The organism is Streptomyces sp. NPDC001922, from assembly GCF_042891165.1.
Taxonomy (GTDB): Bacteria; Actinomycetota; Actinomycetes; order Streptomycetales; family Streptomycetaceae; genus Streptomyces.
In genome coordinates this window covers 1-112855 of sequence record NZ_JBIASV010000005.1, presented here as the reverse complement: position 1 = coordinate 112855, position 112855 = coordinate 1, and the positions used below count along the sequence as shown (strand labels likewise).

Annotated in this window: 106 protein-coding genes, 1 rRNA gene and 1 pseudogene; 34 read left to right on the top strand and 74 right to left on the bottom strand. The window is 71.0% G+C overall.

Translation table 11 applies throughout. The features are described from left to right. The first annotated feature begins 88 nt into the window (after positions 1-88). Together ACFYYR_RS10435 and rarD are read left to right on the top strand one after the other, a co-directional pair. Positions 89-2116 (top strand): HelD family protein, encoded by a 2028-nt coding sequence (locus tag ACFYYR_RS10435; protein ID WP_388849595.1) that lies wholly within the window; start codon positions 89-91, stop codon positions 2114-2116. A 223-nt stretch (positions 2117-2339) separates the two neighbouring features. Continuing rightward, positions 2340-3392: an EamA family transporter RarD gene (rarD, locus tag ACFYYR_RS10430; protein WP_388849593.1), complete on the top strand. Its 1053-nt coding sequence runs from the start codon at positions 2340-2342 to the stop codon at positions 3390-3392. Between the two features lie 40 nt (positions 3393-3432). Here rarD and ACFYYR_RS10425 read toward each other — a convergent pair whose 3' ends face one another. Both ACFYYR_RS10425 and ACFYYR_RS10420 read right to left on the bottom strand, forming a co-directional pair. Further along, entirely contained in the window at positions 3433-3654 is a 222-nt protein-coding gene (locus tag ACFYYR_RS10425; protein ID WP_388849590.1) for a hypothetical protein, read from the bottom strand. Next, positions 3644-3868 carry a hypothetical protein gene (locus ACFYYR_RS10420; RefSeq protein ID WP_388849587.1) on the bottom strand — a complete coding sequence of 75 codons (225 nt, stop codon included), beginning with the start codon at positions 3866-3868 and terminating at the stop codon, positions 3644-3646. Before ACFYYR_RS10420 ends, ACFYYR_RS10425 begins: the two co-directional genes overlap by 11 nt. 505 nt (positions 3869-4373) lie before the next feature. Here ACFYYR_RS10420 and ACFYYR_RS10415 point away from each other — a divergent pair. After that, a complete protein-coding gene (locus ACFYYR_RS10415; RefSeq protein WP_388849585.1) occupies positions 4374-5264 on the top strand; it encodes a Scr1 family TA system antitoxin-like transcriptional regulator in 891 nt (296 codons plus the stop codon). Then, positions 5243-5467, top strand: coding sequence for a DUF397 domain-containing protein (locus ACFYYR_RS10410; RefSeq protein ID WP_388849582.1), 225 nt, complete (start codon positions 5243-5245; stop codon positions 5465-5467). Before ACFYYR_RS10415 ends, ACFYYR_RS10410 begins: the two co-directional genes overlap by 22 nt. A gap of 472 nt (positions 5468-5939) precedes the next feature. Here the strand turns inward: ACFYYR_RS10410 and ACFYYR_RS10405 are convergent, their stop codons facing one another. From ACFYYR_RS10405 to ACFYYR_RS10395, 3 genes are all read right to left on the bottom strand, one after another. After that, positions 5940-7166: an aromatic acid exporter family protein gene (locus tag ACFYYR_RS10405; protein WP_388849579.1), complete on the bottom strand. Its 1227-nt coding sequence runs from the start codon at positions 7164-7166 to the stop codon at positions 5940-5942. Positions 7167-7344: 178 nt separating this feature from the next. Next, the gene (locus ACFYYR_RS10400) at positions 7345-7875 is read right to left on the bottom strand and encodes a hypothetical protein (RefSeq protein WP_388849576.1); all 531 of its coding nucleotides are present in this window, start codon (positions 7873-7875) and stop codon (positions 7345-7347) included. A gap of 118 nt (positions 7876-7993) precedes the next feature. Then, complete coding sequence (locus ACFYYR_RS10395) at positions 7994-9046, bottom strand: glycohydrolase toxin TNT-related protein (protein ID WP_388849573.1); 1053 nt, start codon at positions 9044-9046, stop codon at positions 7994-7996. A gap of 408 nt (positions 9047-9454) precedes the next feature. Here ACFYYR_RS10395 and ACFYYR_RS10390 point away from each other — a divergent pair, with 408 nt between their 5' ends. After that, a complete protein-coding gene (locus tag ACFYYR_RS10390; RefSeq protein ID WP_388849570.1) occupies positions 9455-10819 on the top strand; it encodes a M28 family metallopeptidase in 1365 nt (454 codons plus the stop codon). A gap of 351 nt (positions 10820-11170) precedes the next feature. On the opposite strand, the gene ACFYYR_RS10385 is transcribed toward ACFYYR_RS10390, so the two are convergent. The 3 genes from ACFYYR_RS10385 to ACFYYR_RS10375 form a co-directional block, all read right to left on the bottom strand. After that, positions 11171-12469: an outer membrane lipoprotein carrier protein LolA gene (locus tag ACFYYR_RS10385; protein WP_388849567.1), complete on the bottom strand. Its 1299-nt coding sequence runs from the start codon at positions 12467-12469 to the stop codon at positions 11171-11173. Between the two features lie 566 nt (positions 12470-13035). Next, a complete protein-coding gene (locus ACFYYR_RS10380; RefSeq protein ID WP_388849565.1) occupies positions 13036-14046 on the bottom strand; it encodes a polyprenyl synthetase family protein in 1011 nt (336 codons plus the stop codon). A gap of 241 nt (positions 14047-14287) precedes the next feature. Continuing rightward, the gene (locus tag ACFYYR_RS10375; RefSeq protein WP_388849562.1) at positions 14288-15217 is read right to left on the bottom strand and encodes an NAD(P)H-binding protein; all 930 of its coding nucleotides are present in this window, start codon (positions 15215-15217) and stop codon (positions 14288-14290) included. Positions 15218-15298: 81 nt separating this feature from the next. Here ACFYYR_RS10375 and ACFYYR_RS10370 point away from each other — a divergent pair, with 81 nt between their 5' ends. The 3 genes from ACFYYR_RS10370 (at position 15299) to ACFYYR_RS10360 (ending at position 18685) form a co-directional block, all read left to right on the top strand. Continuing rightward, positions 15299-16234 carry an AraC family transcriptional regulator gene (locus ACFYYR_RS10370; protein ID WP_388849559.1) on the top strand — a complete coding sequence of 312 codons (936 nt, stop codon included), beginning with the start codon at positions 15299-15301 and terminating at the stop codon, positions 16232-16234. Positions 16235-16519: 285 nt separating this feature from the next. Continuing rightward, on the top strand, positions 16520-17731 hold the full coding sequence (gene fahA, locus ACFYYR_RS10365) for a fumarylacetoacetase (RefSeq protein WP_388849556.1): 1212 nt from the start codon (positions 16520-16522) through the stop codon (positions 17729-17731). 321 nt (positions 17732-18052) lie between these two features. Beyond that, on the top strand, positions 18053-18685 hold the full coding sequence (locus ACFYYR_RS10360) for a Uma2 family endonuclease (protein ID WP_388849553.1): 633 nt from the start codon (positions 18053-18055) through the stop codon (positions 18683-18685). Between the two features lie 52 nt (positions 18686-18737). On the opposite strand, the gene ACFYYR_RS10355 is transcribed toward ACFYYR_RS10360, so the two are convergent. From ACFYYR_RS10355 to ACFYYR_RS10285, 15 genes are all read right to left on the bottom strand, one after another. After that, positions 18738-19556 (bottom strand): glycerophosphodiester phosphodiesterase, encoded by an 819-nt coding sequence (locus tag ACFYYR_RS10355; protein ID WP_388849550.1) that lies wholly within the window; start codon positions 19554-19556, stop codon positions 18738-18740. A 293-nt stretch (positions 19557-19849) separates the two neighbouring features. Further along, positions 19850-21460, bottom strand: a complete 1611-nt coding sequence (nuoN, locus tag ACFYYR_RS10350; protein WP_388850325.1) for an NADH-quinone oxidoreductase subunit NuoN — start codon at positions 21458-21460, stop codon at positions 19850-19852. Positions 21461-21516: 56 nt separating this feature from the next. Next, positions 21517-23112 (bottom strand): NADH-quinone oxidoreductase subunit M, encoded by a 1596-nt coding sequence (locus tag ACFYYR_RS10345; protein WP_388849547.1) that lies wholly within the window; start codon positions 23110-23112, stop codon positions 21517-21519. Between the two features lies 1 nt (position 23113). Further along, positions 23114-25009 (bottom strand): NADH-quinone oxidoreductase subunit L, encoded by a 1896-nt coding sequence (gene nuoL / locus ACFYYR_RS10340; RefSeq protein WP_388849544.1) that lies wholly within the window; start codon positions 25007-25009, stop codon positions 23114-23116. A gap of 12 nt (positions 25010-25021) precedes the next feature. Further along, positions 25022-25321: an NADH-quinone oxidoreductase subunit NuoK gene (gene nuoK / locus ACFYYR_RS10335; RefSeq protein ID WP_351507750.1), complete on the bottom strand. Its 300-nt coding sequence runs from the start codon at positions 25319-25321 to the stop codon at positions 25022-25024. After that, positions 25318-26145: an NADH-quinone oxidoreductase subunit J gene (locus ACFYYR_RS10330; RefSeq protein ID WP_388849541.1), complete on the bottom strand. Its 828-nt coding sequence runs from the start codon at positions 26143-26145 to the stop codon at positions 25318-25320. The genes nuoK and ACFYYR_RS10330 overlap by 4 nt, the downstream gene beginning before the upstream one ends. Then, on the bottom strand, positions 26142-26756 hold the full coding sequence (nuoI, locus tag ACFYYR_RS10325; RefSeq protein WP_388849538.1) for an NADH-quinone oxidoreductase subunit NuoI: 615 nt from the start codon (positions 26754-26756) through the stop codon (positions 26142-26144). The genes ACFYYR_RS10330 and nuoI overlap by 4 nt, the downstream gene beginning before the upstream one ends. Before the next feature lie 92 nt (positions 26757-26848). After that, the gene (nuoH, locus tag ACFYYR_RS10320; protein ID WP_388849535.1) at positions 26849-28234 is read right to left on the bottom strand and encodes an NADH-quinone oxidoreductase subunit NuoH; all 1386 of its coding nucleotides are present in this window, start codon (positions 28232-28234) and stop codon (positions 26849-26851) included. Further along, on the bottom strand, positions 28231-30789 hold the full coding sequence (locus tag ACFYYR_RS10315; RefSeq protein WP_388849532.1) for an NADH-quinone oxidoreductase subunit G: 2559 nt from the start codon (positions 30787-30789) through the stop codon (positions 28231-28233). The genes nuoH and ACFYYR_RS10315 overlap by 4 nt, the downstream gene beginning before the upstream one ends. Next, positions 30790-32190 carry an NADH-quinone oxidoreductase subunit NuoF gene (gene nuoF, locus ACFYYR_RS10310; protein ID WP_388849529.1) on the bottom strand — a complete coding sequence of 467 codons (1401 nt, stop codon included), beginning with the start codon at positions 32188-32190 and terminating at the stop codon, positions 30790-30792. Further along, complete coding sequence (gene nuoE, locus ACFYYR_RS10305; protein ID WP_388850322.1) at positions 32190-33017, bottom strand: NADH-quinone oxidoreductase subunit NuoE; 828 nt, start codon at positions 33015-33017, stop codon at positions 32190-32192. The genes nuoF and nuoE overlap by 1 nt, the downstream gene beginning before the upstream one ends. Before the next feature lie 26 nt (positions 33018-33043). Continuing rightward, positions 33044-34378 carry an NADH-quinone oxidoreductase subunit D gene (locus ACFYYR_RS10300; protein WP_388849526.1) on the bottom strand — a complete coding sequence of 445 codons (1335 nt, stop codon included), beginning with the start codon at positions 34376-34378 and terminating at the stop codon, positions 33044-33046. Beyond that, positions 34378-35136 (bottom strand): NADH-quinone oxidoreductase subunit C, encoded by a 759-nt coding sequence (locus ACFYYR_RS10295; RefSeq protein WP_388849523.1) that lies wholly within the window; start codon positions 35134-35136, stop codon positions 34378-34380. The genes ACFYYR_RS10300 and ACFYYR_RS10295 overlap by 1 nt, the downstream gene beginning before the upstream one ends. Next, positions 35133-35687: an NADH-quinone oxidoreductase subunit B family protein gene (locus ACFYYR_RS10290; protein WP_351507767.1), complete on the bottom strand. Its 555-nt coding sequence runs from the start codon at positions 35685-35687 to the stop codon at positions 35133-35135. The genes ACFYYR_RS10295 and ACFYYR_RS10290 overlap by 4 nt, the downstream gene beginning before the upstream one ends. Positions 35688-35697: 10 nt before the next feature. After that, on the bottom strand, positions 35698-36057 hold the full coding sequence (locus ACFYYR_RS10285; RefSeq protein WP_351507769.1) for an NADH-quinone oxidoreductase subunit A: 360 nt from the start codon (positions 36055-36057) through the stop codon (positions 35698-35700). A gap of 806 nt (positions 36058-36863) precedes the next feature. On the opposite strand from ACFYYR_RS10285, the gene ACFYYR_RS10280 reads away from it, so the two are divergent. Further along, the gene (locus ACFYYR_RS10280) at positions 36864-37649 is read left to right on the top strand and encodes a C40 family peptidase (protein ID WP_388849520.1); all 786 of its coding nucleotides are present in this window, start codon (positions 36864-36866) and stop codon (positions 37647-37649) included. 154 nt (positions 37650-37803) lie between these two features. Here ACFYYR_RS10280 and ACFYYR_RS10275 read toward each other — a convergent pair whose 3' ends face one another. Next, positions 37804-39090, bottom strand: coding sequence for a geranylgeranyl reductase family protein (locus ACFYYR_RS10275; RefSeq protein WP_388849517.1), 1287 nt, complete (start codon positions 39088-39090; stop codon positions 37804-37806). A 376-nt stretch (positions 39091-39466) separates the two neighbouring features. Continuing rightward, positions 39467-40477, bottom strand: coding sequence for an asparaginase (locus ACFYYR_RS10270; RefSeq protein WP_388849514.1), 1011 nt, complete (start codon positions 40475-40477; stop codon positions 39467-39469). 129 nt (positions 40478-40606) lie between these two features. Here ACFYYR_RS10270 and ACFYYR_RS10265 point away from each other — a divergent pair, with 129 nt between their 5' ends. After that, positions 40607-41062, top strand: coding sequence for an Lrp/AsnC family transcriptional regulator (locus ACFYYR_RS10265; protein ID WP_388849511.1), 456 nt, complete (start codon positions 40607-40609; stop codon positions 41060-41062). Positions 41063-41189: 127 nt separating this feature from the next. Here ACFYYR_RS10265 and ACFYYR_RS10260 read toward each other — a convergent pair whose 3' ends face one another. From ACFYYR_RS10260 to ACFYYR_RS10230, 7 genes and pseudogenes are all read right to left on the bottom strand, one after another. Then, positions 41190-42107: a glutaminase gene (locus ACFYYR_RS10260; RefSeq protein WP_388850319.1), complete on the bottom strand. Its 918-nt coding sequence runs from the start codon at positions 42105-42107 to the stop codon at positions 41190-41192. Beyond that, positions 42107-42799 (bottom strand): demethylmenaquinone methyltransferase, encoded by a 693-nt coding sequence (locus ACFYYR_RS10255; RefSeq protein WP_388849508.1) that lies wholly within the window; start codon positions 42797-42799, stop codon positions 42107-42109. Before ACFYYR_RS10255 ends, ACFYYR_RS10260 begins: the two co-directional genes overlap by 1 nt. A gap of 247 nt (positions 42800-43046) precedes the next feature. Next, positions 43047-44231: a hypothetical protein gene (locus ACFYYR_RS10250; protein WP_388850367.1), complete on the bottom strand. Its 1185-nt coding sequence runs from the start codon at positions 44229-44231 to the stop codon at positions 43047-43049. 39 nt (positions 44232-44270) lie between these two features. Beyond that, a pseudogene (locus tag ACFYYR_RS10245) lies at positions 44271-44339 on the bottom strand (zinc-ribbon domain-containing protein); the annotation flags it as partial. Between the two features lie 242 nt (positions 44340-44581). Continuing rightward, on the bottom strand, positions 44582-45346 hold the full coding sequence (locus ACFYYR_RS10240) for a hypothetical protein (RefSeq protein WP_388849505.1): 765 nt from the start codon (positions 45344-45346) through the stop codon (positions 44582-44584). A 7-nt stretch (positions 45347-45353) separates the two neighbouring features. Further along, a complete protein-coding gene (mqnC, locus tag ACFYYR_RS10235; protein ID WP_388849502.1) occupies positions 45354-46550 on the bottom strand; it encodes a cyclic dehypoxanthinyl futalosine synthase in 1197 nt (398 codons plus the stop codon). 310 nt (positions 46551-46860) lie between these two features. Next, positions 46861-47751: a menaquinone biosynthetic enzyme MqnA/MqnD family protein gene (locus ACFYYR_RS10230; protein WP_388849499.1), complete on the bottom strand. Its 891-nt coding sequence runs from the start codon at positions 47749-47751 to the stop codon at positions 46861-46863. 370 nt (positions 47752-48121) lie between these two features. Here ACFYYR_RS10230 and ACFYYR_RS10225 point away from each other — a divergent pair, with 370 nt between their 5' ends. From ACFYYR_RS10225 to ACFYYR_RS10215, 3 genes are all read left to right on the top strand, one after another. Continuing rightward, entirely contained in the window at positions 48122-48325 is a 204-nt protein-coding gene (locus ACFYYR_RS10225) for a cold-shock protein (RefSeq protein WP_351507791.1), read from the top strand. Between the two features lie 283 nt (positions 48326-48608). Further along, the gene (locus ACFYYR_RS10220) at positions 48609-48893 is read left to right on the top strand and encodes a zinc ribbon domain-containing protein (protein WP_388849496.1); all 285 of its coding nucleotides are present in this window, start codon (positions 48609-48611) and stop codon (positions 48891-48893) included. 139 nt (positions 48894-49032) lie between these two features. After that, positions 49033-49980, top strand: a complete 948-nt coding sequence (locus ACFYYR_RS10215) for a MaoC family dehydratase (protein ID WP_388849493.1) — start codon at positions 49033-49035, stop codon at positions 49978-49980. Positions 49981-50143: 163 nt separating this feature from the next. Here the strand turns inward: ACFYYR_RS10215 and ACFYYR_RS10210 are convergent, their stop codons facing one another. Next, complete coding sequence (locus ACFYYR_RS10210; protein ID WP_388850316.1) at positions 50144-50773, bottom strand: TetR/AcrR family transcriptional regulator; 630 nt, start codon at positions 50771-50773, stop codon at positions 50144-50146. A 420-nt stretch (positions 50774-51193) separates the two neighbouring features. On the opposite strand from ACFYYR_RS10210, the gene ACFYYR_RS10205 reads away from it, so the two are divergent. Continuing rightward, complete coding sequence (locus ACFYYR_RS10205; RefSeq protein WP_388849490.1) at positions 51194-52426, top strand: FAD-dependent oxidoreductase; 1233 nt, start codon at positions 51194-51196, stop codon at positions 52424-52426. Positions 52427-52492: 66 nt separating this feature from the next. On the opposite strand, the gene ACFYYR_RS10200 is transcribed toward ACFYYR_RS10205, so the two are convergent. The 7 genes from ACFYYR_RS10200 to ACFYYR_RS10170 all read right to left on the bottom strand — a co-directional run bounded on the left by ACFYYR_RS10200 (position 52493) and on the right by ACFYYR_RS10170 (position 58723). Next, positions 52493-53116, bottom strand: a complete 624-nt coding sequence (locus tag ACFYYR_RS10200; RefSeq protein ID WP_388849487.1) for a TetR/AcrR family transcriptional regulator — start codon at positions 53114-53116, stop codon at positions 52493-52495. 151 nt (positions 53117-53267) lie between these two features. Beyond that, on the bottom strand, positions 53268-54605 hold the full coding sequence (locus ACFYYR_RS10195) for a dicarboxylate/amino acid:cation symporter (protein ID WP_388849484.1): 1338 nt from the start codon (positions 54603-54605) through the stop codon (positions 53268-53270). Between the two features lie 355 nt (positions 54606-54960). Further along, a complete protein-coding gene (locus ACFYYR_RS10190) occupies positions 54961-55245 on the bottom strand; it encodes a DUF4229 domain-containing protein (protein ID WP_388849481.1) in 285 nt (94 codons plus the stop codon). A gap of 156 nt (positions 55246-55401) precedes the next feature. Then, a complete protein-coding gene (locus ACFYYR_RS10185; protein ID WP_388849478.1) occupies positions 55402-55929 on the bottom strand; it encodes a GNAT family N-acetyltransferase in 528 nt (175 codons plus the stop codon). Positions 55930-56021: 92 nt separating this feature from the next. After that, positions 56022-57185, bottom strand: a complete 1164-nt coding sequence (gene mqnE / locus ACFYYR_RS10180) for an aminofutalosine synthase MqnE (protein WP_388849475.1) — start codon at positions 57183-57185, stop codon at positions 56022-56024. Between the two features lie 162 nt (positions 57186-57347). Next, on the bottom strand, positions 57348-57800 hold the full coding sequence (locus ACFYYR_RS10175) for an Lrp/AsnC family transcriptional regulator (protein WP_351507913.1): 453 nt from the start codon (positions 57798-57800) through the stop codon (positions 57348-57350). Between the two features lie 215 nt (positions 57801-58015). Then, the gene (locus tag ACFYYR_RS10170; protein WP_388849472.1) at positions 58016-58723 is read right to left on the bottom strand and encodes a UbiX family flavin prenyltransferase; all 708 of its coding nucleotides are present in this window, start codon (positions 58721-58723) and stop codon (positions 58016-58018) included. Between the two features lie 148 nt (positions 58724-58871). On the opposite strand from ACFYYR_RS10170, the gene ACFYYR_RS10165 reads away from it, so the two are divergent. Then, positions 58872-59477, top strand: a complete 606-nt coding sequence (locus ACFYYR_RS10165) for a rhomboid family intramembrane serine protease (RefSeq protein WP_388849469.1) — start codon at positions 58872-58874, stop codon at positions 59475-59477. A 220-nt stretch (positions 59478-59697) separates the two neighbouring features. On the opposite strand, the gene mqnP is transcribed toward ACFYYR_RS10165, so the two are convergent. Both mqnP and ACFYYR_RS10155 read right to left on the bottom strand, forming a co-directional pair. Then, positions 59698-60612 carry a menaquinone biosynthesis prenyltransferase MqnP gene (mqnP, locus tag ACFYYR_RS10160; protein ID WP_388849466.1) on the bottom strand — a complete coding sequence of 305 codons (915 nt, stop codon included), beginning with the start codon at positions 60610-60612 and terminating at the stop codon, positions 59698-59700. Beyond that, entirely contained in the window at positions 60612-62063 is a 1452-nt protein-coding gene (locus tag ACFYYR_RS10155; RefSeq protein ID WP_388849463.1) for a menaquinone biosynthesis decarboxylase, read from the bottom strand. The genes mqnP and ACFYYR_RS10155 overlap by 1 nt, the downstream gene beginning before the upstream one ends. Positions 62064-62152: 89 nt before the next feature. Between ACFYYR_RS10155 and ACFYYR_RS10150 the strand changes: the two genes are divergently transcribed. Next, positions 62153-62491, top strand: a complete 339-nt coding sequence (locus ACFYYR_RS10150; protein WP_388849460.1) for a PLDc N-terminal domain-containing protein — start codon at positions 62153-62155, stop codon at positions 62489-62491. Between the two features lie 104 nt (positions 62492-62595). On the opposite strand, the gene ccsB is transcribed toward ACFYYR_RS10150, so the two are convergent. The 7 genes from ccsB to hemL all read right to left on the bottom strand — a co-directional run bounded on the left by ccsB (position 62596) and on the right by hemL (position 70479). Next, positions 62596-63678: a c-type cytochrome biogenesis protein CcsB gene (ccsB, locus tag ACFYYR_RS10145; protein WP_388849457.1), complete on the bottom strand. Its 1083-nt coding sequence runs from the start codon at positions 63676-63678 to the stop codon at positions 62596-62598. Then, positions 63675-65600, bottom strand: a complete 1926-nt coding sequence (locus ACFYYR_RS10140; RefSeq protein ID WP_388849454.1) for a cytochrome c biogenesis protein ResB — start codon at positions 65598-65600, stop codon at positions 63675-63677. Before ACFYYR_RS10140 ends, ccsB begins: the two co-directional genes overlap by 4 nt. 3 nt (positions 65601-65603) lie before the next feature. Then, a complete protein-coding gene (locus ACFYYR_RS10135) occupies positions 65604-66365 on the bottom strand; it encodes a cytochrome c biogenesis protein CcdA (protein ID WP_351507916.1) in 762 nt (253 codons plus the stop codon). Between the two features lie 10 nt (positions 66366-66375). Continuing rightward, a complete protein-coding gene (locus ACFYYR_RS10130; protein ID WP_388849451.1) occupies positions 66376-66993 on the bottom strand; it encodes a TlpA family protein disulfide reductase in 618 nt (205 codons plus the stop codon). Positions 66994-67106: 113 nt separating this feature from the next. Beyond that, positions 67107-68339, bottom strand: a complete 1233-nt coding sequence (locus ACFYYR_RS10125; RefSeq protein ID WP_388849448.1) for a hypothetical protein — start codon at positions 68337-68339, stop codon at positions 67107-67109. Positions 68340-68437: 98 nt separating this feature from the next. After that, positions 68438-69154 (bottom strand): histidine phosphatase family protein, encoded by a 717-nt coding sequence (locus tag ACFYYR_RS10120; RefSeq protein WP_388849445.1) that lies wholly within the window; start codon positions 69152-69154, stop codon positions 68438-68440. Between the two features lie 8 nt (positions 69155-69162). Next, complete coding sequence (gene hemL, locus ACFYYR_RS10115) at positions 69163-70479, bottom strand: glutamate-1-semialdehyde 2,1-aminomutase (RefSeq protein ID WP_388849442.1); 1317 nt, start codon at positions 70477-70479, stop codon at positions 69163-69165. 116 nt (positions 70480-70595) lie between these two features. On the opposite strand from hemL, the gene ACFYYR_RS10110 reads away from it, so the two are divergent. After that, positions 70596-71150 (top strand): hypothetical protein, encoded by a 555-nt coding sequence (locus tag ACFYYR_RS10110; protein WP_351507826.1) that lies wholly within the window; start codon positions 70596-70598, stop codon positions 71148-71150. A 242-nt stretch (positions 71151-71392) separates the two neighbouring features. Here the strand turns inward: ACFYYR_RS10110 and ACFYYR_RS10105 are convergent, their stop codons facing one another. The 3 genes from ACFYYR_RS10105 to ACFYYR_RS10095 form a co-directional block, all read right to left on the bottom strand. Then, on the bottom strand, positions 71393-71851 hold the full coding sequence (locus tag ACFYYR_RS10105) for a hypothetical protein (protein ID WP_388849439.1): 459 nt from the start codon (positions 71849-71851) through the stop codon (positions 71393-71395). Positions 71852-72631: 780 nt separating this feature from the next. Then, positions 72632-73411 (bottom strand): SDR family NAD(P)-dependent oxidoreductase, encoded by a 780-nt coding sequence (locus ACFYYR_RS10100; protein ID WP_388849436.1) that lies wholly within the window; start codon positions 73409-73411, stop codon positions 72632-72634. A 236-nt stretch (positions 73412-73647) separates the two neighbouring features. Next, entirely contained in the window at positions 73648-74196 is a 549-nt protein-coding gene (locus ACFYYR_RS10095) for a hypothetical protein (RefSeq protein ID WP_388849434.1), read from the bottom strand. Between the two features lie 385 nt (positions 74197-74581). On the opposite strand from ACFYYR_RS10095, the gene ACFYYR_RS10090 reads away from it, so the two are divergent. Beyond that, positions 74582-75337, top strand: coding sequence for an SDR family NAD(P)-dependent oxidoreductase (locus ACFYYR_RS10090; protein WP_388849431.1), 756 nt, complete (start codon positions 74582-74584; stop codon positions 75335-75337). 287 nt (positions 75338-75624) lie between these two features. Here the strand turns inward: ACFYYR_RS10090 and ACFYYR_RS10085 are convergent, their stop codons facing one another. Further along, positions 75625-76818, bottom strand: a complete 1194-nt coding sequence (locus tag ACFYYR_RS10085; protein WP_388849428.1) for an RtcB family protein — start codon at positions 76816-76818, stop codon at positions 75625-75627. 161 nt (positions 76819-76979) lie between these two features. Between ACFYYR_RS10085 and ACFYYR_RS10080 the strand changes: the two genes are divergently transcribed. From ACFYYR_RS10080 to ACFYYR_RS10070, 3 genes are all read left to right on the top strand, one after another. Further along, complete coding sequence (locus ACFYYR_RS10080) at positions 76980-78002, top strand: hypothetical protein (protein ID WP_388849426.1); 1023 nt, start codon at positions 76980-76982, stop codon at positions 78000-78002. A 27-nt stretch (positions 78003-78029) separates the two neighbouring features. Then, positions 78030-78872 (top strand): DUF3558 domain-containing protein, encoded by an 843-nt coding sequence (locus ACFYYR_RS10075; RefSeq protein WP_388849423.1) that lies wholly within the window; start codon positions 78030-78032, stop codon positions 78870-78872. Between the two features lie 254 nt (positions 78873-79126). Continuing rightward, positions 79127-80722 (top strand): DUF2637 domain-containing protein, encoded by a 1596-nt coding sequence (locus ACFYYR_RS10070; protein ID WP_388849420.1) that lies wholly within the window; start codon positions 79127-79129, stop codon positions 80720-80722. A gap of 339 nt (positions 80723-81061) precedes the next feature. On the opposite strand, the gene lysS is transcribed toward ACFYYR_RS10070, so the two are convergent. Next, positions 81062-82822, bottom strand: coding sequence for a lysine--tRNA ligase (gene lysS, locus ACFYYR_RS10065; RefSeq protein WP_388850312.1), 1761 nt, complete (start codon positions 82820-82822; stop codon positions 81062-81064). Between the two features lie 243 nt (positions 82823-83065). Here lysS and argS point away from each other — a divergent pair, with 243 nt between their 5' ends. Continuing rightward, entirely contained in the window at positions 83066-84832 is a 1767-nt protein-coding gene (gene argS, locus ACFYYR_RS10060) for an arginine--tRNA ligase (protein WP_388849416.1), read from the top strand. A gap of 124 nt (positions 84833-84956) precedes the next feature. On the opposite strand, the gene ACFYYR_RS10055 is transcribed toward argS, so the two are convergent. Further along, positions 84957-85463 (bottom strand): Uma2 family endonuclease, encoded by a 507-nt coding sequence (locus ACFYYR_RS10055; protein ID WP_388850309.1) that lies wholly within the window; start codon positions 85461-85463, stop codon positions 84957-84959. Positions 85464-85507: 44 nt separating this feature from the next. Continuing rightward, positions 85508-85930, bottom strand: a complete 423-nt coding sequence (locus ACFYYR_RS10050) for an ATP-binding protein (RefSeq protein ID WP_388849413.1) — start codon at positions 85928-85930, stop codon at positions 85508-85510. Between the two features lie 276 nt (positions 85931-86206). On the opposite strand from ACFYYR_RS10050, the gene ACFYYR_RS10045 reads away from it, so the two are divergent. Then, entirely contained in the window at positions 86207-87058 is an 852-nt protein-coding gene (locus tag ACFYYR_RS10045; RefSeq protein WP_388849410.1) for a helix-turn-helix domain-containing protein, read from the top strand. Between the two features lie 10 nt (positions 87059-87068). Beyond that, complete coding sequence (locus ACFYYR_RS10040; protein ID WP_388849406.1) at positions 87069-87275, top strand: DUF397 domain-containing protein; 207 nt, start codon at positions 87069-87071, stop codon at positions 87273-87275. A 70-nt stretch (positions 87276-87345) separates the two neighbouring features. On the opposite strand, the gene ACFYYR_RS10035 is transcribed toward ACFYYR_RS10040, so the two are convergent. The 3 genes from ACFYYR_RS10035 to ACFYYR_RS10025 form a co-directional block, all read right to left on the bottom strand. Next, entirely contained in the window at positions 87346-88398 is a 1053-nt protein-coding gene (locus ACFYYR_RS10035) for a hypothetical protein (protein WP_388849403.1), read from the bottom strand. A 38-nt stretch (positions 88399-88436) separates the two neighbouring features. Continuing rightward, the gene (locus ACFYYR_RS10030) at positions 88437-89069 is read right to left on the bottom strand and encodes a hypothetical protein (protein ID WP_388849400.1); all 633 of its coding nucleotides are present in this window, start codon (positions 89067-89069) and stop codon (positions 88437-88439) included. A 385-nt stretch (positions 89070-89454) separates the two neighbouring features. After that, a complete protein-coding gene (locus ACFYYR_RS10025; RefSeq protein WP_388849397.1) occupies positions 89455-89652 on the bottom strand; it encodes a DUF397 domain-containing protein in 198 nt (65 codons plus the stop codon). 940 nt (positions 89653-90592) lie between these two features. Between ACFYYR_RS10025 and ACFYYR_RS10020 the strand changes: the two genes are divergently transcribed. The 6 genes from ACFYYR_RS10020 (at position 90593) to ACFYYR_RS09995 (ending at position 94640) form a co-directional block, all read left to right on the top strand. Further along, the gene (locus ACFYYR_RS10020) at positions 90593-90901 is read left to right on the top strand and encodes a hypothetical protein (protein ID WP_388849394.1); all 309 of its coding nucleotides are present in this window, start codon (positions 90593-90595) and stop codon (positions 90899-90901) included. Continuing rightward, complete coding sequence (locus tag ACFYYR_RS10015) at positions 90898-92109, top strand: WXG100 family type VII secretion target (RefSeq protein WP_388849390.1); 1212 nt, start codon at positions 90898-90900, stop codon at positions 92107-92109. Before ACFYYR_RS10020 ends, ACFYYR_RS10015 begins: the two co-directional genes overlap by 4 nt. A 32-nt stretch (positions 92110-92141) precedes the next feature. Beyond that, a complete protein-coding gene (locus tag ACFYYR_RS10010; protein ID WP_388849387.1) occupies positions 92142-92717 on the top strand; it encodes a hypothetical protein in 576 nt (191 codons plus the stop codon). Continuing rightward, positions 92714-93370, top strand: a complete 657-nt coding sequence (locus tag ACFYYR_RS10005) for a hypothetical protein (RefSeq protein ID WP_388849385.1) — start codon at positions 92714-92716, stop codon at positions 93368-93370. The genes ACFYYR_RS10010 and ACFYYR_RS10005 overlap by 4 nt, the downstream gene beginning before the upstream one ends. Then, positions 93367-93921: a hypothetical protein gene (locus ACFYYR_RS10000; protein ID WP_388849382.1), complete on the top strand. Its 555-nt coding sequence runs from the start codon at positions 93367-93369 to the stop codon at positions 93919-93921. The genes ACFYYR_RS10005 and ACFYYR_RS10000 overlap by 4 nt, the downstream gene beginning before the upstream one ends. Positions 93922-94052: 131 nt before the next feature. Further along, entirely contained in the window at positions 94053-94640 is a 588-nt protein-coding gene (locus tag ACFYYR_RS09995; protein ID WP_388849379.1) for a hypothetical protein, read from the top strand. Between the two features lie 118 nt (positions 94641-94758). On the opposite strand, the gene hemB is transcribed toward ACFYYR_RS09995, so the two are convergent. Genes hemB through ACFYYR_RS09970 form a run of 5 tightly spaced genes read right to left on the bottom strand, consistent with a single transcriptional unit; the run spans position 94759 to position 100532 of the window. Next, positions 94759-95754, bottom strand: a complete 996-nt coding sequence (gene hemB, locus ACFYYR_RS09990; protein WP_388849376.1) for a porphobilinogen synthase — start codon at positions 95752-95754, stop codon at positions 94759-94761. Next, the gene (locus ACFYYR_RS09985) at positions 95751-97409 is read right to left on the bottom strand and encodes a uroporphyrinogen-III synthase (protein ID WP_388849373.1); all 1659 of its coding nucleotides are present in this window, start codon (positions 97407-97409) and stop codon (positions 95751-95753) included. The genes hemB and ACFYYR_RS09985 overlap by 4 nt, the downstream gene beginning before the upstream one ends. Further along, on the bottom strand, positions 97406-98425 hold the full coding sequence (gene hemC, locus ACFYYR_RS09980; RefSeq protein WP_388849370.1) for a hydroxymethylbilane synthase: 1020 nt from the start codon (positions 98423-98425) through the stop codon (positions 97406-97408). The genes ACFYYR_RS09985 and hemC overlap by 4 nt, the downstream gene beginning before the upstream one ends. After that, on the bottom strand, positions 98422-99768 hold the full coding sequence (locus ACFYYR_RS09975) for a glutamyl-tRNA reductase (RefSeq protein WP_388849367.1): 1347 nt from the start codon (positions 99766-99768) through the stop codon (positions 98422-98424). Before ACFYYR_RS09975 ends, hemC begins: the two co-directional genes overlap by 4 nt. Continuing rightward, positions 99765-100532 (bottom strand): redox-sensing transcriptional repressor Rex, encoded by a 768-nt coding sequence (locus ACFYYR_RS09970; protein WP_388849364.1) that lies wholly within the window; start codon positions 100530-100532, stop codon positions 99765-99767. The genes ACFYYR_RS09975 and ACFYYR_RS09970 overlap by 4 nt, the downstream gene beginning before the upstream one ends. 356 nt (positions 100533-100888) lie before the next feature. Here ACFYYR_RS09970 and ACFYYR_RS09965 point away from each other — a divergent pair, with 356 nt between their 5' ends. The 4 genes from ACFYYR_RS09965 (at position 100889) to ACFYYR_RS09950 (ending at position 104936) form a co-directional block, all read left to right on the top strand. Further along, positions 100889-101167, top strand: a complete 279-nt coding sequence (locus tag ACFYYR_RS09965; protein WP_388849361.1) for a glutaredoxin family protein — start codon at positions 100889-100891, stop codon at positions 101165-101167. A gap of 141 nt (positions 101168-101308) precedes the next feature. After that, positions 101309-102250: an HAD family hydrolase gene (locus ACFYYR_RS09960; RefSeq protein ID WP_388849358.1), complete on the top strand. Its 942-nt coding sequence runs from the start codon at positions 101309-101311 to the stop codon at positions 102248-102250. A gap of 488 nt (positions 102251-102738) precedes the next feature. Continuing rightward, entirely contained in the window at positions 102739-103527 is a 789-nt protein-coding gene (locus ACFYYR_RS09955; protein ID WP_351507882.1) for an ECF subfamily RNA polymerase sigma factor, BldN family, read from the top strand. Positions 103528-103745: 218 nt separating this feature from the next. Beyond that, positions 103746-104936, top strand: a complete 1191-nt coding sequence (locus ACFYYR_RS09950) for a DUF5667 domain-containing protein (RefSeq protein ID WP_388849355.1) — start codon at positions 103746-103748, stop codon at positions 104934-104936. A 224-nt stretch (positions 104937-105160) separates the two neighbouring features. Here ACFYYR_RS09950 and ACFYYR_RS09945 read toward each other — a convergent pair whose 3' ends face one another. The 10 genes from ACFYYR_RS09945 to rrf form a co-directional block, all read right to left on the bottom strand. Next, entirely contained in the window at positions 105161-105586 is a 426-nt protein-coding gene (locus ACFYYR_RS09945; protein WP_388849352.1) for a hypothetical protein, read from the bottom strand. A 79-nt stretch (positions 105587-105665) separates the two neighbouring features. Further along, complete coding sequence (locus ACFYYR_RS09940) at positions 105666-106673, bottom strand: lysophospholipid acyltransferase family protein (protein ID WP_388849350.1); 1008 nt, start codon at positions 106671-106673, stop codon at positions 105666-105668. Position 106674: 1 nt separating this feature from the next. Then, positions 106675-107727, bottom strand: a complete 1053-nt coding sequence (locus ACFYYR_RS09935; RefSeq protein ID WP_388849348.1) for an NAD-dependent epimerase/dehydratase family protein — start codon at positions 107725-107727, stop codon at positions 106675-106677. 207 nt (positions 107728-107934) lie between these two features. Beyond that, positions 107935-108033, bottom strand: a complete 99-nt coding sequence (locus ACFYYR_RS09930; protein WP_003948845.1) for a 30S ribosomal protein bS22 — start codon at positions 108031-108033, stop codon at positions 107935-107937. 111 nt (positions 108034-108144) lie between these two features. Continuing rightward, positions 108145-108354: a helix-turn-helix domain-containing protein gene (locus tag ACFYYR_RS09925; RefSeq protein WP_351507891.1), complete on the bottom strand. Its 210-nt coding sequence runs from the start codon at positions 108352-108354 to the stop codon at positions 108145-108147. 127 nt (positions 108355-108481) lie between these two features. After that, positions 108482-109297 (bottom strand): phosphatase, encoded by an 816-nt coding sequence (locus tag ACFYYR_RS09920; protein ID WP_388849345.1) that lies wholly within the window; start codon positions 109295-109297, stop codon positions 108482-108484. A 267-nt stretch (positions 109298-109564) separates the two neighbouring features. Continuing rightward, positions 109565-110737 carry an acetoin utilization protein AcuC gene (locus ACFYYR_RS09915; RefSeq protein WP_388849342.1) on the bottom strand — a complete coding sequence of 391 codons (1173 nt, stop codon included), beginning with the start codon at positions 110735-110737 and terminating at the stop codon, positions 109565-109567. Next, positions 110688-111959 carry an MFS transporter gene (locus ACFYYR_RS09910; protein ID WP_388849339.1) on the bottom strand — a complete coding sequence of 424 codons (1272 nt, stop codon included), beginning with the start codon at positions 111957-111959 and terminating at the stop codon, positions 110688-110690. The genes ACFYYR_RS09915 and ACFYYR_RS09910 overlap by 50 nt, the downstream gene beginning before the upstream one ends. Positions 111960-112002: 43 nt before the next feature. Then, a complete protein-coding gene (locus ACFYYR_RS09905; RefSeq protein WP_388849336.1) occupies positions 112003-112650 on the bottom strand; it encodes an HAD family hydrolase in 648 nt (215 codons plus the stop codon). Between the two features lie 114 nt (positions 112651-112764). Next, positions 112765-112855 (bottom strand): 5S ribosomal RNA (gene rrf / locus ACFYYR_RS09900); the annotation flags it as partial.

Here is a 112855-nt window from a genome sequence, read left to right as displayed (position 1 = left end):
CGTATGGTGTGGCCCGAATCGAAGGAGCCCCCTGTTGTCGAAAATGAATGACCCCGCTGTGCGTGCAGTTGAATCGGAGCGGGATTACGTGTCCTCCTTGTACAAGCTGCTCACCGAGCGGCTTTCCGAGGCGCGAGTACACCGCGCGAGTGTGCTGAAGGCCCCGGCGGACAGCGCCGGTGAGGCATACGAGAGAGAAATCGCCGCCGAGCGTCTGGCCAAGGAAATCGGCCGGCTGGAGGGCGCCGAAAAGGGGCTGGTCTTCGGGCGCATCGACTGGACGGATGGCACGGCCCTGCGCATCGGGCGGATCGGACTGCATGCGGAGGAGGACGACCTGCCTCTGCTCGTGGACTGGCGCGCGAACGCGGCGCGGCCCTTCTACGAGGCGACACCGGTCCACCCGATGGGCCTGCGGCGGCGCCGGCACCTGCGCCTCGAGGAGCGCACGGTCATCTCGGTGAGCGACGAACTGCTGGACGGGACCGCCCCGACCGACGAGGACGTCGTGGGGGACGGCCCGTTGACCGAGGCTCTGTCGGCACGGCGTACGGGCAGGATGCACGCGGCCGTCGCGACGCTGCAGGCCGAGCAGGACGAGATCGTCCGCTCCGCCCACCGCGGGGTGACGGTGGTGCAGGGCGGGCCCGGCACCGGCAAGACGGTGGTCGCCCTGCACCGGGCGGCCTATGTCCTGTACGCGTTCCCGCGCGCCGCGGAGGAGGGTGTCCTGGTGGTGGGCCCGAACGCCCGGTTCCTCGACTACATCTCCCAGGTCCTTCCCTCGCTCGGAGAGAACGACGTCGTTCTGGCGACCTGCCGGGAACTGGCCGGAGTGTCCACGGACACGGTGGACCCGTTCGACACGGCGCGTCTCAAGGGCAGCTCCGACCTCGCCGACGCCTTGGCCGGCCTGCTGCGCGTCCACCAAGCCCCCACCGGTGACTTCACCGTGCGGGTCGGACAGCAGCTGGTTCACCTCTCCGGCGAGGAAGTCGCCGCGGCACGCGACGCCGCCGTGGCTGCCGCACCGGGGCACAACCCCGCGCGCCAGGTGTTCAAAGAGCTCTTGGCCGACGCCGTCACCGCCGCGATGCAACGAGACATGGGCGACGTCCTGGAGCAGATCGACGCCGATGCCGAAAAGATGACGGGCATGGACCTCGACCGGTTCACGGGAGCCGCCCAGCGCCGTGCCGAAGGTGCGGCCGACTCGGGTCCGGTCCACGAGCTGGACCTGGACGCCATCCGGGCCGATCTCCTCGACGACGCCGGCGTCGACCGAGCGGTCGAGGTGTTGTGGCCGCGGCTGGTACCCGGTGACCTCGTGAAGGCGCTCCTGACGAACGCCGGCGCTCTCGCCGAGCGCCTGCCCCGCCTGACCGCGCAGGAGCGGTCCCTTCTGCTGCGCGGTCCGGACGCCCCGTGGACCGATGCCGATGTGCCGTTGCTGGACGAGGCGGCGAGCCTGGTCGACGGCCCACCCGAGCGGACGTACGGGCACGTCGTCGTCGACGAGGCGCAGGAACTGACCGCCATGCAGTGGCGGATGATCGTCCGCCGCTGCCCGGCACGGGCGATGACGCTGGTGGGTGACTTCGCCCAGGCAGGCCCGGTCGCGACAGCACGCGACTGGAAGGAAGCACTGAGCCCCCACGTCGGACCGCGGTTCACACTGCACCACCTGACCGTCAGCTACCGCACCACGCAGGAGATCCTGGAGAGCGTCCGGGACCTGCTCATACGGATCGCTCCGGACCAGAAGCCCACACGGTCACTGCGCAGCGGTGAGAGCCCCCGCACCGTGACCACACCTCCGGACGGGCTGGTCACCGCCGTCGTTCAGGAACTCCGCGCCCAGAGCACCGCGCACCCGGGCGAGCTTCTGGGAGTGATCTGCGCGGACACGGGGGTGAGCGAGCTGACGGCCCAGGGCATCGATCACCACGCACGCATCGTGCCGGCGTCCGAAGCACGCGGCCTGGAATTCGACGGGGTCGTCGTCCTGAACCCCGAGGAAATCATCACGGCCCGCCCCGGTGGGGAAAGGGACTTGTACGTAGCCCTGACCCGGGCCACCAAGCGCCTCTGCACCATCACCGTCCGGCCCGCCTGACGACTCTGCGCCCGCGTCGTCGCCGCGGGCGCACCCGGGCGCGGTACGGACAGGCGCGGCTCTGGAATTCGGTGAGTCCGCCTTCCCAGCGATCCAGTTGACCGGAGCCAGGCCCCCGACCTGCCCGAACAGCTGTCATGACCGTATGGCGAAACACACATGACAGCGCCGCCCGCCGGGCGCTACCGTCGAGTGGTCGTCATGCCGCGCCGGGGGAGGTCCAGTGAAGCCGAGCACCATCGAGCCCAGTGGAGGGTCGGACTCCGGCCCTTCCGTCCGGTCCGGCCTCGCGTACGGCTTCGCCGCCTACGGCATGTGGGGGCTCTTCCCGCTCTACTGGCCGCTGCTGGAGCCGACCGGCGCCATCGAGATCCTGGCCCACCGCATGGTGTGGTCGCTGGCGGCTGTCGGCCTCATCCTGCTCGTGCTGCGCCGCTGGGCCTGGATCGGTCCGCTGCTGCGCCAGCCCAAGCGCCTCGGTCTGATCGCCGTCGCCGCGGCGTTCATCTCGACCAACTGGGGCGTCTACATCTGGGCCACGAACTCCGGCCATGTCGTCGACGCCGCCCTCGGGTACTTCATCAACCCGCTGGTGAGCATCGCGTTCGGTGTCCTGCTGCTGCGGGAGCGACTGCGTCCGACACAGTGGACCGCGGTCGGCATCGGCGTCGCCGCGGTGGTCTTCCTGTCCGTCGACTACGGCCAGGTTCCCTGGATCGCCCTGGTCCTCGCCTTCACGTTCGCGTCGTACGGCCTGGTCAAGAAGCGGGTGGGCCTGGACGGACTGGAGTCCCTGGCGGCGGAGACCGCGGTGCAGTTCCTGCCCGCGCTCGCCTTCCTGCTCTTCCTCGGCTCCCAGGGCCGAAGCACGTTCGGCACGCATGACATCGGCCACTCCCTCCTACTGGTGACCTGCGGTTTCGTCACGGCGGCGCCGCTGATCTGCTTCGGCGGGGCGGCCGTCCGGCTCCCGCTCTCCACCATCGGGCTGCTGCAGTACGTGACGCCGAGCATCCAGTTCGTCCTCGGGGTGGCGGTCCTCCACGAGGAGATGCCCGCCGGCCGGTGGGCGGGCTTCGCGCTCGTCTGGCTGGCTCTCGCCCTGCTGACCTGGGACGCACTGCGCACCGCCCGGAAGGGCAGGGTGGCGCTGCGCGAGGCGGCGGCCGCGGCGCAGACATCGGCCGCCCGCCCCGCCGAGCCGGACGACGCGACCCCCGGAGCGGGGTCCGTCGGCGCGGAAGCGGAAGCCGAAGCGGAGTGCAGCCGGCCCTGAGGGGCCGGAGCCGGCCGCACGCCTCCCGCCGCCCGAGCGGCTACGGGTGGCCGCGGTGGCGGGGGCACCCGCACGGCGGGTACGCGTGGGACATCAGCGGCGGCAGCACCTCGTCGGCCACGATGCGCACCGTGCCGCGCTCCTCCACCACCACACCGTCCCGGGTCGCCCGGTAGACCCGGAGGGTCATGAACGACCGGCCGGGTTCCGGCTGTTGGACATCCGCCGCCGCTTCCCTGCCGACCGGCGCATCAGCGTTCATCGCCGCTCCCCCGGTGCGACCCCGCCGCGTCGAGGACGGCGAGCGCTTCCGGGGCCCGCGGGACCTGCGGAGCACAGGCCGGGCAGGCGTATCCGTTCCAGCCGGGACCGGTGCCGCCGTGCACCTCCTGCACCAGGACCGGAACGTCCGTGATCCGTTCGCAGCGGACGCACATCCGGGCCGGTACCGGCGCGCCGCCCACGCCCTGCGTCATGCCGCCCCGCCCGTACAGCCACCGGTCCAGTACGGTCCGGCGGCGGCTGCACCCGCAGGGGACGGCCACGCCGCCGCCCGCAACTGCCGTAGCTCCTCGGCGATGAGGTACGGACGCACCAGGGCCGTCGCCGCCCCGTCGATCGGCGCCCCGGACGCCACCGCCCGCCGCTCCCACGGCAGGTGGGGCGGATCCCAGGCCGTCACCCGGACCCCCCGGACAGCGCGGCCCGAACCGGAATCCGGAACGGAAGGGCGGCGCCCGCCTGTCCGCACGGCGAGAAAGGTCCTCACGCGAGCCAGGCAGCGCGCAATATGCTGCGTCATGTCAATGCTCCATCCTCAGCGTTGGCCACGCCCCGGGGCCGTTGCAGCGGCCGCCGGGGCATCCGCGTTCATCCGACTCTCCCGGATGAACGCATCACTGTTCGTGACGCAATGATTGCGGGGCGGAGCTAGGTTCACCAGGGGTTGATGTCCCCGGAGCCCCATGGGGACAAGGCCCCATGGGGAGGGGCCGGACCAGGACGGGAAAGGACGGAGCCATGGCGCCGAGGCCGAGGGAACTGACACCGGACCGGTCCGCACGGGATCTGTTCGGGGCAGAGCTTCGTCGTCACCGCGAGAGAGCCGGGATGTCACTGCGTCGGCTCTCCGAGGTGCTCAACTACAGCAAGTCGCATCTTGCGCGGATCGAGACCGCCGAATCGCTGCCCTATGACGATCTCCCCGCAAAGCTCGACGTCTGCTTCGGCACAGACGGCCTCTTCGCCCGTCTGCATGCGGTCGCGAAGAAGGAACCGTTTCCCGGCAAGTACCGGCGCGTGATCGAAATCGAGCGCCAGGCCACGACGATCGAACAGTATTTGAGCGCCACCGCCCCCGGCTTGTTACAGACTGCCGACTACGCGGCACGCCTGATGCGCGCCGTACAGCAGCATGCACCGGACGCCGAGATCGAGGCCCAGGTGACGGCACGGCTCGCCCGACAGGCGAGGCTTTGGGGCTCCAGGCCTCCACGCTGCTGGTTCATCCTCGACGAGTCGGTCCTCCGAAGGGGGTTCGGCGGACCTGAGGTGATGCGTCATCAACTCCAAGTACTGGTCGAGTGCGCCGAGCAGCGGCACCTCACGATTCAAGTCCTGCCCTTCTCCGCAGGAGAGCACCCGGAGGTGCTGGGCGGTTCTCTGACGCTCTACACGCTCCCGGACCGGCTCACACTCGCCTACGAGGAAGGCAGCCGGTCAGGTGCCTTCTTCGAGAATCGCGAGGAGGTGGCCGAGCGGCGCGCATCCTACGATCTGCTCAGGGCCCTTTCCCTTTCGCCACGTGACTCCGAGGCGATGATCCGAGCAGCGATGGAGGACTGGACACCGTGCGAACCACCCGTGATCTGAGCACCGGCACCTGGCGCAAGAGCACCTACAGCAACGGCGACGGCGGCGAATGCGTCGAGGTCGCCGACCACATCCCCGGCGCCGTTCCCGTGCGCGACAGCAAGGACCCCCACGGCCCCGCACTCTGCTTCACCCCCGAGGCCTGGACCGCCTTCATAACCGGCCTCAAGGCGGGGACGTTCGATTCGGGCACCTGTTGCTGACGGGCGCTCGCCCCTGAGAGCCGTCGGGCACGCCCCCGCAGCCCGTCGCCCCACCCACAGGTCCAACGCGGCCGGCCGAGCCTCACTGCTGCCGCGCCGCGCCCCGACTCACCACCCCGGCAGCACACCAACCCCGCCGTTCCGGCGGGGTCTTCCTTTGCCGTGCGGGCACTCGGCCGTTACTGTGTGAGCGCACTTAATGCACTTGCCCGCGCATTAAGTGCGGTGACCGTCGGTTGGTCTGTGGGCCACAGGGGTGTCCGCAGCACAGCGACGGGGAACGTCACCCGCCCGCCGGAGGAATCTGCCGATCTCCGGGGATCCGGTCAGGCAGCGGCCAGCGGCCCGGCAGATCCCGGGCGGCCGCAGCCCCGCGGGCCCGCTCACCGCACCACGGCGCGCGGGCCCGCGCAGGGACTCGGAGGCCCGGATCGGCCCTCCGGCGGGCGGCGGTGCGGCGCCGAAGGGGCGCTCAGGCCCCTTCCGTCGCGGACGCGCGGTCGACCGCCTGCTGGAGGACGTCGCAGGTGTGCTGCATCTCGTCCATCAGCCGGGTCGCCTCGACCATGAGGATGCCGAACGGGCGGGACGGATCGCCCAGCGGCAGGTCGCTGTCCTCCGCGTCCTCCACGAGCCGGGTGCGCCGCTCCTGCGCCTGGTCCGCGGCCTCGCAGAGTTCCCGCGCCTGGTCGGTGAGCCGGTCCTCGTCGACGTGGCTGAACAGATCGAGGATGTGGGCCAGCGACTGAAGGAAGTCGCCGTAGTCGCGCAGGAAGTCCCGGTGCCGGCCGCCGCTGTCCCCGTCGTGCCACTGGTCGAGACTGCGGGTCATCGACCCCATCTGGTACGAGACCCGCTCCAGGGCGTCGATGACGGCCTGATAGCCGGAGAACGAGGCGTGGTGCCAGTGCCGTTGCAGCAGCCGCCGGGGGTTGTAGTACGTGCTCTCCTGCGCCGTCCGCACCGCCGACTGCGCCTGCTCCACGATCGGGCCCAGATGGGAGGCCCGCTCCCGCCAGTGCCGGGTGCGCTCCCCGTCGAGCTCGTTCTCGCGCAGGGCGGGATGGATGTCGGAGACCAGGTCGCACAGCGAGTGCGCCAGGACCTGGATGCCGCCCTCGGCACTGCGGTACCGCATCGGCGGCAGCACCACCATGTTGACCACCACGCCCACCCCGCAGCCGATGAGGACGAGCAGGATGATCTGGCCGAGCTGGTTCCAGCGGTCGGCGTCACTGGCCGCGGAGACATAGGTGGAGAAGGCGAAGAACGCCGCCGTCGCCACCTGGGAGCCCTGGGAGCCCAGCGGGCGCCAGCGGCCGATGGTGAGTGCGGCCAGTGCCACCAGGACGAACGTCACCAGTCCGGGGCCGGCGAGGAGGCCGAAGAGCCCCTGCAACGCAACGCCCAGCGAGACGGCCCCGACATACCGCAGCGCCTGGAGCAGCGACCGGTACACCGTGACCTGCATGATCAGCACGGCCGAGAACGGGGCGAACGCGGGCGACTGCGTCTGCATCACGTCGTAGGCGATCACCCAGGCCAGACAGGCCGCCAGGGTGGCCTTGCCGATGAGCGCGATGGTGTGGCGTTCGTGCCCCTCCGAACCCGCCGCCCGTTGCAGCCACTGCCGTATGCGGGCCGTCCGGCCCTGCCCGGCCACGTCCGTCCGCTGTCGCCCAGCGGTCGCCTCTGCCATGCGTCCTCCGTAGTGCCGTCGACCCGTCCGCGTACCCGCGTCGGCCGTCTCCATCTACGGGATGGGGGACGTCACCCCAGGCAGGGGCTGTTTCGTGGGAGCCGGCGGACGCCGTGCCACGGAGGGGGACCGGACGGTGCCCCGGTGTGCGGTACCCGATGGGTACGGCCCCGGCGGGTCACCGGCCGTCGGCGGGAGGCTGCTGCCCGCCGGAGTGCCGTCCGTCGGGAGGCTGCTCGCCGGACCGCGGCCGCTCAGGTCGCGGACCCGGCGTACCGGGGGCGGCCGCATCGGCATCCGCCGGACCCGTGCCCGCCGCGCCGGTGCCGTCCGTCGCGCCGCCCTTCCCGGCCCGGCGGCGTTCCCGTTCGGCGGCCAGGGCACGGTCGAGTTCCCGGCGGGCCCGGCGCTGGATGCCGTCGCTGTCGTGCAGCAGTTCGTCCCGCTCCTCGGGCGTGAGGCCCGTCGGCGGCGGGCCCTCGTAGGTGAGCCGGTCGTAGAGCCAGCGGCAGGCCGCGTCCTCGTCCGTGAACCGTTCGAGGACGCGGCGTTCCCCGCGTTCGTGGACGCCCACCAGCCAGGCGCTCCCCTCTGCCCGCAGGAAGTACGACTCCGTCGGACGGCGGTCGCCGGGGCAGCCGGGGATCTCGTAGTGCGCGGCCGGGACCCCCGCCGCGCGGAGGGCCTCGCACAGCTGGAACCGGTCCATGGCGTCAGTCTCCCACCGGCAACGACGCCGGGCCCGCTCACGGCGGGCCCGGCGTGCTGTGTCGTGCGGCGGGTTGTCGCGCGGAGGGTCGTCGCGCGGCGGATTCAGGTGCGGCAGGTCAGTTGATCCGCGCCAGGGTGCCGTTGCGGACCAGCTCCCCGACGGTGTGGCCGGTGACCGTCGGGCAGAAGTTGCTCGACGTCACGTACTGGGTGCCGTTGCCGGACTGCTCGAACGCCGGGGCGATCGGGCCCGCGCAGACCGTGAGATCCCTGGTCACCCGGTAGAGGTGGTAGTTGAAGGGGTAGCGCGGATCGGTCGTGTCCAGGCTGGACGGCGGGAGGGCGCGCTCCCCGTACCGGGTGCCCGCCGGGGAGAGGAACCGGCCGGCCTCGTTGCCGAAGCGGTCGACCTTCGTCCCCGCGTGGAGCACCAGCGGCGCGGCGATGGGGTTGTCCTCGGAGTCGAGCTGGAAGCCGTCCTCCGGCGGGTACTTCCAGTCGCCCTGGCCGGAGTCCAGGGTCGGGTCCCACCACTTGTTCAGGAACTCGACCGGGGTGAGGTGCCCGAACCGGTGGTAGCCATTGAGGATGTTGCCCAGGATTCCGCGGGTCGGCAGCCGGGTGGGGCCGAGCCGCCAGTCGCCGCAGAAGTACTGCGAGCGGTCGGCGTACGCGTAGGGCGGGGGCACCAGGCCGAGGCAGACGGGGCGCATGTCCGGCCGGCCGGGGCGGTCGTGCTGACCGGGCCGGTCGTGCTGACCGGGGCTGTCGTGCTCACCGGGCCGGACCGGAGCCGGCAGCGTCTGCGGCCGCTCCTCCTGCTGCGGCCGCTCACCCTGCTGCGGCCGCTCACCCTGCTGCGGCCGCTCCCCCTGCTGGGGCTGCCGTGACTGCTGCGGCGCGCTCTGGTGGTGTGCTCCGGGGCGGTGCTGCTTCGCGCTCTGCCCGTGGCCCTGCTTCCGCTTGGGCTTCGGCTTGGGCTTGGGGTTCGGCTTTCCGTGCTCCTCGGCTGCTTCCCCGGCCGGTGCTCCCGGCTGAGCCGCCGCGGCAATTCCGGCACTGCTGCCCGCCGTCGAGGGAGCGGCCGACGACACGGCCGAGCCCAGGAGCAGGGAGCCTGCCAGACCGGCCGCGGCCACCAGGCTCGCACCCCATCTGAACGATCTCACAGAACCTCCAGAAGACGTTGGTGCCCGGAGCACGCCTCGGATTCGGGCGTCGAGTCGATGAGAGCCGGGGACGGCCCTGCCCGTGGAGAGGTGACGGGAGGTCCGGCCCCGCGGAGAGGTGACGCGTGCCGATAATCACTCAAGCCGAGGACCGGGCCGGGGCCGCACCGGGACGCGGCCGTTGCACCCGGATGGCCGCGGCGCCCCACCGGGACGGACCACGCTCACGCCCGCTCCGGACCGATATGCGGCAGGGCGTGTCCGAATTCCGCCCTTGACGCTTCGTCAGCCCCGCCTCAGCATCATGCTCGCGTCAAGGATTTGTGCTCGCTCCAGTGCCCTGTGGTCACCCAGCCGCAGGGCTTCCTGTTCGTTCCGTCCTCATCCCGTTCGGAATACGGAGCCCCCATGTCAGCACGCATTCCTGGTACCGACCGCAGCCCTGCCCGAAGATCCTGGATACGCCGGGCCGCCACCGTCACCGCGGCCGCCGGCGCCCTCGCCGGGCTCGTCGTCTCGGCCCCCGGCGCCGCCGGCGCGGCGCAGCCCGCCTCCGCCGCCCGGCGGTCCGCCCTCGCCCCGCCGGACATCCCGCTCGCCAACGTCAAAGCGCATCTGAGCCAGCTGCAGTCGATCGCCACCGCCAACGGCGGCAACCGCGCCCACGGCCGCGCCGGCTACAAGGCCTCGCTGGACTACGTGAAGGGGAAGCTGGACGCGGCCGGGTTCACCACCACCGTCCAGCAGTTCACCTCCGGCGGTTCGACCGGCTACAACCTGATCGCCGACTGGCCGGGTGGCGACCCCGACCAGGTGCTGTTCGCCGGCTCGCACCTCGACTCGGTCAGCTCGGGCCCCGGCATCAACGACAACGGCTCCGGGTCGGCGGCCGTCCTGGAGACCGCCCTCGCCGTCTCCCGCGCGAACCTCCAGCCGGCCAAGCATCTGCGGTTCGGGTGGTGGGGCGCGGAGGAGCTCGGCCTCGTCGGATCCCGGTACTACGTCAACAACCTGCCGTCCGCCGAGCGCTCGAAGATTGCCGGGTACCTGAACTTCGACATGATCGGCTCGCCGAACCCGGGGTACTTCGTCTACGACGACGACCCGACGATCGAGACCACGTTCAAGGACTACTTCGCGGGGCTCGGCGTGCCCACGGAGATCGAGACCGAGGGCGACGGACGGTCCGACCACGCCCCGTTCAAGAACGTCGGGGTGCCGGTGGGCGGCCTGTTCACGGGCGCCGACTACCGCAAGACGGCCGCCCAGGCCCAGAAGTGGGGCGGTACGGCCGGACAGGCGTTCGACCGCTGCTACCACTCCTCCTGCGACACCACCACGAACATCAACGACACCGCGCTGGACCGCAACGCCGACGCCATCGCCCACGCGGTGTGGACGCTCGGCACCGGGACCACCCAGCCGGGGACGGTCTTCGAGACCACCGCGGACGTGAGCATCCCGGACAACGGCGCGGCGGTGACCTCAGCGCTGGAGGTCACGGGCCGCACGGGCAACGCGCCGTCGGCCCTCAAGGTGGGGGTCGACATCAAGCACAGCTGGCGCGGTGACCTGGTGGTCGACCTGGTGGCACCGGACGGGACCGCGTACCGGCTGAAGAACTCCAGCGGTTCGGACTCGGCGGACAACGTCATCGCCACGTACACCGTCAACGCCTCGAGCGAGGCGGCGAACGGCACCTGGAAGCTCAAGGTCCAGGACATCGCGGCCCAGGACACCGGCTACATCGACAGCTGGAAGCTCACCTTCTGACGCGCCGTCCGGCCGGTCGCGGGGCCGCGCCTCCGGGCACCGTCACGCTCGGCCGGGGCCGGGGTCCCGGGACCTGGGACCCGGGACCTGGGACCCGGGACCTGCGCTCCGGGCCCGGGAGAGCGTTCCGCCGGACCGAGCGCGGAGGAAGACCGGGGCCCGGACGCCGACAGGCGTCCGGGCCCCGGGTGCCGTGGCGGCTCGTGCGGCCGCGGCGGCACCACCCGGGCACGGAGGGGTACGGCCCGGGGATACGGACGACGCGGTGGCGGGCCGGCTCGGCACCGGCCCGCCACGGCGTCCACACGGTTGCGGCAGCCCCGTCCGCTCGGCCGCGGCTGCTCGGCCGCGCTACTCGGCCGCGTTCGCGGCCTTGATCAGTGCGGCCTTGTCGACGGCGCCGACGTAGACCCCGCCGTCCTCCGTCATCAGGGCGTTGACCAGGCGGGTGCTGAACACCGTGCCCTTGCCGAACTTCCCGCTGACCTTGTCGCCGAAGCTGTCCAGGGGCGAACCGGACGCCTCGGGGCGGGCCTTGCCGTCGCCGGACCCGCCCTTGTGGGAGCGGGCCGGGGCCTGGAGCTGGGCGATGGACGCCCAGCCCTCGCCGGTGACCTTCGGCCCGCTTCCGTCACCGGAACCGGCCGACGGGTCGAAGGGGAGGCCCAGGTCCGGAGCGGACATCCCGTCCTTCCCGGCCTTCCCGTCCTTCTCGGCCTTCTTGTCCAGGTCCCCCTCCTCGGTGACCTTGGCGCCCCGGGGCGGCGTGAAGTCGAAGGTGCCCGCGTCGGGCTTGCCGAAGTCGACCGAGGTGAAGCCCGCGTCGATGACCGGCTTGCCGCCGCTCTTCGGGGACAGCGTGAACTTCAGCGGCACGCCGTTCTCCGCGTCCACCGCGATCCGGATGGAATCGACCGTGGACTGTGCCTGCCTGGGCTGGATCACCAGCTGGTAGGCGTCCCGCCCGGCGATCTTGGCCGTGCCGTCGACCGTGACCCGGGTCGTCTTGTCCACGGCCTTCAGCGCCTGCTTCGCCATGGCCTGCGGGGTGGCCCGGTCCGGCAGTTCCCCGCGGTCGGAGTTCCCGGCTTCGGCCTTGGGCCCCTTCGCGTGGTACACCGCCTTGTCGGCCGAGGCGTACGCCCAGATCTCCTGGCCGTTGTGGACCATGGTGTACTCGTCGCCGCCGTCGATGACCGAGAGCCGGTGCTTCTCCTGCCCGTCCGCGGCGATCTTGAGGGTGTGCGACCCCGTGGCCAGCTCCATCAGCTTGGCCTGCGGGTCGAGGGCGGCGCCGTCCTTGGCGTCGCCGCCCTTGCCCCCGGCGTTCTTCATCGCGTCACCGACGAGGCCGCCGCCCGAGCCGCTGAGCATCGAGGGCAGTCCGAGGTCGGTGTCGATCTTCACCGTGCCGGAGACCTGCTGGACGTCGGAGGCGGCCATCTTGGCGATCAGCTTCTGGGCCGACACCTTCGGAAGGTCCGGGGCGCCCACACCCGCGAAGGCGGGGACGAGCCCGATCGTGAGGGCCGCCACCCCCGCCACCCCGATGACCGGGACCACGTAACGCCCGGCCCTGCGGCCCGTTTCCGTGTCGTCCCCTTCCGCTGCGCATGCGTCGCTGACCTGTGCCGGTCGCTTCCTGAGCATCTGCTCTACCTCCGTCGGTCGGCGGCGGTTGGTCGATGGCACCCGTGGGGCTCGTCTCGCGGACAGTGACACTGTGCCCGCCGCTGTTGTGCTACTAATCCCATCAAACGGACCGGGGGAAATGCGTCACCCGACGGGATCAACTCGGAGTACGCCTACAGGATGAGACGCCCCGTCCGCTCGGCGGAGCCAGTACCGCTGGGGGTGCGGAGCATCCACTAAGGGTTCCGCGCGTCCGCGGCCCGGGTGCCCGGCAACCGGGCGGCGGTGCTTACACCGCGCACGCTCTCCGTGCATCCGGCCGCGCCTTCACACTTCGGCCGCAGCGTGCCCGTACCCCGCACCCGCCGCCCGTACTCGTGCCCCGGGCCGTGCCGTCCTGCGGACGGGCGGGTTCGTCGGACGGGTGCGGTTCCGCTGGGTGCGGTGCGCCGTGCCGTCCGGTTCACCGGGATGCGGTTCTCCGGAACGCTCGGATCGCCGGAACGCTCGGTTCTCCGGACGGTGCGGCTCGCCGGGCTTCGGCCCCCGCGGGGCCGGGCCGGGGTGAGCCCGCGGTGCCCTGCTCAGCCCGCCCGGTGGACCACCGCGTCGCACAGCGCTTCGAGGGCGGCCTTCGCGGGGCCGTCCGGCAGCGGCGCCAGCGTCGCGCGCGCCTCCTCCGCGTAGCGGATGGTGTCCCGGCGGGCCTGCTCCAGCGCCGGGTGGAGGCGCAGACGGCGCAGGGCCTCGGTGTGCCGGGCGTCGTCGGTGAGGTCCCCGTCGAGCAGTTCGCACAGCTCGCGGTCGCGCGGGTCGCCGCTCGCCGCGGCCTGGGCCCGCAGGTGGAGCACCGGCAGGGTGGGGATTCCCTCGCGCAGGTCGGTGCCGGGCGTCTTGCCGGACTCGTGGCTGTCGCTGGCGATGTCGAGGACGTCGTCCGACAGCTGGAACGCGGTGCCCAGCCGCTCGCCGTACTGGGTGAGGGTGTCCACGACGGCCTCGTCCGCGCCCGCCATCATCGCGCCGAACCGGCAGGAGACGGCGACGAGCGAGCCCGTCTTGCCGGCGAGGACGTCGAGGTAGTGCTCGACCGGGTCCTGGCCGTCGCGCGGCCCGGCGGTCTCCAGGATCTGGCCGGTGACCAGCCGCTCGAACGCCTGCGCCTGGATCCGGACGGCCTCCGGACCGAGGTCGGCCAGGATGTGCGAGGCGCGGGCGAAGAGGAAGTCCCCGGTGAGCACCGCGACCGAGTTGTCCCAGTTCGCATTGGCGCTGGGCACTCCGCGCCGCACATCGGCCTCGTCCATGACGTCGTCGTGGTAGAGCGTCGCGAGGTGCGTGAGCTCCACGACCACGGCGGAGGGCACCACGCCCGGGGCGTTCGGGTCGCCGAGGTGCGAGGCCAGCGCCACCAGCAGCGGGCGGAACCGCTTCCCGCCGGCCCGGACGAGGTGCTGCGCCGCCTCCGTGATGAACGGGACGTCGCTCTTGGTGGCCTCGGTCAGGCCCTCCTCGACGGCCGCCAACGCAGCCCGGACGTCGGCTTCCAGAGCCTGGTCCCGCAAGATCAGCCCGAACGGCCCGACGACGGTCACGAGGGGTTCTCCTGTCTGCGGACGACTACGCGGAATGTCGATGTGTCGCTGTCACCAGTGGCAGCGTATCCGGTCGCCTGGCGATCACAGCGGGCGCCTGCCCCGACCGGCGCCCCTCACCCGCGCGAGCGGCACCAGGGGCGGTACCCCATACGACCTTGATCAGCATTCCGTTCATCGACACCGGGGTCCACCAGCACGGATGCACCCCTCCGCGGCGCCCCTCCGCCCGGCCCCCTCCTCAGCGTTGCGGCTCCCGGACGCCCGACCAGACACCGGTGGCAGCGGCCTCCCGCGCGAAGTCGGCGAAGTCCCTGGGCTCCCGGCCGAGCACGCGCCGGACATCGTCGGTCAGAGAGGCGTTGCGCCCGTCCAGGACCTCGGTGAAGAGGTAGGTCATCAGGGAGACGAGGCCGTCCGGCACGCCCTCGGCCGTCGCGGCGGCGGCGTACTCCGCCGCGGACACCGGGACGTAACGGACCTCCCGGCCCGCCGCCCGGCCGATCTCCCCGGCCACGTCCCGGAAGGTGAGGAGGCGGGGGCCGGTCAGTTCGTAGATCCTGCCCGCGTGCCCGTCCTCGGTCAGGGCCGCGACGGCGACGTCCGCGATGTCCCCGGCGTCGACGAAGGGCTCCGCCACGGCTCCGGCCGGCAGGGCGATCTCCCCGGACAGCACCGGCTCCAGCAGGAAGTGCTCGGTGAAGTTCTGGGCGAACCAACTGCCGCGCAGAATCGTCCAGTCGGCTCCGGACTCCCGCACCGCCCGCTCCCCGACGAGAGCCGCTTCCTCGCCGCGGCCGGACAGCAGCACCAGCCGCCGGACCCCGGCCTCCACCGCGAGCGCGGCGAAGCGGCGCACCGCGTCGGCGGCCCCGGGGACCGCCAGGTCCGGGTAGTACACCAGGTACGCCGCATCGACCCCGTGCAGCACGGGCGCCCAGGTCGCCGGAGCCTCCCAGTCGAACGGCGTCTCGGCCGACCGGGATCCGATGCGCACCGGCAGGCCGCGCTCCTCGAGGCGCTCCGCCACCCGGCGGCCGGTCTTCCCGGTGCCGCACAGGACCAGCGTCGGCTTCTTCTCGCGTTCGTCACGCGTCACGTTCTCGCGCTCACGCTCGTTCTCGTTCTCGTTCTCGTTCTCGTTCTCGTTCTCGTTCTCGTTCCGATTCATGGCTCCAGTGAAGCCGGGCCCGGTGAGACGAGCCATGGCTCAAAGGCTCGTCTGCATGCGCCGGCGTCTACACTCGGCGGCATGGACGCGCTGGCGGGGCTCCTGACCGGACCGAGGGCCCGGGGCGCGTTCCTGCTCCGGTCGATCATGGAACCGCCGTGGTGCCTCCGGATCGAGGACCGGGCCCCCCTCACCCTCGTGGCCCTGGTGAGCGGCGACGCCTGGATCGTGCCCGACGGCGCGGCCCCGGTCCGGCTGAGCCCCGGCGACATCGCGCTGGTCCGCGGCCCCGACCCGTACCGCGTGGCCGACGCCCCGGCCACCCGGCCGCAAGCGGTGATCCACCCGGGGCAGCACTGCACCACGGTGACCGGCGAACCCCTGACGGAGCTGACGGACCTCGGTGTCCGCACCTGGGGCACGGGCCCCGACGGCTCGACGGTCATGCTCACCGGCACCTACCAGATGGACAGCGAGATCAGCAGGCGGCTCCTGGCGGCGCTGCCCGCTCTGGTCGTCCTTCCCGGCGACACCTGGGACTGCCCCGTCCTCCCCCTGCTCGGTGAAGAGATCGTCAAGGACGAGCCGGGCCAGGAGGCCGTTCTCGACCGGCTGCTCGACCTGCTCCTCATCACCGGCCTCCGGGCCTGGTTCTCCCGTCCGGAATCCGACGCACCCCGCTGGTTCCGGGCGCACGGCGACCCGGTGGTGGGCCGCGCCCTGCGGCTGCTCCACAACGACCCGGCGCGGCCCTGGACGGTGGCCGCTCTGGCGTCCCGAACGGGGGTCTCCCGGGCCGCGCTCGCCCGGCGCTTCACCCGGCTCGTCGGCGAACCGCCGATCGCCTATCTGACGGGCTGGCGGCTGGCGCTCGCCGCCGATCTGCTGCGCGAACCCGACACCACGGTCGGCGCCGTGGCCCGGCAGGTCGGCTACGGCAGCTCGTTCGCGCTGAGCACCGCCTTCAAACGCGTCCATGGCATCAGCCCGCAGCAGCACCGGGTGGGCACGCCCTGAGCCGACGCCCGTGGGAGCACGGCGGACCGGCACGGGGCCGCTGACGGAACGCCTCGGCGGAGCCCGTCGGGCGCGGGACCGCGGCCCGGCACCTGCGCTGCACGCCGGGTGCCGCGCGGGGGTCGGCGCCCGGCACGGGGCCCTTCGCCGCAACCTGCCCTGACACAGGGGCCTTTCCGGGCAATTGCGAGGACTTTAGTATTCAATGCCCACCGGTCCACGGCCCGCGATCAGGCCGTAACCTGTGGAACGACCCACGGCGGACAGGAAGGCGAGGCAGCGACGATGCCCCAGCAGAGCCCGCTCGATCTTGCGCAAGGCGACCCCTTCGGCCTGCACAACCTCCCCTACGGCGTCTTCAGCACCGCCGACGAGCCGGACCGCCGCCGCATCGGCGTCCGCTACGGGAACCACGTGCTGGACGTCCACACCGCGGGCACCGCTCTCGGCTCCCCGCACTCCGATGTGCTGGCACACCCCACGCTGAACGCCCTGATGGCCGCGGGCCGTCCCACCTGGCGGGCCGTCCGGGCCGGGATCAGGACCTGGCTCGGCTACCCGGCCATCGAACCGTTTCTGCACCCGCTCTCCGACGTCACCCTGCACCTCCCCTTCGAGGTCGCCGACTACATCGACTTCTACGCGAGTGAGCACCACGCCACGAACGTCGGCCGGATGTTCCGGCCCGACAGCGAACCGCTCACCCCCAACTGGAAGCACCTGCCGATCGGCTACCACGGCCGGGCCGGCACCGTCGTCGTCTCCGGCACCCCGGTCAGGCGCCCCAACGGGCAGCGCAAGTCCCCGGCCGACACCGTGCCCGTCTTCGGCCCCAGCCGGCGGCTCGACATCGAGGCCGAGGTCGGCTTCGTCGTCGGCACCCCGACGGCACTCGGCGAAACGGTCCCGCAGTCCGCCTTCCGCGACCACGTGTTCGGCGTCTGCCTGCTCAACGACTGGTCGGCACGGGACATCCAGGCGTGGGAGTACGTGCCCCTGGGCCCGTTCCTCGGGAAGTCCTTCGCCACCTCGGTCTCCGCCTGGGTCACCCCGCTGGACGCCCTGGACGAGGCCCGCACCACCCCGCCGCCGCGCGACCACGCGCTGCTCCCCTACCTGGACGACAGCGCGCTGGAGCCCGGCGGGCTGGATCTGCGGATCACCGTGGCCATCAACGGACACCCGGTCGCCGAGCCGCCGTTCTCCACCATGTACTGGACGGCGGCGCAGCAACTGGCCCATATGACGGTGAACGGCGCGTCGCTGCGCACCGGCGACCTGTACGCGTCCGGCACCGTCAGCGGTCCCGCCGTCGAGCAGCGCGGCTGCCTGCTGGAGCTCACCTGGGGCGGCCGTGACCCGCTGGACCTGCCGGACGGCAAGCGCACCTTCCTGGAGGACGGCGACGAGGTCACCCTGACCGCCTGGGCACCGGGCCCGGACGGCGTGCGGATCGGGCTGGGCGAGGTGACGGGGCGGGTCGCTCCGGCGGTGTGACGGGCGGGGGCGTTCGGGGGGTGTGACCGGCGGGGTCTCCCGGCGTCGACCGGCCCCGGCGCTCGGGCGGTGTGACCGGCGGCCGGGCGCACCCGCGGGCGTGCCCGGCCGGGTGCGCTCCCGGGGTGCCACGGACCGCCCTCGCCACCCCGGTCACCGACCCGGACGCGGACGTCCGGGCCTTCGCTTCCCGGCGAGGATGCCTACGGGCATCGGCGCGGGTCAACGGCGCGCGACTCGGTCACGCGTACGTGGGGGCCTCATCCGTTTTCCGCCGATACGCTGGACCAACCGGCGAGACTCCAGCCCATGGGAGCACTGATGAGTGTCGAACCCGAGCGCGAGCCCGAGCCCCGGCCCGAGGCGTCGGGGCCGACATGGCCGATCCCTCCCGAGGGCGGCTGGACCGCGGACGACCTGGACCGGCTTCCGAACCTGCCTCCGCACACGGAGCTGATCGACGGGAGCCTCGTCTTCGTGAGTCCGCAGAGCAAGTTCCACATGCGGGTCCTGCGTCTGCTGGAATCCGGCCTGGTCGCGGCAGCACCACCGGAATGGGAGGTCGTCCGGGAGATGACCGTCCGGCTGGGCGAGAAGGACCGCCCCGAGCCCGACGTCATGGTGGTCCGCGCGGAAGCCGATGACGGACTCGGGCAGACCACCTACGTCCCCGGTGACGTCCTGCTCGCCGTCGAGGTGGTCTCCCCCGACTCCACGGCCCGCGACCGCAAGGCGAAACCGATCAAATACGCGCAGGCCGGCATCCGCCACTACTGGCGGGTGGAGAACGACGAGGGCCGGGCCGTCGCCTACGTCTTCGAGCTGGAGCCCGCGACCGGCGTCTACGTACCCACCGGAATCTTCCATGACCGGCTCAAGGTCTCGGTTCCCTTCACCATCGATCTCGACCTCACCGAGATCACCCCGCGCCGCAACACCAACGCCAACACATAGCCGAAAGAGGACCGACGAGCAGGCGCCCCCTCCCATCAGGCGGAGCGCCCCCTCACCGGTCCCCGATCTGCTCCAGCACCTGTCGCGGCCGGTTGGTGATCAGAGCCTCCACGCCGAGCCGGAGACACAGCTCCACGTCCTCCGGCTCGTCCACCGTCCACACATGGACCCGGTGCCCGGCCGCCCGCAGCCGGGGCACCAGCTCCGGCCGGGACCGGACCAGGTCGATGCCCGGCCCGGCGATCCGTACCCCGCGCGGCAGCGCGGCGGCCCGCCCCGGCAGCGGCCACCCGCGCTCGGTGAGCAGCACCCGCGGCAGATCGGGGGCCAGGACCGCCATCCGGCGCAGCGCGAGCCGGGAGAAGCTCATCAGCCGCACCCGGGGCGGCTCACCGGGGACGCGCCGGTCGAGCCCGAACAGCCGGAGCTGACGGACGAGTTCCTGCTCGACACGGCCCGCCCAGCGGGTGGGGTGCTTGGTCTCCACGGCCAGCGCCACGGGGCGCGGCGCGGAGGTGGCCAGGGCGAGCAGTTCGTCGAAGGCCAGCACCCGGGCCGGCTCGGCGCCCTCGCCGCGCCAGGACCCGAAGTCGAGCCGGTCCAGCTCCGCCAGGGTCATCGCGGAGACGGCGCCCCGGCCGTCGGAGGTGCGGTCGACCCGCCGGTCGTGGACACACACCAGTCTCCCGTCGGCGGTCAGCCGCACATCGCACTCCAGCGCGTCGGCTCCGTCGGCGATCGCCTGCTCGTAGGCGGCGAGGGTGTGCTCCGGGCGGTCGTGGGAGGCGCCGCGGTGGGCGACGACCTCGGCGGCCCGGTCAGGGGGCACGGCCGGGGTGCGGCGCAGGCGCTTGGGCTGTGGGAGGTTCACGGAAGCAGGCTGCCATCCGTCGGTGAACGCCCACCCAACGCCCCGTGGTGCGCGGAACGTCCCTGAATGACACGTCATGGCACGAGCGGATCGGCCCGCCGCCCCGCGCCGGGTGTGCCGGATCGGCCCGCAGCCCCGCGCCGCGTGTGCCGGATCGGCCTGCCGCCCCGCGCCCGCCTGCCGGAGCGCGCCTGCAGCCCCGGTACGCGGCGGCGCCCGGGGCCCCGCCCGGCACACGGCGGTGCCCCGGGGCTTCGACCCCGGGGCACCGCCGTCGACGGGAGCCGTCCGTGTCACCGCACGAAGACCCCCGCGTGGCTCGCCAGGTCCAGGAAGTACTGCGGGGCGACGCCCAGCGCCACCGTGACCGCGACGCCCACCCCGATGGCCGTCGTCGTCAGCGGGCTCGGCACCGCGACGGTCGGGCCCTCGGGCTTCGGCTCGCTGAAGAACATCAGCACGATCACCCGGATGTAGAAGAACGCGGCGATGGCCGAGGAGATCACACCGACGATCACCAGCGTGCCCGCGCCGCCCTCCGCCGCCGCCTTGAACACCGCGAACTTGCCGGCGAACCCGGAGGTCAGCGGGATCCCGGCGAAGGCCAGCAGGAACACCGCGAAGACCGCCGCCACCAGCGGCGAACGGCGGCCCAGCCCGGCCCACTTGGACAGGTGGGTGGCCTCGCCGCCCGCGTCCCGCACCAGGGTCACCACGGCGAACGCGCCGACCGTCACGAACGAGTACGCCACCAGGTAGAAGAGCACCGAGGAGATCCCGGTCGGGGTGGCGGCGATGACGCCCGCCAGGATGAAGCCGGCGTGCGCGATCGACGAGTAGGCGAGCAGCCGCTTCACATCGGTCTGGGTGACCGCGACGATCGCGCCGAAGAGCATGGTGAGGATCGCAACGCCCCACATCACCGGCCGCCAGTCCCAGCGCAGCCCCGGCAGCACCACGTAGAGCAGCCGCAGCAGGGCACCGAACGCCGCGACCTTGGTGGCCGCCGCCATGAAGCCGGTGACCGGGGTGGGGGCGCCCTGGTAGACGTCCGGGGTCCACATGTGGAACGGCACGGCGCCGACCTTGAACAGCAGCCCCATCAGCACCATCGCCCCGCCGATGAGCAGCAGGACGTCGTTGCCCATGGTGGTCGCGAGGACCGGGTCGATCCGCCGGACGGTGCCGTCGACGACATCGGCGATCCCGGAGTAGGTGACGGTGCCCGCGTAGCCGTAGAGCAGGGCGATGCCGAACAGCAGGAAGGCGGAGGAGAAGGCGCCGAGCAGGAAGTACTTGACGGCGGCCTCCTGGGAGAGCAGCCGCTTCCGGCGGGCCAGCGCGCAGAGCACGTACAGCGGGAGGGAGAAGACCTCCAGCGCGATGAAGAGGGTCAGCAGGTCGTTGGCGGCGGGGAAGACGAGCATGCCGCCGACCGCGAAGAGGAGGATCGGGAAGACCTCGGTGGTGGTGAACCCGGCCTTGACGGCGGCCCGTTCGGCCGGGCCGCCCGGTACGGATCCGGCCTGGGCGGTGAAGGAGTCGACCTTGTTGCCGTGCGCGGCCGGGTCGAGCCGCCGCTCCGCGAAGGTGAAGACCGCGACCAGGGAGACCAGCAGGATCGTGCCCTGGAGGAAGAGCGCCGGACCGTCGACGGCGACGGCGCCCATCGCCGAAATCCGGGACTTGCCCGTCGCGTAGCCGCCGGCGGCCAGGCCGACGACGGCGGCGAAGGCCGCGGCGAGCGCCACCACCGACAGCAGCAGCTGCGCGTAGTAGCGGCTGCGGCGCGGCAGGAACGCCTCCACGAGGACCCCGACGATGGCGGCGCCGAGCACGATCAGTGTCGGGGAGAGCTGCCCGTACTCCATGCGCGGGGCCGGGATCCGGTCCGGCGCGGCCATCGGAGTCGGGGCTTCCGCCAGGGTTGTCCACAGGCTGTGGACAGTCACCGCACTGTTCACTTCGCGGCCTCCAGCTCGGGCTCGGGGTCCTTCTTGTCCACGTCGGACAGCGTGTGCTGCACGGCCGGGTTGACGATCTCGGTCAGCGGCTGCGGATAGACGCCGAGGAACAGCAGCAGCGCGACCAGCGGAGCCACCACCACCAGCTCCCGCACCCGGAGGTCGGGCATGGTGCGCACCTCCTCCTTCACCGGCCCGGTCATGGTGCGCTGGTAGAGCACCAGGACGTAGAGGGCGGCCAGCACGATGCCGGCGGTGGCGACGATGCCCAGGGCGGGATAGCGGCTGAAGGTGCCGACCAGCACCAGGAACTCACTGACGAAGGGCGCCAGGCCCGGCAGCGAGAGGGTGGCCAGACCGCCGATGAGGAAGGTGCCCGCGAGGACCGGGGCGACCTTCTGCACCCCGCCGTAGTCGGCGATCAGGCGCGAGCCGCGGCGGGAGATCAGGAAGCCGGCGACCAGCATCAGGGCCGCCGTCGAGATCCCGTGGTTGACCATGTAGAGGGTGGCGCCGCCCTGCCCCTGGCTGGTCATCGCGAAGATGCCCAGGATGATGAAGCCGAAGTGGGAGATCGAGGCGTAGGCGATCAGCCGCTTGATGTCCCGCTGCCCGACCGCGAGCAGCGCGCCGTAGATGATGCTGATCACGGCGAGGACGAGGATCGCCGGGGTGGCCCACGTGGACGCCTCCGGGAAGAGCTGGAGGCAGAACCGGAGCATCGCGAAGGTGCCGACCTTGTCGACGACCGCGGTGATCAGCACCGCGACCGGGGCCGTGGACTCCCCCATCGCGTTGGGCAGCCAGGTGTGCAGCGGCCACAGCGGCGCCTTGACGGCGAAGGCGAAGAAGAAGCCCAGGAACAGGGCCCGTTCGGTGTTGGTCGCCATGTCGAGCGAGCCGTCCGCGCGGGCCTTCACGATCTCCTGGAGGGAGAACGTCCCGGTGCCGAGGTCGTCGGCGGTCACCGCGAAGAGCCCGATCACCGCGGCCAGCATGATCAGGCCGCCGGCCAGGTTGTAGAGCAGGAACTTCACCGCGGCGTACGACCGCTGGGTCGCCGCCGCCTCGTCGCCGTGCTCGTGGGCCCGGTCCCCGAAGCCGCCGATGAGGAAGTACATCGGGATCAGCATGGCTTCGAAGAAGATGTAGAAGAGGAAGACGTCGGTGGCCTCGAAGGAGAGGATCACCATCGCCTCGACCATGAGGATCAGCGCGAAGAAGCCCTGGGTGGGCCGCCAGCGGCGGTTGGGGTTCCTCTCCTCCAGCGGGTCGGCGTCGTGCCAGCCCGCCAGGATGACGAACGGGATCAGCAGGGCGGTCAGCGCCACGAGGACGACGGCGATGCCGTCCACCCCGAGCTCGTACCGGACCCCGAAGTCCGCGATCCAGGCGTGGGATTCGGTGAGCTGGTACCGGCCGCCGCCCGGTTCGAAGCGGACCAGCACCACGGCCGCCAGCACCAGCGTGGCCAGCGAGAAGGCCAGGGCCAGCCACTTGGCGGCGGTGCGCCGGGCGGCGGGCACCGCGGCGGTGAGGAGGGCACCGGCGGCCGGGGTCACCGCGGTGACCGTCAGCAGGGGAAAGGACATGTCAGACCGCCCTCATCAGCAGGGTGGCGGCGATCAGGAGCGCCGCACCGCCGAACATCGAGACCGCGTAGGAGCGGGCGAAGCCGTTCTGCAGCTTGCGCATCCGGCCGGAGAGCCCGCCGACCGAGGCCGCGGTGCCGTTCACCACGCCGTCGACCACCGAGTGGTCCAGGTAGACCAGGCCGCGGGTGAGGTACTCGCCGGGCTTGACCAGGGCGACGTGGTTGAAGTCGTCCTGGAGCAGGTCCCGCCGGGCGGCCCGGGTGAGCAGGCTGCCGCGCGGCGCGGCCACCGGGACCGGGCGCCTGCCGTACTGGGCCCAGGCGACCGCGACCCCGATCACCAGCACCACCACGGTGGCGAGGGTGACGGTCAGCGCGCTGACCGGCGAGTGGCCGTGGCTGTACCCGGTGACCGGCTCCAGCCACTTCAGGAACGACTCGTCGAGGCTGAACAGCCCGCCGGCGAAGACCGATCCGAAGGCCAGCACGATCATGGGGATCGTCATGGTGCGCGGCGACTCGTGCGGATGCGGCTCGTTGCCGTCCGCGTCCGGCTGCCACCGCTTCTCGCCGAAGAAGGTCAGCAGCATCACCCGGGTCATGTAGTACGCGGTGATGGCCGCGCCCAGCAGGGCCGTGCCGCCGAGGATCCAGCCCTCCGCACCGCCCTTGGCGAACGCCGCTTCGATGATCTTGTCCTTGGAGAAGAAGCCGGACAGCCCCGGGAAGCCGATGATCGCCAGATAGCCGAGCCCGAAGGTGACGAAGGTGATCGGCATATAGGTGCGCAGGGCCCCGTACTTCCGCATGTCCACCTCGTCGTTCATCCCGTGCATCACGGAACCGGCGCCGAGGAAGAGGCCCGCCTTGAAGAAGCCGTGGGTGACCAGGTGCATGATCGCGAAGACATAGCCGATCGGGCCGAGGCCGGCGGCGAGGATCATGTAGCCGATCTGCGACATCGTCGAACCCGCCAGGGCCTTCTTGATGTCGTCCTTCGCGCAACCGACGATCGCACCGAAGAGGAGCGTGACCGCGCCGACCGTCACCACCACCAGCTGGGCGTCGGGCGAGGCGTTGAAGATCGTCGACGAGCGGGTGATGAGGTACACGCCCGCGGTCACCATCGTCGCCGCGTGGATCAGGGCCGAGACCGGGGTCGGGCCCTCCATCGCGTCCCCGAGCCAGGACTGGAGCGGCACCTGGGCCGACTTGCCGCAGGCGGCGAGCAGCAGCATCAGGGCGATCCCGGTGACCGTGCCTCCGGAGGCCTCCCCGGCCTGCTCCAGCACCGGCCCGAAGGCGAAGGTCCCGAAGGTGGTGAACATCAGCATGATGGCGATCGACAGCCCGACGTCACCGACCCGGTTGACGATGAACGCCTTCTTCGCCGCGGTGGCCGCACTCGGCTTGTGCTGCCAGAAGCCGATGAGCAGGTACGAGGCGAGACCGACGCCCTCCCAGCCGACGTACAGCAGCAGGTAGTTGTCGGCGAGGACGAGCAGCAGCATCGCCGCGAGGAACAGGTTGAGATAGCCGAAGAAGCGGCGGCGCCGCTCGTCGTGCTCCATGTAGCCGACCGAGTAGAGGTGGATCAGCGACCCCACCCCGGTGATCAGCAGCACGAACGTCATCGACAACTGGTCCAGCTGGAAGGCCACATCGGCCTGGAACCCCTCCACCGGGATCCAGCTGAACAGGTACTGGTGGACGGTGCGCTCCTCGCCCTGGCGGCCCAGCATGTCGGCGAAGAGCACCACGCCGAGCACAAAGGAGACGGCCGCCAGACCGGTGCCGATCCAGTGGCCGCTGCGATCCAGCCGCCGTCCGCCGCACAAGAGGACGGCCGCGCCGAGCAGCGGGGCCGCGACGAGCAATCCGATGAGGTTCTCCACTGTTGCGACCCCTTACAGCTTCATCAGGCTGGCGTCGTCGACCGAGGCCGAGTGGCGGGAGCGGAAGATCGTCACGATGATCGCCAGACCGACGACGACCTCGGCCGCGGCCACCACCATCGTGAAGAACGCGATGATCTGGCCGTCGAGGTTGCCGTGCATCCGGGAGAAGGTGACGAAGGCCAGGTTGCAGGCGTTCAGCATCAGCTCGACGCACATGAACACCACGATGGCGTTCCGCCGGATCAGCACCCCCGCGGCGCCGATGCTGAACAGCAGCGCCGCGAGGTAGAGGTAGTTGACCGGATTCACTTGCTCGCCTCCTCGTTGCGCTCCAGCCGCCCGAGCCGCTCCTCGGCGCGCTGCTCCAGGGCGGCCAGGTCGGCGAGCGCCTCACCGGAGACGTCGCGGATCTGGCCGCGGGCGCGCAGCGTGTGGCTGACGGTGAGTTCGGACGGGGTGCCGTCCGGCAGCAGACCGGGGATGTCCACGGCGTTGTGCCGGGCGTACACCCCGGGGGCGGGCAGCGGCGGCACCTGCGTGCCGGTGCGCACCCGGGCCTCGGCCTGCTCGCGCTGGCTCGCGGCGCGCTCGGTGCGCTCCCGGTGGGTGAGCACCATCGCGCCGACGGCCGCGGTGATCAGCAGCGCGCCGGTGATCTCGAAGGCGAACACGTACTTGGTGAAGATCAGCGCGGCGAGGCCCTGGACGTTGCCGCCGGAGTTGGCCTGCCCGAGGCCGTTGAAGCTCCGCAGGGAGGCGTTGCCGATGCCGGCGATCAGCAGGATGCCGAACCCGAGGCCGCAGCCCGCCGCCAGCCAGCGCTGGCCCTTGAGGGTCTCCTTGAGCGAGTCGGCGGCGGTGACGCCGACCAGCATGACGACGAAGAGGAACAGCATCATGACCGCGCCGGTGTAGACGACGATCTGCACCACGCCGAGGAAGTACGCCCCGTTCGCGAGGTAGAAGACGGCCAGCACGATCATGGTGCCGGCCAGGCTGAGGGCGCTGTGCACCGCCTTCTTCATGAGGACGGTGCTCAGGGCCCCGATGACGGCGACCGTGCCCAGCACCCAGAACTGGACCGCCTCACCGGTGGAGGCCGCGCCGGTCACCGCGGCTGCGAGGGCGCTCATGCGTCGGCCACCTTCCCCGACGCGGGCTCGTCGGGCCCGAAGTCCGCCGCCGCGTCCTGCGGCTTGTCGCCCTGGGTGACCGGCTGCTGCTCGGTGCCCGGCGCGGCCTCGGTGACCAGCCCGCGGTAGTAGTCCTTCTCGGTCATCCCGGGGAAGATCGCGTGCGGGGAGTCGACCATGCCCTCCTCCAGCCCGGCGAGCAGCTCCTCCTTGGTGTAGATGAGCGATTCGCGGGACCGGTCGGCGAGTTCGTACTCGTTGGTCATGGTGAGCGCCCGGGTCGGGCACGCCTCCACGCACAGCCCGCACAGGATGCAGCGCAGGTAGTTGATCTGGTAGACGCGGCCGTAGCGCTCGCCCGGGGAGTAGCGCTCCTCGTCGGTGTTGTCCGCGCCCTCCACGTAGATCGCGTCGGCGGGGCAGGCCCAGGCGCACAGCTCGCAGCCCACGCACTTCTCCAGCCCGTCCGGGTGCCGGTTGAGCTGGTGCCGCCCGTGGAAGCGGGGCGCGGTGGGCTTCTTCTCCTCCGGGTACTGCTCGGTCAGCCGCTTCTTGAACATGGCCTTGAAGGTCACGCCGAAGCCGGCCACGGGGTTCTGGAAGTCAGGCACGGGATGCCTCCTCACCGGCGTGGGTCACTGGGGTCGCCGCGGATGTCGTCGCACGGGCTCGGGCCCGTGGACGGCGGTCCGCGCCGCGGAACTCAGGCACCGTCGGCCTCCTTGCCCTCGGCGGGGGTCTCCGCCGGACCGTTCCCGACGAGCGTCCGCTCCTGACGGGAACGGCGCCGGGGCACGGGCGGCAGGGTCTGTCCGGGCAGCGGCGGCACCGGGAAGCCGCCCGCCATCGGGTCGAACGCGGCCGGCGGTGCCTCCTCGGCCCCGGCCTTCTGCTCCGCGCGGTGGCGGAAGATGTCGAAGACGAAGGAGAGCAGCAGGATCGCGATGACGGCGCCGCCCACGTAGAGCACGATGTCCTGGAAGCCGTAGTTCTCGTTGCGCAGCGCCCGGACCGTGGCGACCAGCATCAGCCACACCATGGAGACCGGGATGAGCACCTTCCAGCCCAGCTTCATGAACTGGTCGTAGCGCACCCGCGGGAGCGTGCCGCGCACCCAGATGAAGAAGAACAGCAGCAGCTGGACCTTGACGACGAACCAGAGCATCGGCCACCAGCCGTGGTTCGCCCCCTCCCAGAACGCGCTGATCGGGTACGGGGCCATCCAGCCGCCCAGGAACAGGGTGACCGCGACCGCCGAGACGGTGACCATGTTGACGTACTCGGCCAGCATGAACATCGCGAACTTGATGGAGCTGTACTCGGTGTTGAAGCCGCCGACCAGGTCGCCCTCGGACTCCGGCATGTCGAACGGGGCGCGGTTGGTCTCGCCGACCATCGCCACGATGTAGATCAGGAACGACACCGGGAGCAGCACCGCGAACCAGCGGTTCTCCTGCGCGGAGACGATCGCCGAGGTGGACATCGACCCGGAGTAGAGGAAGACCGCCGCGAAGGACAGGCCCATCGCGATCTCGTAGGAGATCATCTGCGCGCAGGAGCGCAGGCCGCCGAGCAGCGGGTACGTCGAGCCGGAGGACCAGCCGGCCAGCACGATGCCGTAGATCCCGACCGAGGCGACCGCCAGGATGTACAGGACGGCGATCGGCAGGTCGGTGAGCTGCATCGTGGTGCGGTGGCCGAGGATCGAGATCTCGTTGCCGGCGGGCCCGAAGGGGATCACCGCGATGGCCATGAAGGCGGGGATCGCGGCGACGACCGGCGCCAGGACGTAGACGACCTTGTCGGCCCGCTTGACGACCACGTCCTCCTTGAGCATCAGCTTGATGCCGTCCGCGAGGGACTGGAGGAGGCCCCAGGGGCCGTGCCGGTTGGGGCCGATCCGCAGCTGCATCCAGGCGACGACCTTGCGCTCCCAGACGATGGAGAACAGCACCGTCACCATCAGGAACGCGAAGCAGAAGACCGCCTTGATCAGCACCAGCCACCAGGGGTCCCGCCCGAACATCGACAGGTCCTCGGCCGCCAGCGAGGTCAGCGGGCCGGACTGCCAGGACGTCACTGCGCTCATGACCGCACCTCCGCCGTCTCGGCCCCGGTGCCCGCACCGAGGGTGACCAGTTCGCCGGGGCGCGCCCCGGTGCCGTCGGTCACGCCGCGCCCGACGGAGTTCATCGGCAGCCAGACCACCCGGTCGGGCATCGGGGTGATCAGCAGGGGCAGTTCGACCGATCCGGCCGGGCCGGTCACCCGCACCGGGTCGCCGTCCGCGACCCCGGCCTCCGCGGCGGTGGCGGCGGAGAGCCGGGCGACCGCCGCGTGCCGGGTGCCGGCCAGGGCCTCGTCACCGTCCTGGAGACGTCCCCGGTCGAGCAGCAGCCGGTGCCCGGCGAGCACCGCCTGGCCCGCTTCGGGGCGGGGCAGCGGCTGGGCCGGCCGGCCGGGAGCCGTGGCGTACGGGCCGCGCCAGCCGCCGAGCCGGTCCAGCTCCCGCCGGGCCGCCCGGACGTCGGGCAGGTCCAGGGCCGGGGTCGGCGGGGCGTCCGCGGTGCCGGCCAGCGCGTCGGCGATCATGTGCAGCACCCGGGCGTCGGGGAGGACGTGGCGCCGGGTCATGTGGTCCGGTTTGAGCGCGGCCTCGAACGGCCGGGCCCGGCCCTCCCAGTTGAGGAAGGTGCCGGACTTCTCGACGACGGCGGCCACCGGAAGGACGACGTCCGCCCGGTCGGTGACCTCGCTCGGCCGCTGTTCCAGGCTGACCAGGAAGCCGACCGCGTCCAGGGCCCGGCGGGCCAGCTGCGGGTCGGGCAGGTCCGCGACCTCCACACCGGCGACGAGCAGCGCGGACAGCTCACCGCTCGCCGCGGCCTCGACGATCTGACCGGTGTCCCGGCCGGGCCGCTCCGGGAGCCCGCCGACGCCCCAGGCGGCGGCGGTCTCCTCACGGGCCCGCGGGTCGGTGGCGGGCCGGCCGCCGGGCAGCAGCCCGGGCAGTGCCCCGGCCTCGAGCGCCCCGCGCTCACCGGCCCGGCGCGGAATCCACACCAGCCGGGCGCCGGTGGCGTTCGCGGCGCCCACGGCGGCGGTGAGCGCGCCCGGCACGGCGGCCAGCCGCTCGCCGACGACGATCACGGCGCCCTCGGCGCGGAGCGCCTCGGCGGCCAGCAGCCCGTCGCTGTCCAGGCCGTCCTGCGCGGTGCCGGCGTCGGCCCGCGCGAGCGCGGCGAACCAGGTGGTCTCGGTGCCGGGCGCCGCGCCCAGCAGCGTGCCGCCGGTCTTCACCAGCCCCCGGGTGGCGTGGGTGGCCAGCGAGAACACCCGCTGGCCGTGCTTGCGGTGCGCCTTGCGGAGGCGGAGGAAGACGCCGGGCGCCTCCTCCTCGGACTCGAAGCCGGCCAGCAGCACCGCCGGGGCCTTCTCCAGCTCGGCGTAGGTCGGCCCGCTGCCGTCGAGGTCCCGGCCGCGCCCCGCGACGTACGCCGCCAGGAAGTCGGCCTCCTCGCCGCTGTGCACCCGGGCGCGGAAGTCGATGTCGTTGGTGTCGAGCACGACCCGGGCGAACTTGGCGTAGGCGTAGGCGTCCTCGACGGTGAGCCGCCCGCCGGTGAGCACCCCGGCACCGGCGCCGCCGGACCGCTCACGGGCCGCCGCCAGCCCGCGGGCCGCGGCCTCCACCGCCTCCGGCCAGCTCGCGGCCTCCAGCTCACCGGTCTCGGCGTTCCGCACGAGCGGGGTGGTGAGCCGGTCGGGACGCTGGGCGTAGCGGAACGCGAAGCGGCCCTTGTCGCAGATCCACTCCTCGTTGACCTCGGGGTCGTCGGCCGCCAGCCGCCGCATCACCTTGCCGCGCCGGTGGTCGGTCCGGGTGGCGCAGCCGCCCGCGCAGTGCTCGCAGACGCTCGGCGAGGACACCAGGTCGAAGGGGCGGGAGCGGAACCGGTACGCGGCGGAGGTGAGCGCGCCCACCGGGCAGATCTGAATGGTGTTGCCGGAGAAGTACGACTGGAAGGGCTCGCCCTCGCCGGTGCCCACCTGCTGGAGGGCGCCGCGCTCCAGCAGTTCGATCATCGGGTCGCCCGCGATCTGGTTGGAGAACCGGGTGCAGCGGGCGCACAGCACGCAGCGCTCCCGGTCCAGCAGCACCTGGGTGGAGATCGGCACGGGCTTGGTGAAGGTGCGCTTCTTCCCCTCGAAGCGGGTGTCGGCCTGCCCGGCGCTCATCGCCTGGTTCTGCAGCGGGCACTCGCCGCCCTTGTCGCAGACCGGGCAGTCCAGCGGGTGGTTGATGAGCAGCAGCTCCATCACCCCGCGCTGGGCCTTCTCGGCCACGGGCGAGGTGAGTTGAGTCCGCACCACCATCCCGTCCGTGCAGGTGATCGTGCAGGACGCCATGGGCTTGCGCTGGCCCTCGACCTCGACGATGCACTGCCGGCAGGCGCCGGCCGGGTCGAGGAGCGGGTGGTCGCAGAAGCGCGGGATCTCGATGCCGAGCAGCTCGGCCGCGCGGATCACCAGGGTGCCCTTGGGGACGGAGATCTCGATGCCGTCGATGGTGACGGAGACGAGGTCCTCCGGCGGCACTGCCGCCTCGCCGCCTCCGGAGGGGGCGTTCGTCGTGATCGTCATTTACGCGTGCACCCCCTTGTGGGTGGCGGTCTTGTGGTCGTCGGCCCAGACGGTGGACTTCGCCGGGTCGAAGGGGCAGCCGCCGCCGGTGACGTGCTGCTCGTACTCCTCGCGGAAGTACTTCAGCGAGGAGAAGATGGGGCTGGCGGCGCCGTCGCCGAGGGCGCAGAACGACTTGCCGTTGATGTTGTCGGCGATGTCGTTGAGCTTGTCGAGGTCGGCCATCCGCCCCTTGCCGGCCTCCAGGTCGCGCAGCAACTGGACCAGCCAGTACGTGCCTTCGCGGCAGGGCGTGCACTTGCCGCAGGACTCATGGGCGTAGAACTCGGTCCAGCGGGTCACCGCCCGGACGACGCAGGTCGTCTCGTCGAAGCACTGCAGCGCCTTGGTGCCGAGCATCGAACCGGCCGCGCCCACGCCCTCGTAGTCGAGCGGTACGTCCAGGTGCTCCTCGGTGAGGAGCGGGGTGGAGGAGCCGCCGGGGGTCCAGAACTTGAGCCGGTGGCCCTTGCGCATGCCGCCGCTCATGTCGAGGAGCTGCCGCAGGGTGATGCCGAGCGGCGCCTCGTACTGACCGGGGCGGGCGACGTGTCCGGAGAGCGAGTAGAGCGTGAAGCCGGGGGACTTCTCGCTGCCCATCGAGCGGAACCAGTCCTTGCCCCGGTGCAGGATCGCGGGAACCGACGCGATGGACTCGACGTTGTTCACCACAGTGGGGCAGGCGTAGAGGCCCGCGACCGCGGGGAAGGGGGGCCGCAGCCGGGGCTGTCCGCGCCGTCCCTCCAGCGAGTCGAGCAGTGCGGTCTCCTCACCGCAGATGTACGCGCCGGCCCCGGCGTGCACGGTGATGTCCAGGTCGAAGCCGCTGTCCAGGACGTTCCTGCCGAGGTAGCCCGCCTTGTACGCCTCGGCCACGGCGTGGTGCAGCCGGCGCAGCACCGGCACGACCTCGCCGCGCAGATAGATGAACGCGTGGTTCGACCGGATCGCGTGACAGGCGATGATCATGCCCTCGATGAGGGAGTGCGGATTGGCGAAGAGAAGGGGGATGTCCTTGCAGGTGCCGGGCTCGGACTCGTCCGCGTTGACCACGAGGTAGTGCGGCTTGCCGTCGCCCTGCGGGATGAACTGCCACTTCATGCCGGTGGGGAAGCCCGCTCCGCCGCGGCCGCGCAGACCGGCGTCCTTGACCAGGGCGATGACGTCGTCCGGCGGCATGGCCAGGGCCGCGCGCAGCCCCTCGTAGCCGTCGTGGCGCAGGTAGGTCTCCAGGGTCCAGGAGTCCGGCTGGTCCCAGAAGGCCGACAGCACGGGGGACAGCAGCTTCTCCGGGACCGCTCCCCCGCCGGTCTCCGGCCGGGAGGTGCCGCCGGTGCCGTCGTGTTCGGTGGACACGGTCATCACTCACCCTCCTCGGACACCGGTCCGGCCGGGTGCTGGGGGTCGGACGCCGCCGTCGTGTGCGGGGCGTCGTGCGAGCTGGGGTGCCCGGCGGGCGCTTCGCCGCCGGCCGGGGGCTGCTGCTCGTCCGCGCCCTGCGGGGGTGCGGAGCGCGGCGAGACGATCCGTCCGGGGGCGGCCTCGCCCTTGGCGAGCCGCAGGCCGACCAGCGACGGGGCCCCGGCGCCGCCGGTGGCGTCCACCGCGCCGGGCCGCTCGTCCGGGAAGCCGGCCAGGATCCGGGCGGTCTCCCGGAAGGTGCACAGCGGGGCGCCCCGGGTGGGTTCGGCGGTGCGGCCCGCCCGCAGGTCGTCCACGAGCTGCTTGGCGGACTGCGGGGTCTGGTTGTCGAAGAACTCCCAGTTGACCATCACCACGGGGGCGAAGTCGCAGGCCGCGTTGCACTCGATGTGCTCCAGGGTGACCTTGCCGTCCTCGGTGGTCTCGCCGTTGCCGAGGCCGAGGTGCTCCTGGAGTTCGGTGAAGATGGCGTCGCCGCCCATCACCGCGCACAGCGTGTTGGTGCAGACCCCGACCTGGTACTCCCCCGACGGCTTGCGCCGGTACATGGAGTAGAAGGTGGCGACCGCGGTGACCTCGGCGGTGGTCAGCCCCAGCATCTCGGCGCAGAACCGGACGCCGGTCCGGGTGACGTACCCCTCCTCGGCCTGGACGAGGTGCAGCAGCGGCAGCAGTGCGGAACGGCTGTCGGGGTAGCGGGCGATGACCTCGCGCGCGTCCTCCTCCAGCCGGGACCGCACCTCGGCCGGGAAGTCGGGGGCGGGCATCTGCGGAAGGCCCAAGCTGACGTCTGTCACCGGTCGACGCCTCCCATCACGGGGTCGATGGAGGCCACGGCCACGATGACGTCGGCGACCTGGCCGCCTTCGCACATCGCCGCCATGGCCTGGAGGTTGGTGAACGACGGGTCACGGAAGTGGACCCGGTACGGGCGCGTCCCGCCGTCGCTGACCGCGTGCACGCCCAGCTCGCCCTTGGGCGACTCCACGGCCGCGTAGGTCTGGCCGGGCGGCACCCGGAAGCCCTCGGTGACGAGCTTGAAGTGGTGGATCAGGGCCTCCATCGACGTGCCCATGATCTTCTTGATGTGGTCGAGCGAGTTGCCGAGGCCGTCGGGCCCGAGCGCGAGCTGGGCGGGCCAGGCGACCTTCTTGTCGCCGACCATCACCGGCCCGGGCTCCAGCCGGTCCAGGCACTGCTCGACGATCCGCAGCGACTGCCGCATCTCCTCCAGCCGGAGCAGGAAGCGGCCGTACGCGTCGCAGGTGTCGGTGGTCGGCACCTCGAAGTCGTAGGTCTCGTAACCGCAGTACGGCCGCGCCTTGCGCAGGTCGTGCGGGAGTCCGGCGGAGCGCAGTATCGGTCCGGTGACGCCGAGCGCCATGCAGCCGGCGAGGTCCAGGTGGCCGACGTCCTGCATGCGGCCCTTGAAGACCGGGTTGCCGGTGGCGAGCTTGTCGTACTCCGGCAGGTTCTTCCGCATCTTCTTGACGAACTCGCGGACCGCGTCGACCGCGCCGGGCGGCAGGTCCTGGGCCAGGCCGCCGGGCCGGATGTACGCGTGGTTCATCCGCAGGCCGGTGATCAGCTCGTACAGGTCCAGGACCATCTCGCGGTCCCGGAAGCCGTAGATCATGATCGTGGTGGCGCCGAGCTCCATGCCGCCGGTGGCGATGCAGACCAGGTGGGAGGAGAGCCGGTTGAGCTCCATGAGGAGCACCCGGATGACCGTCGCCCGGTCCGGGACCTCGTCCTCGATGCCGAGCAGCCTCTCGACCGCCAGGCAGTACGCCGTCTCGTTGTAGAACGAGGTGAGGTAGTCCATGCGCGTGACGAACGTGGTGCCCTGGGTCCACGTCCGGTACTCGAGGTTCTTCTCGATACCGGTGTGGAGATAGCCGATGCCGCAGCGGGCCTCGGTGACCGTCTCGCCGTCGATCTCCAGGATCAGCCGGAGCACGCCGTGGGTGGACGGGTGCTGCGGGCCCATGTTGACGACGATCCGCTCGTCGTCCGCCTTGGCGGCGGCAGCCGCGACCTCGTCCCAGTCCCCGCCGGTGACGGTGTAGACGGTGCCTTCGGTGGTCTCCCGTGCGCTGGCGGGAGGCGTCGCGTGCGATGCAGACATCAGGTGTACGACCTCCGCTGGTCGGGAGCCGGGATCTGGGCGCCCTTGTACTCGACGGGAATGCCGCCGAGCGGGTAGTCCTTGCGCTGCGGGAAGCCCTGCCAGTCGTCCGGCATCATGATCCGCGTCAGCGCCGGGTGGCCGTCGAAGACGATGCCGAAGAAGTCGTACGTCTCGCGCTCGTGCCAGTCGTTGGTCGGGTAGACCGGGACGATCGACGGGATGTGCGGATCGCTGTCGGGGGCGCTCACCTCCAGCCGGACCAGCCGGTTGTGGGTGATCGAGCGCAGGTGGTAGACGGCGTGCAGCTCCCGTCCCTTGTCCCCCGTGAAGTGGACTCCGCTGACCCCGGTGCACAGTTCGAAGCGGAGCGCCGGGTCGTCGCGGAGGGTCCGGGCCACCTGCGGCAGGTGCTCGCGCGCGATGTGGAAGGTCAGTTCGCCGCGGTCGACGACGGTCTTCTCGATGGCGTTCTCCGGGACCAGACCCTGTTCCTCCAGGGCGCCCTCGAGTTCGTCGGCGATCTCGTCGAACTCGCCGGCCCCGTCACCGCCGTCGGGGCCGCCGTACGGCCGGGTCGAGGCGCCGGGCAGCCGCACCGACCGGACGAGCCCGCCGTAGCCGCTGGTGTCGCCGCCGTTGTTCGCGCCGAACATGCCGCGGCGGGTGTCGATGACCTCGCCGTGGTCCCCCCGCTGGCCCGGCAGGTTCTGGGCGTTGAGGTCCTGGTCGGGGTTGACGCCGTTGTTCTCACTCACCGGAGCAGCCCCTTCATCTCGATGGTGGGCAGGGCCGCCCGCGCCGCTTCCTCGGCCTCCCGGGCCGCCTGCTCGCGGTTGACGCCGAGCTTCTCGCCCTGGATCTTCTGGTGGAGCTTGAGGATCGCGTCCAGCAGCATTTCCGGACGGGGCGGGCAGCCGGGCAGGTAGATGTCGACGGGGACGATGTGGTCGACGCCCTGCACGATCGCGTAGTTGTTGAACATGCCTCCGGAGGAGGCGCAGACGCCCATGGAGATGACCCACTTGGGGTTCGGCATCTGGTCGTAGACCTGCCGCAGCACCGGGGCCATCTTCTGGCTGACCCGGCCGGCCACGATCATCAGATCCGCCTGGCGGGGGGAGCCGCGGAAGACCTCCATGCCGAAGCGGGCGAGGTCGTAGCGCCCGGCGCCGGTGGTCATCATCTCGATGGCGCAGCAGGCGAGGCCGAACGTGGCCGGGAAGACGGAGGACTTGCGCACCCAGCCCGCGGCCTGCTCCACGGTCGTCAGCAGGAAACCGCTCGGCAGTTTCTCCTCGATACCCATGTTGTGGCCCCTAGTCCCATTCCAGGCCGCCACGACGCCAGACGTAGGCGTAGGCGACGAAGACGGTGAGCACGAAGAGGAGCATCTCGACGAGCCCGAACAGTCCCAGGGCGTCGAAGCTGACCGCCCAGGGATAGAGGAAGACGATCTCGATGTCGAAGACGATGAAGAGCATCGCCGTCAGGTAGTACTTGATCGGGAAACGCCCGCCGCCGGCCGGCTGCGGGGTCGGCTCGATTCCGCACTCGTATGCCTCGAGCTTGGCCCGGTTGTAGCGCTTGGGGCCGATGAGGCCGGCCATGACCACGGAGAAGATCGCGAAGCCTGCCCCGAGGGCGCCGAGCACGAGGATGGGCGCATAGGCGTTCACGCTCCTCGCTCCTTCCAGTCGACGATGACTGCGGACCGTGACCGGACATGCGCACTGCCGACACGAAGATCGCTGCTATGTGAGGCAGTTCACAAGCCCGAGTCGCCTGCATCCTATGCCCGTCGGTCTGTGATCTGCGACACGGGTGAGGCAGGGAGTTTGTGATCTCCACCACCTGACGAACGATCATGAAGGCGGATGAGCGGTGATCTTCATACGCGAAGCGTCCGAGCCGTCACCAGGTGTGACAATCGCGGGTGTTACCGCTGGTCAGGCACGGGCTCGCCTAGCAAAGGGGAGCCTTACTGGCAAATTCGCCCCGGACGCCGTCAGCTGATAAATAGACGCCACCCGCCCGCGTGAAGATCGTGGCGGAGGGGTCGACGGCTCACCACCGCCACCCCAAGGGGACAGCGGGGGCGAGCGCGTGCACCGGCGCCGAATGTGACCGGGCGTGACCGGACGTGACGGAAACAGGCCGCGAAGCGGACAAGATCGCCGGTACGTGCATGCATTCACAGACGGGGACACCGCATTCAATTCGCGGGCGATCTGTTAGCTATCCCACCCCGGTTCACCCGCCGGAAATGCATTGCTTGGCCACCGACGGCAAGCGGTGGTAAGCAGCGAGCAATTCGGGCGAAACGACGAAACGCCTAGATCGCGGATGTGAGCGGAACGGCGGACTCCGTGCCGCACAGCGCCCGCGAAGATCCATAGGGATCAATTCTCGACGCGTACGCGTCAAGTGTGGCGCAGCACACGTTTCTTGAAGGTAACCGCGGCCCCCTGATACCCGTGGTTCCATGTCCCACACCGCTCACATACCCAGCCGCCGGAAGCCCCGCCGTACCGCCACCTCGTGGGTGCTGCGCTCCGGAGTTGCCGGCGGCGTCCTCAGCACCCTGGCCGTGACCGGCGCGTCGGGCGCCCAGGCCGCCGAGCCCGCGGCGGCCGAGACCGCGGAACTCCCCACGGTCACCACCGCGATCGCCGACGCGGCCGCCCAGTCCTCCGCGGCGACCGAGCAGGCCGCCCTGGACTACCAGCAGCGCGCCGAGCTGCAGGAGCAGCAGGACCGTGCCGCGGACGTCGCCCGCAAGGCCGCCAAGAAGGCCAAGCAGGAGGCGGACCGCAAGGCTGAGGCCGAGCGCAAGGCTGAGGCCGCCGCGAAGGAGCGCGCCTCCCGTTCCGCGGAGCGCACCACCCTGAGTGCCCCCGCCCCCTCCTCCGCCACCGGCAGCGCCGCACAGGTGCTGAGCTTCCTCGAGGCCCAGCTCGGCAAGGCGTACGTCATGGGCGCCACCGGCCCGTCCGCGTACGACTGCTCCAGCCTCACCCAGGCCGCGTTCAAGTCCGTGGGTGTCGACCTGCCGCGCGTCTCGCAGGACCAGTCGACCACCGGCACCGAGGTGTCCCTGGACTCCCTGCAGCAGGGCGACCTGCTCTTCTGGGGCGGCACCGGCAGCGCCTACCACGTGGCCGTCTACGTGGGCGGCGGCCAGTACATCGACGCCGCGAACCCCAGCAAGGGCGTCGTGAAGCAGAACCTCGACGACTACCCGCCGACGAGCGCGCGCCGCGTGCTCTGAGCCGAGCGGAACGGGCGCCCGGCGCCCGGACACACCGAGGGCCCGACCGGACTGCCGGTCGGGCCCTCGGCGTTTGTACGTCCCGGACGGGGTGCGCATCGCCGCCGACGGGCCGCCGCGGCGTCCGGCGGCCCGTCAACGACGCTGCGGCGCGTTACGCCTTCGGCGCCACCTTGCTCAGTCCGTTGATGATGCGGTCCATCGCGTCCCCGCCCGTCGGGTCGGTGAGGTTGGCCAGCATCTTCAGGGTGAACTTCATCAGCATCGGGTGAGTCAGACCGCGCTGGGTCGCCACCTTCATCACCTTCGGGTTGCCGATGAGCTTCACGAAGGCCCGGCCGAGCGTGTAGTAGCCGCCGTAGGTGTCCTTGAGGATCTTCGGGTAGGCGCGCAGCGCCAGTTCCCGCTGCGCGGGCGTCGCGCGGGCGTGCGCCTGGGTGATGACGTCCGCGGCGATCTGCCCGGATTCCATCGCATAGGCGATGCCCTCGCCGTTGAACGGGTTGACCAGCCCGCCCGCGTCACCGACCAGCAGCAGGCCCTTGGTGTAGTGCGGCTGCCGGTTGAACGCCATGGGGAGCGCGGCGCCCCGGATCGGACCGGTCATGTTCTCCGGGGTGTAGCCCCACTCCTCCGGCATCGACGCGCACCAGGCCTTGAGCACCTCGCGCCAGTCCAGCTCCTTGAAGGAGGCGGAGGTGTTGAGCACGCCCAGGCCGACGTTGGACGTGCCGTCGCCCATGCCGAAGATCCAGCCGTAGCCGGGGAGCAGCCGCTCGGCGCCGTTCCGCCGGTCCCACAGCTCCAGCCAGGACTCCAGGTAGTCGTCGTCGTGCCGGGGCGAGGTGAAGTACGTCCGCACGGCCACGCCCATCGGCCGGTCCTCGCGCCGGTGCAGCCCCATCGCCAGGGACAGCCGGGTGGAGTTGCCGTCGGCGGCGACCACCAGCGGCGCGTGGAAGGTGACGGGCAGCTTCTCCTCGCCGAGCTTCGCCTCGACTCCGGTGATCCGGCCGGTGCGGGCGTCGAGGACCGGGGCGCCGACGTTGCAGCGCTCGTACAGCCGCGCGCCGGCCTTCTGCGCCTGGCGGGCGAGCTGCTCGTCGAAGTCGTCACGCTTGCGGACGAGTCCGTAGTCCGGGAACGAGGCGAGGTCCGGCCAGTCGAGCTGGAGCCGGACGCCGCCGCCGATGATGCGCAGGCCCTTGTTCCGCAGCCAGCCCGCCTCTTCGGAGATGTCGATGCCCATGGCGACGAGCTGCTTGGTGGCCCGCGGGGTGAGGCCGTCACCGCAGACCTTCTCCCGGGGGAAGGCCGTCTTCTCCAGGAGCAGGACGTCGAGTCCGGCCTTCGCGAGGTGGTACGCGGTGGTGGACCCGGCTGGCCCGGCCCCGACGACGATCACATCGGCGCTGCGCTCGTTGAGGTCGGTGTCGGTCACGTCGGCACTCCTGGTGCTCTCGGCGGGCGTCGCTCACGGCGGAGACGGGATCTCCGCAGTCTAGAACGGGCCTTCCGGACGGTGGCACGGCACCCGGTCGCACCGGCTCGACCGCGGTCCCGGCCCGGGCCCCGGAGGCACGGCGGTTCCGCCCCTGTTCCGGAGCACGGCGGACGTCATGAGGGCCCGGGGTGCGGGGAGTCGGGCGGGGCGGAACTGCCGGGGCGGCCGGGCGGGCGCGTACCGGGAGCGGGACGGGCGGGTGCCGGAGGCGGGCGCATTCCGGAGGCGGGCGGGTGCCGGAGGCGGGCGGCGGTGTCGGGCGGCGCTGCCGGGCGGGCAGGGGCGCGGGAGACGGGCGCGCGCCGTCGGCCCGTCAGCCGGCTTCCACGACCGGGACGTCGGAGGTGCTGGGGTCCGCGATGCACCGCAGGACGGCGGTGCGCTCGGCCGGGTCCTTGGCGGACAGCAGCGCGGAGAGCACGGCGATCCGGGCCTGGCCCGCCCGCAGCGTGCCGGTCGGCACCGCACCCGCCGCGATCAGGTCCACCGCGCCGCCACCGGTGTAGATCGGCGTGATCGGGCCCGCCGGGACCCGGGTGGTCAGCGCCACCAGCACCCCGCGGGCGACCGCGCGGTCCACGGCCTCGGTGAACTCCGGGGTGGCGTTGCCCGCGCCGGTGGCCACCAGCACGATGCCCTGCGCCCCGGCCTGCACGGCCGCGTCGAAGAGCATCGGGTCGGCGTCGGTGTGGTGCATGACCATGTCGACGCGCGGCACCTCGGCGGTCGCGGCGGGCAGCTCCAGCGGCTCGGAGCGCACCGGCCGGCGCAGCACCTCGACGCGGCCGAAGCCGATCTTTCCGACCGCGGCGTTCGACGGGTCGGCGAAGGCGTCGGCAGCCACGGTCTGGGTCTTCACCGTGCCCCGGGCGGCGTGCACCCGGCCGGCGAAGACCGCGAGGGTGCCGAGGTCCTGCACGTGCGCCGCGGTGAGCAGCGCGTCGTAGAGATTGCCGGCGGCGTCGCCGTCGGCGGCCTCCAGCGGGCGCTGGGCGCCGGTGAAGACGACGGGGCGCCGGTCGCCGTGGTGGAGGTCGAGCAGGAACGCCGACTCCTCCAGGGTGTCCGTGCCATGGGTGACGACGACGCCGTCGACGGCCGGGTCCTCGAGGATCTCGTGGACGGTGTGCAGCAGGACGAGCTGATGGCCGGTGGTCAGCCGGGGGCTGTTCACGGTGAAGAGATCGACGACCCGGGCCTCGACGCCCTCGGGGAGGGCGGCCGTGGCGAGCACGTCCTGTCCGGCCGCGTCGGCGGCGTACCCGTTGCCCTGCCAGCGGCTGGCTATCGTCCCGCCGGTGGTCACCACGACGACTCGTCGCATGCCCTGCTCACCCTCTTCCCGTCCATACCGTGCTGCATACGGCCAACGGGCAAGAATAGGCGTTTCTGCTTGGCATTGGATGGCTGAACTTCACATTCCAAAGCAAGAACGTGGCAGATAATTGCTCACATGGACGAGATCGATCGCAACATTGTGCGCGAGCTCCAGCGGGACGGCCGGCTGACCAACCAGGAGCTGGCCCAGCGGGTCGGCCTGACCCCCTCCCCGTGCCTGCGCCGGGTGCGGCAGCTGGAGCACGACGGGGTGATCCAGGGCTACCGCGCCGTGGTCGACCCGAAGGCCGTCGGGCGCGGCTTCGAGGTGCTCGTCTCGGTGGAGGTGCGGCGGGACCGGGAGAGCGTGGAGGCCTTCGAGGAGGCCCTCCAGAACCTGCCGGACGTCGTCGAGGCGTACCGGCTCTTCGGCAGCCCCGGATGCCTGCTGCGGATCGCGGTCGCCGACATCGACACCTACGAGCGGCTGTGGATCGAGCGGATCACGGCGCTGCCGGGGGTGACGGAGGTGAACTCGCAGATCGTGATGAAGCGGATCAAGGAGCCGGTGGGGCTGCCCATCGGCAGATGACCTCCGGCGCCCGGCCCGACGGGGTGCGCGATACCGCGGAGCTGTCAGCCCGGCGGGGCGCGCGAACCGGCGGAGCTCCCGACGCAGCGGGGCTCGCGCTCCGGCGATGCGCCCGCCGGAGCCGGGATCAGAAGACGGAGAGCCCGGTCAGGGTGGTGAAGCGGTCCAGCGCCGCCACCCCCACCACCGAGTTGCCCCGCGCGTCCAGCCCCGGGCTGTACACGCACAGCGTCGCCCGCCCCGGCAGCACCGCGAGGACGCCGCCGCCGACGCCGCTCTTGCCCGGCAGACCCACCCGGTAGGCGAACTCGCCCGCGGCGTCATAGGTGCCGCAGGTCAGCATCACCGCGTTGACCTGCTTGGCCTCGCTCCGGGTCAGCAGCCGCGTGCCGTCCGCCCGTACGCCGTGCCGCGCCAGGAAGCCCCCGGCGAGCGCCAGGTCGGCGCAGCTCATCTCGATGGAGCACTGCCAGAAGTAGTGGTCGAGGACGGTCGGCACGGGGTTGTGCATGTTGCCGCAGCTGGCCATGAAGTAGCCCAGGGCGGCGTTGCGGTCGCCGTGCCCGGCCTCCGACTCGGCCACCTCGGGCGCGAAGTCCAGCCGGTCGTTGCCGCTCTCCGTGCGCAGGAAGTCCAGCAGGGCGCCCCGGGCGTCGCCGGTGAGGCCGTGCAGCCGGTCGGTGACCACCAGGGCGCCCGCGTTGATGAACGGATTGCGCGGAATGCCGTTCTCGTACTCCAGCTGCACCAGCGAGTTGAACGGGTTGCCCGACGGCTCGCGGCCCACCCGCTGCCACAGGCTGTCACCGCCGCGCGCCAGGGCCAGCGCCAGCGTGAAGACCTTGGTGATGCTCTGCGTGGAGAACGGCTCCTGCCAGTCCCCCACCCCGTACACCTGCCCGTGCACATCGGCGAGCGCCATCCCGAACCGCCGGGGGTCGACCGAGGACAGGGCCGGGATGTACTCCGCGGGGCGGCCGTGGCCGATCTGCGGCGCGATGTCCTCCGCGACCTGCTCCAGTACGGCCTGGTAGTCCGGCTCCATCAGGGACGGACGGCCCGGTGCAGCGCCACGACGCCACCGGTGAGATTGCGCCACGCCACCTTCGACCAGCCGGCCTTCTGCATCAGCGCCGCGAGCGCGGGCTGGTCCGGCCAGGACCGGATGGACTCGGCGAGGTAGACGTACGCGTCGGGGTTGCTGCTGACCGCGGTCGCGATCGGCGGCAGGGCCCGCATCAGGTACTCGGTGTAGACGGTGCGGAACGGCTGCCAGGTGGGGTGGCTGAACTCGCACACCACGACCCGGCCGCCCGGCTTGGTGACGCGCAGCAGCTCGGCGAAGGCCGTGTCGGTGTCCTGCACGTTGCGCAGCCCGAAGGAGATGGTGACCGCGTCGAAGGAGGCGTCCGCGAACGGCAGCCGGGTCGCGTCCCCCGCGGTGAACGGCATGTGGGGGTGCCGCTTCTTGCCCTCGCGCAGCATGCCGATGGAGAAGTCGCAGGGCACGACGTAGGCGCCGGCGGCGACGAAGGGCTGGGAGGAGGTGGCCGTCCCGGCCGCGAGGTCCAGGACCCGCTCGGCGGGGCGGGCGGCGACGGCCTGGGCCACCGCCTTGCGCCAGAGCCGTGCCTGGCCGAGGGACAGCACGTCGTTGGTGAGGTCGTACTTGGCCGCCACATCGTCGAACATCGCGGCGACTTCGTGCGGCTGCTTGTCCAGGGAGGCTCGGGTCACGCGCCCCATTCTGGCAGGCGGCCCCGGCCGGTGACGGCAGGGGCTCGACGGGCCGGCGGAACGGCGCGGACCCGGTTCGCGGACGTGCGGGACGGGCGCGGAGACGGCGGCCGAGACGGCGCGCCGGCGCGGCCGGTCATCAGGCGCACGGGACAGGCGCGGGACGGGCACGGGACAGGCGCGCGGGACGGTGGAGGGCCCAGCCCGGGTCTCCCGCTCCCGCTCCCGCTCCCGCTCCCGGGCAGCGTCAGCCCACGGACCAGGTGCTCAGCGCGACGTCGAAGACCTCCCGGGCCACGGGCCACATGTCGTCCCGCTCCTGGAAGTAGATCGCGTACTCGGTGCCGTCCTCGGTCACGTACGACTGGTCGATGGCGTGCATCGTCCGTCCGGTGCCCTTCTCGGTCCAGGTGAACTCCCAGCGCGCGCCGGGGCGCCCCTGGAACGTGTTCTCGGTCAGCTCCACGTTCCGGTAGTCGGCGCTCTTCTTCCGCACGACGTCCTGGAGCTCCAGGAAGTGGCCGTAGGAGGACTGGGCGGTGCTGCGGATGCCCATCCGCAGGTACGAGTTGCCGGTCGTGCCCCGGTAGTCGATCTGACCGCCGCTGACCTCCCGCTGCCAGAACCGGGGGACCCCGAGGGAGAAGCCCTGCGGATCCCGGGCCAGCCGGTAGTTCTCGGGGAGCCCGGCCTCCGAGGCCGGGCCGGGGGTGGCCGGCACCGCGGCGGGGGCGGTCGAGGACGGCGACGGCGCGGGCGAGGAACCGCCGGCCGAGACCGACGGAACGGCGCCCACCGTCGAAGCACCGGGCCCGGGTCCGGGCGTGGCCGGGGCCGCGCTCCGCACCGCCGGGGGCTTGTCGTCGCCGGCCCCGTGCACGGTGCTGCCCCTGTCGCCGCCGCGCAGGACGAGCGCCCCCGCCGTGGCCGCGCCGCCCACCACGAACGCGGCCAGGACCAGGGCGCCCCAGGTCACCAGGCGGTTGCGGGCGGCGGGCGGCCGGGGCGACTGCGGCGCGATCAGTGTCGGCGGAGCCGGCACACCGGCCTGGGCCGGCGGCTGGGGCTGCGCCCGGGGCCCGATCAACGTCGGCGCCGGATGCTGCATCCCGGCCACGGTCGGGCTGTGGGGGTCCGCCTCGCCGGGCAGGCCGTCGGCGGGACCGTCGGCCTGCCCGGCGGCGGGTGCCACCGCCTCCCCGGCCTCGATCCGGGTGGTGGCGGCTTCGGCGGCCACCGCTCCGCCCCCGGACGACGCACCGGACGACGCTTCGGACGAGGCCTCGCAGGACGAGGCCCGGGAGCCGGCCCCGGAGCCGGGCGGGACCACCACCGTCGGCTCGTGATCGCCCTCGCTCTCCCCCGCGGACCCACGGCCCGTGGACTCCTGGTCCACCGCCTCACGGTCCGCGGAGTCCGGGGCGGTGGACACAGGCTCCGCGGTCGTGTCGGCCGCCTGCCCGGCTTCCCGTCCGCACGCCATACAGAAACGGGCCTCAGCGGGAAGTTCTGTTGCGCAGTGGGGGCAGAACGGCGGCATATCGCCCTCCGTGACTAGGAGATCACCGACGTCGGTACGGACTCATGCCACCACCCTGCCGGTTCCCGGCAACGACCGCGTGTTCCGGGACATATGAGCGTACGTCAGGCCATCGGCATCCGCCGCTGTCCTGTGGAAAGCGCAGAAATCCGTCGGCCGACCGGCTCCGGAACCCCACGCCGATGCCCGAACGACCACCGCGGGCGAACGAGTCCGGTCGGCGGACTACCGCTGCCGGCGGACTACCGCTGCCGGTGGACGAGCCGCCCGCCGAGCACCGTGGCGACGCAACTGTCCGCTCCCCGCTGGACCAGTGCGGTCACGGCGGCGGGTGCCTCCACGTCCGGCACGGCGGATGCGCCGTCGGCGCCGTCCCGGGCCGCGGCACCCTCCCCGACCGGTACGTCGAAGACGGCGAAGTCCGCACGCGCACCGGGCTCCAGGCTCCCCGCGAGGACCGCCTCCGGCAGCTCCCCCGTCACCCCGGCTCCCCTCGCGCCCAACGGGTCGAGCAACGCGTCACCGGCACTCCCCGCACCGGAATCCGCGCCGACACCCGCGCCCGCAGGCGGGGCGACCAGGACCAGCCCGGCCCGCGTCACCGCGGTGCGGACCGCCGGGGACCGGAACGGACCGGTCACCGCGGTCGTGCCGTGCCCCAGCATCCGCTGCAGACCGCGCCGGGCGCTGCCCGCCCACTGCGCGGGCGTCAGTGCGAGCGCGTCGAGAAGGTCCGGGGACCGCACCGGCTCGGTCCCGAGCCGGTCGGCCTCCCGCGGATCGGGGTGGTAGATCTCTTCGAGCAGTTCGGGGGCACGGTGGTTGACCAGCCCGGGCATGAGCAGCCCCGGCCAGCGCCGCACGCGCGCGCCGGGGTGTTCCGCGGCCACCGCTGCGTACGGCCCGACGGCCGCCACCCGCGTGCCGCTGACCGCGACCGCCCCGCCCGGCACCGGCTCCCGGCCGGGGCCCGGCCAGACGGCGTCGGCGGTGTGGACGGTCAGCACGCGGCGCTCAGCTCGCGTCGATGAGCTTGAGCTCCGGGTGCGCGGTGCCGCCGGCGATCGCCGTCGAGGAGAAGTGCGAGACGACCTTGTCGTCGACCGGGTCGTTCGCCGGGTCGTCGTGCACGGTCAGGTGCTGGTAGGTGGTGTTGCGCTGCGCGGGGACCCGCCCGGACGCGCGGATCATGTCGATGATCTCGCGCAGGTTGGAGCGGTGCTTGGCGCCGGCGGAGGAGACCACGTTCTCCTCGAGCATCACCGAACCCAGGTCGTCCGCGCCGTAGTGCAGCGACAGCTGGCCGACCTCCTTGCCCGTGGTGAGCCAGGAGCCCTGGATGTGGGCGACGTTGTCGAGGAAGAGCCGCGCGATGGCGATCATCCGCAGGTACTCGAAGAGGGTGGCCTGCGTCCGGCCCTTCAGATGGTTGTTCTCCGGCTGGTAGGTGTACGGGATGAAGGCGCGGAAGCCGCCCGTACGGTCCTGGACGTCGCGGATCATCCGGATGTGCTCGATCCGCTCGGCGTTGGTCTCCCCGGTGCCCATGAGCATCGTCGAGGTGGACTCCACGCCCAGCCCGTGTGCCGTCTCCATGATCTCCAGCCAGCGCTCGCCGGACTCCTTGAGCGGGGCGATGGCCTTGCGGGGGCGGGCCGGGAGCAGTTCGGCACCGGCTCCGGCGAAGGAGTCGAGCCCGGCGGCGTGGATGCGCGTGATCGCGTCCTCGACCGACACCCCGGAGATCCGGGCCATGTGCTCGACCTCGGACGCGCCGAGCGAGTGGATGACCAGCTGCGGGAACGCCTTCTTGATCGCGGAGAAGTGCTCCTCGTAGTACTCGACGCCGAACTCGGGGTGGTGGCCGCCCTGGAACATCACCTGGGTGCCGCCGAGTTCCACGGTCTCCGCGCAGCGGCGCAGGATGTCGTCGAGGTCGCGCGTCCAGCCCTTGTCGCTCTTCGGCGGGGCGTAGAAGGCGCAGAACTTGCACGCCGTCACGCAGACGTTGGTGTAGTTGATGTTGCGCTCGATGATGTACGTCGCGATGTGCTCGGTGCCGGCGTAGCGGCGGCGGCGCACGGCGTCGGCGGCAGCGCCCAGCGCGTGCAGCGGCGCCGACCGGTACAGGTCGAGCGCCTCCTCCGGGGTGATGCGGCCACCGGCTGCGGCGCGGTCGAGGACGGACTGGAGGTCGGCGCTCTCGCTCACCGGGGACGTCCCTTCCGGAGGGTTTTTCGGGCGTCCGGGGGTCGCCCCCCGAATGGCACAGTCGGACCGATCCAGCGTACGCCAGGGGTCGGACGGCCCCGGTGGCCCCCGGCGCGGCGCCGGCCGCCGTGCGGCTCCGCCCGCTCCGGAGGGCCGGAACTCCGGCTCCGCGCCCGGCCTGACGCACCGCTCTCCGCGATCGGGCCCAGGGTCGCTGCACGCGGGCCGCTACCGCATCGACAACCGGCAGATCCTCAAGGACGTCGACGGCGCCGACCGCGTCGCCACTGCTCCGCCGCGGGAGCGCCTGCTACGCGGGGCCGCCGAGCAGCTCCACCCGGACGTCCGCCGGGAAGCCCGTCGTGGGCCCCGTCCGGCGGGCGAACTCGGCGATGCCCTTCAGCTGCTCGGCGCCCAGCCGGAAGTCGAGCGTGGTGAAGTACCGCTCCAGCAGCCCGGCGTCGAAGTCCTCCCAGCGGGCGGCCTGCTCCGCGACCTTCGTGACCTCCTCCAGCGAGAGATCGCGCGAGTCCAGGAAGGCCTCGTGGACGGACGACACGAGGCGCGGATGCCGGGCGAGGTAGTCGCGGCGGGTGGCCCAGACCGCGAAGACGAACGGCAGCCCGGTCCACTCCTTCCACATCTGTCCCAGATCGTGCACCTGGAGGCCGAGGCGCGGCGCGTCGTGCAGGGAGGCACGCAGCGCGGCGTCCCCGATCAGCACCGCCGCCTGCGCCTCGTGCATCATCACGCCGAGGTCGGGCGGGCAGCTGTAGTAGTCGGGCTCGATGCCGTACCGCTCCGCGAGGAGCAGCTGGGCGAGCCGCACCGACGTACGGGAGGTGGAGCCCAGCGCCACCCGGGCCCGGTGCAGCTGGTCCAGCGGCACCTGGGACACGATCACGCAGGACATGACCGGCCCGTCGCAGCCGACCGCGAGATCGGGGAAGGCCACCAGCCGGTCGGCGTTGCGCAGGAACTCCACGAGGGTGACCGGCGCGACGTCGAGGTCGCCGCGGATGAGCTGTTCGCTGAGCTTCTCGGGGGTGTCCTTGCTCAGCTCGAAGTCGAGCAGGGCGCCGGTACGGGCGAGGCCCCAGTAGAGGGGCATGCAGTTGAGGAACTGGATGTGGCCGACCCGGGGCCGGGTGCGAGGATGATCGTCAACGGCGGGGGCAGCAGCTCGCTCAGGATGGTCCACAGCGCGAGGCTAGCCCCAGGGGCCATGCGGCACCGGACCCGGGGCCCCGGTGCGCGTGGCGGTGGCGCGAGCGGGACACGCCCGACACGCCGGGACACAAGGGATCGGGACACGTCGCCACAGATCACCCGAAACCAGGGAAATCCATGCCACAGCGGGCCACGGGGGCAGTCTCAGCACGAAACCCCACCCTCGGGTGATCTTCGCCTCTTTCTCCGGCTGAGCGCCCCGTGCTACGCTCACGGCAAGTTGCAGTTTGGTTTCCCTTGCAGTACAGAGCCTGCGGAGCATGTGACGCCGCAGGCTTTTGTAGTTTTCAGACTTCTTGCAGGTTCTGGAGCAGGGCAACCCTTTGGCCCAAGGAGGGCTTATGGCTACCGGAACCGTCAAGTGGTTCAACGCCGAGAAGGGCTTCGGCTTCATCGCCCAGGACGGCGGCGGCCCCGATGTCTTCGTCCACTACTCCGCGATCAACGCGACTGGCTTCCGCTCCCTGGAAGAGAACCAGACCGTGAACTTCGACGTCACCCAGGGCCCGAAGGGCCCGCAGGCGGAGAACGTCACCCCGGTCTGATCCCTCGGATCTCCCCGGGGTCGGCCGATCGCGGTCGACGCTAGCAGTACCCAAGGAGCCCCGCTCCCCGCTTCGGCGGCGGAGCGGGGCTCCTGCCTTTGCCCGGTGTGCCGGTACGGAACCCGGGGGTGCGCTCCTGTCCCGGCGCTGCGGCCTCTCCGGGAATCACCCGGCCGGCACGGGACGCCGGGCCCCTCCCGGCGTGAGCGTCCCGGGCATCCCAGCGGGCCGTGCGGATCCCCGGTACGGCCGGACGGCGGCCCCGGGATCACTCGATCCGGGCATGTCGACCAGCGTCGCCAGGAGCCGCCAACTCGGCCAGTACATCGAGTACAAGGCCAAGCGGGCCGGCGTGCCGCTGGTGTACGTCGATCCGGCGTACACCAGCCAGCAGTGCTCCCAGTGCGGCCACATCGACCGGAAGAACCGCGTCGATCAAGCAACGTTCGCCTGCCGGTCCTGCGGGGCCCTCATGCACGCAGACGACAACGCGTCCCACAACATCGGCCGCAAGGGCGAGACCGTGTGGACCGCGGGGCGTGAGTCACGCGTCCCCGCCACCCCATAGGGGTGTCTGGATGGAGGAGACCACGCGGCAGCCAGCCACGCCCTACCTCCAAACCCGCTCCTTTCGAGGCCGGGTCAAGTTGACTAGCCTTACTGGAAAGTAAATTGGCGCCACCCCAGCCATGGTGAGGAGTTGGCCCATGGCCGATTCGACCGCTGTCCGACTGCCCCGCCCGCCGCGGCTGATGCCGGCCCTCGGCAAGGGCGTCATGACCGGCATCGGCAAGCGGCCGAGAGCGGACGCCCCGCTGCCGGGCACCCGGCTCGTCATCCCCGAGGCCCGGATCGACCTCGGCCGCCTCTGTGCCTACGCCCGGGTGTGCGGCTTCTCGCAGACGCGGCCGCTGCCGCTCACCTATCCGCATGTCCTGGGCTTTCCGCTGACCGCCCGGCTGATGGCCGACCGCGCCTTCCCGCTCCCGCTGCTGGGCCTGGTGCACACCTCGGCGGAGATCCGGCAGTGGGCACCGCTGAGCACGGAGGACGTCCTGGAGCTGGGGGTGCACGCGGAGGGGCTGCGGGCCCACCGCCGGGGCACCACGGCGACGATCGTGACCGAGGCGCGGCGCGACGGCGAGCTGGTCTGGCAGGGCCGCTGCACCTACCTCGCCCGCCGCGGACATCCCGCCCGGCCGGACCGGGACCGCCGCACCGCCCGCGCGGCGGAGCTGCTTCCGGCCCGCGCCACCTGGGCGCTCCCCGCCGACCTCGGGCGCCGGCACGCCGCGGCGACCGGCGACTACCACCCGATCCACCTGTACCCCTGGACCGCCAAGCCGCTCGGCTTCCCCCGGGCCATCGCCCACGGCATCTGGAGCTTCGCCCGCTGCGTGGCGGAGTCCGGCGCGTCCCTGGCGGAACAGGTCTTCGTCCGGGCCGAGTTCACCTCGCCGGTCCTGCTCCCCTCGACGGTCACCTATGCCGCCGCCGGTCAGGCCTTTCAGCTGCGCGGCGGTCCGGACGGCCGCCGGATCCACCTCGCCGGGCAGGTCGTCCGGGGCGCCACCGAGGCGGACGACGGCGGGACCCGCTCCGGGCGGGAGGCGGCGGTCCCCGGACCGGCCTCCGCACGCCCCGGGGACCACTGACGGAACGCCACCGCGGGACACTGCCGACGGCGGAGATACGCGGGACGGCGTGGGGGAGCCGGACGGCTGCTGCCCCATCCCGGCCGGCCGACGGTTCGTGACGAGCCGCACGCGGGGCGGGGTCCGGGGCGGCCGGCGAGGCGGGCCCCGGGCGGCAGGCCGTTCAGGGAGCCGGTGACCAGCGGTTGCCGTCCATCAGGTTCTGCAGCCCCGCCCAGGCGAAGTTCATCGCGACGGTCGCGGTCTCCTGCGCCGAAGGGCGTTCGCCGGGAACGGCGTTGGCCCAGCCCGCCAGGGACTCGGCCGCGCCGACCAGCGCGTGGGCCAGTCCGGCGATCTCCCGCTCGGAAACCGGCTCCGGGGCGCACCGGGCCTCGCAGCCGGCCGCGGCGATGAGCCGCCGCACGTACGCGACGAGTTGCTCGCGCATGGCGGCCACCTCGTCGGCGAAGGGCTCGCCGTGGGTGCGCGCCTGACTGTTGAGCACCGCCCAGCCGTCCGGGTGGTCGGCGGTGTGCGCGAAGAAGCCCCGCAGCCCGTTCCACAGCTGCCGGGACGCCGAACCGCACTCCGGCTCGACCGCGCTCCGCACGGCCTCCACCAGCGCCTGTGCCTCCCGCCGGACGCAGGCGCCGAACAGCTCCTCCTTGGAGTTGAGATACAGGTACACCAGCGGCTTCGACACGCCCGCCAGTTCCGCTATCTCGTCCATCGAGGCGGCCCGGTACCCCCGCTGCGCGAACGTGGCCACAGCCGCGTCCAGCATCTGCCGCTCTCGCACCGCCCGGGGCATTCGCTTGGTCTTCCCGCCCACCCTGGCCGCCTCCCCACCGTTTCCTACTCGCGGGTAAGCCTACGGTGGCGCCGGGCGGCACCAGGGCCGACCGGCCAGTACACCGCCGTTGCGCGGGCATCCGCCGCAGCCTCCGCGCCCGTCCGCGCATCGCGTTCCGGCGCGGTCGCGCCGGGCCGCCGCCGTCGCCGCCGCGCCCGAACCCGCGCCGGATGCCGGCCGAGATCCGCCCTGTTGACATGCCCCCGGGCGGAAACGCGGGCCCGTGGAACGGACCACCAGGCGCAGAACGTCGGTTTCGGAGGTTCGCCCCCACACGACTGACCGATCGGTTAGATTGCTGACCGTGCGGTTACACCGGGGCGGCCGGACGAGCCGCCCGAAGCGGTGGGACGGACGTTTCGACGAGAGGGGCGGGCCATGGAGAAAACGACATGCTGCGTGGTGGGGGGCGGTCCGGCGGGGATGATGCTCGGGCTGCTGCTCGCCCGGGCGGGGATCGAGGTGACGGTCCTGGAGAAGCACCGGGACTTCCTGCGCGACTTCCGCGGGGACACCGTCCATCCGTCGACGCTCCGGCTGCTGGACGAGCTCGGCCTCGGCGAGCGCTTCGCCCGGCTGCCGCAGCGCCGGCTGGAGGAGATGAGCATGGTGATCGGCGGGACGACCGTGACCCTCGCCGACTTCCGGCACCTGCCCGGCCGGCACCGGTACATCGCCATGGTCCCGCAGTGGGACTTCCTCGACCTGCTCGCGACCGCGGCCGCCGCCGAGCCGTCGTTCACCCTGCGGATGTGCACCTCGGTCACCGGGCTGCGCAGCGCGGACGGCCGGGTGACAGGGGTGACGTACGTCGACGCGGACGGTTCACCCGGTGAGCTCTCGGCCGATCTGACGGTCGGCTGCGACGGCCGGGACTCGGTGGTGCGCCGGGCGGCCGGCCTGCGCTCCGACTGGTTCGACGCCCCGATGGACGTCTGGTGGGTGCGGATACCGCGGCAGGACGCCACCGGCGCGGGGCACGGCCGGGTGTTCGCCCTGTTCGGGGACGGCGAGGCCACGGTCACGGTGGACCGCGGCGACTACTACCAGGCCTCCTACCTCATCAGGAAGGGACAGGACGCGGAGCTGCGGAGGAACGACATCGACTGGCTGCGGCAGCGGCTCGGCGCCCTGTTCGGCTGGGACCACCATGCGACGCATGCGATCCGCTCCTGGGACGACGTCAAGCTGCTCGAGGTGACGGTGGGCCGGCTCCGCCGCTGGTACACCGACGGCCTGCTGTGCATCGGGGACGCGGCGCACACCATGTCGCCGGTCGGCGGTGTCGGGGTGAACCTCGCGGTGCAGGATGCCGTGGCGGCCGCCCGGATCCTCGCCGGGCCGCTGCGCCGCGGCACCGTCGGCGTACGGGACCTGGCACGGGTGCAGCGGCGTCGCCACTGGCCGACGGTCCTGACCCAGAAGTCGCAGGCGGGCGAGCACGAGATGCTGCTGCGGCCGGCCCTGGACGGCACCCTCGACGGGGACCGGCTGCCGGTGCCGATGCGGCTGGTGCGGCGCGTGCCGGCGCTGCGCACCGTGATCGGCTACTTCGGCGGCATCGGCGTCCGTCCGGAGCGCGCACCGGACTTCGCCCGAGCCGCCGCATAGGGGCGAGCCGCCGCGGGGAGCCGGTCCGCTCGTGGGAGGAGGGCTCAGGGGCTCCGGGCGGAACGGTCAGGCGCGGCGTTCGATGGCGTGCAGGGTGAAGACCTCCAACTCGTCCGCCGCCGCGTCGAGATCGAGACCGGGGTCCGACAGCCAGTGGGCGACCACGCCGTCGATCGCGCCGCCGATCGCCAGCGCCACGGCCTGCGGAGCGAACTCCCGGAACTGGCCGGCTTGCTGCCCCTGGGCCAGCAGATCGGCCAGCGCCTGCCAGCGGCCCGCCGTGTCATGGGAGCCGGGTGCCTTCAGCCGGGTACCGCCGGCGTCGTCCAGCAGCATCTCGGTGATCACCCGGACATGGCGGCGGTTGGCCTGCTGGTAGGAGATCATCGCGCGGACGTAGGCCAGGACGGCGGCCCGCGGATCCGGCTGGCGCGCCAGGCACTCGTTCACATAGTGGGTGAACCGGTCGAGCACGTAGGCCAGCGTGTCCCGGGTGAGGTTGTCCTTCGACGCGAAGTGGTACAGCACCGCGGCCTTGGAGATCCCGGCCTCCTCGGCGATCGCGGACAGCGACGTCGCCGGGAAACCCCGGGTGGAGATCAGGTCGATGGTGCACTCGATGATCTGCTGACGGCGGGCCAGCTCGGTGAAGGTCGGTGCGTCGGGGTCGGGGCTCCGTCGAGGAGTCATGACGACGCCCTCCCCTTTCCTCGCACTTCGGCCGACACCAGACCGTACACCGCGCCCGGACCTGCGCGCGGTCCGCCCGGTGGTGGTCCGGGACGGAGCGGAGCCCCCGATCCGGGGGGGGAATCGGGGGCTCCACGGCTGGGGAGGGCGGTTACGCGACGGCCGGGGCCGGCTCCGCGTCCGCTTCGGCGCCCTGCGGGGCGTCCCCGCCGGCGGCGGCGTACGCGTCCCGGTCGAGGATCTTCTCGCGGGCGGCGACGATGACCGGGATCAGCGCCTGGCCGGCGACGTTGGTGGCGGTGCGCATCATGTCCAGGACCGGGTCGATCGCCAGCAGCAGGCCGACGCCCTCCAGCGGGAGGCCCAGGGTGGACAGGGTGAGCGTGAGCATCACCGTGGCACCGGTCAGACCCGCCGTCGCGGCCGACCCGACGACGGAGACGAAGGCGATCAGGAGGTAGTCGCCGACGCCCAGGTGCACACCGAAGATCTCCGCGATGAAGATCGCCGCGAGCGCCGGGTAGATCGCCGCGCAGCCGTCCATCTTCGTGGTGGCGCCGAACGGCACCGCGAAGGAGGCGTATTCCTTCGGCACGCCGAGGCGCTCGGTGACCTGCTGGGTGACCGGCATGGTGCCGACCGAGGAGCGGGAGACGAAGGCCAGCTGGATCGCGGGCCAGGCGCCCCGGAAGAACTGCAGCGGGTTGACCTTGGCGACCGTCGTCAGCAGCAGCGGGTAGACACCGAACATCACCAGCGCGCAGCCGATGTAGACGTCGGCGGTGAAGGTCGCGTACTTGCCGATCAGGTTCCAGCCGTAGGTGGCGATGGCGTAGCCGATCAGGCCGAGGGTGCCGACCGGGGCGAGCCGGATGACCCACCAGAGGGCCTTCTGCAGCAGCTCGAGGACGGACCGGCTGAGGTCCAGGATCGGCTGGGCCTTCTCACCGAGCTGGAGAGCGGCGACACCGGCGACGGCGGCCATGAAGACGATCTGCAGCACGTTGAGTTCGGTGAACGGGGTGACGACGTTCTCCGGGACGATGCCCGTCAGGAAGTCCAGCCAGGTGCCCGCCTCGTCGGGCTTGGCGCCGTCCTTCGGGGTGAGGCCGGTGCCGGAGCCCGGGTCGGTGATCAGGCCGATGGCGAGCCCGATGGCGACCGCGATCAGCGAGGTGACCATGAACCACAGCAGGGTGCGGGTCGCCAGCCGGGCGGCGTTGTTGACGTTCCGCAGATTGGTGATGGACACCAGGATCGCGAAGAAGACGAGCGGCGCGACCGCCAGCTTCAGCAGCTGGACGAAGATCGAGCCGGTCTTGTCGAGGGTGGTGAGCAGCCAGCCGACGTCGCCGCTGCGGGCGACCCAGCCGAGCACGACGCCGAGGACGAGACCCAGCAGGATCTGCGCCCAGAACGGCACCTTCGGTATGAGGCTGCCGAGTCTCTTCTCGGCAGCCGGCTGCGGGGCGGGGGCTTCGGTGGACACGGGCACACTCCGGCAAGGAACAGACAGGGGGACACGGGGTGCGGCGGGCCGTGAGATGACGGCAGCGCCGACGATGCTTGTCGCTCAGCTGCGGCAACAGGCCGCGGGCAGACAGCGGCAGAGATCGACGGGCAGGCGCGCCATGAGCGGATGCCCCATGGCCATGCGGTGCGCTGCTGCTGTCGTCATGCCCATCACGGTAACACTTGAACTTTGAGCTATTCAAAGATCTTCTTTGAGATGACGGGGCGGCGCGCACCCCCGCGAAAAACGTGAACACCCCACCGTGGAGCGGTTGCTCCGCGATGGGGTGCGGCCGGACGGTACCGGAGGGGGCCCGGTGCTGTGACGAGCGTTACGCGTCTTCCTGGGCCTGGTTGGCGGTCAGCCGCTCCTTGACCCGCTCCACGCGCGGGGCGACCTCCTCGGACATGCGGTCGCGCTGCTTGCGCAGCAGGACGAAGCTCAGCGGCGCCGACAGGACGAGGGCGAGGAGGAGCACCCAGATGATGTGGGAGTCACCGATACCGCTCGGCAGGACCTGCAGGCGGGTCAGGCCCCAGACGACGAGGAAGCAGCCGGCGAAGATGCCGAAGCGCATCGCGGTGTAGCGGAGAGTGGCGTGCTGCTTGCTGCTCACGGAGGGACCTTCTTCTCTGCGGTGGCGGTACGGGTGCCGACTCCAGTGAAGCATGTCCGGATCCGGATCAAATGAGGGGGACCGCCCGGCCCCCGGCCAGGGCGCGGGGCCTGTGCACCGATGCGGTGGCAGTGGGCAGCGACTCTCCGGCTCAGGTCACGGGCGGAGCCGGAGCCAGAACGTCACGTCGTCGCGGAAGTCGCCGTCCGCGGCCCGGATCCCGTCCGGCACCCGGCCGACCTCCCGGTAGCCGCAGGCGCCGTAGAACTCCTCCAGGCCCAGGCCGCTCCGGCAGGTCAGCCGGATGCCGTGGATGCCGTCCAGTCCGCGGGCGGTGCGTCCGACGGCGGCCATCAGGGCCCGTCCATGACCTCTGCCCTGGTGGGAGGGGTGGACCAGCACGGTGTGGGCCCAGCACCAGTGGCGGGAGACCGCGGCGGTGTTGAGGGCGAGGAAGGCGGCCGCCACGACTGTGCCGTCCCCGTCACGGCCGACGACGAGCCGGGTGCGGTCCCGGGCCATGGACGCGAGGTGGGTGAGCAGCTCGGGCCGTACGTCCTGGGGCGTCACCGGCGGAACGAAGCCGACGGCGCCCCCGGCGTTCGAGACCTCCGCCCACAGGGCGCAGATGCCGTCGCGCAGACCGGGGGTGACGGCGGGGTCCGGGTCGAACGTGAGCGGCATGGCCAGGGAGCCTACGGCCTCGCGTGCGGATCGGACCCCGCCCCCGAATCCGGTCGGGGACCGCCGGCCCGGTGAGGTGGTCGCCGCGGACCTCAGATGCGCATCGGCTGCGGCGCCTCGCGGCGGTCCGGGTCCGGCCCCGGGTAGTCACGGATGACCTCGTACCGGGTGTTCCGCTCGACCGGGCGGAAGCCGGCGTCGCGGATCAGGTCGAGCAGGTCGTCCCGGGTCAGCTTGTTCGGGGTGCCGTAGTTGTCGGCGTCGTGCGTGATCTTGTACTCGACGACCGAGCCGTCCATGTCGTCCGCGCCGTGCTGGAGGGCGAGCTGCGCGGTCTGCACGCCGTGCATCACCCAGAAGACCTTGACGTGGGGGACGTTGTCGAAGAGCAGCCGGGAGACCGCGAACGTCTTCAGCGCCTCCGCCCCGGTGGCCATCGTGGTGCGGGCCTGGAGCCGGTTGCGGACCTTGCCGTCCTGCATGTCGACGAAGTCGTGCTGGTAGCGCAGCGGGATGAAGACCTGGAAACCGCCGGTCTCGTCCTGGAGTTCCCGCAGTCGCAGCACGTGGTCGACGCGGTGCCGGGGCTCCTCGATGTGCCCGTACAGCATGGTGCAGGGGGTCTTGAGCCCCTTCTCGTGCGCCAGGCGGTGGATGCGCGACCAGTCCTCCCAGTGGGTGCGGTGGTCGACGATGTGCTGCCGCACCTCCCAGTCGAAGATCTCGGCGCCGCCGCCGGTCAGCGACTCCAGCCCGGCGTCGATCAGTTCGTCGAGGATCTCGGAGGCCGTCAGCCCGGAGATCGTCTCGAAGTGGTGGATCTCGGTGGCGGTGAACGCCTTCAGCGAGACCTCGGGGAGGGCTTCCTTGAGGGCCTTCAGGGAGCGCGGGTAGTAGCGCCAGGGCAGCGTGGGGTGGAGACCGTTGACGATGTGAAGCTCGGTCAGGTTCTCGCCCTCCATCGCCTTGGCGAGGCGGACCGCTTCCTCGATGCGCATCGTGTACGCGTCCTTCTCGCCCGGCTTGCGCTGGAACGAGCAGTAGGCGCAGGACGCGGTGCACACGTTCGTCATGTTGAGGTGACGGTTGACGTTGAAGTGGACCACGTCGCCGTTCTTGCGGGTCCGCACCTCGTGGGCGAGGCCGCCCAGCCAGGCGAGGTCGTCGGACTCGTAGAGGGCGATGCCGTCCTCACGGGTCAGTCGCTCCCCCGCGTGGACCTTCTCCTCCAGCTCACGCTTGAGCCCCGCGTCCATGCGGCCGCCTCCCATACGTCTTCCGATCGGGCTCACCCGAGCGTACGCCACCCCTGTGTCACCGGCCCGCACCGCTCCCGGACCTCGCCGTTCCGGGCCCGCGCGGCGCCCGGGGCCGTGGACGGACGCCCCCGGACGGCTGCCGGTCCCGAACGGGGCCGGTCACTCCTCGGGGAGTTCGCCGACCCGGTTCTCCCACTTGGTGGAGAGCACGATGGTGGTCCGGGTCCGGGAGACGCCCTTGGTGCCGGAGAGCCGGCGGATGGTCTTCTCCAGGCCGTCGACGTTGCCGACCCGCACCTTGAGCATGTAGGAGTCGTCGCCGGCGATGAACCAGCAGTCCTCGATCTCCTCCAGGTCGCGCAGCCGGTACGCGACGTCCTCATGGTCGGTGGCGTCGGTCAGCGAAATGCCGATCAGGGCGGTGACCCCGAGGCCGAGGGAGGCGGAGTCGACGGTCGCCCGGTAGCCGGTGATCACGCCGGCCGCCTCGAGACGGTTGATCCGGTCCGTGACGCTGGGCCCGGAGAGCCCCACGAGCCTCCCGAGCTCGGCGTACGAGGCCCTGCCGTTCTCCCGGAGGGCCTGGATGAGCTGCCTGTCCACCGCGTCCATGTAACTGGAGCCTTCCATTATTCAGTCATTTCAAGTTCAATATATAAAATTTAAGGCGCGGAACCCCACTCGCCTGTGAATCTTTCAGCCAATACCCGAAGACACGGTACGGGTGTCGCCCCGCCCGGGGCCGCACCGGGGCAGGGGTACAACGACCGCCGAGCCTCGCTTCCCCGGCGCGGGAAGCGCCAATCCTCCCCCACGGAGCGGAGCCGCTACTCCGCCCGGGAGCCTCCGATCGCGCCCTTCCACCGGCGGTACAGCGTGTGCGGCACCCCGGCCGCGTCCAGCACCCGGCCCGCGACGAAGTCCACCAGCTCCTGGATGTGGGTCGCCCCCGCGTAGAACGCCGGGGAGGCCGGCAGCACGACGGCCCCCGCCTCGTCCAGCGCCACCAGCTGCTTCAGCGTCTGACCGCTCAGCGGTGTCTCGCGCACCGCGACCACCAGCTTCCGGCGCTCCTTGAGGGTCACGCTCGCGGTCCGCTGGAGCAGGTCCTTCGACAGCCCCAGCGCCACCCCGGCCACGCAGGCCGTGCTCGCCGGAACGATCAGCATGCCCCGGGCGGGGTACGAGCCCGACGAGGGCCCGGCCGCCAGATCGCCCGCGGACCAGTACCGCACGTCGTCCAGGTCCGGCAGCGCCCCCGCGAAGAAGTCCGGGGTGCCGTCCGCGCCGCGCGCCAGCCAGGTCTGGAGGTCCGCGCGCCAGTGGGCGTCCCGGAAGGAGATGCCGGTCTCGTCCAGCAGGGTGAGCCGGGAGGCCCGGCTGATCACCAGGTCCACGGACTCGCCCGCGTGCAGCAGGGCACGCAGGACGGCGGCGGCGTAGGGCGTGCCGGAGGCGCCGGACACACCGACGACCCACGGCCGGCGCGGGCCGGGGGCGGCGTCGTCGTTCGGTTGCTGCTGGGGCGACTGCACGGCCCGAGCCTATCCGGAGGGAGCCACCGGGAACCCTGCCCGGTCAGGAACCGGGTGCCGCACCTCGGCCGTTGTCCGGGTGACGGCCCGGAGGACCGCGCCTCAGGAGGAGGCCCGGCCCGGGCGAGGGCACAGGAGGCGAGGTGCGATGTCGTACGGACCGGCGGCCGCACCGGCGGAGCGGAGCCGAGGCGACCGGATGAAGGCCGCGGCCGTGCTGATGCTCGGCTGGGTGGCGCTGCTGTGGCTGCTCGAAGTCGTCGACGTGGCGACGGGGCACGCCCTCGACCCGTACGGCATCACCCCGCGCGAGCCGGCCGAACTCGCGGACATACCGCCCGCGGCCTTTCTCCACTTCGGCTTCGGACACGTCGCCGCGAACACCGTGCCGCTGCTGATCCTCGGCTTCCTCGCCGCCCTCGGCGGCCTGCGCCGGTTCCTCGCCGTGGTCTGCGTGATCGTCCTGGCCGGGGGCCTCGGTGTCTGGTTCACCGGGCCGCCGGGCTCGGTGACCGCGGGCGCCTCGGTCGTCGTCTTCGGGCTCTTCGGCTATCTGCTGGTCCGCGGGTTCGTCGACCGCCGGCCGCTGGACATCCTGGTCGGCCTGCTGGTGGCGATGGTCTACGGGTCGATTCTGTGGGGCGTGCTGCCCAGCGCGGGCGCGGTGAGCTGGCAGGGGCACCTGTTCGGCCTGATCGGCGGGGTGCTGGCGGCCTTCCTGTTCCGCCGCGGGCGCCCCGACGAGCCCGTCTGAAGCCGGGCGGCCACCGGCCGCCTGTCCGAAGCCGGCCCGGCCCCCCGCCACCGGCCCGTTGCTGCGGCGCTCCCCGTCCGGGCCGCGTCCGCCCCCGTTCCGCATGGCGACGGGCCCGGGCGCGCGCCGTCCGAACCCGCTGCGCCCCAGGCGCCGTCCCGGTTCCGACGGTCCCCGGCGCGTGCCGTCGGCGACCGGCCCGCCATCGGCGACCGGACGGTCAGACCGTCAGGCCGCGCACCAGCAGATCGAGCAGGGAGCAGACGAACAGGGCGATGCCGATGAAGCCGTTGACGGTGAAGAAGGCCCGGTTGAGCCGGGACAGATCACCGGGCCGGACGATGCTGTGCTCGTAGAGGAAGGCCGTGACCACGATCAGCAGCCCGGCCCAGAAGAAGATCCCCGCACCGGTGGCGAGGCCGTACCAGGCGAGCAGCAGGGCCGTCAGAACGTGGCACACCCGCGCCCCGTACAGCGCGCCCGCGACCCCGAACCGGGCCGGGACGGAGAGCACCCCGTGCGCCCGGTCCGCCTGGACGTCCTGGCAGGCGAAGATGAGGTCGAAGCCACCGATCCAGATGCCGACGGCGAGCCCGAGGAGCACCGCCTCCCAGGACCAGTCCGCGGTGACGGCCAGCCAGGCGCCGACCGGGCCCATCGCCTGCGCCAGGCCGAGGATGGCGTGCGGGTAGTGGGTGAACCGCTTCCCGTACGGATAGACCACCATCGGGATCACCGCGACCGGGGCCAGCGCCAGGCAGAGCGGGTTGAGCAGGGCCGCGGCCCCGAGGAAGACGACGACGGCGACGAGGGCGCCCGTCCAGGCGGACCGGACGGAGACGGCGCCGGTGACCAGTTCGCGGCTCGCGGTGCGCGGATTGCGGGCGTCGATCTCGCGGTCGATGATCCGGTTGGCGGCCATCGCGAAGGTCCGCAGCCCCACCATCGCGACGGTGACCAGGAGCAGCTCCCCCCAGTGGACCCGGCCGTCCTCCAGGTGCATCGCGGTGAGCGAGGCGATGTAGGCGAAGGGCAGCGCGAAGACCGAGTGCTCGATCATCACGAGCCGGAGGAAGGCCTTCACCCGGCCCGTCGGTGCCGAGCCCGGCCCGACGACGCCCTCGGCGGCGGACATCACAGGCCGTACTCCTTCCAGCGGCGGTCGACCTTCGCCGCCGTCTCCGGGTCGGACTGCACCATCTCCGGCCAGCCGCCGTCCCGGGTGTAGCCCTCCTCGGGCAGCTTCCGGGTGGCGTCGATGCCCGCCTTGCCGCCCCAGAACTGCTGGTAGGAGGCGTGGTCGAGGTGGTCGACCGGGCCCTCGACGACGCTCAGGTCACGGGCGTAGTCGGTGTTGCCGAGGGCCCGCCAGGCGACCTCGTGCAGATCGTGCACATCGCAGTCGGCGTCGACCACGACGATCAGCTTGGTGAGCGACATCATGTGCGCGCCCCAGATGGCGTGCATGACCTTCTGCGCGTGCTTGGGGTAGCGCTTGTCGATCGAGACGATCGCGCAGTTGTGGAAGCCGCCCGCCTCGGGGAGGTGGTAGTCCACGATGTCCGGCACGATGACCTTGAGCAGCGGCAGGAAGAAGCGCTCGGTGGCGCGCCCCAGCGGCCCGTCCTCGGTGGGCGGCCGGCCGACGACGATCGACTGGAGGAGCGGCCGCCGACGCATCGTCACACAGTCGATGGTGAGGGCCGGGAAGTCCTCCTGCGGGGTGTAGAAGCCGGTGTGGTCCCCGAACGGGCCCTCCGGCAGCATCTTCCCGGGCTCCAGCCAGCCCTCCAGGACGACCTCGGCGTTGGCCGGGACCTGGAGCGGCACGGTCTTGCAGTCGGCCATCTCGACGCGCTTGCCCTGGACGAAGCCGGCGAACAGGTACTCGTCGATGTCGGCGGGCAGCGGCGCGGTGGAGGCGTAGGTCACCGCGGGCGGGCAGCCGAAGGCGATGGCGACCGGCAGCCTCTCCCCGCGGCGGGCCGCCACCTGGTAGTGGTTGCGGCTGTCCTTGTGGATCTGCCAGTGCATGCCGATGGTCCGGCGGTCGTGGCGCTGGAGCCGGTAGAGCCCGAGGTTGCGGACCCCGGTCTCCGGGTCCTTGGTGTGCGTGAGGCCGAGGTTGAAGAACGACCCGCCGTCCTCCGGCCAGGTGAACAGGGCCGGAAGCCGGTCGAGGTCGACGTCGTCACCGGTGAGGACGGTCTCCTGGACCGGGGCGTCCTTGACCTTCCGCGGCGGCACGTGCGCCATGCCGGCCAGCTTGCCGAAGGCCTCCCGCATCCCGACGAAGCCCTGCGGCAGCTCCGGCTTGAGCAGGCCGCCGATCTTCTCGCTGATCTCGTCGTAGGACGCCAGCCCGAGGGACTTGAGCAGGCGGCGGTCGGTCCCGAAGACGTTCATGGCCAGCGGCATCGCCGAGCCCTTGACGTTCTCGAAGAGGAGCGCGGGCCCGCCGGCCTTGTTCACCCGGTCGACGATCTCACCGACCTCCAGAAAGGGGTCCACCTCGGCCTTGATGCGCTTGAGGTCGCCGTCGCGCTCCAGCGCCCGCAGCAGGGAGCGAAGATCGTCGTAAGCCATACGCCCCAGTATCGGGCACCTACTACCCTGGTCACGTACCCGGGGCCTCGCCCGGCCCCACCGCCCGCCGTCAGGGGGACCGCACCACCATGCTCAGGTATCTGCCGTTTCTGCTGGTCCTGGCGATGTGGATCTACGCGTTCATCGACTGTCTGAACACCCCCGAGAACGAGGTCCGCAAGCTTCCCAAGGGTGCCTGGGTGCTGATCATCGTGCTCTTCGGCTATGTGCTGTTCGGTTCGCTCGCGTGGTTCCTGGCCGGGCGCCCCCGGCGCGCGGCGGCGGGCGGCACGGCCCGGTCGTTCGGCGGCCGCGGCGGGGGCCGCTGGGTCGCTCCGGACGACAACCCCGACTTCCTCAAGTCCCTGGACCAGAACCGCGAGCGGGAGCGGGACGAGGACCACGGCCCGGACGAGAACCGGGGCTGAGCGGGTTCCCGCCGTGCACCTCCCGGCGGTGAACGACAGAACGACGGCGGCCGTCCCACCGAGCCTTTCCGGTGGGACGGCCGCCGTCGTCGCCGAACGAGCCGTCAGACCCCGGCGTAGGAGTGCTTGCCGGTGACGAAGATGTTCACGCCGTAGTAGTTGAAGAGGTAGCAGCCGAAGGCGATCAGGGCCAGGTAGGCGGCCTTGCGGCCCTTCCAGCCGGCGGTGGCGCGGGCATGCAGGTAGCCGGCGTAGGCGACCCAGGTGATGAAGGACCAGACCTCCTTGGGGTCCCAGCCCCAGTAGCGGCCCCAGGCGGCCTCGGCCCAGATGGCGCCCGCGATGATCGTGAAGGTCCACAGCGGGAACACCGTGGCGTTGATGCGGTACGCGAACTTGTCGAGGCTGGCCGCGGAGGGCAGCCGCTCCAGGACCGAGGCGGCGAAGGCGCCCGGCTGCTTGCCCGACGGGTCCGCGAGCCGGGCCTCGTAGCGGTCGCGGAAGAGGTACGCCAGGCTGCCGACCGCGCCGAGGTAGAGGGAGGCGCCGGAAATGACCGCGCAGGAGACGTGGATCCACAGCCAGTACGAGTGCAGGGCCGGAACCAACTGGTCGCTGTCGGTGTACAGGACGGAGACAGCGAGGCCCAGGTCGAGGAGGACGCTCGTGACCAGAAGGAGTCCGATCCAGCGCACATTCTTCTTCAGCACGAGGAGGAAGAGGTACACAGCCACGGCCACCATCGAGAAGGTGATGGAGAACTCGTACATGTTGCCCCAGGGGGCGCGTTCCACCGAGAGGGCGCGGGTGAGCACGCCACCGAAGTGCATGAGGAAGGCGAGGACGGTCAGGGAGACGGCGATGCGGCCGTACAGGTCGCCCTTCTCGGTGCCGCCGGCGGCGCCGGGGCCGTCGGGCACGTCACGGCTGCCCGCGACGGACCGGGTGACGACCTTGGGGCGGTCGAGCACGGCCGTGCCGCCGGCCTGTCCGGACGCCGTGACCGTGACCTCGGGGGCCGCGGGCGCGGTGAGCGCGGCAGCGGTGCGGCCCACCTTGCTGCGGCTGCCGAAGACCCACTCCGCCATGTGTGCGATGAAGGCGAGGGTGTAGACCGCCATCGCCGAATAGATCAGCACGTTGCTGATGTGGGCCAGGTTCTCGTTGGCCGCGGCCGCGAGGTTCACGCGCGTGCTCCTTCGCCTTCTCCGGGTTCCGCAGGGTCGGCTGGTGGGTCGGCCGGCGTTTCCGCCGCTGGTGTGTCCGCCGCTGGTGTGTCCGCCGCTGGCGGGTCGGACGGCTCGGTGTCCGGTTCGGTGGCTGCCGGTTCCGTGGCTGTACTCTCCTCGGCTGCCGCCTCGGTGGCTGCCGCCTCGGGGTCCCGGTCCGCCTGCTCGGGAGCGCGGTCCACCGGCGGCGCGTCCGGCCGGAGGGCCACGGCGAGGTCGGCCAGCTCCTCCGGGAGCTTCGCCGATTCGCTGCGGCCGAGCCCGGCCATCTCGACGACCGTGCTGCCGTCGGCGTCGCGCACCGCCCGCACCCAGACGCGTCGGCGCTGGATGAAGAGCGAGGCCGCGAGACCGGCCAGCGCCGCCACCGCGCCGCCGAGGGCGAACCCGTTGGCGGGCCGGTGGGAGACCTGGAAGCTGGCCCAGGCCTTCACCCCGTCGAACTTCAGGGAGCCCGCGCCGTTCGGGAGCTTCATGGTCTCGCCCGGACGCAGCGCCTTGCGGAAGATGTCGCCGTTCTTGTCCTTGAACTGCTTCATCTTGCGCGTTTCGAGCTGGTACACGTTCTGCGGCAGGCCGGAGTCGATGCCGAGGCTGCCGTGGTAGGCGTTCAGCGACAGCACCGGGAAGTCCAGCGCCGGGAAGGAGGAGTGCGGGCCGCGCACCGCGTCCAGCGCATAGGTCGGGGCGAACCGGCCCTGGAAGCCGAGCTGGTCCTTCTTGCCGTCCTTGTCCCGGTAGTCCGGGACCTTGATCACGCCGACGGAGCTGAGGTTGCCGTCCTGCGGGAGGAAGGCCACCGAGCCCTGGTAGGCGACGTCGCCCTGGCCGTCCCGGACCGTGACGACCGGCGCGTAGCCGTGCTCGAGGAGGTAGACCTTGTTGCCCGCGACGTCGAGGGGCTTGTTCACCTCGATGGCGCTCCGCTTCGTCTTCCCGTCCGCGCCTTCCCAGTAGGTGACGTCGGCGCGGTACTTGCGGGGGGTGCCCTTCTGCGGGCCCTTCCGCTCGTAGGTCGCGTCGAAGGAGTGCAGGGAGAAGCCGAAGGGCGCCAGGCTGTCGGCGTCGAAGAGACTGCCGGACTTGAAGTCGTCGTACTGGGTGAGCGTGTTGGAGAAGCCGTCGCCCTCGACGATCAGCTTGCCGCCCTCCGACTTCCACAGCTGCCCGACCGCGAAGGCCACGAGCATCACGATCAGCGCGATGTGGAAGACGAGGTTCCCGGCCTCCCGCAGGTAGCCCTTCTCGGCGGCGACGGCGTCACCGACGGTGTGGGCACGGAAGCGCCGCCGCCGGACCACGCGCTGCGCGGCGGCGAGCACCTGCCCGGGCTCGGCGTCCGTGCGCCAGGTGGTGTGGGCGGGCAGCCGGGTCAGCCGCTTCGGGGCGGCCGGCGGCAGGCCGCGGAGCTGGCCCACGAACTGCCAGCTGCGGGGGACGATGCAGCCGATGAGGGAGACGAACAGCAGGATGTAGACGGCCGAGAACCACACCGAGCTGTAGACGTGGAAGAGCCCCAGCTTCTCGTAGACGGGGGCGAGCGTCTCGTGCTGGTCCTTGAACGTCTGGACCTTGACCGGGTCGACGCTCGACTGCGGCACCAGCGAACCGGGCACCGAGGCCAGCGACAGCAGGAAGAGCAGGATCAGCGCCGTGCGCATGGAGGTGAGCTGCCGCCAGAACCAGCGGCCCCAGCCCACGGCCTCCCGGCCCGCCCAGGCGAGCCCGCCCAGCGCCCCGGGCCGGCGCACCCCGCCGAAGGACCCGGGCATCGCCTGCCCGGGCTGCTCCTCGACCGGGGCCGTCGACAGCTGGGAGCCGGCTTCGCCCAGGCCGGTCTCCTCCGCGGCCTCGGCGGTGGCGTGGTCCGTATGGGTCATGGATCAGATTCCCGGGGTGAAGTTGGAGGTCCAGACCTGCATGTCGGCGATCATCCGGTCCCAGACGCCGGTGACGAGCAGGACTCCGACGGTGACCAGCATCAGGCCGCCGGTCCGCATCACCCAGACGTAGTGCCGCTTGACCCAGCCGAACGCGCCGAGCGCCCGCCGGAAGGCGACCGCCGCCAGTATGAAGGGCAGGCCCAGACCCAGGCAGTACACGGTGGTGAGCAGCGCCCCGCGGCCGGCGCTCGCCTCGCGGAGGGCCAGGGTGTTGACCGCGGCCAGCGTCGGGCCGAGGCACGGGGTCCAGCCGAGGCCGAACAGCACGCCGAGCATCGGCGCGCCCACCAGCCCCACCGCGGGCTTGGTGTGGAAGCGCAGCTCGCGCTGGGTGAACCCGCCGAGCACGCCGGTGAAGATCAGCCCCATGGCGATCGTCAGCGCACCGAGGATCTTGGTGATCGTCTCCTTGTGCGCTTCCAGGGTCAGTCCGGCCTGGCCGAACAGGGCGCCGCCGGAGACGAAGACCGCGGTGAAGCCGAGGACGAACAGCGAGGCCCCGGCGACCATCCGGCCCCGCCGGGCCTCGGCCAGGTCGGTGCCGGTGACGCCGGTCACGTACGACAGATAGCCCGGCACGAGCGGCAGCACGCACGGGGAGAAGAACGAGACGAGCCCCCCGAGGAGGGCGATGGGCACCGCGAGCAGCAGAGCCCCCGTCATGACGGTGTCGTTCGGGTCGGTGGCGGCAGCGGCGAGCACGCTCACGCGATCACTTCTCCGCGATGAGCGGGTCGAGCGCCTTGCGCAGCTCGTCCTCGCTCAGGGCCTTCAGGGCACGGGCCGCGACCTTGCCGTCCCGGTCGACGATGACCGTCGAGGGGATCGCCTTCGGGTTGAGGCTCCCGGCGGGGAAGCGCAGCATCAGCTTCCCCACCGGGTCGTAGAGGCTCGGGTAGGGCACGCCGAATTCCTTCTGGAACTTCACGGCCGGCGGCTTGTTGGGGTCGCGGACGTTGATCCCGACGAACTCCACGCCGTCCGCCTTGGTGGCCTTGGCCACCTTCACCAGGTGCGGCATCTCGAGCCGGCACGGCGAGCACCAGGAGCCCCAGACGTTGATGACGAGGAGCTTGCCCTTGTAGTCGGCGAGGTTCAGCTTCTTGCCGTCGAGGGTGGTGCCGGAGATGTCCGGGAGCGGCTGCCGGTCGGCCTTCTTCGCGGTGTCGATGCCTCCGGTTCCGGCGACGAACTTCGTCCCGGCGGAGCCTCCGGACGTACCGCCGCCGAGGCAGGACGTCAGGACGAGCGCGGTGGCCGCCGCGCCCACGGCCGGAAGGACGATCCGGCGGAGGGGCGTGCGGCGTCGGGGCACACGGCGAGCACTCATGTGAAAAGTTTCGCATGGCGCTTCCGGGGAGAATTCGCACCCCCCTCAACCCACCCGAAACCCCCTGTCAGGGGCGGCATCGAATCGCCCGGACGGAGGACTCGACGGGAGACTCAGACGGCCGAGAGGTACGACTTCCAGCCACCCGTCGGCCGTTCGCCGACGCCCAGCCGGCGCAGCTTCGCGAGCACCTTGGGGTCCTGGGCGTCCAGCCAGTCCACGTACTGCCGGAAGGACACCAGCCGCACGTCCTTCCGCTTCTCGTCGGCGATGTGCTTGATCGCCTCCTCGACGGCGTTCATGTAGATGCCGCCGTTCCACTCCTCGAAGTGGTTGCCGACGAAGAACGGCGCCCGGTTGCTCTCGTAGGCCCGCTGGAAGCCCTGGATCAGCGCCCCGCGGGCCTGCTTCTCCCAGCCCGGGTAGTTCGACGGATCGCTTTGGGTCGCGGCCTGCGACTGGTTGGCCATCATGTTGTAGTCCATCGACAGGACCTGGAAGCTGCGGCCGGGGAAAGGTATCTGCTGGAGCGGAAGGTCCCATATGCCCAGCTTCTTGCTGGGCCAGACCTGGAGGCCGCCGGAGGAGCTGGCGTCGTACCGCCAGCCGAGCTCCCGGGCCGTCGGCAGCAGCCGGTCCTGCCCCTTCAGGCACGGGGTCCGGCCGCCCACCAGCTCCTTCGTGTAGTCGAAGGGCAGCGGCTGGAGGTCCTTGAAGCCGGTGTTGGTCCGCCACTTGGTGACGAACGACACAGCCTGGTCGATCTCGGAGCGCCACTGGGCGGGGGTCCAGTTCTCCACCGAGCCCGTACCGCTGCAGAAGTGGCCGTTGAAGTGGGTCCCTATCTCGTGGCCCTCGAGCCAGGCCTTGCGCAGGTTCTCCAGGGTGACCCGGATGTGGTCGTCGGTGAGGTAGCCGATGGCGGAGGCGCCGACCGGGTTGTTCGGCGGGTGGTACAGCCGCTTCTTGGACTCGGGCAGCAGATAGATGCCGGAGAGGAAGAAGGTCATGGCCGCGCCGTGGTCCCGGGCCACCTTGCGGAAGCGCGGGAAGAGACCGTTGCCGACCTCGCCCGCGCCGTCCCAGGAGAAGATCACGAACTGGGGCGGGGTCTGGCCCGGTTCGAGCCGCTCGGGCTTGGGCTGGTGGGGCTGCCGTCCGCTGTGCGCGGTCGAACCGTCCCCGATCGGCTTCTCCGTGGGCCGGTCGCTCCCGCCGCCCCCTCCGGAACCCGTCCCCCCGCGTCCCTTGCCGGAGCCCGTGTCCGGGCCGCAGCCCGCGGCTCCCGCAGCAGCCACTGCGCCCAGTCCCATGCCCAGCAGTCCCCGACGACTGATGTCGCGCATTGTGTCCCCATCCACGTACCGGTGTCCGTTCCTCGTACGAACGGACACCGGCTAAGAGGGAGGGGACGAGAGGCGGGTTCCGGAGAACGGCGCGTTTTCTACGCTCCGAATCCCTTGCTGCCCTTGACAGCACCCCGGCCGAAGCGCTTCTGGGCACCGGCGAGCAGGTGCGGCGGGACCAGGTCCCGGGCGGGTTCGCTGTAGCCGACCGAGACGAGCCGGTCGCCCCGGAAGGTGAACGAGGTCACGCTCGCCAGGGTGCACTGCCGGCGGCGCGGGTCGTGCCACAGCCGGCGCCGCTCGGCGAAGCTCCGGACGATCCAGATCGGGAGCTGGTGGCTGACCGCCACCGCCTCGTGCCCCCGCGCGGCGTCGCGCGCCGCGCCGAGCGCCGCCATCATCCGCACCACCTGGTCGATGTACGGCTCACCCCAGGACGGCCGGAACGGGTTGGTGAGGTGACGCCAGTTGGCCGGGCGCTTCAGGGCGCCGTCCCCGACCCCGAACGTCTTCCCCTCGAAGACGTTGCCCGCCTCGATCAGCCGCTCGTCGGTGGCGAGATCCAGCGCGTGCGCCTTGGCGACCGGCGTCGCCGTCTCCTGGGCCCGCTCCAGCGGGGAGGAGACGACGTACCGGATGTCCCGGTCGGCCAGGTGCTCGGCGACCCGGTCGGCCATCTGCCGGCCGAGCTCCGAGAGGTGGTAGCCCGGCCTGCGCCCGTAGAGCACACCGTCCGGGTTGTGCACCTCGCCGTGGCGCACCAGGTGCACGACGGTGGTGCTGCTCTGCCCCTCGGGGGCACTCGCGTCGGTCATGTCGTCCATCATGCAGAGGCCTCGGCGGCGGCCCGCGCCGCGGTCGGCAGTGCGGCCGCGATCCGCTCGACCGCCGCGCTGTCGTGGGCCGTGGAGACGAACCAGGACTCGAAGGCGGACGGCGGAAGGTAGACGCCCTGGGCGAGCATGGCGTGGAAGAACGCGGTGAAACGGTACGCCTGCTGGGCCTTGGCCTTGTCGTAGTCGGTGACGTCCTCGTCGGTGAAGAAGACGGAGAACATGTTCCCGGCGGTCTGCAGCCGGTGCGTCACCCCTTCCTTGGCGAGCGCCTCGGTGACCAGCCCGCGCAGCTCGGCGGAGACCGCGTCCACCCGCTCGTACGCCGCGTCGTCCAGCAGCCGCAGCTGGGCGAGGCCGGCGGCGGTGGCGACCGGGTTCCCGGAGAGGGTGCCCGCCTGGTAGACGGGGCCGAACGGGGCGAGGTGGGCCATGACGTCGGCGCGCCCGCCGAACGCCGCGGCCGGGAAGCCGCCGCCCATGACCTTGCCGAAGGTCATCAGGTCCGGCTCGACACCGTCGATCCCGTACCAGCCGGACTTCGACACCCGGAAGCCCGTCATGACCTCGTCGGAGATGTAGAGCGCGCCGCTCTCCGCGCACAGCGACTTCAGCCCGGCGTTGAAGCCCGGCAGCGGCGGCACGACGCCCATGTTGCCCGGCGACGCCTCGGTGATCACGCAGGCGATCTCTCCCGGGAAGCGGGCGAAGGCGTGGCGGACGGCGTCCAGGTCGTTGTAGGGGAGCACGATCGTGTCGCCGGCCTGGGCGCCGGTGACACCGGGGGTGTCCGGCAGCCCGAACGTCGCCACCCCCGAGCCCGCCGCGGCCAGCAGCGCGTCCACGTGGCCGTGGTAGCAGCCCGCGAACTTGATCACCTTGGCGCGGCCGGTGAAGCCGCGGGCGAGACGGATGGCCGACATCGTCGCCTCGGTGCCGGAGGACACCAGCCGCACCTGCTCCACCGGCGCGATCCGGTCGACGATCTCCTCGGCGAGCGCGACCTCGCCCTCACCCGGCGTGCCGAAGGAGGTGCCGCGGGCGACGGCCGCCTGCACCGCCTCGATCACCTCGGGGTGGGAATGGCCGAGGATCATCGGTCCCCACGAGCACACCAGGTCGACATACTCGCGACCGTCGGCGTCGGTGAGGTACGGACCGGTACCGGACACCATGAAACGGGGCGTACCACCGACGGCTCGGAAGGCACGGACGGGAGAGTTCACGCCGCCGGGCGTCACGACGGCCGCACGGTCGAACAGCGTCTGCGAAACTGGGGCATCGTACGAGTAAGTCACGCAAGCCATGGTGTCAGAGCCCGGCGGGGATGCGTCGTCGGGCGTTTCGCCGCCGGACGGCGGGGGAGGTCTCTGACACGATGATCGGGTTGCGCGGCGATGGCCGTGAGTGGTCGGGTGGAGATATGCAGCGCGGTGGCGGACTGGGCGAGGGGACCGATGACCTGGGCCCCGAGCGCGCTCAGCGGGGGCGGCACCGGCGCGAGGGCGAAGCGCGGACTGGTGGGAGCAGGGGTGGCCGAGTGGGGGTGACCTACAAATACTTCGGTGCGCCGGACGGGGCGACCGCCGCCAGGGTCCCCATCTCCATGCGCCCGGAGGAGCTCGGTGGGGACGAGCTCGGCATGGGGGGCATGTTCACCAAGATAAAGCCGGAGACGATGGCGGCGATGGTGCTCACGGGCATCGAGGGCGTACCGCTGCACAAGGTCCCGCCGCTGGAGCTGGTGGTGCTGCACCCGGACTACGCGGTGGTCAAGCTGCCGATGACCGTCGTGGACCCGCTGCGTGGCGTGGGCGAGGAGTCCGTCGGCGCGGCGGCCTTCATCTGGTCCACCGTCCCGGACCGCGGCGGCCCGCGGGACGCCTTCAACGTCTACCAGCTGCTCCACGAGTGGCAGGACTTCTCGCACCGGCTGCACGAGGCGGGGCACCAGCCGTACTGCCTGGTGTGGCCCTGATCCACTGGCTGGTGCGGCCCTGACGTACTGGCTGGTGCGGGCCTGACGTACGGCCCGATGCGGCCCTGACGTACTGGCCTGGTGCGGGCCCGGGCTGCGCGTCCACGGTCACCACGGGAGCACGGACCGGGTCCGTGTCGGCGCCGGTGCGGACACCGGCAGGGGCACCCCGCTCGGCGGAGTGCCCCTCACTAATATCGCTGCCGGTGATATGTCGTCGTCCCGTTGGTCGGCGGACCGGATCACGACTGGCCCTTCACCCGGCGACGGATGACGACCGCGCTCCCGCCGGCCGCCAGGGCGACCAGTGCCGCTCCGCCGACGAACTCCGGGTTGCCGAGACCCTGACCGGTGCCGCCCTCACCGGCGCGGGAGCCCCCGGTGGGCCCGACGGTGAGCCAGTCGAAGAACTTCCTGCCGTCGCCGCAGCGGAGGATGACCTTGTTCTTGCCCTTGGCGTCCCGGAGGACCTTCGCCGTGCCGGCCAGCTGCCGGCCGCTGGGCTGGAGCCGGGTCGTCCCGAAGGCGGCCGAGTACGCCGTCGCCCCCCGGCGGCTGTCGCACTTCTTGTCGTCGGTGATCCGCACGGTCTGGCCCGGGCGGGCCCGGTGCGGATCCACACTGGCCGTGGCGGCGGGGGCGGCCAGACCCACGAGCGCGGTGGCCGCGACCGTGGTGGCGAATACACGAGCTGGTCGCATGGACTCCTCCTGTGCCGGCCGTGGCTCCGGTGGCCACCCTCGGGATTTCCGGCACAGTCCGATGCAAAGCGAGGAGCGTTCGGCGCGCGACGCGAGCGCCACGCCGAAGTCACCCTGATGCCGGATCAGTTCCCGTGCGTCCGGGGGAGTTCTCGCAGCGTCTGCGGCGTGTCGCGGGATATCCGCCTTCCCCCCTGATGATCGCGTCCGCACGGGTGAGCCGCTGCCGCCGGCCGGGAGGCGCCCCGTCCGCGGGCCTCACCACGCCACGGGCGGCACGTGCGGGTACCGCCGGGTCGAGCCGCTCTCCCACCGCACCTGCTCCGGTGCCGCCGCCGGCCGGCCCGGGAAAGGGCGGGCAGCGTACCGACGTGCTCCATCCGGGCCGGGCCCGCCCCGAGGCACCGGTGTTCTCCCCCGCCGAGGGCTGGGTGGGCGACCGGCCAGGACCGGTCGGGACCGGTTGAGGTCGGCCGGGGCCGGTCTCATCCGGCCGCGGGAAGACGGCCCCGTCCCGGTTGGCTGGGGACGCCCCCGGGGCCGTGCCCTGCGCCCCGTGCCCCGTGCCATGGTCCGGGCCCGGCCGACGGGGCGCGGGAAAGCTGCCGGCAGGGCCCAGCGGACCGGAGCCACGGTCGGCCGACGGGGCGCGGGGCCCAGCGGACGGAGACCGGAGCGGTGCGACCCGGCGGGGCCCAGAACGCGTCGGGACCCAGAACGCATCGGGACCCAGGGCGGCGGAGCCCCCGCGGCCGGAGCCCCCGCGGTCGGAGGCCCGGCTCAGTGGACGGAGAAGCCGCCGTCCACGCAGATCGACTGCCCGGTGACGTAGCCGGAGGCGCGGCTCGCCAGGAACACCGCGGCGCCCGCGAAGTCCTCGGCCAGACCGTTGCGTCCGACCAGGGTGCGCTCGGCCAGCGCCGCCACCCGCTGGGGGTCGGAGGAGAGCCGGGCGTTGAGCGGCGTCATCACGAACCCCGGCACGAGCGTGTTGCAGGTGACGCCGTGCGGCGACCAGGCCTCGGCCTGGGAACGGGCCAGCGACTCCAGCGCCCCCTTGGAGACGCCGTAGGCGCCGCTGCGCACGAAGGCCCGGTGCGCCTGCTGGGAGCTGATGTGGATGATCCGCCCGAAGCCCCGCTCGGCCATGCGGGTGCCGAACCGCTGTCCCAGCAGGTGGGGCGCCTCCAGGTTCACCGCCATGGTGGTGTCCCACGTCGCGTCGTCGAGCTCGCCCATCGGCGGGCGCAGGTTGATTCCGGCGGAGTTGACGAGGATGTGCGGCTCCCCGTACACCGCCGCCGCCTTCTCGGCCGCCGCGCGCACACCGTCGCGGGTGCTCAGGTCGGCACTGACCCAGGACGCCCGGCAGCCGTCGGCCGTGAGCTCGTCGGTGGTGGCGGCCAGTTCCGTCTCCCGGCGCGCCACGACCACCACGCTCGCCCCGGCACGTGCCAACGCGCCGGTGATGGCGCGGCCGATGCCGGAACTGCCACCGGTCACCACGGCGACCAGCCCGTCCAGCGAGAAGAGTTCGGAGAGATACCGGTGCGAGGTCATGTCCGCACCCTAGAACGGCGCGGCCCCAACGGCCTTGCCCGGAGGGCGGATTCCCATCCAGTGGACAGCGCCGGTGACCTCACGTCGCCGCACCTTCCCGACCGGGGCGTCCGACCGCCGACGAGCCCCCGGGCCGGCGCGGAAATGACCAGCGGCCCGCGCCGGGTCACGGCGCGGGCCGCCTCTGTCAGCCTCTTCCAGGGGTCAGAGGCTCCGGCATCGCCACGGGTGTGCGGCTACCGCCGGAAGACCTTGTTCTTCGCCTGCACGGACTCGTCGGAGCAGGAAGCCTTCTCCGCAGCGGTCATCTTGCGGGACTTGACGACCACCGCATTGTTCTTGCCGTCGGTACCGTTCGCCGCCGGACCGGTGATGGTGTCCGGCACGAACCAGTAGTAGTGGCCCCACTGCGGGTCGTCGTAGTGAGTCTGCCAGGTACCGGTCACCTTCTGCATCACCTGGGCCCGTGAGATCCATCCGACCTCGCCCGGCTTCACCGTCATGTTCAGCGAGCTGTTCTCGGCGTGGGTGTTCGTCCAGGTGTGGCTGTACGTCGCGGTCACGCTGAGGTCGATGATGCCCGCGATGCTGCCGCCCGCGGTGACGGAGACACCGGCGGAGTCGGTGGACCCCACGGTGTCGGTCCAGCCCATCGTCTGGCTGGCGTCCGACGAGGTGCAGTTGTAGAGCGCGTCGGAGACCTTGTGGAACTCGCCGAGGTACGCCTCACCGAGCTGGGGGTCGTTGAAGCTGCACTTCCCCTTGCCGGAGCTGCAATCGGCCATGAGCTGATCCCGCGTGGGTTCGTCGGCGGCCGATGCGGGGAGAGCCATGGCCCCCACCATGCCCAACGCCGATGCCGACAGCGCGAGCAGTCTCGCTCCACGCCTGATCGCTCGATTTATCGCCATGATCGTGCCTTTCACCTTGCCTTTGGGGGCCAGTGACGCCAATGGGCTTGGAATCACTGCCTGTTGCGAATGAGACTGACGCAACACGTGATGTGCACAACACCAAGAAATGGCAAAGTTGTAGTTGATGCTAAAACAGGTCATCCGACCAGAACGGGTAGAGAACAGGGAAAGAAGCGACAGGAGTTGACGTGGCGCATACTTGTGGCGATCGATTTATGCTGCTCGGGATCGCTGTCATCGCCGTGAGGAGCACCGCATGAGCACCCGTACCGCCGTCGTGACCGGGGCCAGCAGCGGGATCGGGGCGGCCACGGCCCGCCGGCTCGCGGCGGCCGGCTACCGGGTGGTCCTGACGGCCCGCCGCGAGGAGCGCATCCAGTCGCTCGCCGCCGAACTCACCGCGGCCGGGCACCGGGCGCTCGCGTACCCCCTGGACGTCACCGACCGGGCCGCCGTCGACGCCTTCGCCGCGTCGCTGGACCGCTGCGACGTCCTGGTGAACAACGCCGGAGGGGCCATCGGCACCGAACCGGTGGCGTCCGCGGACCCGCAGGACTGGCGCACGATGTTCGAGGTCAACGTCCTCGGCGTGCTCAACGTCACCCAGGCCCTGCTCCCCGCCCTCACCGCCTCCGGCGACGGCACGGTCGTGGTGCTGTCCTCCACGGCGGGGCTGGCCACGTACGAGGGCGGCGGTGGCTACGTCGCCGCCAAGCACGGCGCCCATGTCATCGCCGAGACCCTGCGGCTGGAGCTGAACGGGCAGCCGGTGCGCATCATCGAGGTCGCTCCCGGCATGGTGAAGACCGACGAGTTCGCGCTCACCCGCTTCCGGGGCGACGAGGAGAGGGCGGAGGCCGTCTACGCGGGCGTGGCCGAGCCGCTGACGGCCGACGACGTCGCGGACACCATCGAGTGGGCGGTGACCCGGCCCCCGCACGTCAACATCGACCTGCTGGTCGTCCGGCCGCGCGCCCAGGCGTCCAACTACAAGGTGTACCGGGAGCGCTGAGCCGGCAGGGGCCAGGACCCCAGCGTGGGCAGGGCTCGGGGCCTCCGTGGCGCGGGGCGGGGCCGGGGTGCGTCCGCCCCGGCCACGTCGGCAGGCCCCGGCCGCACCGGACTCCGCCGCCGCAACGGGTCGTGACTCAGCCATGCGGCCGCGGTGCCGGCGGCGACCGCGCGAGCCCCGCTCCACGCCGAAGGCCCCGGACTCTGCCGCCCGGGTCCGGGGCCCTTCGGTCGTCCGGAGCGCCGCATGCCGGCCCTGTTCGGCCCGGTGAGGTCAGCGCCTCCGCCTCAGCCCTTCACGCAGATGACCTGCTTCAGCTTGGCGACGACCTGCACCAGGTCCCGCTGCTGGTCGATGACCTGCTCGATCGGCTTGTACGCGCCGGGGATCTCGTCGACCACCCCTGCGTCCTTCCGGCACTCCACACCGCGCGTCTGCTCCTCCAGGTCCCGCGTGGAGAAGCGCCGCTTCGCGGCGTTCCGGCTCATCCGGCGGCCCGCGCCGTGCGACGCGGAGTTGAACGACGCCGCGTTCCCCAGGCCCCGCACGATGTACGAGCCGGTGCCCATGGACCCCGGGATGATGCCGTAGTCGCCGGAGCCCGCCCGGATGGCGCCCTTCCGGGTCACCAGCAGGTCCATGCCCTCGTACCGCTCCTCGGCCACGTAGTTGTGGTGGCAGGAGATGACCGGCTCGAAGGCCGGCTTCGCCTTCTTGAACTCCTTGCGGACGACGTCCTGGAAGAGCCCCATCATGATCGCCCGGTTGTGCTTGGCGTACTCCTGCGCCCAGAACAGGTCGTGCCGGTACGCCGCCATCTGCGGGGTGTCGGCGACGAAGACGGCGAGGTCGCGGTCGATCAGCCCCTGGTTGTGCGGCAGCTTCTGCGCCTGGCCGATGTGGTACTCCGCCAGCTCCTTGCCGATGTTGCGGGAGCCGGAGTGCAGCATCAGCCAGACGTATCCCTCCGAATCCAGGCAGAACTCCACGAAGTGGTTCCCCGACCCCAGGGTGCCCATCTGCTTGGTCGCCCGCTCCTGACGGAACTTGACCGCCTCCGCCACGCCGTCGAACCGGGACCAGAAGTCGTCCCAGCCCGCCGTGGGGAAGCCGTGCAGCCGGCCCGGGTCCACCGGGGCGTCGTGCATGCCCCGGCCCACCGGGATCACCTGCTCGATCTTCGAGCGGAGCCGGGACAGGTCGCCGGGAAGATCGTTCGCGGTGAGGGAGGTCTTGACCGCGCTCATGCCGCAGCCGATGTCCACACCCACCGCGGCCGGGCAGACCGCGCCGTGCATCGCGATCACCGAGCCGACCGTGGCGCCCTTGCCGTAGTGCACGTCCGGCATCACGGCGAGGCCCTTGATCCACGGCAGCGTCGCGACGTTCCGCAGCTGCTGCATGGCGCCGTCCTCGACCGTCGACGGATCCGTCCACATCCGGATCGGCACCCGCGCACCCGGCACTTCGGTGTATGCCATGACTTCCCCATTCCCCCGAAAAGCTAAAAAACGCAAAAGCCGGACTTACCGTCCGATACCTGTCGGAGGGACGGCGGGCGCGGCAGCACGTGCGGTACACATTGTGTCCATTGGCCGCGGAAGGGCGGCAACCAGTTTTTGCCCGAAGGGAGCCGAGGACCGTGCAGCGAAGGTCGTACGTACCGGGTGCCGTACTGCTGACGGCCCTGCTCACCGCGGGGCTCACCGGCTGTACGGGCGGCTCGGACGGCGACACCCCCGAGGACTCCAAGCCCGGCGGACCGTCCGCCTCCGCACCCGACGCGGAGCCCGGCAGATACCGGACCCTCCCCGAGCCGTGCGGGGCCGTGAGCACCGGCACGCTGCGCGCGATGCTGCCCGGCATCGACGACCTCGCGCAGGAGGAGCGGAAGAAGGCCTACGACGGCCAGGCGGCCGTGACATTCGACACGGACCGCCGCGTCGGCTGCCGCTGGAAGTCCGTCTCGGACGCCGGCACCCGCCACCTCAACATCGACTTCGAGCGGATCGTCTCCTACGACGCCGCCGTCAGCGACGACGACCGCGCCCAGGAGCTCTACGACCGGAAGGCCACCGCGGCGGGCATCCCCGCGGCGTCGCCGTCCGGCGGCCAGAACGCGGAGAGCCAGGACAAGCCGTCCGCCTCCGCCTCCGAGTCCGCCGCCGCGGGCGCCGACACGGCCGAGGGCGCGAGCAAGAGCTCGGGCACCGACAAGAGCTCGGGCACCGGCAGGACCGGGAGCTCGGGCGGGAGCGGCGCGTCGGCCGGCGGGGACGACGCGTCGAAGGACGCCGCCCGCAAGGGCGACGCCTCGGCCGAGCCCGGCGCGAAGGACACCGCGAAGCCCGGAGCGAAGGACGAGTCCGGGTCGGGCGACAAGCCGGGCAGCGGCAGTTCCTCCGCCCCCGCGGACGCCGGCGCCGACACCGCGCCCCGCCCGCTCGACGACCTCGCCGACGTCGCCTACCTCGACGACCGCCTGGCCACCGCCGACTCCGGCGTCCACCGCGACGTCACCGTGGTGTTCCGGGCGTCGAACGTCATCGTCACCGTCGAATACGACCAGTGGTCGGCCACCCAGTCCGACCAGCCCGACAGTCAGGACCTGCAGAGCAAGGCCCAGCGCCTCGCCCAGGAACTGGTCGGGCGCATCAGTGAATAGACCTGTCCCCCGATGAGCGAAGGAATCATGCACAGAACAGGCACGCCACTCGCCCGTCTACTCGCCTGCGCGGCCGTCGTCCCGGTGATGCTGGTCGCCGGCTGCTCCTCGGACTCCGGCTCCGACTCCGGCTCGAAGAACACGGGCTCGGGCGCGTCGAAGTCCTCCGGGCCCAGCGCCGAGCCGTCCGTCGAGGCGGCGAAGTACGCCAAGCTGCCCCAGCCCTGCAAGGCTCTGTCCAAGGAGACGGTCAAGGACATCGTCCCGAAGGCCAAGGACGCCGGCGGCACGACGGGCGAGTCCGACGACAGCAACGCCCGGGGCCTGTGCTCCTGGAACGGCCTCGACGGCTTCCAGTACCGCTGGCTCGACGTCGCGCTGCAGCGCTTCGACTCCGACCGGACCCTGGGCAGCGGCGAGAGCCGCGCCAAGGCCTCCTACGCGAAGCAGGTCGACGCCGCGAAGGGCGCCGCCGACGAGAAGGGCGCCAAGGGCCTCAAGAGCGGCACCGCCGCCGGCGTCGGCGACGAGGCGTCCACCTTCCGCTTCGAGCTGGAGAAGGACAAGGAGGACTTCCGGAACCAGACCGTCGTGGTCCGGACCGAGAACGTCGTCATCACCCTCAACTACAACGGCGCCGGCTACGAGAGCGGCAAGACGCCGAAGGGCGAGGACCTGCTGAAGGACGCCGAGAAGGCGGCCAAGGAGGTCGTCGCGTCGGTGGCCGAGGCCAATGGCGCTGGCGCCCCGGCCGACTCCGGCAAGGACGACGCGGAGAAGGACGGCAAGGGCGACACCGAGAAGGACGATTCCGACAAGACCGGCACGGATCCGTCCGGTTCGGACAAGGGCGACTCCGACAAGGCCTGAGGTCGGCAGGCCTGAGGTCGGCAGGGCTGAGGTCGGCAGGGCTGAGGTCTACAGGGCCTGACGCCGGCCGGGCCTGCTCCGGCAACGCGGGCTCCGGCAAGGCCTGTTCCCGCAAGTCCGGCTCCGGCCCCTGAGCCGCATATCACCGAATACGCCGACAGCGGTGCCCGGGTTCCCACGGACCCGGGCACCGCTGTTCGTACGCGTGTGCCAGAGTGTCCGCGCCTGATGCCGACCGTTGGAGGGGATCGCGGGTGGCCGCGACGCAGCTCACACGCACACATCGCATACTGATCGGCGTGGTCGTCGCCGGCGCGATCGTGATCGCGGCCATCGGCTTCGCCGGTTCGTACTCGGCGGTGCGCGAGCTCGCCGCGAAGAAGGGCTTCGGCAGCTTCTCCGCCTTCTTCCCCATCGGCATCGACGCGGGCATCGTCGTCCTGCTCGCCCTGGACCTGCTGCTGACCTGGATCCGCATCCCGTTCCCCCTGCTGCGGCAGACGGCCTGGCTGCTGACCGCCGCGACCATCGCGTTCAACGGCGCGGCCGCCTGGCCGGATCCGCTCGGCGTCGGCATGCACGCGGTGATCCCCGTCCTCTTCGTCGTCGCCGTCGAAGCGGCCCGGCACGCCGTCGGCCGGATCGCCGACATCACCGCCGACCGGCACATGGAGTCGGTCCGCGTCGCCCGCTGGCTGCTGGCCTTCCCCTCCACCTTCCGGCTCTGGCGGCGGATGAAGCTGTGGGAGCTGCGCAGCTACGACGAGGTCATCCAGCTCGAACAGGACCGGCTGGTCTACCAGGCCCGGCTCCGCGCCCGCTACGGCCGCTCCTGGCGCCGCAGGGCACCCGTCGAGTCCCTGATGCCGCTCCGGCTCGCGCGGTACGGCGTGCCGCTCTCCCGGACCGGCGCCGCGGGGCTGGCCGCCGCCGGCATCGACCCGGCGGTCCTGCCGGCCGGCGGCCGCTCCGCGGACCGCACCGGTCAGGCCGCGCTGCCGGCGTCCGGGGCCGACGGCCGGTCCGATGGTCCGGAACGGGCCGACGGCCACGCCGCGGTGTCCGCGCCGGACGGGACCGACGGCGGCGCGCGGCCGCACCCGTCGGCGCGGGAGGACGGCCGGACGCCCCCGGTGACCGGCGGTCCGCAGGACGGGCCCGGCACGGGGCTGTTGACCGGCCCCGCCGACGACCGGCGCCCGAACACGGGGCCGGAGGAGGAGCCGTACACCGCGCCGCGGCCTCAGGAGCCGTACACCGCGCCGCAGGACCCAGCGTGGGGCGCCGCGCCGCGGGACGAGGCCGGTGCGCCCTCCGGGGAGCAGACGCCGCAGGTCACCGTGCCGGTCGCGCCGGGCCGGGTCCGAGCCCTGCGCAACGCCCGGCTCACCGGCTACTCGGCCGGAACCGGCGCCTACCCCGCACCGCACCGGGACGCGCCCCAGCCCGAGGGGCGGCAACAGGACGGGCAGGAGCAGGACGTACGGGGGGACGCACCCAGTCGGGAGGCGCCCCCGCGCGAGGCGACCCAGCCGCGGGACCCGGCGCCCGCACCCGACCACGAGCTGTTCGTCGACCCGTTCGCCGGCACCGAGGCCGACGCCGACGACCCGGTGGCCGGTCTGCCCGACGACGTGCCGCGCGACGAGGCGTACTTCGCCGCCTACCGCCAGTACGTCGCCGAGAGCGGAGTCTGGCCCGACACCCGCCAGTTCGGCCGGTACCTGCTGGACCGGTACGGCGTCCGGGGGCGCAGCGGGGGCCCGCTCAGCGAGAACTACCTGCGGGGCTACACCCGGGAGTTCCGCGACCGGCTGCGGATGGAGATGCAGACCGAGCACTCCCCGTGAGCCGCCCGGGCCCGGAGGACGGGCCCGGAGAGCCGTCCCGACCCGCCCGATCGGCCCGTCCCGCCCGATCGGCCCGGACCGACCCGACCGGCCCCGACCGGCCGGCATCGGCACACCTGCACCTGCACCTGCACCTGCACCGTCATCAGCACCAGCGCCGCCGGTCCCCGGACAGCACGGAGGGCCGCCACCCCTCCTCGGGATGACGGCCCTCCGACGACCTCACGGCCACGACACACAGCACGCCTTGCGCACCGCAACGCGCACCGCAACTCGGCGGTACGTACCGCACCCGGCGCTGCGCACCACACCCGGCAGTACGCTCGCGCCCGCCGCCGGTTACGCGCCGAGCAGCTTCCGCACCCGGTCCGCGCCCACCGCCAGCAGCAGCGTGGGCAGCCGCGGCCCGGTGTCCCGTCCGACGAGCAGCTGGTACAGCAGCGCGAAGAACGACCGCTGCGCCACCTTCAGCTCCGGCGTCGGCTTGGCGTCGGGCTCCAGGCCGGCCTGCACCTTCGGCACGCCGTAGACCAGCGTGGTCAGGCCGTCCAGCGACCAGTGCTCGTCCAGCCCGTCGAGGAGCAGCCGCAGCGACTCCCGCTCGGTGTCGCCGAGTGCGGACAGCGCCTCGGTGTCCGGCTCCTCCCGGACCCGGGTGCGCTGCTCGGCCGGGACCTGGGTGGTGATCCACCGCTCGGCCCGGTCGAGCCGCGGCCGCGCGTCGTCCAGCGAGCCGACCGGGTTCGCCGGGTCGAGGTCGCGCAGGATGCGGAGCGTCTGCTCGTCGTGGCCGGTGGTGATGTCGACCACCGAGGCCAGCGTCCGGTACGGCAGCGGGTGCGGGGTGCGGGGCAGCTCACCCGCGGCCGTGCGGACGGCCCGGCTGTACGCGGCCGCGTCCGCCGGCTGGACACTCTCGTCCCCGATCTTGCGGTTGAGCGCGTCCCACTCGTCGTACAGCCGCTGGATCTCCTGGTCGAAGGCGATCTTGAAGGACTGGTTCGGCTTCCGGCGGGCGTACAGCCAGCGCAGCAGCGGCGCCTCCATGATCTCCAGCGCGTCGGCCGGGGTCGGCACCCCGCCCTTGGAGCTGGACATCTTCGCCATGCCGCTGATGCCCACGAACGCGTACATCGGGCCGATCGGCTGCTCGCCGCCGAAGACCTCCTTGACGATCTGCCCGCCGACCACGTACGAGGAGCCCGGCGAGGAGTGGTCGACACCGGACGGTTCGAACACCACGCCCTCGTAGGCCCAGCGCATCGGCCAGTCGACCTTCCAGACCAGCTTGCCGCGGTTGTGCTCGGAGAGCCGGACCGTCTCGGCGTGACCGCACTGGCAGGTGTAGCTCAGCTCGGTGGTCTCGTCGTCGTAGGCGGTGACCGTGGTCAGGTCGCGGTCGCACACGGAGCAGTACGGCTTGTACGGGAAGTAGCCCGCCGCCGCCGTGCCGTCGTCCTCGCTCGCCGCGCCGGAGCCCTCGGCCGCGGCCTCCGCGGCAGCGGCATCGGCCTCGTCGACCTTGCCCTTCTGCTGTTGGGGCTTCTTGCCCTGGGCGCCCTTGGCCTTGTCCTTGTCCTTGTCCTTCGTCCGGTAGCGGTCGAGGACGGCGTCGATCCGCGCGCGCTCCCGCATCGCGAACAGGATCTGCTCGCGGTAGGCGCCCGAGGTGTACTGCTCGGTCTGGCTGATCCCGTGGAACTCGATGCCCAGCTCCTCGAGCGCCTTGATCATCGGCGCCTTGAAGTGCTCGGCCCAGGAGGCGTACGGGCTGCCGGGCGGGGCGGGGACGCTGGTCAGCGGCTTCCCGATGTGCTCGGCCCAGGACGGGTCGACACCGGCCGGCACCTTGCGGAACCGGTCGTAGTCGTCCCAGGACAGGATGTGCACACAGTCATGGCCGCGGCGGCGGATCTCGTCGGCGACCAGGTGCGGGGTCATGACCTCGCGGAGGTTGCCGAGGTGGATCGGCCCGGACGGGCTGAGGCCCGAGGCGCAGACGATCGGTTTGCCCGGGGCTCGTCGCTCCGCCTCGGCGATGACCTCGTCCGCGAAACGGGAGACCCAGTCGGCCTCGGTGCTCTGAGCCACGGTTGGCACTTCCTTCTTCCTCTGCTTCCTCATGCTCGAAAGCCTGGCGAGCCCATTGTCCCAGACGGTCCGGGACGGGCGGACGGGGTTTTCGCCCGGCGGGGCGGCCCGGCCCGGGCCGGCGGGGCGGCCCGGCCTCCACCCCGGTCACGGCCCTTCCCGTCGGCCCCGGTTATTGCCTGGCGGGGCGGAGGCGGCAGCGTGGGATACTGGCCGGAATCCCCTTCCCCACGACGGAACGGTACGCAACCCATGGCTTCGGTCCCCTCGCTCGCCGCTACGGTCCACCAGCGCGTCGCGGACGCCCTCTCGGCTGCACTGCCGGAGGCCGGCGCCGCCGACCCGCTGCTGCGACGAAGCGACCGGGCGGATTTCCAGGCCAACGGGGTGCTGGGGCTCGCCAAGAAGCTCAAGGCGAACCCGCGGGAGCTGGCGGCCCAGGTCGTCCAGGGGCTCCCGGCCGACGGCGTCCTCGCCGACGTCGAGGTCTCCGGCCCCGGCTTCCTCAACATCGCGATCACCGACGCGGCGATCGTCTCCACCCTGGCCGCGCGGGCCGCCGACGACCGGCTGGGCGTCCCGTACGCGGAGAACCCGGGCACCACGGTGATCGACTACTCCCAGCCGAACGTGGCCAAGGAGATGCACGTCGGCCACCTCCGCTCCACCGTGATCGGCGACGCGGTCGTGCAGATCCTGGAGCACCGGGGCGAGACCGTGGTCCGGCGCCACCACATCGGCGACTGGGGCACCCAGTTCGGCATGCTCATCCAGTACCTGATCGAGCACCCGCACGAGCTGGACCACGAGTCGGACGCCGCCGACGGCGAGGGCGAAGCGGCCATGTCCCGGCTCAACCGCCTCTACAAGGCGTCGCGCACCCTCTTCGACTCCGACGAGGAGTTCAAGACCCGCTCCCGGGACCGGGTCGTGGCGCTCCAGTCAGGCGACACCGAGACCCTGGACCTCTGGCACAAGATCGTCGACGAGTCGAAGATCTACTTCCGGGGCGTCTACGACAAGCTCGACGTCGAGATCGTGGACGAGGACATCGTCGGCGAGAGCGCCTACAACGACGACCTCCAGGCCGTCGTGAAGGACCTCGAGGAGTCGGGCGTCGCCGTCCGCTCCGAGGGCGCGCTCTGCGTCTTCTTCGACGACGTCAAGGGCCCGGACGGCAACCCGACGCCGCTGATCGTCCAGAAGTCCAACGGCGGCTTCGGCTACGCCGCCACCGACCTCGCCGCGATCCGCAACCGCATCGGCACCCTCAAGGCCGACACCCTCCTGTACGTGGTGGACGCCCGCCAGGCGCTGCACTTCCGGATGGTCTTCGAGACCGCCCGCCGGGCCGGCTGGCTGCCGGAGGGCGCCGCGAAGCAGCTGGCCTTCGGCACCGTGCTCGGCAAGGACGGCAAGCCGTTCAAGACGCGTGAGGGCGAGACGGTCCGGCTGGTCGACCTGCTCGACGAGGCGATCGAGCGGGCCACCGCGGTCGTCCGCGAGAAGAGCGAGAACCTGGGCCTCTCCGAGGAGGAGACCGTCGAGCGCGGCAGCCAGGTCGGCATCGGCGCGGTGAAGTACGCGGACCTGTCGACCTCGATGTCCCGCGACTACATCTTTGACCTGGACCGCATGGTCTCGCTCAACGGCGACACCAGCGTCTACCTCCAGTACGCCTACGCCCGGATCCAGTCGATCCTCCGCAAGGCGGGCGACGTCGCGCCGGCCGCCCACCCGGAGCTCCCGCTGGCCCCGGCGGAGCGCGCACTGGGCCTGCACCTGGACGAGTTCGCCGAGGTGCTGTCCTCCGTCGCCGAGACGTACGAGCCGCACAAGCTGGCCGCGTACCTCTACCAGCTGGCCTCGCACTACACGACGTTCTACGACCAGTGCCCGGTCATCAAGGCGGAGACCCCGGCCATGGTCGAGAACCGCCTGTTCCTCTGCGACCTGACCGCCCGCACCCTGCGCCAGGGCATGTCGCTGCTGGGCATCCGGACACCCGAGCGGCTCTGACGCTGCGCGGACCGACGCGTTACGCGAACCCCGTCCCTTGGCTCAGGGGGCGGGGTTCCGCGTGTCCGAGGGTGGCGCGTTGGCGCCGGGGGCCGTTCTTGACGCGGCTCAGCGACCAGGAATCTCAGAAGTCGACGGTGTCGAGGGCCAGACCGAACGGCTGCGGCAACTGCACCGGCGTACCGAACGGAAACGGCCCCTCCGCCCGCGTGTAGCCGAGCTCCCCCGGCTCCGAGAACAGCGTGCACGTCCGTTCCTGCCGGTCCACCAGGAGATACAGCGGAGCCCCGTACTCCGCATACCGGCGGCGTTTGACCGTACGGTCCGTCTCGGCGTTCGACTCGCTCGTCACCTCGACGATCAGCAGGGTCTGATCGGGCAGCAACGCGCCACCGCCCTTGGCCACCGACCGCTCCACGACGGCGATGTCCGGCACGTACCAGTTGCTGCTGCCCGGCAGATCAAGATTCCCGGACCCGGCCACGCACTTCAGCTCTTGCACCCTGGGCGCGATCTGCAGGCGGACGGCGTCGGCTGTCGCCTCGTGATCCCACGTCGCTGACGCCAACTCGTGCCGTCCATCGATCACTTGCACACGATCGTTCTCGTCGTATGCGGCACCATCGGCGATGCCCGGCCCAACAGGTGGGTTCTCCCTGCCGTCCGGCACCTGCCTCACCCCTCTCCCAGCTCGAACCAGAGCAGCTTGCCGCTGAGCCCGTACGGCGACTCCCCCAACGCGAACCCGCCCCAGTCGTCGGCACACATCCGCACCAGCGGCAGTCCCCGCCCTCCCTCCTGCTCCGGCCCCGGAGGCTCGTAGGCATCGAGCCCGGGGAGCGTCGGATCGGTGTCCCACACGCTGACCCGCAGCAGCTTGCCGTCCCGGCAGATCCGCATCGAGGCGGGCCCCGGAGCGTACCGGTGGGCGTTGGTGACGAGCTCCGACGCCAACAGCTCGGCGGTGTCGGCCGGTTCACGGACGTCATAGGCGTCGAGGATCGTTCGCAGGGTACGTCGGGCGATGCGCGGGGCGATGGGGTCGTGCGGGATCTGGAGGGTGTAGTCCCAGTCGAGTCCCTGCGAGGCGCGAATCATGCAACTCTCCTGTGTGCGGGGATGGTTGACCCACGCGAGCCCGACGCCGCGCGGTGGCTCTGCCGCATCCCCCCAGGGCATACCTGTGCCAGGGCAGCGAGGCAGGGAGGGGTACGGTGCACTTCCGGACGGACGGCGACGCAACGTGAGCGACGTGCCACACACAGTAGGACACTCGGGTGGATGGTTTCTACCGCAAGGGGATAATTCTGCTAACCATCCCTGACGAGGCACTGCGCAACGCGGATCAGCGGACCCCACTCCCGGAGAGGACCTATGGCACCGAGGACAACCCCGACAGCCCGGCAACAGCGGCTTGGAGCCGAGCTACGGAAGCTCCGCGATCGCTCCGGGATGTCCGCTCGCGAGGCCGGTGCACTGCTGGGCGGCGACCAGGCCCGCATCAGCAACATCGAGACGGGCCGCACTCCTGTCAGCGCCGAACGCGTCCAAACCTTGGCGCGCAACTACGACTGCCCTGACGAATCCCTGATCGCGGCGCTGGCGGCGATGACCGGCGAACGCAGGGACGGCTGGTGGGAGGAGTATCGCGGCATCCTGTCACCCGGCCTGCTGGACCTCGCCGAGTTGGAACACCACTCCGTCCATCTCCGCACCGCACAGACGGCAAGCCTGCCCGGCCTGCTCCAGACCCATGACCACGCACGCGTGGTCTTCCAGCAGGGCGTCCCGGCGCTACCGCCGCCCGAAGTCGAACACCGAGTCTCGTTCAGAATCAAGCGGCAAGCGGTCCTCTACCAGGAGTCGCCTCCCCCGTACGAAGCCGTCATCCATGAGGCGGCACTGAGGATGCAGTTCGGTGGCCCCGCCGTCACCAAAGCTCAGTTGCGACACATCCTGGAGATGAGCGAGCGGGACTGCGTCACGATCAGAGTCATCCCGTTCACCGCCGGCGCCTACCCCGGCTCAGGCCAGACGATCTTCTACTCTCATGGCCCGGTGCAGCAGCTCGATACAGTCCAGTTGGATCAGTCACACGGGACAGTGCTTCTCGACGCAGAAGCCCAACTGGCCAAGTATCGAACCCTCCTGCACCGCATGGAAGCAGTGGCCCTGACCCTCGACGAGTCCCGGAAGTTCATCCACTCCATCGCACGTGACCTGTGAAGGACCGACCATGCAGACGCCTGAGTGGCACAAGTCTTCCTACTGCGCCGAAGGCAACAACTGCCTCAACCTCGCCGCCGGACCCGACGGAACCATCCTTCTCCGCGAAAGCGAAGCCCCCGACGTGATCGTGACGACCACCCCGGACAAGCTCAGGGCCTTCATACTCGGGGTCAAGGCGGGAGAGTTCGACCACCTCGTGAAGCCGGCACCCTGAACAGCAGTGCCCCGCCCTCCACGGGCGGGGCAGCGCACATGGTCTGGAGCCTCCGACTGCCCCAAAGGGGTCAGCGGTCCACAGCCTGCAGCTCCTGGACGTTCACATCCTGTGTGGTCTCGAAGGTGCCGTTCGGCAGGTCCCCCTTCGCGCCACCGGACCCTTCCCAGGAGACCTCCCAGGTCACGGATGCCTTCATGGCGTACGGCTTCCCGCTCGTCGCTCGCAGGTACGTGATCCCGCACGGCGGGGTCTTGCTCCCTTGGCCCTTCGTGTACGGGGTCCCGATGCTGCCGTCGCCATTGATCGCACACTCCCCGGAACCTGGGTGGAGTTCGGCGTCCTTGGTCCCCGGTTCCAAGTGCAGCCCGACCGGCTTGGCCGTGGTCTCCGCCCACAGTCCGGTACCCGGCAGCTCGGCACGGACCTTGACGTCCTTGAACTTCCCCTTGTCCAGCCACGCCCAGGTGGGCAGGTTCACGGTCGACCGGGCCTTGGGATTGAGCTCGACCTCGGTGTCCGGCACGCGGATCTTGTCGTACGCGTAGGAGGCAAGAACCTCAGGGGTGGGGGCATGCTTGTCGTCCGGGACCGTGCCGGCGTCCTGCCAGAACATGATTCGGCCGCAATCCCAGGCCTTCCGGTCAAAATCATGGCCCTTTGCAACAACACTGCGCCAGAACATGCCATCTTTTCCGACGTTGTAGTTCTTGTAACCCTTCGCTGTCGATCTCCGGCCGGTATTGACGTTGAGATCTTCGTCCGGCTCCCCCTTGTCGTAATGATCGACGAAGATTCCGTTGCTCCACCACTCATGCGCGTTCACGTACCCGCCGCGACCGCTTTCAACGGCAGATTTCAGCTGCTTGGGCGAGAACACGGGCTCGTACCAGCAGGCAGGCGGCACCCAGTTGGGATCGACCGAAGCAAGCGCACCGGTGCGAACCTTCGACTGCTCCCCACCTGCTCCCTTAATGACGATCTTCGAATGAGAAACGGAGGCCATCAGATTTTCGCCGTCCGCTCCACCACCCACAGGATCGTCGCTGCCGCCAGCGCCCCTTTCGATATCATCAATAGCGAATGCAGAGTTGACCGCCGCGCCCCCCACCAGGGACGACATGACGAGGACAGCGATCGCCGAGCAGACCCTCCGCACAGTCAGCACTCCCCCCGTTCCGCCTCAGCACGCGTTGTCACCCACACGCCGTCGGAGTTCTTGGACAACATGACCCGGTACAGGAGATGGGGGTTCTTGCCGGGCCGAGTCCCCTTCATCTCCCCGGTCTTGCGATTCTTCGTATACCCCTTGCTTTCATCCATGCAATACAGCAGGATCCCCCTGCCATTATTTATGTGCACCTGAGGGCCGAAGATTCGCAGCACACCAACAAGAGTCTCATTTTCCTCAATGTGACCCTTGATGTATTCTCGCGCCCCCTTGAGGGAATCGTCGGAGTTATAGAAATCTACGGATTCCGAGCGATCATCCTTATTGATGATGGCCTCATGCTCGGCCCGCAATTCCTCTTTGCCGTCATCGAGGATCGCTTGGAGTTTCGGGTCGGCGTTCGCCCAACCCTCAAAGTTCATCCTGAAGTTGTCCGGCAGCTTGACTTCGGGACGGCCCGCTCGCGGATGCGACGTCGATGCGGCCTCCGAAGGCTTGCCCGCGCCTTCCTCCGCACCATTGATCTTGTCGTCCTTCGGTTTGCTGTCGCCTCCACCACAAGCTGTCAGCACCATGGCGGCAGCGATCGCGGTTACGGCGACGGACAGGCTTCGGGCACTCAAGAGCTTCCCCTTCTGGGCGGTGACAAGGAGTACCCACACTAGTACGGCACGGAGTTGATGCCGAGTGGGGCCCTTCGAGTCATTCATCCCGAAGGGTTACGCTTTGACTCAATGCCCCGTACGCCACGCCCTCGCGTGAATTCGGAAGTCCTCCATCAGACCGTAAATACCCACATTCGGCAGATATGCGCAACCGTCACCACAGGCCGGCCGACTCGCATGCCTTCCGGTGCTGACGATGCATGGAGTGCGGTTCAACGTCGAACGCGAATGGTCCGCATTCGCCACCGCCCACTGGTCGGGCGCCTCGTGGCGCGACAGACGATCTCGGCTCGCGGAGACACCAAAAGCTGTCCGGCTCGGCCGGGAGGCTGAGGCTGACGCATCAGGTCACGAAGTGGTCGAACTCCCCTGCCTTCACGCCCAGGAAGAAGGCGCGCAACCTCTCGGGGGTCGTCTTGAGAACGGTCTCTGGGTCTTCGCTCTCGCAGAGCAACAGGACTCCATCCGCTCCGAGGGCCAGATTCAGGCAATTGCTAACGCCCTGACAGTAAGAAGATTTCTGCCATTCCGACTGGTTCATGGACCTCACTACCTCAGTATTCCTGCGCAGGGGTGGGTAATCCTGATCGCGCGATTAGTGAGCCGACTCCCAATGTGTACTACCTGATGAGAGCAGGCACCAACGTTCATGGCAGTGCTCTGGCAAAGAGGAGCAGACCGGTAAGGACCGAGAGGCCGAGGGCCCAGGCATTGGACGCAAGGTTGAGAATCAGCTTCTTACGGGGTCACAGTTTGGCGCCATGAAGCATGCATTGGCCATAGAGGAACTCGCAGATCCGGCGAGGAACAGGAGCATCCCACTCGGCGTCGGGCTTGACTGCGCCCGAAGTGCCACCACGAGCCCGAACATGAGCCTGATGGGTGCTTGAAGACACATGAAACATCATCTGCACAACGGTGAAGCCACGGCGCCCCGCACACCATCAGCGCCCAATGCCATTGGACCGGTACCGCGATGGTGTTGAGTCGCCACCCGTCCGGTGCGGAGAGGCACGGAGTCCATCCGCGTGGTATCTCCTGGTGGTGACGCACCAGCCGACGCGGCTCGCAAACTCCAGCCGCTCGCCGCTCCCTCGCCCCCGGCCCACAAGGGAACGGCGCCCCCGTGGCCGGAGCCCGGCAGCACCCGAGAGGTTGGCCGAGTTCACCGCGGGATACGGTCACGGCTGGGCAGATGGCGCCATGCGCATACAACGGCCCCCTGGGTAAGGCTTGTTGCACCTGGCGTACGGTGAACTACACCCGGTAGCGTCGCGGTTCAGGTGTTCACCTTCAGCCGTCGGAGTCGGGGCGAGCCACGATCTGCCTCCATTGCGGCATCGATGACAGCCCCGCGCACGGTGCATGACGTGCCCCGGTCGAAGGACAGACCCTAGGGCCGGGCAAGGGCCTGCCCTGCCAAGCCTTCACAACAGAGCCGGAAGCGTTGACTTTTCAGAGGGTTGACCAGGGGGATCCAGATGAGCGAGAGAACGAGAGCGGACACTGACCTGATCAAGGATTGCTCGAACTCCCTGTTCCGAATCCATCGGGAATTCAAGGAGAACAGCAACCCCGCAGATGACTGTGAAAAATCCCTCGGGAGTGATGAGCTCCGCAACATTTTCGACGACTTCTCCGAAACCTGGAAGAAGACGCGCAAGAAATTGATGGAAGACATTCACCATCTGGCCAAATTCACACAGACCGCAGCTGAAGCGTATGACAAGGTGGATCACGAGCTGGCTCAAGCCCTTCGCGACACCCGCAAGTCGAGGAGGAAGAAATGAGCTCCCGACCGCATGACTGGGAACCGCTGCACGACGGCGACCCCATTCCCGGCGATCCCCACGAAGTGGCCAGGCTCGGAAAGCGTCTGCGCCGGATGGCCGACGAGATCGACAAACAGGCCGACAATATCAAGGCTCTTTCGTCGGTCGAGAGCTGGGACAGCGATGCCGGTCGTGGTTTCCACGAGATAGCTGATGGAACCGCAGCACGGCTGAAACGCGCATACGACCGCTACGACGAGGCAGCCAAAGCACTCGGCACCAAAGTCGTGCAGGGCGAGTCCAACGAGTACGCAAGTGAGCTGAACAGAGCCCAGAAAATTGCAGACAAGGCTCTGGATAAGTTCCGCGAAGCAGAACGCGAACAAAAGCACGCCGGCGCGGATCTCGAAAAATTCCACGGCACGGTCCCCAGCGCCGACGATGCCACAGAACGAACCAGGCTCGAGAAAAAGCGTGATGCGGCGATGGACGTCATTCGTCGTTGCCATAGCGAGGTCGGCCGAGCAAAAATTATTCGCGATGATGCCGCAAAAGCGGCAGCGAAGCACATCAGAAACACAGTTCACCATGATGGCGTCCGCGATCAAGGTGGAATCATGAATTTCCTGGCCGATTGGGCGGATAGATTCGCCAACCTTTCAGCGATATTCTCGATTCTAGCCGTCATTTGCGTATTCGTCCCTCCCCTGGAAGTCCTCGCCCCCATCTTTGGTGCGCTTGCCGTATTGACCAGCGCGGCAGCGCTGGTGGGACACAGCTACGACATGTCTGCGCGCGGCGGGGAACTCAACGGCTGGAAGCTGTTCTTCGACGGACTCGGGGTCATGCCAGGCCTGGGATCCCTCAAGGGCTTCAGGGCCGTCAAGGGTCTCAGCGGCCTCAGTAAGCTTCGGGGGGTTCGCTTCAGCGGCAGCGACGCCTTGGCAGGAGTTTCACACAAGTTCTTCAACGGACTCGCTGTGACAGTTGTCAACGGGGTTCTCGTGAAATCTGGGAGGCCCGCGATCACAGGTGAACGGATCACCGCAGGAATCAAAACAGGATCCTTTGTGGGAGCCTTGGTCAAAATATTTGGAGGTCACAACGGCGAGCGGACGGGTGACCCAGGCGACCCGCCGAAACCCACACCGGCTAGCCCCTCACCTCGCCCTTCACCGCAGCCGAAGCCCTCACCACAGGCCTTTCACACCGCCCTGGCGCACTAGCGTCCGTTTCCTCCGTCGAAGGGAATTATCAGATGTCTCAAGATCACGAGCTGGAGCCGGGAGAGTACCGAGCGCGCGGCGGCATCGTCAGGAAGATGGTGCCGGGTGAGGCTCTATTTGCAATTCCGGAGGCTCGAGAACTTGCTGACAAACAGGGCCGGAAGCTGGGGTTCGATTTCCTCGACGATTCTGCGGTATTGCGGATGCTTCGACTCCGCCACTACGACGACACTCAACTGCGCGGCATCGGAATGAAGCTGGGACTTCCGTCCGCATTGGCTCTCACCGGCCTGTTTCTCTACTGGGGAGGGTATGTCCAGTACTGGGAATCCTCCAAGTCGCAGACGGCCTTCTACGCCATAACGGCTGCGATGGTTGCCGTCATCCTTATTCTCTACATTGTTTTTCTCGCTCGACACTGGGGTGATCGCGCCAGGCAGAAGGTCCGAGCGCGCGCCGCTGCATACAGAGACATCGCCCATACTGCGGGGCGCCACGGCGCCGAACTCCCCGAGTTCTACCCACATTATGGCCCCTACCCCTTCGCGGCCAATTTTCATCCTGAGGCGCCAGAGCTCCTGCTGCCGGGTGAGGAAGTTTCTTCGTGAACTCTTCTCACCACAACCAGAATCTCGATGAGGGTTTTCTGGATGTCAAGTGGGTGATGCCCAAGGGCTTCTTCGAGCTGCCGATGGAAGCAGAGTCCGTGGAGGAACTCACGGAGCAGCTGATCCGTCTGGCGCAGGAGGTGCTTCCGAGCGGCACACCGGACATGCAGTACCAGTGGGCCGCCCTGTGCGGAGCCAACTACGATGCTTTCGTTGAGGGCAGCGTACAATACGCCGGATTCGTGGCGACGGAGGTTGATGACCAGCGGTGCACCGCCACTGTCCACGTCTCCCTCATGGACCTTGCCGAAGAAACCAGAAGAGACCCGATCCGAGCCACGATGGCAGCGTTGAAAGCGCTCAACATAGGCGAAGTCCAGGAGATCTCACTTCCGTGCGGTCCAGCAGTTTCTTGCATCGGCAGCCGTAAGGCTGCGGTGACAGGGGAACTGACGCCATCCGGAAACGACGAGCCCTTTTGGACTTCGTTCATCCAGGTGCAGATCCCTCTTCCCAACGGAACGGCTGTCGTATTCGAGCTGGCTACACCCACTCAGGAAGGGTGGGATGTCTTCTCTTCCATGTTTGCGGGGGTTGTCAAGAGTGTTCGCATTTTTGCCCCCGCTGAACACGCTGTGGAGATGTCAACTTGACCACCATCGACGAGATCAAGCCGCCTGAGGACTACCAGATCCTGGTGCCGCGAGACTGGTTTCGAATCGACCTCACGATTGAAGGCTGGCGTCCACAGCTGAAGAAGTTCGTCGACCTGCAGGCAGAGCACGGCCCCATGCCTGCAGAAACAAGAAAAGAGCTGTGGCGAACCTTGCGGAATACCGCCGAGGACGCCGCCGGGCGGGGTGCTCTGGAGTTGTTCCTTCGCACTGGCGTACAAGGTGATCTGAGCGCTCCAGCAACGCTACTGGTCTCGCTGCTGCCGCTGAGGGGGGAACTGCGGACTTCCCCTGCCGACCTCTCCCAGGCATTGTCAGCTCGCAATCGCAACGGGGGCACCGTGGCGATTGCCAGCGTCCCCGCGGGAACCGCAGTTCACGTCGTGACTGACACGACACAGGACTTCTATTTCGAGATGCCAGGCGGGGTCGGCTATCTCCTTCTTGCCTTCTCAGTACCCCTGGGGGACGTCGCGACGCCGATGGGCGAGTTGTGCAAGGCTATCGCTGCGTCATTGCGCTGGGTGTGAGGAATCGATGGGTGATCTTCATCAGGAGTCACCGTATCCGGCCAAATCCCCCCACCCGAACAACCATCCGGCGCATCCGGCCGTCCAACCCGGCGACACCGCATCCGATCGATTTCCAGGGGGGAAACATCATGCGACGTTGGGGTACCGCGGCGGCCGCGCTCGTGCTTGCCGCCGCCGGGCTGACGGCAACGGCCGCTTCGGCGACCGCCGCCACGGCCACGAAGGCGAACACCCGGGCCGAGGCCTGCGCCACCGCCTGGGGCAGCGGCGACAAGACCGCGGACGTGACCGCGTACACGCCGCTGACGAACATCAGGACCGGCCGGCACGACTGCTACGACCGGATGGTCATCGACACCCGCGCCGCGGGCGGCCACAAGGTCGGCTACCAGGTGCGGTACGTCGACAAGGTCTACCAGGACGGCTCCGGCACGGCGATCCCCGTAGGCGGCGGCGCCGTCCTCGAGGTCCGGGTGGCCGCGCCGAGCTACGACCCCGAGACGGGCGCGGCGACGTACGCGGGGCGCGCGGGCAAGCCGCTGCCCGGCGTGAACATCAGCGGCTACCGGACGTTCAAGGACACCCGGTTCGTCGGCAGCTTCGAGGGCGACACCCAGATCGGTCTGGGCGTCCGCGCCCGCCTGCCGTTCCGCGTGCTCCAGCTCCCCGACCGGCTGGTGATCGACGTGGCGCACACCTGGTCCACGGCACGCTGACCCGAAAGCACCTCCGCACGGACCATGACGACGGCGGCGCCCCGTACCGAGTACGGAGCGCCGCCGTCGTTCACATTCCCGTTCACATCCCGCGATCCCGCGATCCCGGCCGGGAGAACTACTCCCCGCGCTGCAACCGCCGCGCGACCTCGGTCGCCCAGTACGTCAGGATCGTGCCCGCGCCCGCGCGCTTGATCCCGGTCAGGGTCTCCATGATCGCGCGGTCCCGCTCGATCCAGCCCTTCTCGGCCGCGGCCTCGATCATCGCGTACTCACCGGAGATCTGGTACGCGGAGACCGGCACGTCCACCGTGTCCGCGATCTGCCGCAGGATGTCCAGGTACGGCAGCGCCGGCTTCACCATCACCATGTCGGCGCCCTCTTCGAGGTCGAGCGCCAGCTCCCGCAGCGACTCCCGCGCGTTGGCCGGGTCCTGCTGGTACGTCTTCCGGTCGCCCTTCAGCGACGAGGCGACGGCCTCGCGGAACGGCCCGTAGAACGCCGAGGTGTACTTCGCGGTGTAGGCGAGGATCGCGACGTCCTGGTGCCCGGTGCCGTCCAGCGCTTCGCGGATCACCCCGACCTGGCCGTCCATCATGCCGCTCGGGCCCACCACATGGACGCCCGCGTCCGCCTGCACCCGCGCCATCTCGGCGTAGCGCTCCAGCGTCGAGTCGTTGTCGACCCGGCCGTCGTCGTCCAGCACGCCGCAGTGGCCGTGGTCGGTGTACTCGTCCAGGCACAGGTCGGACATGACGACGAGGTCGTCGCCGACCTCGGCCTTCACGTCCCGGATGGCGACCTGGAGGATCCCGTTCGGGTCCGTGCCCTGGCTGCCGACCGCGTCCTTGGCCTCCGGGATGCCGAACAGCATGAGCCCGCCGACCCCGGCCTCGACCGCCTCCGCGGCGGCCTTCCGCAGGGTGTTGCGGGTGTGCTGCACGACGCCCGGCATCGCCGAGATCGGCACCGGCGCGCTGATGCCCTCCCGCACGAAGGCGGGAAGGATCAGCTCGGCCGGGTGCAGCCGTGTCTCGGCCACCATGCGTCGCATGGCCGGGGTGGTACGGAGCCGTCGGGGACGGGCCCCGGGAAAGCTTCCGTAAACACTCACGTGCGCCTCCTGCGCGATCCGGGCCGGCGCTCGCTCGGCCTGGTGACGTGTTCGCCCGCCTCGACGGCGGCGTCCCGGCGCTTGGCGCCGAAGTCCGCGAGCGCCTCGGCCAGCTTGTGCACCGACGGCTCGGGCGACAGGACGTCCACGCGCAGGCCGTGCTCCTCCGCGGTCTTCGCGGTGGCCGGGCCGATGCAGGCGATGACGGTGACGTTGTGCGGCTTGCCGGCGATGCCGACGAGGTTCCGCACCGTGGAGGACGAGGTGAACAGGACCGCGTCGAACCCGCCGCCCTTGATCGCCTCACGGGTCTCGGCCGGCGGCGGCGAGGCGCGCACGGTCCGGTAGGCCGTGACGTCGTCCACCTCCCAGCCCAGCTCGATCAGACCGGCCACCAGGGTCTCGGTGGCGATGTCGGCGCGCGGCAGGAACACCCGGTCGATCGGGTCGAAGACCGGGTCGTACGGCGGCCAGTCCTCCAGCAGGCCCGCCGCCGACTGCTCGCCGCTGGGCACCAGGTCCGGCTTCACGCCGAAGTCGACCAGCGCCTTGGCGGTCTGCTCGCCCACGGCCGCGACCTTGATCCCGGCGAAGGCGCGGGCGTCGAGCCCGTACTCCTCGAACTTCTCCCGGACGGCCTTCACGGCGTTGACCGAGGTGAAGGCGATCCACTCGTAGCGGCCGGTGACCAGGCCCTTGACCGCGCGCTCCATCTGCTGCGGGGTGCGCGGCGGCTCGACGGCGATGGTGGGCACCTCGTGCGGCACCGCGCCGTAGCTGCGCAGCTGGTCGGAGAGCGAGGCGGCCTGCTCCTTGGTCCGCGGGACCAGGACCTTCCAGCCGAACAGCGGCTTCGACTCGAACCAGGAGAGCTGGTCGCGCCGTTCCGCCGCACTGTGCTCGCCGACGACGGCTATCACGGACTGCCCGCCGTCCGGCGACGGCAGCACCTTCGCGGACTTCAGCACCTGGGCGACCGTGCCCAGCGTGGCGGTCCAGGTGCGCTGCCGGGTGGTCGTGCCGGCGACGGTGACCGTCATCGGGGTGTCCGGCTTCCGTCCGGCGGCGACGAGTTCACCGGCGGCCGAGGCGACCGAGTCCAGCGTGGTGGAGACGACGGCGGTGGCGTCGCTGGTGCCGACCTCGCTCCAGGACCGCTCGGTGGCGGTCCGGGCGTCCAGGAAGCGGACGTCGGCGCCGGTCCCGTTGCGCAGCGGCACACCGGCGTACGCGGGTACACCCACCGCGGTCGCCACTCCGGGCACCACCTCGAACGGAATGTTCTCGGCGGCGCAGGCGAGCATCTCGGCGGCGGCGTCGCAGTCCATGCCGGGGTCGCCCGCGACCGCCCGCACGACCCGCTTGCCGCCCCGTGCGGCCCCCATGACAAGATTGGCGGCATCCCCCGAGGCGGGATCCGTCGCGGAGGCTGACGGCTCGTCATGCCCCGCTTGCGGGATGTCCACCCCTGCCCTGGCGTGCGTACGCACTACGTCGAGCACCTGGGGATCGGCGATCAGCGTGTCCGCGTTCGCCAGCGCCTCGACGGCGCGCAGCGTCAGCAGTCCCGGATCTCCGGGTCCGGCACCGAGGAAGGTGACGTGACCGAGACCAGCCTGTGGTGCTCGTTGGATCTTTGCGGCAGTGGGGCTCAAAGTGCTCGCTCCCCCATCAGACCGGCCGCACCCTTGGCGAGCAGTTCGGCGGCGAGTTCACTGCCGAGCTGCAGGGCGTCGTCGTGGGACGCGGGTACGGGAGCGGTGGTGGACAGCTGCACCAGCGTCTTGCCGTCGGTGGTGCCGACGACGCCGCGCAGGCGCATTTCGGTGACAACCTGCCCGTCGGCCAAAAGGTCGGCCAGCGCCCCCACAGGTGCGCTGCAGCCGGCCTCCAGGGCGGCGAGCAGGGATCGCTCGGCGGTCACGGCGGCCCGGGTGTACGGGTCGTCGAGCTCGGCGAGCCGGGCGGCGAGGCCCGCGTCGGACGCGGAACACTCGACCGCCAGTGCCCCCTGGCCGGGGGCGGGCAGAACGTTGTCGACGGGCAGCTTCTCAGTCGCCTCGTCGATACGGCCGATCCGGGTGAGCCCGGCGGCAGCGAGGACGACGCCGTCCAGCTTGCCGGAGCGCACGTATCCGATACGGGTGTCGACGTTGCCGCGTATCGGAACGGTTTCTATGTCGCGGCCCAGGGTGCGGGCCCACGCGTTGAGCTGCGCCATCCGGCGCGGGGAGCCGGTGCCGATGCGGACCGGAGCCTTCCGGGACTCCTCCGCCAGCTGCTCGAACGTGAGGCCGTCGCGGGCGACGAGGGCGTCCCGCGGGTCCTCGCGCGGCGGCACGGCGGCGATCACGAGCTCCTCGGGCTGCGTGGTCGGCAGGTCCTTGAGCGAGTGCACGGCGAAGTCGATCTCGCCGCGCAGCAGCGCGTCGCGCAGCGCGGTCACGAAGACCCCGGTGCCGCCGATCTGCGCCAGCTGCTCCCGTGAGGTGTCGCCGTACGTGGTGATCTCGACCAGCTCGACCGGGCGTCCGGTGAGCCGGCGGACGGCGTCCGCGACCTGCCCGGACTGGGCCATGGCCAGCGTGGAGCGACGGGTGCCCAGGCGGAGCGGACCGCTGCCGGAGCCGGCCGCTTCGCGCGAGGTGGTGGAGGGGGTGGTGTCGTTCATGCCCGCTCCTGTCCGGGGTCGGTGCTGTCGGCCCGGCTGACGGCGGCAACCGCCTGCGGGTCGAGGTCGAAGAGTTCCCGCAGCGCGTCCGCGTACCCGGCGCCGCCGGGCTCGCCCGCGAGCTGCTTGACCCGCACGGTGGGCGCGTGCAGCAGCTTGTCGACGACGCGGCGCACGGTCTGGGTGATCTCGGCGCGCTGCTTGTCGTCCAGCCCGGGGAGGCGGCCGTCGAGGCGGGCGATCTCGCTCGCGACGACATCGGCGGCCATGGTCCGCAGGGCGACGACGGTGGGGGTGATGTGAGCGGCTCGCTGAGCGGCGCCGAACGCGGCGACCTCCTCGGAGACGATGCCCCGGACCCGGTCCACATCGGCGGCCATGGGCGCGTCGGCGGAGGCCTCGGCGAGGGTTTCTATGTCCACCAGCCGGACGCCGTCGACGCGGTGCGCCGCCGGGTCGATGTCCCGCGGCATCGCCAGGTCGAGCAGGAAGCTCTCCCCGGTGCGGCCCGCGGCCGCGGTGGCGACGGCCTCGCCGGTGAGCACCAGCCCGGTCGCGCCGGTGCAGGAGACGGTGAGGTCGGCGCGGGCCAGCTCGCCCGGGACCTCGTCCATCGGTACGGCGCGCGCCGTGAGGCCGGGGCCGGTCTGGTCGGCGAGCGCGCCGGCCAGCCGCTCGGCACGGTCGATTGTTCGGTTGGCGATCACCAGTTCCACGACACCCGCGCGGGCGAGTGTGGTCGCGGCCAGCGAGGACATCGATCCGGCGCCGATCACCAGGGCGCGCTTGCCGGACGCCCACTGCTCGACGGAGCCGCCCGCGGCGAGCTGTTCGAGACCGAAGGTGACCAGCGACTGACCGGCCCGGTCGATCCCGGTTTCGCTGTGCGCCCGCTTGCCGACCCGCAGCGCCTGCTGGAAGAGGTCGTTCAGCAGCCGCCCGGCGCTGTGCAGCTCCTGGCCGAGCGCGAGCGCGTCCTTCATCTGACCGAGGATCTGGCCCTCGCCGACGACCATCGAGTCCAGGCCGCAGGCCACCGAGAACAGGTGGTGGACGGCCCGGTCCTCGTAGTGCACGTAGAGGTACGGGGTGAGCTCGTCGATGCCGACTCCGCAGTGCACGGAGAGCAGCGTGGACAGCTCGGCGACACCGGCGTGGAACTTGTCCACGTCGGCGTAGAGCTCGATGCGGTTGCAGGTGGCGAGCACCGCGGCCTCGGCCGCCGGCTCGGCGGCGAGCGTGTCCTGCAGCAGCTTGGCCTGCGTGTCCGCGGCGAGGGCGGCCCGCTCCAGCACGCTCACCGGCGCGCTGCGGTGGCTCAGTCCGACGACCAGAAGACTCATGCCGGCATCACGGCGGGCACGTCCCCGTCGGGCCCCTTCCGGCCCCCGTCGGCTCCGGCGCGCAGCGGCGGCGGCGCCACGGCGCCCTCGTGCGCGCCGTCCTCGCCCGCCTTCCGCTGCTCGTGGAAGGCGAGGATCTGGAGTTCGATCGAGAGGTCGACCTTGCGGACGTCCACCCCGTCCGGCACCGACAGCACCGTGGGGGCGAAGTTGAGGATGGAGGTCACGCCGGCGGCGACGAGCCGGTCGCAGACCTGCTGGGCGGCGCCGGCCGGGGTGGCGATGACCCCGATGGAGACGCCGTTGTCGTTGATGATCGCTTCGAGCTCGTCGGTGTGGCGGACGGGCAGCCCGGCGATCGGCTTGCCGGCCATCGCAGGATCGGCGTCGATCAGCGCGGCGACCCGGAAGCCGCGCGAGGCGAAGCCGCCGTAGCCCGCGAGGGCGGCGCCGAGGTTACCGATACCGACGATCACGACCGGCCAGTCCTGGGTCAGGCCGAGCTCGCGCGAGATCTGGTAGACGAGGTACTCGACGTCGTAGCCGACACCCCGGGTGCCGTACGAGCCGAGGTAGGAGAAGTCCTTGCGGAGCTTGGCGGAGTTCACCCCGGCCGCGGTCGCGAGCTCCTCCGACGAGACCGTGGGAACCGAACGCTCGGACAGCGCCGTCAGCGCACGCAGATACAGCGGAAGCCGGGCGACGGTGGCCTCGGGAATCCCTCGGCTACGGGTCGCCGGTCGGTGAGTTCGGCCAGTTGCCACGGTGCTCCTGCGGGTAGAGCGGGGCTGCAGGCGGCCACACGTCCCAGGGCCACCCCGTCGACAGCAGGCTATGTCTTTGTGAACGCGTGCACAAAGATGGTGTCCGCTTTGTCCGACCAAAGTGACCGGGGTCACGCGTATCGATCTCATGATCGCGGAACCGCCCACAAGGCAGATCTCCCCCGGTCGCCGCCGGGAGGGAACCCCACCCGCGGCCACCGGGACGGACCCGCGGCCGGCAAGGGTGCGTGGCCACGTTCCCTACGACTTTGCCCCCGAACCACCTGAATCGTCCATGCCGCCATCCAACCGGAGGCCGCACCCCGGCGCACGTCCGCGCGCTGCACAATGCAGTCATGAGCCCGCTGCTGCGCCGCACGCCCCGCAAGAACCCCGCCGACAGCACCGTCACCCTGATCGGCAAACCCGGCTGCCACCTCTGCGACGACGCCCGGAAGGTGATCGTCGCCGTCTGCGCGGAACTGGGGGCGGCCTGGGAGGAGAAGGACATCACCGAGGACGCGGAACTGCACCGCAAGTACTGGGAGCAGATCCCGGTCGTCCTCGTCGACGGCGCCCAGCACGACTTCTGGCGGGTCGACCCGAAGCGGCTGCGCACGGCCCTGGGCGGCTGAGGCCCGTCCGGCGACGGGCGGCCGGTGATCACACACCGGCACAGCAGGCACACGGACCGGAAACAGAACTGCCGCAGGAAGTTCACGCGCCCGAATCCTCCCGACTCCGGTTTGGCGGAGGTCACTGGCTATGCTCACGTCATGGCCGCACTGGGATGGCTCACACCGCGAAGGCGCTCCGCCACGGCACGCAGCGTGCTGGCAGGCGAGGCGGCTGCCGAGGCAGCCCGCAAGTCCTCGCTCGACGCCGCGCCGGACGCCGGCAGCGAGAGCGCCGAGGCCGCCGGCGAGCCGGAGTTCCCCGTCGCGGGGGACCGCCTGGCCGCCGCCTTCTTCGACCTCGACAACACCGTCATGCAGGGCGCGGCCCTCTTCCACTTCGGCCGCGGCCTCTACAAGCGCCGCTTCTTCCAGAAGCGCGAGCTGGCCCGCTTCGCCTGGCAGCAGGCGTGGTTCCGGCTGGCGGGCGTGGAGGACCCGGCCCACATGGAGGACGCCCGCAACAGCGCGCTGTCCATCGTGAAGGGCCACCGGGTCTCCGAGCTCATGGAGATGGGCGAGGAGATCTACGACGAGTACATGGCGGAGCGGATCTGGCCGGGCACCCGCGCCCTCGCCCAGGCCCACCTCGACGCGGGCCAGAAGGTCTGGCTGGTCACCGCCGCCCCGGTGGAGACCGCGACGATCATCGCCCGCCGGCTCGGCCTGACCGGCGCCCTCGGCACCGTCGCCGAGTCCCTCGACGGCATCTACACCGGCAAACTCGTCGGCGAACCGCTGCACGGCCCGGCGAAGGCCGAGGCGGTACGGGCCCTGGCCGGCGCCGAGGGGCTCGAGCTCTCGCGCTGCGCCGCGTACAGCGACTCCGCCAACGACATCCCGATGCTGTCGATCGTCGGGCACCCGTACGCGATCAACCCGGACACGCGGCTGCGCAAACACGCCCGCGAGCACGGCTGGCGGCTGCGCGACTACCGCACGGGCCGCAAGGCGGCGAAGGTCGGCATCCCGGCCGCCGCCGGAGTCGGCGCACTGGCCGGCGGAGCGGCCGCCGCGGTCGCCCTCCAGCGCCGCCGCCGCTGACGCACCCGCTCCGCACCCCGCCGCCGGTCCCCGGCCACGGCGGTCCGATCACCGTCCCGCCGTAACGACCTGCGGAGACGAGGAACAGCCCCCTCCCGCCCGGAGATCCGGCCCCGCCCCGGGCGCCGGCCCCGCGGACCGCACCGCCCGATCCGGCCCGGCCGCGCTGCGCCGGTGCGACGCGCGGCCATTCCGGCCTTCTTACCCCCCGCGGCTCCCCGCCAGTCCCAATGCCGCCGCATCGCCACAAGTTGACCCGCGATCGAGCAATTTACGCAGAGATCCGATCATTCTGCGTGCCGCATTCTCTATGCAATCGGTCATCAACCCGTAACAGAGCGCTCCGAAGCGGTGATTTGAGCAACTCGGTGTAGCGCTGCCTGTACGAAGCGTTATTCTCCTCAGACGCAAACGGGTATCCACACGTCGCTACGACGGGTGAATGTATCCGTACTGCACGTGATGGAAGCTCTGCCTCTGGGAGTCCCGTGTACCCACACGTCGGGGTTGACGCCTCGGGCCTGGCTACGCTCCGCGCGACGGTCGCCGACCATCTGCGCGGCTTCGTCCCCGCCGCGTACGCCGTCCCCGCCTTCGCCGTGCCTGTCCCTGCCGCCGGACCCACCGGACCCGTCGGCCCCGCCTACGCCCTCGCCGAGCGCACCGCCGCGGTCGGCCGACGCACCCGGACCGGCGCCCCCGCCGCTCGCCGCCCCGCCGCCGACAGCGACAGCCGTCGCATGATGGACCTCGTCGAACGCGCCCAGGCCGGCGAGGCCGAGGCCTTCGGCCGCCTCTACGACCAGTACGCCGACACCGTGTACCGGTACATCTACTACCGGGTGGGCGGCAAGGCCACCGCGGAGGACCTCACCAGCGAGACGTTCCTGCGCGCCCTGCGCCGGATCGGCACCTTCACCTGGCAGGGCCGCGACTTCGGCGCCTGGCTGGTGACGATCGCCCGCAACCTCGTCGCCGACCACTTCAAGTCCAGCCGGTTCCGCCTCGAGATCACCACCGGCGAGATGCTCGACGCCAACGAGGTCGAGCGCAGCCCCGAGGACTCGGTCCTCGAATCGCTGTCCAACGCGGCCCTGCTGGAGGCCGTCCGCAAGCTCAACCCGCAGCAGCAGGAGTGCGTGACCCTGCGGTTCCTCCAGGGCCTGTCGGTCGCGGAGACCGCCCGGGTGATGGGGAAGAACGAAGGCGCGATCAAGACGCTCCAGTACCGGGCCGTCCGGACCCTGGCGCGGCTGCTCCCCGACGACGCCCGCTGACCACCACGACAACCCCTACGGTGACCCAACATGACCCCCCGGTCCGATCATCGTCCGCGCGTAACCCGACTGCCGAGCTGCTCGTTGTCCGGATTGCAGGCTCCCTCTGGTCGTCCCCTGATCGCTTCTGCTCACTCGATCGAGTGGTTGCGCTCAAGGTGCGCAACCTTCCATCCATGCCGGGGAGTCGAGGGTGATGACGAGAGGAGGTGCCGCCTGTGATCGCGAACGTATCGGCGCACCGGCGGGCGAACGCCTTCGCCCATGTCCTGGACGAGCAGGCTCACCAGGACGGGACGGCCGAGCGGTCCGAGGCGACGGCGGACATCCGGCAGGACACGCTGCTCGCCCTGGCGGGCGGGCTCGGCCGGCTGCCGAAGCCGGAGCTGGATCCGGACGTCAGGACGGTGCAGCGGGCGCAACTGGTCGCTGCCATGGAGGCGATGCTCGCCGAGGGCACCGAGAGAGAGGGCCCGACGCTGCCCGGTCAGCGCTCCGGCAGGGGCGCCCACCGGGCCGGCCCGATCCGGTCGCTCCGTCCGCGGTCCCGCTGGTCGAAGGGGCTCGCCGCGGGCGGGCTGACGGTCGGTGTCGCGGCCGGGGCGTTCAGCGGTGTGGCCGCGGCCAGCTCCGACGCCCTGCCCGGGGATTCGCTGTACGGGCTCAAGCGCGGCATGGAGGACATGAAGCGCGGCCTGGCGGACGGCGACTCCGACCGCGGCAAGGTGTACCTGGACCAGGCCTCGACGCGGATGAACGAGGCCCGCAGGCTGATGGAGCGCGGCCGCGCCGGTGACCTCGACCACGAGTCGCTGAGCGAGGTCCGCCGGGCACTCTCCGGCATGCGGCACGACGCCTCGGAGGGCCACCGGCTGCTGTCCCAGGCCTACGCGCAGGACGGCTCACTGGGTCCGATCCAGACCCTGGAGTCCTTCTCGACCTCGCACCGGCGCAGTTGGCGGGAGCTCCGCGACCGGCTGCCCGCCCAGCTCACCGACGTGGGCGACCAGGTGAGTTCGGTCTTCGACGCGATGGACGAGGAGGTCGGCCCGCTGAAGTCGCTCCTTCCCACCCCGCCCGGCGGGGACGACGCCCGGACGGGCTCCGGCCGCTCCTCGGGCCCGACCGGTTCGCACACCCGGTCACGGCACTCCGAGCCCGCGTCCGACGCCCCGTCCGAGCGGCGGAGCGGCAAGGAGAGCAAGCCGCACCCGTCGGAGTCGCGCCAGTCCGAGGGCGGGCTCATCGACGGCGCCGACGATCTGCTCGACCCGCCGAAGGCCAGCCCGTCGCCCTCCGGCCGGGACAGCGGCAAGGGCAGCGCCCCGGCCAAGCCGGACGTCACGCTGCCGCCCGTCCTGCCCGGCCTGCTGCCGGGCCTGGGCATCGAGGGCGAGGACGCCCGGTAGGCGGCACCGCGCCTGCCGCCCCTGCCCGGCGGCTCCCTCTCCGGACGGCGTCCGGTCCCCCGCGCTACGGCGCCGGGAGACCGGGCGCCGTTCGCTGCGCCGGCACTGCCACGGGCGGCTGCGCACAGGTGCCTTCGCGGCTGCGCTCCGGGCGACTGTGTTCCGGGCAGCTGTGTTCCGGGCAGCTGTGCGGAGGCTCTGCGCCGAGGCGTTCCGGGCGTCCGTCAGTGATCGGTCCCGGGACGGCCGCCGCGCCCGGACCGGGTGTTGATCTCCGCGCGGGCCGTGCCCCCGCTGCTTTCCTCGCGACCGCCGCCCCCGCGCCCACTGCCGTCCTCGCCACCGCCGCCGTCCCGGTGCTCGGTCAGGCGCAGCCGGACCACGCCGGCGTCCAGGTCCACCGAGAACGGCGGCTCCTCCGCGGGACGGACGTTCTTGCGGACGCGTTCCTGCTCCATGGCCTTCTTGTTGGCCTGCGCCTGCGGACTGGTGCCCTGCATGAAGTCGGCGCCGATCGCCGACAGCCCCTTGCGCTTGCGCCAGTAGATCCAGGCGCGGCGCTCCATCCATAACAGCAGGCGATCGGCGAGGAACGCGGCCGCGGCCAGGGCAGCCAGGGTCCCCGTGATGATGACGATGTCGTTTCCCACATCCGGCGAACGGCCCTGCCGGACACGGCGTTCCCGGCCGTCCGCCGAGCGGGGACCGGGCGCAGGTCAGAGAAACAGGTCAGAAGAAGACCGACCGCCGCTGGACGAGCAGCTTGTACAGGGTGTGCTGAATCGTTTCCCGGACCTGGTCGGTCAGGTTGAACATCAGCATCGGGTCCTCGGCGGCCTCCAGCGGATAGCCGTCCGTCGGGATCGGCTCGCCGAACTGGATCGTCCACTTCGTCGGCAGCGGTACGGCACCGAGCGGACCGAGCCAGGGGAACGTCGGCGTCAGCGGGAAGTACGGGAAGCCGAGCAGCCGCGCGAGCGTCTTGGCGTTCCCGATCATCGGGTAGATCTCCTCCGCGCCGACGATCGAGCACGGCACGATCGGCGCCCCCGCCTGGAGCGCCGTGGAGACGAACCCGCCCCGCCCGAAGCGCTGCAACTTGTACCGCTCGGAGAAGGGCTTGCCGATGCCCTTGAAGCCCTCCGGCATCACCCCGACCACCTCGCCGCGCTCCAGCAGCCGCTGGGCGTCCTCGGAGCACGCCAGGGTGTGTCCCGCCTTGCGCGCCAGCTCGTTGACGACGGGCAGCATGAAGACGAGATCGGCGGCGAGCAGCCGCAGATGACGGTCGGCGGGGTGGTGGTCGTGCACCGCGACCTGGAGCATCAGCCCGTCCAGCGGCAGGGTCCCGGAGTGGTTGGCGACGATCAGCGCGCCACCGGTGTCCGGAATGTTCTCGATGCCCTTCACCTCGACCCGGAAGTACTTGTCGTACACCGGGCGGAGCATGGACATCAGGACCTGGTCGGTGAGCTCCTCGTCGTAGCCGAAGTCGTCGACCTCGTAGTCCCCGGTGACCCGGCGGCGCAGGAACGACAGCCCGTGCGCGAGCCGGCGCTCCCACTGGCCGCTCCGCGGCCCGTCCTCGGCCGCCGCCGGCGCATCGGGGGACGCGGCCTGCTCGGGGACGGGCGCCAGCGGCCCCGAGGCACGCCCGTTCACCCGGGACTTCGGCTTGGGCTTGCCGCGCCGCGACCTCGGGTCGTCACCGAAGGGAATGACCTTGGCGTCGGCCATGTCAGGTGCGCTCCTCACTGGGGCCGGCGGAGACGAGGTCCGCGAGCCGGTCGACGGTACGGGCGAGAGCCTCGGGCGGCAGCAGCCCGGGGCCGCGGCTGCGGGCGAAGTCGGCGAAGGTCTCGGCGGTCGTGTACTCCGGCCGGAATCCCAGCGTCTCCCGCATCTGCGTGGTCTGCACCACCCGGCCGTGGGTCAGCAGCCGGATCTGCTCCGGGGAGAAGTCGGTCATGCCGATGGAGCGGAGCGCGGAGCCGACCCAGGTGACGGCGGGGAGCAGCACGGGCGCCGTGGGGCGGCCGAGCCGCCGCGCGGTCTGCGACAGCAGCAGCACTCCGTCGCCGGCGATGTTGAAGGTGCCGCTGTTGAGCGTGCCGCGGCGCGGCTCGGACGAGGCGATCCGCAGCACCTCGACGACGTCGTCCTCGTGCACGAACTGCAGCCGCGGGTCGTACCCGAACACGGTGGGCAGCACCGGCAGGGAGAAGTAGTCGATGAGCGGGGACTCGGCCCGGGGTCCGAGGATGTTGGCGAACCGCAGCACGCAGACGGCGACGTCGGGGCGGCGGCGGGCGAAGCCGCGGACGTACCCCTCGACCTCGACGGCGTCCTTGGCGAAGCCACCGCTAGGCAAGGACTTGGGTGGCGTGCCCTCGGTGAAGACGGCGGGGTCGCGCGGCGCCGAGCCGTACACGCTGGTGCTGGACTTGACCACGAGCCGCTGCACGGAGGGCGCCTTCTGGCACGCGCCGAGCAGCTGCATGGTGCCGATGACGTTCGTTTCCTTGATCGTGCTCCGGCTGCCGCGGGTGCCCAGCGGGGTGCCGGTGACGTCCATGTGCACCACGGTGTCGACCGCGTGCTCGGCGAGGACCTTGGCGATGGTGGGCTGGCGGATGTCGGCCCGGACGAAGTCCGCGCTGCCGAGATGGTGCTCGGGCCGTACCGCGTCCACTCCGATCACCCGGTCGACACCGGGCTCCCGCTGGATGCGTCGTACGAACCGTCCCCCGAGCTGCCGGGCGACACCGGTGACGAGCACGACTTTGCCCAAGATTCAGCGCCTTCCTTCCACATCCAGGACGCGGCTGGCGTGTTTGTTCCCGCAGCGGTCACCGTATCGGGTGGTTGTTGCGCTGTGGTGACCGAAGGATGCACAGAGCTACATTTCGGCCGGATGCCGGACGACCTTCCCCCGATACGACGACGCCGCCCTCCCACCGGAACGGCAGGAGGGCGGCGTGTCACGCTCGGCGTTCGCTTACTTCTTGTTGCGACGCTGAACGCGGGTGCGCTTGAGCAGCTTGCGGTGCTTCTTCTTCGCCATCCGCTTGCGCCGCTTCTTGATAACAGAGCCCACGACTACCCTCGCTCACTTCGAATCACTCGGTGCGGGGCGTCCGAGCCCACACTACCTACGTCGGCCCAGCCTACCCGGCGCCGGGTGAGGAGCGTAATCCGCGGGTCACCCTCAGGCGGTCTCCACCCCCACATAGGACTCACGGAGATAGTCGTGCACCGCCTGCTCCGGCACCCGGAAGGACCTCCCCACCCTGATCGCAGGCAGATGACCGCTGTGCACCAGCCGGTACACGGTCATCTTGGATACGCGCATCACCGTGGCGACTTCCGCCACAGTCAGGAACTGCACCTCGTTCAGAGGCCTCTCGCCAGCAGCCATGACACACCTGAACCTTCCGCACATGACGGTCACCGGCTTCCCCTCCGGTGACTTCGCGTCGCTGTGCGCTCCTCCCCAGATTAGGGGCGTGTGATGCAAGTGGGGAAGAGGAGTAGCGATCGACCGCCTACTGTGACAGACACGCTCGATTGAGTACATAGCGAGTAAGCGGTCGGTAGTAACCGGACCGCACAGCGTCATCAAGCGGAACAGCCACCGCCACCCGCCCCTCGGCCTCGCCGACGAACAGCGCCGGGTCGTCCGTGTCGGCCGGGCCGATGGCCTCGATCCCCAGCTGACCTGCTCCGCAGACCCAGCCGTGGTCCCCGACGACGAGCGCCGGGAGGGGCCCTCCGGCGTCGGCGGCAGCCCCGAGGGCGGTCCGAACCGGGAGCGGGGAGTGGGTGTGCACGCCGGTTCCACAGCCCTCCGCGGCGCCCCGCCCCGCGCACACCAACGCGACCCCTCGTGCGTAGGCGAGGGTGCGGGTGCGTACCCCGAACCGGGTCGTTATGTCGATACATCGCCCCTGCGGCGGGGTGAGAACGGGGCATCCCGCCGCCGAGAGAGCGCGGGCCAACGCGGCGTAGAAGCCCAGGAGACGGTGTGGGTGGCCGGTCCCGAGCAGGACCGGCGCACGGGCGCGGGCAGCGGCGCGGAGCCGGTCGGCGAACGCCCCGAGAGCGGCCAGGGTGCGGTCGGGGTCGATCCGGTCGGGCCCGGACACCAGCTCCGGATCGCCCGGGACACCGCACCGGTCGGCTATCAGCCGCAGCAGTTCCGGCTGCCGCCAGGCCCGTTCCGGATCGAGCCCGAGCAGCACCCTCGGGTCACGGGCGGCGAAGAGCCGGTAGCTCCGCAGGCTGGTCTCCCGTGAGGTCGCCACCGGCCCCGCCAACCGGGCCTCCAGCAGATGGGTACGCAGCGCTCCAGCACTCAACACGCCCACGATGCCGGCCACAAGAGGGCGCCCGCGGCGGGGGAACGGGGAGAAGCCCCACCGACGGCCTGATGACCCGTAACCACGGCCACCGCGGGGCGCGTTGCCGGGCCGGTACGGGGCCCCTGGCCGACGGGGACGACAGGAACGCACCGGTCGCCGGCCCGCGCCGCGAGCAGGAGAGCACCACGGCAGTCACGGGCGGGGGCGGTGAGGGGACCGCGGCGTTGACGGGGCCACGGCAACGACGGGGCCAGGGCAACGACGGGACTACGGCAGCAGCCCGTGGGACGGGAACACCGCCCGGCGCGTGGCGAGGATCGCCTGGTCCAGCCGGTCCGCCGGGTCGTAGCCGCCGCCTTCGAAGTCCCGCCAGTGCGGCTCCCGCCCGTCCGTCATCCGGTACGGGGCCGGCTGCCGCGCCTTGGCGTACACATGGTGCCGCCACTCCTCCGGCACCTCGGTGGTCGGTGCGATCGGGCGTCCGGCGGCGATCGCCACCAGGTGCGTCCAGGAGCGGGGCACCACCTCCACGACCGCGTAGCCGCCCCCGCCCAGCGCCACCCAGCGGCCGTCGGCGTGCCGGTGGGCCAGGTCGTGACAGGACTCCGCCACCGCCCGCTGGGCGTCCAGGCTGACCGCGAGGTGGGCGAGCGGGTCCTCGAAATGCGTGTCCGCCCCGTGCTGGGTCACCAGCACCTGCGGCGCGAACGCCTCGATCAGCTCCGGCACCACCGCGTGGAACGCCCGCAGCCAGCCCTCGTCCCCGGTCCCGGCCGGGAGTGCGATATTGGCCGCGCTGCCCCCGGCGGCCGGGCCGCCCGTCTCCTCGGGCCAGCCCGTCTGCGGGAAGAGCGTCCGGGGGTGTTCGTGGAGCGAGACGGTCAGCACGCGCGGGTCGTCCCAGAAGGCGGCCTGGACGCCGTCGCCGTGGTGCACGTCCACGTCCACATAGGCGACGCGTTCGGCGCCCAGCTCCAGCAGGCGGGCGATGGCCAGCGCCGCGTCGTTGTAGATGCAGAACCCGGCCGCCCCGCCGGGCATCGCGTGGTGCAGTCCGCCGGCGAAGTTCACCGCGTGCCGGACCTCGCCGCGCCAGACGGCCTCCGCCGCCCCGACCGACTGCCCGGCGATCAGCGCCGACGCCTCGTGCATGCCGGCGAACGCGGGGTCGTCCTCGGTGCCCAGGCCGTACGACGCCTCGGCGGACTTCGGGTCGGCCGACGCGCGCCGCACGGCGTCGATGTAGTCCGAGCGGTGCACGAGCCGCAGCGTGGAGTCACCGGCGGACTTGGCGGACACCACGTCCAGCGCCCGGTCCAGACCGAACGCCTCGACCAGGCGCATGGTCAGCCCCAGCCGCACCGGATCCATCGGGTGCCCGGGCCCGAAGTCATAGCCCGTTACTGCCTCGTCCCACATCAGCTGTGCGCGGCCGCTCATGCTCGCCACCGTATCGGGTCGATTCGGCGCCGAACGAACGGGCGTACAGGAGTGTCACCAGCACCAGGGCCATCGGCACGAGCATCGCCCCGCGATAGCTCCAGGCGTCTCCCAGCACGCCCACGAGCGGTGAGCCGACCAGGAAGCCGACATAGTTGAAGATGTTGAGCCGGGCGACGGCGGCGTCCGACGCGCCCGGGAAGAGGCGTCCCGCGGCGGCGAAGGCCTGCGGAACGATCACACAGAGCCCCACACCGAGCAGCGTGAAGCCGGCCATCCCCGCCGCCGCTCCGGGGGCGAGCGCGACCACGGCGAAGCCCGCCGCCGCCACCACCGTGCCGCCGCGCACCACCGGCACCGCGCCGAAGCGCCGCACCCCGCGGTCGCCGACCGTCCGCCCGAGGAGCGTGGTGACCATGTAGACGTTGTAGGGGACGGTGGCCAGCTGCTCCGAGCTGCCGAGCACGTCCTGGAGGTACTTCGCGCTCCAGTTGGCCACGGTGGAGTCACCGATGTAGACACAGGCCATCACCAGGCACAGGGGCATCAGCACCCGCATCGCGACGGGCGACGGCGCGGACTCCCGTGCGGCACCCTCGTCCTGTCCCCCCGTCAGCGGCACGTCGACGGAGCCGGGTTCACGGGGCCGCGGGACGGGGGCGGACGCGCTGTCGGCGTACCAGTGGCTCGCGACGAGCGCCAGCGGGATCAGTACGGCCACCACCGGCCCGTAGAGCCCGGCGAGCGGTAACTCCCCATGCGCACCCGCCCAGGCGAGCGAGGCTCCGAGGATGCCGCCGAGGCTGTACGCGGCGTGGAAGCCGAGCATGATGCTCCGCCCGTACGTCTGCTGAAGACTGACGCCGAGCATGTTCATGGAGGCGTCCAGCGCACCGAGGGCGAGCCCGAACACCGCGAGGGACGCGATGAGTTGCGGAACGTCCCGGCCGGCGCCGACGGCCAGCAGAGCGAGCGCCACGACCGGCTGCGCCCAGCGGAGCACGGCACTCGGCCGCAGCCTCCGGACGAGGCCCTCGGTCGCCACGCTCCCCACGCCCGCGAGCACCGGAACGGCGGCGAGAAAGACCGGCAGCAGCGCGTCGGACATTCCGTAGCGCTCCTGAATCGCCGGAATGCGGGTCACCAGGAGCGCGAACACCACACCCTGCGCGAGGAAGCCGACCGTCAACGAGACCCTGCCGTGCCGCAGCGCTGCGTCCATGGCCGAGGAGCGTACGGCCCGCCGCTACCGCTGGGTAGGCCGTTCACAGGAGGAGTTGCGGCAGCTCTCCCATGTCCGAGAAGAGTGCGGTGGCCCGTCCGTCGAACCGGGCGGGCGGCGTCATCGCGGTGAAGCCGTACACATCCATCCCGGCCGCGACCGCGGCCTGCACCCCGAGCGGGCTGTCCTCGACCACGGCACACCGCTCGGGAAGGACCCCCATGGTGCGGGCGGCATGCAGGAAGAGGTCCGGCGCCGGCTTGCCCCGCCCGACGTCCTGCGAGCTGAAGATCCGCTCCTCCCCGAAGCGGTCGTACAGCCCGGTCTTGTGGAGGGCCACGCGGATCCGGTCATGGCTGCCGGACGAGGCGAGGCAGACGGGGACGCAGTCCGCCGCCAGTTTCTCCAGCACCTCCTCGACTCCGGCGACGGCCTGGAGTTCACGGCGGAATGCGTCGAAGACCTTGGCGTGGAAGACGTCGTCGAAGTCGGCCGGAAGCTGCTTCCCGGAACGCTCCCGCACCAGGTCGTGGATCCGGTGCATGGCCGATCCCATGTAGTCGCGGATCGACTCCTCGTACGTGGTGGGGTGGCCCAACTCGGTGAGATATCCGGCCAGGATCGCGTTGGAGAGCGGCTCGCTGTCCACGAGCACGCCGTCATTGTCGAAGATCACCAAGTCGTAGCGCATGCGGGAAGCCTAAACGCAGGTCTGAGTGCGGGAACCTGCTTTTCGCCTTCTGCAACTTGGTCCGGAAATGACTCAACCCCCGGGCACCTGCCCGGGGGTTGAGTCTCAATGATTGTTCGGCGGCGTCCTACTCTCCCACAGGGTCCCCCCTGCAGTACCATCGGCGCTGAAAGGCTTAGCTTCCGGGTTCGGAATGTAACCGGGC

Coding starts and splice junctions, on each gene's coding strand:
- ACFYYR_RS10425 (WP_388849590.1), bottom strand. CDS start 3,654: ATGAACGCTGATGCGCCGGTCGGCAGGGAAGCGGCGGCGGATGTCCAA.
- ACFYYR_RS10420 (WP_388849587.1), bottom strand. CDS start 3,868: ATGACGCAGGGCGTGGGCGGCGCGCCGGTACCGGCCCGGATGTGCGTC.
- ACFYYR_RS10415 (WP_388849585.1), top strand. CDS start 4,374: ATGGGGAGGGGCCGGACCAGGACGGGAAAGGACGGAGCCATGGCGCCG.
- ACFYYR_RS10405 (WP_388849579.1), bottom strand. CDS start 7,166: ATGGCAGAGGCGACCGCTGGGCGACAGCGGACGGACGTGGCCGGGCAG.
- ACFYYR_RS10400 (WP_388849576.1), bottom strand. CDS start 7,875: ATGGACCGGTTCCAGCTGTGCGAGGCCCTCCGCGCGGCGGGGGTCCCG.
- ACFYYR_RS10390 (WP_388849570.1), top strand. CDS start 9,455: ATGTCAGCACGCATTCCTGGTACCGACCGCAGCCCTGCCCGAAGATCC.
- ACFYYR_RS10385 (WP_388849567.1), bottom strand. CDS start 12,469: ATGCTCAGGAAGCGACCGGCACAGGTCAGCGACGCATGCGCAGCGGAA.
- ACFYYR_RS10375 (WP_388849562.1), bottom strand. CDS start 15,217: ATGAATCGGAACGAGAACGAGAACGAGAACGAGAACGAGAACGAGAAC.
- ACFYYR_RS10370 (WP_388849559.1), top strand. CDS start 15,299: ATGGACGCGCTGGCGGGGCTCCTGACCGGACCGAGGGCCCGGGGCGCG.
- fahA (WP_388849556.1), top strand. CDS start 16,520: ATGCCCCAGCAGAGCCCGCTCGATCTTGCGCAAGGCGACCCCTTCGGC.
- ACFYYR_RS10360 (WP_388849553.1), top strand. CDS start 18,053: ATGAGTGTCGAACCCGAGCGCGAGCCCGAGCCCCGGCCCGAGGCGTCG.
- nuoN (WP_388850325.1), bottom strand. CDS start 21,460: ATGGCCGCGCCGGACCGGATCCCGGCCCCGCGCATGGAGTACGGGCAG.
- ACFYYR_RS10345 (WP_388849547.1), bottom strand. CDS start 23,112: ATGTCCTTTCCCCTGCTGACGGTCACCGCGGTGACCCCGGCCGCCGGT.
- ACFYYR_RS10330 (WP_388849541.1), bottom strand. CDS start 26,145: ATGAGCGCCCTCGCAGCCGCGGTGACCGGCGCGGCCTCCACCGGTGAG.
- nuoH (WP_388849535.1), bottom strand. CDS start 28,234: ATGAGCGCAGTGACGTCCTGGCAGTCCGGCCCGCTGACCTCGCTGGCG.
- ACFYYR_RS10315 (WP_388849532.1), bottom strand. CDS start 30,789: ATGACGATCACGACGAACGCCCCCTCCGGAGGCGGCGAGGCGGCAGTG.
- nuoF (WP_388849529.1), bottom strand. CDS start 32,190: ATGACCGTGTCCACCGAACACGACGGCACCGGCGGCACCTCCCGGCCG.
- nuoE (WP_388850322.1), bottom strand. CDS start 33,017: ATGCCCGCCCCCGACTTCCCGGCCGAGGTGCGGTCCCGGCTGGAGGAG.
- ACFYYR_RS10300 (WP_388849526.1), bottom strand. CDS start 34,378: ATGTCTGCATCGCACGCGACGCCTCCCGCCAGCGCACGGGAGACCACC.
- ACFYYR_RS10290 (WP_351507767.1), bottom strand. CDS start 35,687: ATGGGTATCGAGGAGAAACTGCCGAGCGGTTTCCTGCTGACGACCGTG.
- ACFYYR_RS10280 (WP_388849520.1), top strand. CDS start 36,864: ATGTCCCACACCGCTCACATACCCAGCCGCCGGAAGCCCCGCCGTACC.
- ACFYYR_RS10270 (WP_388849514.1), bottom strand. CDS start 40,477: ATGCGACGAGTCGTCGTGGTGACCACCGGCGGGACGATAGCCAGCCGC.
- ACFYYR_RS10265 (WP_388849511.1), top strand. CDS start 40,607: ATGGACGAGATCGATCGCAACATTGTGCGCGAGCTCCAGCGGGACGGC.
- ACFYYR_RS10260 (WP_388850319.1), bottom strand. CDS start 42,107: ATGGAGCCGGACTACCAGGCCGTACTGGAGCAGGTCGCGGAGGACATC.
- ACFYYR_RS10225 (WP_351507791.1), top strand. CDS start 48,122: ATGGCTACCGGAACCGTCAAGTGGTTCAACGCCGAGAAGGGCTTCGGC.
- ACFYYR_RS10220 (WP_388849496.1), top strand. CDS start 48,609: ATGTCGACCAGCGTCGCCAGGAGCCGCCAACTCGGCCAGTACATCGAG.
- ACFYYR_RS10215 (WP_388849493.1), top strand. CDS start 49,033: ATGGCCGATTCGACCGCTGTCCGACTGCCCCGCCCGCCGCGGCTGATG.
- ACFYYR_RS10210 (WP_388850316.1), bottom strand. CDS start 50,773: ATGCCCCGGGCGGTGCGAGAGCGGCAGATGCTGGACGCGGCTGTGGCC.
- ACFYYR_RS10205 (WP_388849490.1), top strand. CDS start 51,194: ATGGAGAAAACGACATGCTGCGTGGTGGGGGGCGGTCCGGCGGGGATG.
- ACFYYR_RS10200 (WP_388849487.1), bottom strand. CDS start 53,116: ATGACTCCTCGACGGAGCCCCGACCCCGACGCACCGACCTTCACCGAG.
- ACFYYR_RS10185 (WP_388849478.1), bottom strand. CDS start 55,929: ATGCCGCTCACGTTCGACCCGGACCCCGCCGTCACCCCCGGTCTGCGC.
- mqnE (WP_388849475.1), bottom strand. CDS start 57,185: ATGGACGCGGGGCTCAAGCGTGAGCTGGAGGAGAAGGTCCACGCGGGG.
- ACFYYR_RS10175 (WP_351507913.1), bottom strand. CDS start 57,800: ATGGACGCGGTGGACAGGCAGCTCATCCAGGCCCTCCGGGAGAACGGC.
- ACFYYR_RS10165 (WP_388849469.1), top strand. CDS start 58,872: ATGTCGTACGGACCGGCGGCCGCACCGGCGGAGCGGAGCCGAGGCGAC.
- mqnP (WP_388849466.1), bottom strand. CDS start 60,612: ATGTCCGCCGCCGAGGGCGTCGTCGGGCCGGGCTCGGCACCGACGGGC.
- ACFYYR_RS10155 (WP_388849463.1), bottom strand. CDS start 62,063: ATGGCTTACGACGATCTTCGCTCCCTGCTGCGGGCGCTGGAGCGCGAC.
- ACFYYR_RS10150 (WP_388849460.1), top strand. CDS start 62,153: ATGCTCAGGTATCTGCCGTTTCTGCTGGTCCTGGCGATGTGGATCTAC.
- ACFYYR_RS10140 (WP_388849454.1), bottom strand. CDS start 65,600: ATGACCCATACGGACCACGCCACCGCCGAGGCCGCGGAGGAGACCGGC.
- ACFYYR_RS10130 (WP_388849451.1), bottom strand. CDS start 66,993: ATGAGTGCTCGCCGTGTGCCCCGACGCCGCACGCCCCTCCGCCGGATC.
- ACFYYR_RS10125 (WP_388849448.1), bottom strand. CDS start 68,339: ATGCGCGACATCAGTCGTCGGGGACTGCTGGGCATGGGACTGGGCGCA.
- ACFYYR_RS10120 (WP_388849445.1), bottom strand. CDS start 69,154: ATGACCGACGCGAGTGCCCCCGAGGGGCAGAGCAGCACCACCGTCGTG.
- hemL (WP_388849442.1), bottom strand. CDS start 70,479: ATGGCTTGCGTGACTTACTCGTACGATGCCCCAGTTTCGCAGACGCTG.
- ACFYYR_RS10110 (WP_351507826.1), top strand. CDS start 70,596: ATGCAGCGCGGTGGCGGACTGGGCGAGGGGACCGATGACCTGGGCCCC.
- ACFYYR_RS10105 (WP_388849439.1), bottom strand. CDS start 71,851: ATGCGACCAGCTCGTGTATTCGCCACCACGGTCGCGGCCACCGCGCTC.
- ACFYYR_RS10100 (WP_388849436.1), bottom strand. CDS start 73,411: ATGACCTCGCACCGGTATCTCTCCGAACTCTTCTCGCTGGACGGGCTG.
- ACFYYR_RS10095 (WP_388849434.1), bottom strand. CDS start 74,196: ATGGCCGATTGCAGCTCCGGCAAGGGGAAGTGCAGCTTCAACGACCCC.
- ACFYYR_RS10090 (WP_388849431.1), top strand. CDS start 74,582: ATGAGCACCCGTACCGCCGTCGTGACCGGGGCCAGCAGCGGGATCGGG.
- ACFYYR_RS10085 (WP_388849428.1), bottom strand. CDS start 76,818: ATGGCATACACCGAAGTGCCGGGTGCGCGGGTGCCGATCCGGATGTGG.
- ACFYYR_RS10075 (WP_388849423.1), top strand. CDS start 78,030: ATGCACAGAACAGGCACGCCACTCGCCCGTCTACTCGCCTGCGCGGCC.
- argS (WP_388849416.1), top strand. CDS start 83,066: ATGGCTTCGGTCCCCTCGCTCGCCGCTACGGTCCACCAGCGCGTCGCG.
- ACFYYR_RS10050 (WP_388849413.1), bottom strand. CDS start 85,930: ATGATTCGCGCCTCGCAGGGACTCGACTGGGACTACACCCTCCAGATC.
- ACFYYR_RS10045 (WP_388849410.1), top strand. CDS start 86,207: ATGGCACCGAGGACAACCCCGACAGCCCGGCAACAGCGGCTTGGAGCC.
- ACFYYR_RS10040 (WP_388849406.1), top strand. CDS start 87,069: ATGCAGACGCCTGAGTGGCACAAGTCTTCCTACTGCGCCGAAGGCAAC.
- ACFYYR_RS10035 (WP_388849403.1), bottom strand. CDS start 88,398: ATGTCGTCCCTGGTGGGGGGCGCGGCGGTCAACTCTGCATTCGCTATT.
- ACFYYR_RS10025 (WP_388849397.1), bottom strand. CDS start 89,652: ATGAACCAGTCGGAATGGCAGAAATCTTCTTACTGTCAGGGCGTTAGC.
- ACFYYR_RS10020 (WP_388849394.1), top strand. CDS start 90,593: ATGAGCGAGAGAACGAGAGCGGACACTGACCTGATCAAGGATTGCTCG.
- ACFYYR_RS10015 (WP_388849390.1), top strand. CDS start 90,898: ATGAGCTCCCGACCGCATGACTGGGAACCGCTGCACGACGGCGACCCC.
- ACFYYR_RS10010 (WP_388849387.1), top strand. CDS start 92,142: ATGTCTCAAGATCACGAGCTGGAGCCGGGAGAGTACCGAGCGCGCGGC.
- ACFYYR_RS09995 (WP_388849379.1), top strand. CDS start 94,053: ATGCGACGTTGGGGTACCGCGGCGGCCGCGCTCGTGCTTGCCGCCGCC.
- hemC (WP_388849370.1), bottom strand. CDS start 98,425: ATGAACGACACCACCCCCTCCACCACCTCGCGCGAAGCGGCCGGCTCC.
- ACFYYR_RS09975 (WP_388849367.1), bottom strand. CDS start 99,768: ATGAGTCTTCTGGTCGTCGGACTGAGCCACCGCAGCGCGCCGGTGAGC.
- ACFYYR_RS09965 (WP_388849361.1), top strand. CDS start 100,889: ATGAGCCCGCTGCTGCGCCGCACGCCCCGCAAGAACCCCGCCGACAGC.
- ACFYYR_RS09960 (WP_388849358.1), top strand. CDS start 101,309: ATGGCCGCACTGGGATGGCTCACACCGCGAAGGCGCTCCGCCACGGCA.
- ACFYYR_RS09940 (WP_388849350.1), bottom strand. CDS start 106,673: ATGGCCGACGCCAAGGTCATTCCCTTCGGTGACGACCCGAGGTCGCGG.
- ACFYYR_RS09925 (WP_351507891.1), bottom strand. CDS start 108,354: ATGGCTGCTGGCGAGAGGCCTCTGAACGAGGTGCAGTTCCTGACTGTG.
- ACFYYR_RS09915 (WP_388849342.1), bottom strand. CDS start 110,737: ATGAGCGGCCGCGCACAGCTGATGTGGGACGAGGCAGTAACGGGCTAT.
- ACFYYR_RS09910 (WP_388849339.1), bottom strand. CDS start 111,959: ATGGACGCAGCGCTGCGGCACGGCAGGGTCTCGTTGACGGTCGGCTTC.
- ACFYYR_RS09905 (WP_388849336.1), bottom strand. CDS start 112,650: ATGCGCTACGACTTGGTGATCTTCGACAATGACGGCGTGCTCGTGGAC.